The 114,793-nt window shown below is 66.2% G+C and carries 106 protein-coding genes and 1 tRNA gene (1 of these 107 cut by a window edge); 49 read left to right on the plus strand and 58 right to left on the minus strand.

Annotation, left to right across the window (positions count from 1 at the left end; genetic code table 11):
* The first annotated feature begins 252 nt into the window (after positions 1-252).
* The 6 genes from ACWPOC_RS00005 to ACWPOC_RS00030 all read left to right on the plus strand — a co-directional run bounded on the left by ACWPOC_RS00005 (position 253) and on the right by ACWPOC_RS00030 (position 7,121).
* On the plus strand, positions 253-1,083 hold the full coding sequence (locus ACWPOC_RS00005; protein WP_455407801.1) for a hypothetical protein: 831 nt from the start codon (positions 253-255) through the stop codon (positions 1,081-1,083).
* Positions 1,084-1,980: 897 nt separating this feature from the next.
* Positions 1,981-2,775, plus strand: coding sequence for an enoyl-CoA hydratase-related protein (locus ACWPOC_RS00010; protein WP_016694125.1), 795 nt, complete (start codon positions 1,981-1,983; stop codon positions 2,773-2,775).
* Between the two features lie 31 nt (positions 2,776-2,806).
* Positions 2,807-3,538, plus strand: a complete 732-nt coding sequence (locus ACWPOC_RS00015) for an SDR family NAD(P)-dependent oxidoreductase (protein WP_106201075.1) — start codon at positions 2,807-2,809, stop codon at positions 3,536-3,538.
* 26 nt (positions 3,539-3,564) lie between these two features.
* Entirely contained in the window at positions 3,565-5,235 is a 1,671-nt protein-coding gene (locus ACWPOC_RS00020; protein WP_229579734.1) for a class I adenylate-forming enzyme family protein, read from the plus strand.
* On the plus strand, positions 5,232-6,380 hold the full coding sequence (locus ACWPOC_RS00025) for an acyl-CoA dehydrogenase family protein (RefSeq protein WP_120280667.1): 1,149 nt from the start codon (positions 5,232-5,234) through the stop codon (positions 6,378-6,380). The genes ACWPOC_RS00020 and ACWPOC_RS00025 overlap by 4 nt, the downstream gene beginning before the upstream one ends.
* A gap of 78 nt (positions 6,381-6,458) precedes the next feature.
* Positions 6,459-7,121 (plus strand): TetR/AcrR family transcriptional regulator, encoded by a 663-nt coding sequence (locus tag ACWPOC_RS00030; RefSeq protein ID WP_120280668.1) that lies wholly within the window; start codon positions 6,459-6,461, stop codon positions 7,119-7,121.
* A 47-nt stretch (positions 7,122-7,168) separates the two neighbouring features.
* Here the strand turns inward: ACWPOC_RS00030 and eutC are convergent, their stop codons facing one another.
* From eutC to ACWPOC_RS00045, 3 genes are all read right to left on the minus strand, one after another.
* A complete protein-coding gene (gene eutC, locus ACWPOC_RS00035) occupies positions 7,169-7,936 on the minus strand; it encodes an ethanolamine ammonia-lyase subunit EutC (RefSeq protein ID WP_455407802.1) in 768 nt (255 codons plus the stop codon).
* Positions 7,933-9,345, minus strand: coding sequence for an ethanolamine ammonia-lyase subunit EutB (locus ACWPOC_RS00040; RefSeq protein ID WP_455407803.1), 1,413 nt, complete (start codon positions 9,343-9,345; stop codon positions 7,933-7,935). The genes eutC and ACWPOC_RS00040 overlap by 4 nt, the downstream gene beginning before the upstream one ends.
* Before the next feature lie 120 nt (positions 9,346-9,465).
* Complete coding sequence (locus ACWPOC_RS00045) at positions 9,466-10,332, minus strand: SGNH/GDSL hydrolase family protein (protein WP_419150166.1); 867 nt, start codon at positions 10,330-10,332, stop codon at positions 9,466-9,468.
* A 158-nt stretch (positions 10,333-10,490) separates the two neighbouring features.
* Here ACWPOC_RS00045 and ACWPOC_RS00050 point away from each other — a divergent pair, with 158 nt between their 5' ends.
* Positions 10,491-11,810 carry a serine/threonine-protein kinase gene (locus ACWPOC_RS00050; protein ID WP_455407804.1) on the plus strand — a complete coding sequence of 440 codons (1,320 nt, stop codon included), beginning with the start codon at positions 10,491-10,493 and terminating at the stop codon, positions 11,808-11,810.
* Positions 11,811-11,816: 6 nt separating this feature from the next.
* On the opposite strand, the gene ACWPOC_RS00055 is transcribed toward ACWPOC_RS00050, so the two are convergent.
* The gene (locus tag ACWPOC_RS00055) at positions 11,817-12,824 is read right to left on the minus strand and encodes a LacI family DNA-binding transcriptional regulator (RefSeq protein ID WP_420917811.1); all 1,008 of its coding nucleotides are present in this window, start codon (positions 12,822-12,824) and stop codon (positions 11,817-11,819) included.
* 144 nt (positions 12,825-12,968) lie between these two features.
* Between ACWPOC_RS00055 and ACWPOC_RS00060 the strand changes: the two genes are divergently transcribed.
* Genes ACWPOC_RS00060 through ACWPOC_RS00070 form a run of 3 tightly spaced genes read left to right on the plus strand, consistent with a single transcriptional unit; the run spans position 12,969 to position 16,815 of the window.
* Positions 12,969-14,156, plus strand: coding sequence for an acyl-CoA dehydrogenase family protein (locus ACWPOC_RS00060; protein WP_229582886.1), 1,188 nt, complete (start codon positions 12,969-12,971; stop codon positions 14,154-14,156).
* Entirely contained in the window at positions 14,153-15,265 is a 1,113-nt protein-coding gene (locus tag ACWPOC_RS00065) for a CaiB/BaiF CoA transferase family protein (RefSeq protein WP_455407805.1), read from the plus strand. Before ACWPOC_RS00060 ends, ACWPOC_RS00065 begins: the two co-directional genes overlap by 4 nt.
* Positions 15,266-15,309: 44 nt before the next feature.
* Positions 15,310-16,815 carry an aldehyde dehydrogenase family protein gene (locus ACWPOC_RS00070; protein WP_455407806.1) on the plus strand — a complete coding sequence of 502 codons (1,506 nt, stop codon included), beginning with the start codon at positions 15,310-15,312 and terminating at the stop codon, positions 16,813-16,815.
* Between the two features lie 92 nt (positions 16,816-16,907).
* On the opposite strand, the gene ACWPOC_RS00075 is transcribed toward ACWPOC_RS00070, so the two are convergent.
* The 16 genes from ACWPOC_RS00075 to ACWPOC_RS00150 form a co-directional block, all read right to left on the minus strand.
* Entirely contained in the window at positions 16,908-17,681 is a 774-nt protein-coding gene (locus ACWPOC_RS00075) for an HpcH/HpaI aldolase family protein (protein ID WP_059382744.1), read from the minus strand.
* Positions 17,678-19,423, minus strand: a complete 1,746-nt coding sequence (locus ACWPOC_RS00080; protein WP_455407807.1) for an ABC transporter permease — start codon at positions 19,421-19,423, stop codon at positions 17,678-17,680. The genes ACWPOC_RS00075 and ACWPOC_RS00080 overlap by 4 nt, the downstream gene beginning before the upstream one ends.
* A complete protein-coding gene (locus ACWPOC_RS00085) occupies positions 19,416-20,597 on the minus strand; it encodes an ABC transporter ATP-binding protein (RefSeq protein ID WP_455407808.1) in 1,182 nt (393 codons plus the stop codon). The genes ACWPOC_RS00080 and ACWPOC_RS00085 overlap by 8 nt, the downstream gene beginning before the upstream one ends.
* A gap of 39 nt (positions 20,598-20,636) precedes the next feature.
* Positions 20,637-21,665, minus strand: a complete 1,029-nt coding sequence (locus tag ACWPOC_RS00090) for an extracellular solute-binding protein (RefSeq protein WP_157742116.1) — start codon at positions 21,663-21,665, stop codon at positions 20,637-20,639.
* Positions 21,666-21,903: 238 nt separating this feature from the next.
* Positions 21,904-22,989, minus strand: a complete 1,086-nt coding sequence (locus ACWPOC_RS00095) for a helix-turn-helix domain-containing protein (RefSeq protein WP_455407809.1) — start codon at positions 22,987-22,989, stop codon at positions 21,904-21,906.
* 22 nt (positions 22,990-23,011) lie between these two features.
* Positions 23,012-23,863, minus strand: coding sequence for an alpha/beta fold hydrolase (locus tag ACWPOC_RS00100; protein ID WP_455407810.1), 852 nt, complete (start codon positions 23,861-23,863; stop codon positions 23,012-23,014).
* A complete protein-coding gene (locus tag ACWPOC_RS00105; protein WP_455407811.1) occupies positions 23,863-24,852 on the minus strand; it encodes an alpha/beta fold hydrolase in 990 nt (329 codons plus the stop codon). Before ACWPOC_RS00105 ends, ACWPOC_RS00100 begins: the two co-directional genes overlap by 1 nt.
* Complete coding sequence (locus ACWPOC_RS00110; protein ID WP_455407812.1) at positions 24,834-25,778, minus strand: DODA-type extradiol aromatic ring-opening family dioxygenase; 945 nt, start codon at positions 25,776-25,778, stop codon at positions 24,834-24,836. Before ACWPOC_RS00110 ends, ACWPOC_RS00105 begins: the two co-directional genes overlap by 19 nt.
* Before the next feature lie 41 nt (positions 25,779-25,819).
* Positions 25,820-26,791, minus strand: a complete 972-nt coding sequence (locus ACWPOC_RS00115; protein ID WP_455407813.1) for a flavin reductase — start codon at positions 26,789-26,791, stop codon at positions 25,820-25,822.
* Entirely contained in the window at positions 26,788-28,050 is a 1,263-nt protein-coding gene (locus ACWPOC_RS00120; protein ID WP_120280705.1) for an acyl-CoA dehydrogenase family protein, read from the minus strand. Before ACWPOC_RS00120 ends, ACWPOC_RS00115 begins: the two co-directional genes overlap by 4 nt.
* Before the next feature lie 304 nt (positions 28,051-28,354).
* Positions 28,355-29,806 carry an aldehyde dehydrogenase family protein gene (locus ACWPOC_RS00125; protein ID WP_080968276.1) on the minus strand — a complete coding sequence of 484 codons (1,452 nt, stop codon included), beginning with the start codon at positions 29,804-29,806 and terminating at the stop codon, positions 28,355-28,357.
* Between the two features lie 44 nt (positions 29,807-29,850).
* The gene (locus tag ACWPOC_RS00130) at positions 29,851-30,684 is read right to left on the minus strand and encodes an ABC transporter ATP-binding protein (protein ID WP_059382735.1); all 834 of its coding nucleotides are present in this window, start codon (positions 30,682-30,684) and stop codon (positions 29,851-29,853) included.
* 10 nt (positions 30,685-30,694) lie between these two features.
* Positions 30,695-31,453, minus strand: coding sequence for an ABC transporter permease (locus tag ACWPOC_RS00135; RefSeq protein WP_059382734.1), 759 nt, complete (start codon positions 31,451-31,453; stop codon positions 30,695-30,697).
* Positions 31,450-32,301 (minus strand): ABC transporter permease, encoded by an 852-nt coding sequence (locus tag ACWPOC_RS00140; RefSeq protein WP_157742118.1) that lies wholly within the window; start codon positions 32,299-32,301, stop codon positions 31,450-31,452. The genes ACWPOC_RS00135 and ACWPOC_RS00140 overlap by 4 nt, the downstream gene beginning before the upstream one ends.
* Positions 32,302-32,328: 27 nt before the next feature.
* Positions 32,329-33,333 (minus strand): ABC transporter substrate-binding protein, encoded by a 1,005-nt coding sequence (locus tag ACWPOC_RS00145; protein ID WP_120280706.1) that lies wholly within the window; start codon positions 33,331-33,333, stop codon positions 32,329-32,331.
* A 186-nt stretch (positions 33,334-33,519) separates the two neighbouring features.
* Positions 33,520-34,329 carry an IclR family transcriptional regulator gene (locus tag ACWPOC_RS00150; RefSeq protein ID WP_147414370.1) on the minus strand — a complete coding sequence of 270 codons (810 nt, stop codon included), beginning with the start codon at positions 34,327-34,329 and terminating at the stop codon, positions 33,520-33,522.
* 207 nt (positions 34,330-34,536) lie between these two features.
* Here ACWPOC_RS00150 and ACWPOC_RS00155 point away from each other — a divergent pair, with 207 nt between their 5' ends.
* Positions 34,537-35,805 carry a TetR/AcrR family transcriptional regulator gene (locus ACWPOC_RS00155; RefSeq protein WP_455407814.1) on the plus strand — a complete coding sequence of 423 codons (1,269 nt, stop codon included), beginning with the start codon at positions 34,537-34,539 and terminating at the stop codon, positions 35,803-35,805.
* A 15-nt stretch (positions 35,806-35,820) separates the two neighbouring features.
* On the opposite strand, the gene ACWPOC_RS00160 is transcribed toward ACWPOC_RS00155, so the two are convergent.
* The 6 genes from ACWPOC_RS00160 to ACWPOC_RS00185 form a co-directional block, all read right to left on the minus strand.
* Entirely contained in the window at positions 35,821-36,369 is a 549-nt protein-coding gene (locus ACWPOC_RS00160; RefSeq protein ID WP_059382729.1) for a carboxymuconolactone decarboxylase family protein, read from the minus strand.
* A gap of 43 nt (positions 36,370-36,412) precedes the next feature.
* Positions 36,413-37,252, minus strand: coding sequence for an HpcH/HpaI aldolase family protein (locus tag ACWPOC_RS00165; protein WP_455407815.1), 840 nt, complete (start codon positions 37,250-37,252; stop codon positions 36,413-36,415).
* Positions 37,253-37,284: 32 nt separating this feature from the next.
* Positions 37,285-38,094: a 2-oxo-hept-4-ene-1,7-dioate hydratase gene (gene hpaH / locus ACWPOC_RS00170; protein ID WP_059382727.1), complete on the minus strand. Its 810-nt coding sequence runs from the start codon at positions 38,092-38,094 to the stop codon at positions 37,285-37,287.
* Positions 38,091-38,912 (minus strand): alpha/beta fold hydrolase, encoded by an 822-nt coding sequence (locus ACWPOC_RS00175; RefSeq protein ID WP_197700682.1) that lies wholly within the window; start codon positions 38,910-38,912, stop codon positions 38,091-38,093. Before ACWPOC_RS00175 ends, hpaH begins: the two co-directional genes overlap by 4 nt.
* A 65-nt stretch (positions 38,913-38,977) precedes the next feature.
* The gene (locus tag ACWPOC_RS00180; protein WP_120280710.1) at positions 38,978-39,556 is read right to left on the minus strand and encodes a VOC family protein; all 579 of its coding nucleotides are present in this window, start codon (positions 39,554-39,556) and stop codon (positions 38,978-38,980) included.
* 60 nt (positions 39,557-39,616) lie between these two features.
* Positions 39,617-41,044, minus strand: a complete 1,428-nt coding sequence (locus ACWPOC_RS00185; RefSeq protein ID WP_059382724.1) for an MmgE/PrpD family protein — start codon at positions 41,042-41,044, stop codon at positions 39,617-39,619.
* Between the two features lie 311 nt (positions 41,045-41,355).
* Here ACWPOC_RS00185 and ACWPOC_RS00190 point away from each other — a divergent pair, with 311 nt between their 5' ends.
* The 5 genes from ACWPOC_RS00190 (at position 41,356) to ACWPOC_RS00210 (ending at position 47,292) form a co-directional block, all read left to right on the plus strand.
* Entirely contained in the window at positions 41,356-42,612 is a 1,257-nt protein-coding gene (locus ACWPOC_RS00190) for an acyl-CoA dehydrogenase family protein (protein WP_059382723.1), read from the plus strand.
* Between the two features lie 22 nt (positions 42,613-42,634).
* On the plus strand, positions 42,635-43,603 hold the full coding sequence (locus ACWPOC_RS00195; RefSeq protein ID WP_059382722.1) for a flavin reductase: 969 nt from the start codon (positions 42,635-42,637) through the stop codon (positions 43,601-43,603).
* 116 nt (positions 43,604-43,719) lie between these two features.
* Positions 43,720-45,441 (plus strand): bifunctional 3-(3-hydroxy-phenyl)propionate/3-hydroxycinnamic acid hydroxylase MhpA, encoded by a 1,722-nt coding sequence (mhpA, locus tag ACWPOC_RS00200; RefSeq protein WP_455407816.1) that lies wholly within the window; start codon positions 43,720-43,722, stop codon positions 45,439-45,441.
* Positions 45,442-45,452: 11 nt separating this feature from the next.
* Positions 45,453-46,313: an alpha/beta fold hydrolase gene (locus ACWPOC_RS00205; protein ID WP_059382796.1), complete on the plus strand. Its 861-nt coding sequence runs from the start codon at positions 45,453-45,455 to the stop codon at positions 46,311-46,313.
* A 34-nt stretch (positions 46,314-46,347) separates the two neighbouring features.
* Positions 46,348-47,292 carry a 3-carboxyethylcatechol 2,3-dioxygenase gene (locus tag ACWPOC_RS00210; protein ID WP_095092062.1) on the plus strand — a complete coding sequence of 315 codons (945 nt, stop codon included), beginning with the start codon at positions 46,348-46,350 and terminating at the stop codon, positions 47,290-47,292.
* 89 nt (positions 47,293-47,381) lie between these two features.
* On the opposite strand, the gene ACWPOC_RS00215 is transcribed toward ACWPOC_RS00210, so the two are convergent.
* The 3 genes from ACWPOC_RS00215 to ACWPOC_RS00225 form a co-directional block, all read right to left on the minus strand.
* Positions 47,382-47,594: a DUF4287 domain-containing protein gene (locus ACWPOC_RS00215; protein ID WP_059382719.1), complete on the minus strand. Its 213-nt coding sequence runs from the start codon at positions 47,592-47,594 to the stop codon at positions 47,382-47,384.
* Positions 47,595-47,711: 117 nt separating this feature from the next.
* A complete protein-coding gene (gene fabG, locus ACWPOC_RS00220; RefSeq protein WP_016695855.1) occupies positions 47,712-48,470 on the minus strand; it encodes a 3-oxoacyl-ACP reductase FabG in 759 nt (252 codons plus the stop codon).
* Between the two features lie 32 nt (positions 48,471-48,502).
* The gene (locus ACWPOC_RS00225; RefSeq protein WP_120280713.1) at positions 48,503-49,264 is read right to left on the minus strand and encodes an SDR family NAD(P)-dependent oxidoreductase; all 762 of its coding nucleotides are present in this window, start codon (positions 49,262-49,264) and stop codon (positions 48,503-48,505) included.
* Between the two features lie 291 nt (positions 49,265-49,555).
* On the opposite strand from ACWPOC_RS00225, the gene ACWPOC_RS00230 reads away from it, so the two are divergent.
* From ACWPOC_RS00230 to ACWPOC_RS00260, 7 genes are all read left to right on the plus strand, one after another.
* Complete coding sequence (locus ACWPOC_RS00230) at positions 49,556-50,158, plus strand: TetR/AcrR family transcriptional regulator (RefSeq protein ID WP_085470413.1); 603 nt, start codon at positions 49,556-49,558, stop codon at positions 50,156-50,158.
* Positions 50,159-50,261: 103 nt separating this feature from the next.
* Complete coding sequence (locus ACWPOC_RS00235; RefSeq protein WP_455407817.1) at positions 50,262-51,545, plus strand: PPE domain-containing protein; 1,284 nt, start codon at positions 50,262-50,264, stop codon at positions 51,543-51,545.
* Between the two features lie 5 nt (positions 51,546-51,550).
* Positions 51,551-52,294 (plus strand): ESX secretion-associated protein EspG, encoded by a 744-nt coding sequence (locus tag ACWPOC_RS00240; RefSeq protein WP_059382715.1) that lies wholly within the window; start codon positions 51,551-51,553, stop codon positions 52,292-52,294.
* Positions 52,295-52,331: 37 nt separating this feature from the next.
* The gene (locus ACWPOC_RS00245) at positions 52,332-52,805 is read left to right on the plus strand and encodes a DUF309 domain-containing protein (protein WP_059382714.1); all 474 of its coding nucleotides are present in this window, start codon (positions 52,332-52,334) and stop codon (positions 52,803-52,805) included.
* Positions 52,805-53,425 (plus strand): LON peptidase substrate-binding domain-containing protein, encoded by a 621-nt coding sequence (locus ACWPOC_RS00250; RefSeq protein ID WP_059382713.1) that lies wholly within the window; start codon positions 52,805-52,807, stop codon positions 53,423-53,425. Before ACWPOC_RS00245 ends, ACWPOC_RS00250 begins: the two co-directional genes overlap by 1 nt.
* A 102-nt stretch (positions 53,426-53,527) precedes the next feature.
* Positions 53,528-54,010 (plus strand): nuclear transport factor 2 family protein, encoded by a 483-nt coding sequence (locus ACWPOC_RS00255; protein ID WP_455407818.1) that lies wholly within the window; start codon positions 53,528-53,530, stop codon positions 54,008-54,010.
* Entirely contained in the window at positions 54,010-54,840 is an 831-nt protein-coding gene (locus ACWPOC_RS00260; RefSeq protein WP_455407819.1) for an SDR family NAD(P)-dependent oxidoreductase, read from the plus strand. The genes ACWPOC_RS00255 and ACWPOC_RS00260 overlap by 1 nt, the downstream gene beginning before the upstream one ends.
* On the opposite strand, the gene ACWPOC_RS00265 is transcribed toward ACWPOC_RS00260, so the two are convergent.
* From ACWPOC_RS00265 to ACWPOC_RS00290, 6 genes are all read right to left on the minus strand, one after another.
* Entirely contained in the window at positions 54,802-55,836 is a 1,035-nt protein-coding gene (locus tag ACWPOC_RS00265; protein ID WP_455408003.1) for an ABC transporter ATP-binding protein, read from the minus strand. The genes ACWPOC_RS00260 and ACWPOC_RS00265 overlap by 39 nt on opposite strands.
* Positions 55,833-56,819: an ABC transporter ATP-binding protein gene (locus ACWPOC_RS00270; protein WP_455407820.1), complete on the minus strand. Its 987-nt coding sequence runs from the start codon at positions 56,817-56,819 to the stop codon at positions 55,833-55,835. The genes ACWPOC_RS00265 and ACWPOC_RS00270 overlap by 4 nt, the downstream gene beginning before the upstream one ends.
* Positions 56,816-57,721, minus strand: coding sequence for an ABC transporter permease (locus tag ACWPOC_RS00275; RefSeq protein ID WP_455407821.1), 906 nt, complete (start codon positions 57,719-57,721; stop codon positions 56,816-56,818). The genes ACWPOC_RS00270 and ACWPOC_RS00275 overlap by 4 nt, the downstream gene beginning before the upstream one ends.
* Positions 57,718-58,665, minus strand: coding sequence for an ABC transporter permease (locus ACWPOC_RS00280; protein WP_016695867.1), 948 nt, complete (start codon positions 58,663-58,665; stop codon positions 57,718-57,720). Before ACWPOC_RS00280 ends, ACWPOC_RS00275 begins: the two co-directional genes overlap by 4 nt.
* A gap of 66 nt (positions 58,666-58,731) precedes the next feature.
* Entirely contained in the window at positions 58,732-60,270 is a 1,539-nt protein-coding gene (locus tag ACWPOC_RS00285) for an ABC transporter substrate-binding protein (RefSeq protein ID WP_174246972.1), read from the minus strand.
* A 32-nt stretch (positions 60,271-60,302) separates the two neighbouring features.
* Entirely contained in the window at positions 60,303-61,847 is a 1,545-nt protein-coding gene (locus tag ACWPOC_RS00290; protein WP_455407822.1) for an ABC transporter substrate-binding protein, read from the minus strand.
* A 277-nt stretch (positions 61,848-62,124) separates the two neighbouring features.
* On the opposite strand from ACWPOC_RS00290, the gene ACWPOC_RS00295 reads away from it, so the two are divergent.
* Together ACWPOC_RS00295 and ACWPOC_RS00300 are read left to right on the plus strand one after the other, a co-directional pair.
* Positions 62,125-62,201 (plus strand) — tRNA-Met (locus ACWPOC_RS00295).
* Between the two features lie 130 nt (positions 62,202-62,331).
* Positions 62,332-63,462, plus strand: coding sequence for an AI-2E family transporter (locus ACWPOC_RS00300; protein ID WP_016695870.1), 1,131 nt, complete (start codon positions 62,332-62,334; stop codon positions 63,460-63,462).
* Positions 63,463-63,523: 61 nt separating this feature from the next.
* Here the strand turns inward: ACWPOC_RS00300 and ACWPOC_RS00305 are convergent, their stop codons facing one another.
* Together ACWPOC_RS00305 and ACWPOC_RS00310 are read right to left on the minus strand one after the other, a co-directional pair.
* A complete protein-coding gene (locus tag ACWPOC_RS00305; RefSeq protein WP_159417281.1) occupies positions 63,524-64,171 on the minus strand; it encodes a CoA transferase subunit B in 648 nt (215 codons plus the stop codon).
* The gene (locus ACWPOC_RS00310; protein WP_016695872.1) at positions 64,168-64,914 is read right to left on the minus strand and encodes a CoA transferase subunit A; all 747 of its coding nucleotides are present in this window, start codon (positions 64,912-64,914) and stop codon (positions 64,168-64,170) included. The genes ACWPOC_RS00305 and ACWPOC_RS00310 overlap by 4 nt, the downstream gene beginning before the upstream one ends.
* 154 nt (positions 64,915-65,068) lie before the next feature.
* On the opposite strand from ACWPOC_RS00310, the gene pcaB reads away from it, so the two are divergent.
* From pcaB to ACWPOC_RS00335, 5 genes are all read left to right on the plus strand, one after another.
* On the plus strand, positions 65,069-66,418 hold the full coding sequence (gene pcaB, locus ACWPOC_RS00315; protein ID WP_455407823.1) for a 3-carboxy-cis,cis-muconate cycloisomerase: 1,350 nt from the start codon (positions 65,069-65,071) through the stop codon (positions 66,416-66,418).
* Positions 66,415-67,587, plus strand: coding sequence for a bifunctional 3-oxoadipate enol-lactonase/4-carboxymuconolactone decarboxylase PcaDC (gene pcaDC / locus ACWPOC_RS00320; RefSeq protein WP_120280723.1), 1,173 nt, complete (start codon positions 66,415-66,417; stop codon positions 67,585-67,587). Before pcaB ends, pcaDC begins: the two co-directional genes overlap by 4 nt.
* Positions 67,584-68,405: an IclR family transcriptional regulator gene (locus ACWPOC_RS00325; RefSeq protein WP_120280724.1), complete on the plus strand. Its 822-nt coding sequence runs from the start codon at positions 67,584-67,586 to the stop codon at positions 68,403-68,405. The genes pcaDC and ACWPOC_RS00325 overlap by 4 nt, the downstream gene beginning before the upstream one ends.
* A 22-nt stretch (positions 68,406-68,427) precedes the next feature.
* Positions 68,428-69,639 carry an acetyl-CoA C-acetyltransferase gene (locus ACWPOC_RS00330; RefSeq protein WP_120280725.1) on the plus strand — a complete coding sequence of 404 codons (1,212 nt, stop codon included), beginning with the start codon at positions 68,428-68,430 and terminating at the stop codon, positions 69,637-69,639.
* Positions 69,640-69,804: 165 nt separating this feature from the next.
* Positions 69,805-70,239, plus strand: a complete 435-nt coding sequence (locus tag ACWPOC_RS00335; RefSeq protein WP_174246971.1) for a DoxX family protein — start codon at positions 69,805-69,807, stop codon at positions 70,237-70,239.
* Positions 70,240-70,272: 33 nt separating this feature from the next.
* Here ACWPOC_RS00335 and ACWPOC_RS00340 read toward each other — a convergent pair whose 3' ends face one another.
* From ACWPOC_RS00340 to ACWPOC_RS00380, 9 genes are all read right to left on the minus strand, one after another.
* Positions 70,273-71,307: an MDR family NADP-dependent oxidoreductase gene (locus tag ACWPOC_RS00340; protein ID WP_183070601.1), complete on the minus strand. Its 1,035-nt coding sequence runs from the start codon at positions 71,305-71,307 to the stop codon at positions 70,273-70,275.
* An 87-nt stretch (positions 71,308-71,394) separates the two neighbouring features.
* Complete coding sequence (locus ACWPOC_RS00345) at positions 71,395-71,559, minus strand: hypothetical protein (RefSeq protein WP_174246970.1); 165 nt, start codon at positions 71,557-71,559, stop codon at positions 71,395-71,397.
* A gap of 163 nt (positions 71,560-71,722) precedes the next feature.
* Positions 71,723-74,209 carry a glycosyl hydrolase 2 galactose-binding domain-containing protein gene (locus ACWPOC_RS00350; protein ID WP_120280728.1) on the minus strand — a complete coding sequence of 829 codons (2,487 nt, stop codon included), beginning with the start codon at positions 74,207-74,209 and terminating at the stop codon, positions 71,723-71,725.
* A 15-nt stretch (positions 74,210-74,224) separates the two neighbouring features.
* Complete coding sequence (locus ACWPOC_RS00355) at positions 74,225-75,184, minus strand: DUF1839 family protein (RefSeq protein WP_120280729.1); 960 nt, start codon at positions 75,182-75,184, stop codon at positions 74,225-74,227.
* Positions 75,181-76,137, minus strand: coding sequence for an amino acid--[acyl-carrier-protein] ligase (locus ACWPOC_RS00360; RefSeq protein ID WP_120280730.1), 957 nt, complete (start codon positions 76,135-76,137; stop codon positions 75,181-75,183). Before ACWPOC_RS00360 ends, ACWPOC_RS00355 begins: the two co-directional genes overlap by 4 nt.
* Positions 76,134-77,321: an acyl-CoA dehydrogenase family protein gene (locus tag ACWPOC_RS00365; protein ID WP_120280731.1), complete on the minus strand. Its 1,188-nt coding sequence runs from the start codon at positions 77,319-77,321 to the stop codon at positions 76,134-76,136. Before ACWPOC_RS00365 ends, ACWPOC_RS00360 begins: the two co-directional genes overlap by 4 nt.
* Complete coding sequence (locus ACWPOC_RS00370) at positions 77,318-77,560, minus strand: acyl carrier protein (protein ID WP_024102340.1); 243 nt, start codon at positions 77,558-77,560, stop codon at positions 77,318-77,320. Before ACWPOC_RS00370 ends, ACWPOC_RS00365 begins: the two co-directional genes overlap by 4 nt.
* The gene (acpS, locus tag ACWPOC_RS00375) at positions 77,557-77,985 is read right to left on the minus strand and encodes a holo-ACP synthase (RefSeq protein ID WP_120280732.1); all 429 of its coding nucleotides are present in this window, start codon (positions 77,983-77,985) and stop codon (positions 77,557-77,559) included. Before acpS ends, ACWPOC_RS00370 begins: the two co-directional genes overlap by 4 nt.
* Before the next feature lie 236 nt (positions 77,986-78,221).
* Complete coding sequence (locus ACWPOC_RS00380; RefSeq protein ID WP_159417274.1) at positions 78,222-79,592, minus strand: NAD(P)/FAD-dependent oxidoreductase; 1,371 nt, start codon at positions 79,590-79,592, stop codon at positions 78,222-78,224.
* Positions 79,593-79,745: 153 nt separating this feature from the next.
* Here ACWPOC_RS00380 and ACWPOC_RS00385 point away from each other — a divergent pair, with 153 nt between their 5' ends.
* On the plus strand, positions 79,746-80,642 hold the full coding sequence (locus ACWPOC_RS00385) for a LysR family transcriptional regulator (RefSeq protein ID WP_159417273.1): 897 nt from the start codon (positions 79,746-79,748) through the stop codon (positions 80,640-80,642).
* A 94-nt stretch (positions 80,643-80,736) separates the two neighbouring features.
* On the opposite strand, the gene ACWPOC_RS00390 is transcribed toward ACWPOC_RS00385, so the two are convergent.
* A complete protein-coding gene (locus ACWPOC_RS00390) occupies positions 80,737-81,324 on the minus strand; it encodes a PadR family transcriptional regulator (protein ID WP_455407824.1) in 588 nt (195 codons plus the stop codon).
* A gap of 129 nt (positions 81,325-81,453) precedes the next feature.
* Here ACWPOC_RS00390 and ACWPOC_RS00395 point away from each other — a divergent pair, with 129 nt between their 5' ends.
* Genes ACWPOC_RS00395 through ACWPOC_RS00405 form a run of 3 tightly spaced genes read left to right on the plus strand, consistent with a single transcriptional unit; the run spans position 81,454 to position 84,936 of the window.
* Positions 81,454-82,569, plus strand: coding sequence for an aromatic ring-hydroxylating dioxygenase subunit alpha (locus ACWPOC_RS00395; protein WP_120280736.1), 1,116 nt, complete (start codon positions 81,454-81,456; stop codon positions 82,567-82,569).
* Between the two features lies 1 nt (position 82,570).
* Positions 82,571-83,551: a PDR/VanB family oxidoreductase gene (locus tag ACWPOC_RS00400; protein ID WP_120280737.1), complete on the plus strand. Its 981-nt coding sequence runs from the start codon at positions 82,571-82,573 to the stop codon at positions 83,549-83,551.
* A gap of 32 nt (positions 83,552-83,583) precedes the next feature.
* Entirely contained in the window at positions 83,584-84,936 is a 1,353-nt protein-coding gene (locus ACWPOC_RS00405) for an MFS transporter (protein ID WP_120280738.1), read from the plus strand.
* A 121-nt stretch (positions 84,937-85,057) separates the two neighbouring features.
* Here ACWPOC_RS00405 and ACWPOC_RS00410 read toward each other — a convergent pair whose 3' ends face one another.
* Positions 85,058-86,737 (minus strand): ABC-F family ATP-binding cassette domain-containing protein, encoded by a 1,680-nt coding sequence (locus tag ACWPOC_RS00410; protein ID WP_016691173.1) that lies wholly within the window; start codon positions 86,735-86,737, stop codon positions 85,058-85,060.
* Between the two features lie 304 nt (positions 86,738-87,041).
* Between ACWPOC_RS00410 and ACWPOC_RS00415 the strand changes: the two genes are divergently transcribed.
* Together ACWPOC_RS00415 and ygiD are read left to right on the plus strand one after the other, a co-directional pair.
* Positions 87,042-87,878 carry an alpha/beta hydrolase gene (locus tag ACWPOC_RS00415; RefSeq protein ID WP_455407825.1) on the plus strand — a complete coding sequence of 279 codons (837 nt, stop codon included), beginning with the start codon at positions 87,042-87,044 and terminating at the stop codon, positions 87,876-87,878.
* A 23-nt stretch (positions 87,879-87,901) separates the two neighbouring features.
* Positions 87,902-88,744, plus strand: coding sequence for a 4,5-DOPA-extradiol-dioxygenase (gene ygiD, locus ACWPOC_RS00420; RefSeq protein WP_159419094.1), 843 nt, complete (start codon positions 87,902-87,904; stop codon positions 88,742-88,744).
* Positions 88,745-88,748: 4 nt separating this feature from the next.
* On the opposite strand, the gene ACWPOC_RS00425 is transcribed toward ygiD, so the two are convergent.
* From ACWPOC_RS00425 to catA, 5 genes are all read right to left on the minus strand, one after another.
* Positions 88,749-89,717, minus strand: a complete 969-nt coding sequence (locus tag ACWPOC_RS00425) for an alpha/beta hydrolase (protein ID WP_016691169.1) — start codon at positions 89,715-89,717, stop codon at positions 88,749-88,751.
* Between the two features lie 75 nt (positions 89,718-89,792).
* Positions 89,793-90,929, minus strand: a complete 1,137-nt coding sequence (locus ACWPOC_RS00430; protein ID WP_258260885.1) for an alkaline phosphatase family protein — start codon at positions 90,927-90,929, stop codon at positions 89,793-89,795.
* A 34-nt stretch (positions 90,930-90,963) separates the two neighbouring features.
* Positions 90,964-91,245: a muconolactone Delta-isomerase gene (gene catC / locus ACWPOC_RS00435; RefSeq protein WP_006553167.1), complete on the minus strand. Its 282-nt coding sequence runs from the start codon at positions 91,243-91,245 to the stop codon at positions 90,964-90,966.
* A 37-nt stretch (positions 91,246-91,282) separates the two neighbouring features.
* A complete protein-coding gene (locus ACWPOC_RS00440) occupies positions 91,283-92,410 on the minus strand; it encodes a muconate/chloromuconate family cycloisomerase (RefSeq protein WP_016691167.1) in 1,128 nt (375 codons plus the stop codon).
* Positions 92,411-92,558: 148 nt separating this feature from the next.
* Positions 92,559-93,410, minus strand: coding sequence for a catechol 1,2-dioxygenase (catA, locus tag ACWPOC_RS00445; RefSeq protein ID WP_016691166.1), 852 nt, complete (start codon positions 93,408-93,410; stop codon positions 92,559-92,561).
* Positions 93,411-93,602: 192 nt separating this feature from the next.
* On the opposite strand from catA, the gene ACWPOC_RS00450 reads away from it, so the two are divergent.
* The gene (locus ACWPOC_RS00450; RefSeq protein ID WP_037189706.1) at positions 93,603-94,400 is read left to right on the plus strand and encodes an IclR family transcriptional regulator domain-containing protein; all 798 of its coding nucleotides are present in this window, start codon (positions 93,603-93,605) and stop codon (positions 94,398-94,400) included.
* 12 nt (positions 94,401-94,412) lie between these two features.
* On the opposite strand, the gene ACWPOC_RS00455 is transcribed toward ACWPOC_RS00450, so the two are convergent.
* The gene (locus tag ACWPOC_RS00455; RefSeq protein WP_120280741.1) at positions 94,413-95,333 is read right to left on the minus strand and encodes an AraC family transcriptional regulator; all 921 of its coding nucleotides are present in this window, start codon (positions 95,331-95,333) and stop codon (positions 94,413-94,415) included.
* A gap of 252 nt (positions 95,334-95,585) precedes the next feature.
* Here ACWPOC_RS00455 and ACWPOC_RS00460 point away from each other — a divergent pair, with 252 nt between their 5' ends.
* From ACWPOC_RS00460 to ACWPOC_RS00470, 3 genes are all read left to right on the plus strand, one after another.
* The gene (locus tag ACWPOC_RS00460) at positions 95,586-96,152 is read left to right on the plus strand and encodes a flavin reductase family protein (RefSeq protein ID WP_120280742.1); all 567 of its coding nucleotides are present in this window, start codon (positions 95,586-95,588) and stop codon (positions 96,150-96,152) included.
* A 32-nt stretch (positions 96,153-96,184) separates the two neighbouring features.
* Complete coding sequence (locus tag ACWPOC_RS00465; RefSeq protein ID WP_120280743.1) at positions 96,185-97,798, plus strand: 4-hydroxyphenylacetate 3-hydroxylase family protein; 1,614 nt, start codon at positions 96,185-96,187, stop codon at positions 97,796-97,798.
* Positions 97,799-97,891: 93 nt separating this feature from the next.
* Positions 97,892-98,386 (plus strand): hypothetical protein, encoded by a 495-nt coding sequence (locus tag ACWPOC_RS00470; protein WP_120280744.1) that lies wholly within the window; start codon positions 97,892-97,894, stop codon positions 98,384-98,386.
* Between the two features lie 78 nt (positions 98,387-98,464).
* On the opposite strand, the gene ACWPOC_RS00475 is transcribed toward ACWPOC_RS00470, so the two are convergent.
* Entirely contained in the window at positions 98,465-99,388 is a 924-nt protein-coding gene (locus tag ACWPOC_RS00475) for an AraC family transcriptional regulator (protein WP_120283768.1), read from the minus strand.
* A gap of 165 nt (positions 99,389-99,553) precedes the next feature.
* Here ACWPOC_RS00475 and ACWPOC_RS00480 point away from each other — a divergent pair, with 165 nt between their 5' ends.
* From ACWPOC_RS00480 to ACWPOC_RS00520, 9 genes are all read left to right on the plus strand, one after another.
* Positions 99,554-100,765 (plus strand): cytochrome P450, encoded by a 1,212-nt coding sequence (locus ACWPOC_RS00480; protein ID WP_120280745.1) that lies wholly within the window; start codon positions 99,554-99,556, stop codon positions 100,763-100,765.
* A gap of 2 nt (positions 100,766-100,767) precedes the next feature.
* Positions 100,768-101,760, plus strand: coding sequence for a 2Fe-2S iron-sulfur cluster-binding protein (locus tag ACWPOC_RS00485; protein WP_183070602.1), 993 nt, complete (start codon positions 100,768-100,770; stop codon positions 101,758-101,760).
* A 317-nt stretch (positions 101,761-102,077) separates the two neighbouring features.
* Positions 102,078-103,451, plus strand: coding sequence for a benzoate 1,2-dioxygenase large subunit (gene benA, locus ACWPOC_RS00490; protein ID WP_120280747.1), 1,374 nt, complete (start codon positions 102,078-102,080; stop codon positions 103,449-103,451).
* A 14-nt stretch (positions 103,452-103,465) separates the two neighbouring features.
* Positions 103,466-103,969 carry a benzoate 1,2-dioxygenase small subunit gene (gene benB, locus ACWPOC_RS00495; RefSeq protein WP_120280748.1) on the plus strand — a complete coding sequence of 168 codons (504 nt, stop codon included), beginning with the start codon at positions 103,466-103,468 and terminating at the stop codon, positions 103,967-103,969.
* Positions 103,970-104,001: 32 nt separating this feature from the next.
* Positions 104,002-105,621: a benzoate 1,2-dioxygenase electron transfer component BenC gene (gene benC, locus ACWPOC_RS00500; RefSeq protein WP_016691753.1), complete on the plus strand. Its 1,620-nt coding sequence runs from the start codon at positions 104,002-104,004 to the stop codon at positions 105,619-105,621.
* Positions 105,618-106,415, plus strand: coding sequence for a 1,6-dihydroxycyclohexa-2,4-diene-1-carboxylate dehydrogenase (locus tag ACWPOC_RS00505; RefSeq protein ID WP_016691752.1), 798 nt, complete (start codon positions 105,618-105,620; stop codon positions 106,413-106,415). Before benC ends, ACWPOC_RS00505 begins: the two co-directional genes overlap by 4 nt.
* Positions 106,416-106,515: 100 nt before the next feature.
* Positions 106,516-107,859 carry an MFS transporter gene (locus ACWPOC_RS00510; RefSeq protein WP_120280749.1) on the plus strand — a complete coding sequence of 448 codons (1,344 nt, stop codon included), beginning with the start codon at positions 106,516-106,518 and terminating at the stop codon, positions 107,857-107,859.
* Positions 107,856-110,585, plus strand: coding sequence for a helix-turn-helix domain-containing protein (locus ACWPOC_RS00515; protein WP_120280750.1), 2,730 nt, complete (start codon positions 107,856-107,858; stop codon positions 110,583-110,585). The genes ACWPOC_RS00510 and ACWPOC_RS00515 overlap by 4 nt, the downstream gene beginning before the upstream one ends.
* A 12-nt stretch (positions 110,586-110,597) precedes the next feature.
* Positions 110,598-111,839 carry a benzoate/H(+) symporter BenE family transporter gene (locus tag ACWPOC_RS00520; protein WP_455408004.1) on the plus strand — a complete coding sequence of 414 codons (1,242 nt, stop codon included), beginning with the start codon at positions 110,598-110,600 and terminating at the stop codon, positions 111,837-111,839.
* Here the strand turns inward: ACWPOC_RS00520 and ACWPOC_RS00525 are convergent.
* The 3 genes from ACWPOC_RS00525 to ACWPOC_RS00535 all read right to left on the minus strand — a co-directional run.
* Complete coding sequence (locus ACWPOC_RS00525) at positions 111,829-114,228, minus strand: ATP-binding cassette domain-containing protein (RefSeq protein ID WP_455407826.1); 2,400 nt, start codon at positions 114,226-114,228, stop codon at positions 111,829-111,831. The genes ACWPOC_RS00520 and ACWPOC_RS00525 overlap by 11 nt on opposite strands.
* Positions 114,229-114,307: 79 nt before the next feature.
* On the minus strand, positions 114,308-114,718 hold the full coding sequence (locus ACWPOC_RS00530) for a VOC family protein (RefSeq protein WP_026061047.1): 411 nt from the start codon (positions 114,716-114,718) through the stop codon (positions 114,308-114,310).
* 5 nt (positions 114,719-114,723) lie between these two features.
* Positions 114,724-114,793: the 3' portion of a helix-turn-helix transcriptional regulator gene (locus tag ACWPOC_RS00535; RefSeq protein ID WP_026061046.1), read on the minus strand. Its footprint extends 380 nt past the window's final position; the window shows 70 of its 450 coding nt (coding positions 381-450); its start codon lies beyond the right edge, outside the window; it ends in the stop codon at positions 114,724-114,726.

A 114,793-nucleotide genomic window follows, 5' to 3' on the forward strand; every position in this document is an offset into this window, starting at 1 on the left:
CGGCTGATGCACCGTCTGGGTCGGGTCCCGCCGCTCGAGTTCGAGACTGCGTATTACGCTGCTCTCGGTGCCGACCAGTCGGCCGCACACAGGTAACCGCAGTGTGCACTAAGCCCGGGGCGGTTCAGTTACCACTACGCCATAAAGCCGGTTGCTTCCGGCTGGGAGCTGCGTATCTACGAACGGACGAACGGCTCCGGAGAAGGGCAACAACCCGGCGGCCACGAGCTGTTCGCCTCGCATTCGAAGACCATGCAGAGCAAGTCCGCCTGCATCGCGCTGGCCAATGCATTTCACAACCTCGGGGACAGCTTCAACGAATTCGCACACGGATACCGCAGCCGACTCAGCCAAGCGCTCCTCGATGTGGAGAATCCCACCCCGAAGGTACAGAAGGCGCAGGCCGAGAAAGCCATTACGAATCCACCCGCTTCTACACCAGCGGTGTCCGCCGTAAAGCCGCGCAACGATGCGAAGCCTGCCGCACCAACATCCGGTACGCGGTTGTCCGCCACTCACAAGCAACTCCCGCCTGCATCCCCGCAACGTCGATTGAACGAGGCGGAACTACGCAGCGCGGTCTCGATGGCGCGCCAACATGTCTTCGTCGAGCGTGGAAGCGGAGTCTTCCATGCGTCGAGACAATGCAAGGACGGGCGCAACGTCACCCACTGGTGCCTGGCCGCGGATGCGTACCGCAGTCATCTGCGTCCGTGCCCGAAATGCAGCACCAAGCTGGCGCATGACCTCGGGCGGTATATCGACACCCAGCTCTCGAAGAAAGAGGCTGCATCGGGGCCGTTACGACTGACCCGAATCGGCAGGAAAGCTCCGACCACCGACGCGACATCGCACCGACGGAAGTCGCGCTCGAAGAAAGGGACGCCCGGCCGTAGGTCGAGTTCGCGCCAAACCCGCGCAATCCCGTACGGAAGTCCCTCGGACATCGATGACATCCGGTTTTCGCATCGGACAGCCGCCGAATGGGGAACCTCGTCCTTCCGCCAGCACCCCGAAGAGTTTCTCGGCAGCCCTACCGACGACGACCATGACTGGCGGGGCGGAAACTCGCTCTACGAGTGAGCCTCGAGTGACCCCTCGTCCTCGGATCACCGATCGAGCGTGCGCGTGCAGCTCAATAGCCGTACGCGGCGCACAGATCAGGATCGGCGATATAGCCTTCCTCGCAACCGTGCTGGGTCTGGATATCACCGGATGTCGGCGGTTCACCACACCGCAGCCCGCAGCGGTCGGCGTTGATTACGGGGGTCCCGTCCGGCCAGTGGCATCCGGTGGAATTGCATGAGTATCCGCGGTCGGACGTAGTACCCGTAGGACCTGAAGGAGCGGCGCTCCGATCGGGAAAAGTCACGCCGGTGTACGGATTTCGGCATATCGTACCGTCACATTCGAATGTGTTGGCTTCGCGTTCCGCCCGAAGGTATTCGTCTCCTCCGAGTTGATCGAAGCACCACTGCGAGAAGGCGCGCGTCCCATCGCTGTACAGGGCAGGCCCCGGCGTGCCTTCCAGACATTCCACGACGTACGGTTCCTCGATCACGGGTCGAGCCGGCAACTCCGTCGGTGCGGCAGGCGGCTCCGAATCCTCCGATGCCGAAGAGGCCGTCGCTACCGAGGCAGGGGTCGAACTCGGAACCGATTGGTCGGCGTCATCTCGTCCACCAGCAGTACATCCCGCTGCAAACAGGACGCCTGCTGCGATCCACACGATCGGATGTCGTTTCACGATTACTCCCTGCCGACACGTCGACCGCGCGCCACAGTCGTCGAACTCATGACGAACATCGACCGGTTCGGAGTTCGCGTTACCCCTCATGCGCTGCGGAGACGACCGAACGGCTCATGTGACGGTTGACACACCCCCTTCGTGAATGTAGCTTCATGAGAAATGAATAGTCATTCATTCACAGAAAACGGCTATTCGATACGCCTCCTACCTGCAGCGACGAAGGGGACTCCATGACCGACTTCGAAGACATCACCTACGAGATCGATGGCGCAGCCGGGATCATCACGATCAACCGACCCGAGCGCTACAACGCCTTCCGAGGCAAGACCGTCGAAGAACTGATCAAGGCGTTCCGTTCGGCCTGGGCCGACAGCCGCGTCTCGGCGATCATCCTCACCGGCGCCGGCGAGAAGGCCTTCTGCACCGGCGGCGACGTCAAGCAGCGCGCCGAGACCGGCGACTACGGCCCCACCGAGAGCGGCATGTTCGAGATCGGCTACCTCCACAAACTCATCCGCGACATCCCCAAGCCGGTCATCGCCGCCGTCAACGGTGTCGCCGTCGGCGGCGGGCACGTCCTGCACGTGCTGTGCGACCTCACGATCGCGTCGGAGAACGCCCGATTCGGCCAGGCCGGACCCAAGGTGGGCTCGTTCGACGCCGGTTTCGGTTCGGCCTTCCTCGCCCGTGTCGTCGGCGAGAAGCGTGCACGAGAGATCTGGTACCTGTGCCGCCAGTACGATGCCGCCACAGCCGAGCGCTGGGGCCTCGTCAACTGGGTGGTCCCACAGGACAAGCTGCTCGACGAGGCCAAGGCCGTCGCCGCCGAGATCGCCGAGAAGAGCCCCACGGCCATCAAGTTCCTCAAGCAGTCCTTCAACGCCGACACCGACCACCAGGCCGGCCTGAGCAACCTCGCGATGTCGGCACTCGACCTGTTCGGCAAGTCCGACGAAGGACTCGAAGGAGCAAAGGCGTTCGCGGAGAAGCGTCCCGCCGACTTCGCGAAGTACGTCAAGGCCTGACCCGAGTTCCCCAGACCCGTAAGGACATCCCATGAGCAACATCGCACTGGTCACCGGCGCCGGATCCGGAATCGGCAAGGCCATCGCTCTCGGTTTCGCCGCGCAGGGTGATCGCGTCGTCGCCGCCGATCTCGACCTCGCAGCCGCCGAAGCCACCGCCAAGGAGTACCCCCAGCTGATCACAGCACTGCCGGTCGACATCTCCGACCGCGCCCAGGTCGACGAGCTCCGCGACCGCACCCATGCCGAGGTGGGCGTGCCCAACGTGATCGTCAACGCCGCCGGCTGGGACCGCACCGACCAGTTCCTGAACGCCACACCGGAGTTCGCCCAGAAGGTCGTCGCGATCAATTATCTCGGCCCGGTGAACATCTGCAGCGCTTTCCTGCCCGGCATCATCGACGCCGGAAACGGCGGTCGCGTGATCAACCTCGCCAGCGATGCAGGTCGCGTCGGCAGCTCCGGCGAATCCATCTACGCGGGAGCGAAGGGCGGCGTCATCGCCCTCACCAAATCGCTCGCCCGCGAGATGGCCCGGCACAACATCAACGTCAACTGCGTGTGCCCCGGCCCCACCGACACCCCGCTGTTCCAGGCCCAGGAAGAGAAACTCAAAGCTGCTCTCATCAAGGCCATTCCGTTCCGGCGGCTCGCGCGACCCGAAGAGGTCGCCGCACCCGTCCTGTTCTTCGCATCCGAGTCCGCATCGTTCATCACGGGCCAGGTGATCAGCGTCAGCGGCGGCCTCACCATGGCCGGCTGACCGACATCCTCAGGGGAGATCGAATCATGAGCGCGTCGTACAACGCCCGGGCCTACCGGGAGTACTTCGAGAACGACTTCACGTATCTCAACGGCTTCCGGCGCAACCTGGGACGGTACGGGAACCGCGTTGCCATCACCGATCCCGACACGGGAACTCGGCTGACCTACGCCGAACTCGGCGAGCGCGTCGACCGAGTCGCCACGGGTCTGGCCGATGCGGGTGTGCAGGCAGGGGATGTCGTCGCCTATCAGCTGTTCAACAGTGTCGAGTTCGCCGAGCTGTATCTCGCCACCCAGGCCGTCGGCGCGGTGGGTTCGCCGATCAACTTCCGGCTCGCCTCCGGCGAAACATCGTTCATCCTCGACAAGTCCGCACCCACGGTCTTCGTCTACGACACCGAGCTCACTCCGATGGTGACGGAGGCGCTGGAACGCTCGGCGCACACACCGAAGGTGATCGTCGCGGTGGGCGCCGGCGATCCGGTCTCCGTTCCCGGCGCCACCGTTGTGCGGTACCGGCACCTGGTGGCCGATCGGGTCGCGCTCCCGCCGCTGCACCGGACGGTGTGGGACGAGACCACTCGCCTCTACACCTCGGGCACCACCGGTATGCCGAAGGGTGTGCCGCTCAACAGCATGATCGAGATCTTCAGCGCGCACGACGTCATCATGCATTTCCCGCTCAGCCCTGAGGACAAGACGCTCAACATGACGCCGTGGTTCCACCGCGGCGGCCTGTACTCCGGAGGGCCCAATCCGGTCTTCTACATCGGCGGAGAAGTGGTGCCGCTGCGCACCTTCGACGCCGACCGCGTCCTCGACCTCGTCGCCGAGCACGGCCTCACCTTCCTCATCGGAGCACCCACCAACCTCGCGATGCTCGCCGCCGCACAGGAGGCTCGTCCGCGCGACCTGTCGTCGCTGCGCGGCATCGTCACGATGGGTGCGCCACTCGAACGCGAAGCGGCACTGCGATACCAGCAGGTCCTCAACCCGCGGATCTTCAACGGCTACGGCAGCACCGAAGGGTTCTGGAACACCTTTCTGCGCCCCACCGATCTGCCCGAACATGCCGGCACCGCGGGTCGGGCCTGCACCGACGACGACGTGCGCGTGGTCCACATCTACGAGGACCGACTCGCCCACCACGACGACGTCGTCGCCAAGGACGACGAAGAGGTCGGAGAAGTGATCGTCCGCTCCCCCAAGGGTTCGAACGCCTACTTCGACTCCCCCGACCAGGAGAAGGCCAAATTCAACAACGGGTGGCTGCACATCGGCGACCTCGCCACGTGGGACGCCGGGGAGTTCGTCACGATCGTCGGACGCAAGGACGACATGCTCGTCTGCGGTGGTGAGAACGTCCATCCGGTGCAGGTCGAGGAAGCGCTCAACTCGCATCCGGGTGTGTCCGACTGCCTCGTCGTCGGCGTACCCGACGACCGGTGGGGACGCATCGTCGTCGCGTACATCGTCGCCGGCAGCCCGGACGTCACGGCGGACGTCCTCGACGCGCATTGTCGCGATCACCCGCTGCTGTCGACCTTCAAGCGACCGCGGGCATATCGCTTCGTCGAGTCACTGCCGGTCTCGGCCACCGGAAAGAAACTGCACTACAAGGCAACCCGAACAGCAGCCGACGAATTCGCCGCAGGGTTGTTCACCGCACCCACCGACTCGAGGATCACACGATGAACGCACGCCTCGAATACGAGACCGAGCACCAGCAGTTCCGGGAGGTCGCTCGCGACTTCGTCCGCGACAAGATCACACCCGTGCACGAGGACTGGGAGCACGCCAGCTGCCTCGACCGGTCGTTGTTCACCGAAGCCGGTAAGCTCGGACTGCTCGCCTTCTCCGTCGACGAGAAGTACGGCGGTCCCGGCGTCGACGACTTCCGCTACAACGCCATCCTCATCGAGGAGGTCAACCGAGCGGGCAACGCCGCGGCCGGTATCGCGTTCTCCCTGCAGAACGACGTGGTGCTGCCCTACCTGACCGAGTTGACCACCGACGAACAGAAGGCACGGTGGCTGCCCGGCGTCGTCAGTGGCGAGACCGTGCTGGGCATCGCCATGACCGAACCCGGCACCGGCAGCGACCTCACCGGTATCCGCACCTCCGCGGTGCGCGACGGCGATCACTACGTCGTCAACGGAGCCAAGACGTTCATCTCCAACGGTCAGAACGGCGACCTGTTCGTCGTCGCGACCCGCACCTCCGACGACCCGCACAAGGGATTGACGCTGCTGGTCGTCGAGGCCGACACCCCCGGCTTCTCCCGCGGACGCAATCTCGAGAAGATCGGTCTGCACGCCCAGGACACCAGCGAGCTGACGTTCACCGACATGCGGGTGCCGGTCGCGAACCGTCTCGGCGACGAAGGCCGCGGCTTCTACCAACTGGTGCACAACCTCCCGCAGGAACGGTTGTCGCTGTCCATCGGTGCGGTCGCCGCCGCCGAGGGCGTCCTCGCGCAGACCCTCGACTACGTCCGCGAGCGGAAGGCGTTCGGGAAGCCGGTGTCGAGCTTCCAGAACACCCAGTTCGTGCTCGCCGAGCTGGCCACCGAGCTCGACATCGCCCGCACCTACCTCGACGACTGCATCGCCGAGCACGTCGCCGGGCAGCTCACCGCCGCCCGCGCCGCCCGTCTGAAGTGGTGGGCCACCGAACTGCAGGTGCGTGTCGCCGACCGGTGCCTGCAACTGCACGGCGGCTACGGCTACATGCGCGAATACGGCGTCGCACGCGCTTTCGTCGACGCCCGCATCCAGACGATCTACGGCGGAACCACCGAGATCATGAAGACGATCGTCGCGAAGGATCTCGGGATCTGACGACCGTCCCAGCTGCACGATTCACACCGCTGAGCACTCGGTACTGTGAATCGGACCGAAAAGCGACGAGGAGCCCCTATGACCACCGACCACGATGCACTTCCCGTGGAAGAGGCCGTGCGGGCAGTTCGTACCAGTTCCCGCCGCAAGCAGGTCCTCGACGCCGCCGTGCAGGTCATGCAGCGCACCGGTTTCCACCAGATGTCGATGCAGGCGCTGGCCGACGAGGCCGGTGTCAGCGTCGGACTGATCTACAAGTACTTCGGCGGCAAGGAGGAAATCCTCCTCGCCACCATCGTCTCGATCCTCGACACCTTCCGCGACCAGATCGAACCTGCGATGGAGGCCGCCGGCGACGACCCGGTCGAACGGCTCGCCGCCGGCATCCGCCGCTACATCGAGATCGTCGACGAGAACCTCGATGCCACCGTCCTCACCTACCGGGAGAGCCGCACGCTCGACGCTGCAGGTCGCGCCCGGATCAAGGAACTGGAGGTCGAGACGTCGGCGCCGCTGCGCTCCGCCCTCGACGACGGCATCGCCGCCGGGATCATGGAGCCTATCGACGTCGACCTGATGGTGTTCGACATCCTGCTCCTCGCCCACGGGTGGGCGCTCAAGCACTGGCACTTCGGATCCATCTACACCCTCGACGACTACATCCGCCTCCAGACCCGGCTGGTGCTCAACACGACGCTGAAGGCGGAGCGGCGCGGGGACTACGCGCACTTCCTCCGGTAACCGCCCTCGACCGAAACAGCGGAGCGCGAAGCGGTCACAGGTGCGCGTTATTGCGCGCTCCGATGACCGATTCCCGCTCCGCTGTCGGGGTCGGTGAGTGCGGGATCCCGAGAGGTGTCCTTCAACGCGACCCCCGACGCACCCAACTGCCGCGCCCCGTTCACGAGGGCCGCTACGACGCGCGCCGCGTGGTCGTAGGTCATCCCGCCGGGCGGGTGGATGTTCGACACGCAGTTGCGTTCGGCGTCACTGCGTCCCGGCCTCGGGTGGTGCGTCAGGTACACGCCGACGCTGTCGGCCACCGAGAGGCCGGGGCGTTCGCCGATGATCACGAGCATCGTCGTGACGCCGAGTTGTTCACCGATATGGTCTCCCAGCGCGACGCGGGCCTGCGTCGCGATGACCGGCGGCGCCACGGTCAGCCCGGGCAGGGCAGCGACGATGGCCGCGAGAAGATCGGGTCCGTGGGCGTCGAGAGCGGTGGACGACAATCCGTCGCACAGCGCGATGCCGAGATCGGCGTCCGTTCGCGGCAGCGCGGTTCCCTCGGCGAGCTGTCGGCCGAGGTCGGGACGGCGCAGATACGTACTGCGATCTTCCGCTGCGCTTTCCACGACCAACGGGTCGCCGAGGCCGAGTTCTTTCGTCCGCCGCACCATCGCGGGCACATCGAGCGGGACGTGCACGGCGTCGCGCGCCTCGGCATGGGCCGTCACGAATTCCAGATGACGACGTGTCGGGATGCTGTTCCCGGTGCGGCCCAGTCCGATCCGGGCCTGGGTGTGCCGACGCAGTTCGTCCCACAGGTCGCTCACAGGGCACCTCCGAGCGCGCGCAGCGGGGACGTGCCGACGTCCACCGGCAGGATGCGACCGACGTCGTCCGCCATGCCCTGCCTGCGTAGCCAGTCCTCGAATTCCGGTGCCGGCCGCAGATCGGCAGCCTCCCGCACGTACAGCGCGTCGTGGAACGACAGCGACTGGTAGCCGAGCATCACGTCGTCGGCGCCGGGCACGGTGATGACGAAAGCTGTTCCGGCAACGGCCAACAGGGTCAGCAGGGTGTCCATGTCGTCCTGGTCGGCCTCGGCATGGTTGGTGTAGCAGACGTCCACACCCATCGGCAGACCGAGGAGTTTGCCGCAGAACTGGTCTTCGAGACCCGCACGGATGATCTGCTTGCCGTCGTACAGGTATTCCGGTCCGATGAACCCCACGACCGTATTGACGAGCAGCGGATCGAACTCGCGCGCAACGGCATACGCGCGCGCTTCGAGCGTCTGCTGATCCACCGGTCTGCCTCCGGTGCCGACATGGGTTCCCGACGACAACGCCGAACCCTGCCCGGTCTCGAAGTACATGACGTTGCTGCCGACGGTCCCCCGTCGCAGCGACCTGCCGGCCTCGTTGCCCTCCCGCAGTACTGCGAGGTCCACCCCGAAGCTGCGGTTGGCACCCTCGGTGCCGGCGACGGACTGGAACACCAGGTCGACGGGTGCGTCCTTCTCGATCAGATCGATGGTGGTGGTGACGTGGGTGAGCACGCACGATTGCGTGGGGATCTCGAATCGTTGTCGGATCTCGTCGAGCAGGTGCAGCAGGTCGGACACGGCGTGCGGCGAGTCGCTCGCCGGGTTGATGCCGACCACCGCGTCGCCGCATCCCATCAGCAGGCCGTCGAGGACGGACGCGGCGACCCCACGCGGATCGTCGACGGGATGGTTCGGCTGCAGGCGCGTCGCGAGCCGGCCGGGCAACCCGATGGTCGTGCGGAACGCGCTGGTCACCGTCGCAGCGCGGGAGACCGCGATGAGGTCCTGGTTGCGCATGATCTTGCTGGTCGCCGCGACCATCTCCGGGGTGAGTCCCGGCGCGAGTGCTGCGAGCACGTCGGCGGAGTCCGGTCGGGCCGCGACCTCCAGGAGGTGGTCGCGCAGTTCCCCGACGGTCATGTGCGAGACCGGCGCGAAGGCCGTCGCGTCGTGGGTGTCGACGATCAGCCTGGTGACCTCGTCGGTCTCGTACGGGACGACCGCCTCGGTGAGGAAGGCGGGGAGCGGGAGGTCGGCGAGGGCGAGCTGTGCCGCGGCGCGTTCGGCATCCGAGGTGGCCGCGCAGCCCGCGAGTTCATCGCCCGAGCGGCGCGGGGATGCTTTGCCGAGCAGGTCGACGAGGCCGTCGAACTCGTAACCGGTTCCGCCGAGCTGTTGTCGGTAGATCGTCATCGGGGCCTCCCGCGCAGAACCGGTTCGACGGATGTGAGCACGCAGTGGAGTGCAGCATTCCACTTTTTCGCCGTCGTGTCCGGCGAGTGTCGCGAACGAAACGCCGCTGGTCGTCGGTTTCTAGCCCCGCTGGTACCAGACGTTCGTCACCCGCTGCGCCATGTGCCGCATCCCCGCAGCGGTGGGATGCAGCGCCTTCGCCAGCGACAGCGACTGCCGTCCCTCGTAGAAGCGCTGCTCGGAGGCTGCACACGCGTCGTGTCCTTCCGAGCCGGCCATGACGTCGACGAACTCGGCACCGGCCTCGCCGGCGGACCGGGCGAGTACTCGGTTCATCCGCACGAAGAAGTTCGTCACGAAGGAGGCGTCGGCATCGCTGGTGGGGATGTTGGGCCAGCAACCCCGGTTGCCGAAGACGCCACCGTGCCCGACCAGCAGGACCCGTGCGCGCGGTGCGCGTTGCTGGACGGCTGTGAGTGTCGCGGTGACCTTCGGTCCGAGCGCGCTCAGGGCGGCGTCCATGCGCGACGTGGTGCCCGGATCGGTGCGGCAATGCGCGTCGCCGCCCGGAAGCTCGGTGTAGCAGGCCGAGACGAGCCCCGCCCAGCCGACATCGTTGCCGCCGATGCTCAGCGTGACGAGATTCGTGTCCGGAGTGAGCGAATCGATCTGCGGCGGGACCGATCCGGTCGACGTCTGCTGCGGGACGGACGTGATGTGCTCGGTGCGCGCACCCGAACACGCGACGTTGACGAAGCTGACGGTCTGCAGCGAACCCGCGACGAGGTTCGGATATCCCGCGTCCGCGCGGGCGCATCCGCTGAGCATCGCCGCTGCGTCGAGGTAAGGCCCGGCGGCACGCGAGTCGCCGAGCGCGACGTAGCGGATGCCCTGCTCGCTACCCGGGTCGCTCATCGCGGACACCGGCCACACCATCGATGCAGCTGCCATGCCGGCGACGATCCCGGCTCGCACAATCGTCTTCATCCAGACCCTCCGGCAGCGTGGTTCTCCCGGGCATGAGATCGGCACGAATTACAAACGCGTTACGAGCATCGGGTGAAGATAACGGATGAAGCCCGGATGCCCGTCCTCCCACCAGCGCATTTTGTTTACTCCCCCCTTCGAACGGCTACCGTCGACCTGTGACCGTCCACAAAGTTCTCGACGGCCGCTACGAGCTGAGCGGTCTGCTCGGCGTGGGCGGCAGCGGCGAGATCCACGACGGTTGGGACACCCGCCTCCACCGGCCCGTCGCCGTCAAACTGCTCGGACGGGAGGTGGGCAGCAGACCGGACGTACGACGTCGTTTCGAAGTCGAGGCCCGGGCCGCCGCGGCCCTGAACCACCCTCGCATCGTCGCCGTGTACGACACGGGTGAACACGACGGACGTCCCTACATCGTTATGGAACGGCTTCCCGGGCGGACCCTCGCCGACGACATCGCCCGCGGACCCCTACCCGACGATCGGGTGCGCACGGTGCTCGCCGGAATTCTCGAGGCACTCGTCGCCGCGCACGGTGCGGGGATACTCCACCGGGACATCAAACCGGCGAACGTGCTTGTCGCGGAGAACGGCGAGATCAAGGTCGCCGACTTCGGTATCGCGAAGAGCGTCGGCGACGACCTCACCCGCACCGGTGAACTCGTGGGGACCGTTGCCTATCTGAGCCCGGACCGCATCACCGGACACCCCGCGTCCGTGACGGACGATCTGTACGCGGTCGGGATCGTCGGCTACGAGTCCCTGTGGGGGCGGAGGCCGTTCGCCGAGGACAACATCCTCGCGCTGGCACGGGCCATCACGCACGACCGGCCGCAGCCGCTCACCGAACTCCGACCGGACGCCCATCCTGGGCTCGTCGCAGTGATCGAGCGGGCCATGGCACGAGAGCCTTCCGACCGGTTCCGCAGTGCGCACGAGATGCTCTCGGCATTGCAGAACTCCGACGGATACCGCACTGCGACGACCCGACTGCCGGCAGGTATGGCTGTCGACCCGACGACTACCGTAGGCACGGACCGTTCCCGTGGAGTTCTCGTCGCGGCGGGTCTGACGCTGGTCGGAGCGCTCGCCGTGGGCGGTCTCGCGCTCGGATTCGGGCGGGGCGACTCCCCGCCGGCGGCCACACCGGAGACCCGGACGCCGGGCACGTCCGCATCGACGCCCGAACGGGTACCGGCCACCACCGAGCTCCCTGTGACTCCCGAATCCACGGTCGTCCCGGCTCGCACAGCGGACGAAACCCCCGTGGTTCCGCCCGTCGTACCCGCTCCGGAGACCGTTCCTGTCGCACCGCCGGCGGATGCCGGGCCCACGAGGTCCGAATCCGAGTCCCGTGGGAACAGCGGACCCGGCAACAACAACGGGAATGGCAACGGCAACGGCGGTGATGGAAATGGGAACAACGGTCGCGGCAACGGCAACAATGGCAACAGCGGCCGCGGCAACGGCAACGGGTGAGGTCGCTCAGCTCGATCCGCGCGCGACGAGTTCGACGGGCAGCTTCGTCGATTCCGTCTCCCCGGTGCGCACGAGTTCGAGCAGACGCTCGATGGCCGTCACCCCGATATCGTGCGCGGGCGATCGCACGGTGGTGAGCGGAACCGGCAGCTGCGCGACGACAGGGATGTCGTTGTAACCGACGACGGCGAGATCGCCGGGGATGGACAGACCCAGGTCGCGGGCAACACCGAGGATGCCGATGGCAATGGTGTCGCTGACCGCGAAGATCGCGCGGGGCCGGTCGGGGCGATCCAGCAGCGCACGCGCGGCCTCCACACCCCCGGCGACGTCGAAGCTCGACCGCACGATCCGCTCGGGCGGCAGAGCCACCGACGCTTGCTTCAGGGTGTCGACGAAGCCGTCGCGCCGGTCGCGGGCGGTGCTGGCGTGGTCGGGGCCGGCGATGATCGCCAGATCGTCGTAGCCGCGGTCGAGCAGGTGCCGGGCGGCCAGCACTCCTCCTCGGTAGTCGTCGCCCACTACGAACGGCAACCCGGCATCGGCGTGCCGGGTGACCGCGAGGATGGGCAGCGATCCGAGCGCCAGCGACTCGACGAACGGGCGGCCCGGCAGGTGCATGCTGCTCAGCAGCAGACCGTCGACCTGTCGCCCCACGAGCAGCGCGATGGCGCGACGTTGCGCCTCGAGATCGTCGGGTGGGCTCGACAGCAGTACCGAGTAGCCCGCTTTCGTGGCGGCTTCCTCGATGCCCTGGTAGGTCGTGGCGACCACGCCGTCGGTGAGTCGCGGCATGACGACACCGAGGGTCGTGGTCTTGCGGGTCCGCAGGCTCGCCGCCCACAGATTGGGGCGATATCCCAGTTCGGCTGCGACCTCCCGAACCCGCAGGGCCGAGTCCGACCAACCGTCGACCGGTTCGGGCTGGCGCAGCACCCGGGATGCCGTCGAGACGTGGACACCGGCGCGCTCGGCGATCTCCTTGAGCGTCGGGGCGCGGTCGGGACGGGGCATGCGGCTCTCCTGCTTGTGCGGCATCGAGTTCATGTTCCGGGTTGACGCGCCCGGAGCATGCCTTTAGCGTAGGCCATGCAATCGATCGTGCAAACGTTCTCGCAATCGTTCTGACAAACGTTTCCTCGACCACCGGAGAAGGCCATGTCCAACGCTCAGTCGCTCACCCAGCTGTTCGCCCTCGACTCCCTGCTCGAGCAGGAGGAGATCGACATCCGCGACACCGTCCGCAAGTTCGGCAACGAGCGCATCCGCCCGCACGTGGCCCAGTGGTTCGAGGAAGCGAAGCTCCCGGCACGCGAACTCGCCAAGGAACTCGGACAGCTGGGGGTGCTCGGCATGCACCTCGACGGCTACGGCTGCGCCGGCATGAGCGCCACCGCCTACGGCCTGGCCTGCCTCGAACTCGAGGCCGTCGACTCCGGCATCCGCAGCCTCGTGTCCGTGCAGGGCTCGCTGGCGATGTTCTCCATCCACCACTGGGGCAGCGAGGAGCAGAAGCAGGAATGGCTCCCCCGCATGGCCGCCGGCGAGGCGATCGGCTGCTTCGGCCTGACCGAGCCCGACTTCGGCTCCAACCCCGCCGGAATGCGCACCAACGCCAAGCGCGACGGCGACGACTGGATCCTCAACGGCACCAAGATGTGGATCACCAACGGCTCGATCGCCGACGTCGCCGTCGTCTGGGCGCAGACCGACCTCGAAGAAGGCGCCAAGGGCATCCGCGGCTTCGTCGTCCCCACCGACACCCACGGTTTCTCCGCACCGGAGATCCACTCCAAGCTGTCGCTGCGCGCCTCGGTCACCTCGGAGCTCGTCCTCGACGGCGTGCGTCTGCCCTCCTCGGCGATGATGCCGAAGGCCAAGGGTCTGCGCGGACCGCTGACCTCCCTCGGTGAGGCCCGCTTCGGCATCGTCTTCGGTGCCATCGGCGCCGCCCGCGACTGCCTCGAGACCGCCATCGAGTACTCGCAGTCCCGCGAGGTGTTCGACAAGCCGCTCGCCGGCTACCAGCTCACCCAGGCCAAGATCGCCGACATGGCGCTCGAGGTCGGCAAGGGCCACCTGCTCGCCTACCACCTCGGTCGCATCAAGGACCGCGGCGAGATCGCCCCGGAGCAGGTCAGCCTCGGCAAGCTCAACAACGTGCGCGAGGCCATCGCGATCGCCCGCGAGTGCCGGACCATCCTCGGCGCCAACGGAATCACGCTCGAGTACCCTGTCATCCGTCACGCCAACAACCTCGAATCGGTGCTGACCTACGAGGGCACCTCCGAGGTCCATCAGCTGACCATCGGCAAGGCGCTGACCGGTGAGGCGGCCTTCCGGTGACCACCCTTCCCGGCGCGCTCGAGGGGCTGGTGATCGCCGATTTCGGTCGCGTGCTCGCCGGCCCCTACGCCACCATGCTGCTCGCCGACCTCGGGGCGGAGGTCGTCAAGATCGAACGTCCCGGCTTCGGGGACGACACCCGGCACTGGGGACCGCCCTGGGTCGGCGACGAGTCGACCTACTTCCTCGGCGTCAATCGCAACAAGAAGTCGGTGGCCATCGACCTGACCACCGACGAAGGACTCGAACAGGCACGCGATCTCGTCGCCCGCGCCGATGTCGTCGTCGAGAACTTCCTGCCCGGCACGATGACTCGGCTCGGGCTCGGATACGAGCAGATCCGGGAACTCAACCCCGGCATCGTCTACACCTCGATCACCGGTTTCGGCGGACACAACAACCTGCCCGGCTACGACCTGCTCATCCAGGCCGTCGGCGGTCTGATGAGCATCACCGGGCCCGACCCGGCGACACCCACCAAGGTCGGTGTCGCCGTGGTCGACATCATCACCGGAATGCACGCTGCGCTCGGCATCCTCGCCGCGCTGCGGCACCGCGACCGCACCGGCGAGGGCCAGCGCGTCGAGGTGAACCTGCTGTCGTCCCTGTTGTCGGCGCTGGCGAACCAGTCGTCCGGCTACGTCGCGGCGGGAGTGGTGCCGAAGGCGATGGGCAACCGTCATCCGAGCATCGCGCCCTACGAGGTGTTTCACACCGCCGACCGGCCGTTCGTCCTCGCCGTGGGCAACGATCGTCAATTCGCCTCGCTGGTCGAGGTTCTCGGCGCACCCGAACTCGCCACCGATGACCGGTTCACCACGAACACCGCCCGCGTCGCGAACCGGGAGGAGCTGACGAAGATCATCGACGAGTTGCTGTCGACGGACACCGCCGACGCGTGGTTCGACGCTCTGACCGCAGCCCGGGTGCCGTGCGGTCCGCTCAACGACATCGCCGACGCGGTCGCGCTCGCCGAACGACTCGGTCTGTCGCCGGTGGTGTCGATCGACGATCCCGACCGGGACGCTCCGCTTCGTCAGATCGCCAACCCGATCCGGCTCAGCGCCACCCCCGCGACCTACCGCACGGCGCCACCGCGCCTGCCGTAGTCGGAGGACATCCTTCAGCACGAAATCCGTCAGGAGTGAAATACATGACCGCACTGAGCGCAGCGGCGCCTGTCACGTTGCGTCACCTCGTCGCGGGCCGCTGGGAGGAGGGGCCGGCCGAGGAATTCGAATCGACGAATCCTGCGCATCCGGACGACGTGGTCGCCCGAGGACTACGGGCGACCGTCGAGGACGTCGATCGAGCCTTCACAGCGGCCCGCCGTGCAGCCCGCGACTGGGCACGTACACCCGTCCACGAACGAGGTGCCGTCCTTTCGCGTGCCGCGAATTCGCTCGACGCAGCATCCGAGCAACTCGGTGCCGAGCTCACCCGGGAAGAGGGTAAGACCCTCGCCGAGGGTATCGGCGAAGTGCGCCGCGCCGCGCAGATCCTGCGGTACTTCGCGAACGAGGGCGATCGGTCCGCCGGTGAGGTCTTCGCATCCCCTCGCCGGGGAGAGCGGATTCTCGTCACGCGCAGGCCTGTCGGGGTGGTCGGTGTCATCACGCCCTTCAACTTCCCCATCGCGATTCCGGCGTGGAAGATCGCGCCCGCGCTCGTGTACGGGAACACCGTGGTGTGGAAGCCGGCCAGCACGGTTCCGTTGCTCGCGGTTCGTCTGGCCGAAGCGCTGACGGAGGCCGGTCTTCCCGAGGGCGTGCTCAACCTCCTCCATGGTGAAGGCGCGCTCGGAAACGCGATCGTCGAGCACCCGGAGATCGACGCGATCACCTTCACCGGTTCGACTTCGGTCGGTCGGCGCATCGCTGCTGTAGCGGCGACCCGAGGCGTTCCGGTGCAGGCCGAGATGGGCGGCAAGAATGCCGCCGTCGTCCTGGCGGACGCGGATCTGGACCTGGCCGTCGAACAGGTGCTGTTCGGAGCGTTCCGCTCGTCCGGTCAGAAGTGCACGGCCACTTCCCGGCTCATCGTCGACGACTCGATCGCCGACGACTTCCTCGGCCGCCTGCAGGCACGGCTCGACAGTTGGACGGTGGGCGACCCTCTCGATCCAGCGGTCGACATGGGCCCTGTCGTGACCGCTGCTGCAGCGCAGCAGATCGAAGCAGGTATCGAACACGCGGTCGCAGAAGGCGCGACAGTCGTGTACCGCGGAATCGTGCGTCTCGACGAGTCGGTGGATGCGGCCGCGTTCGTGGCGCCGACCATCCTGCAGTTGCCCGCCGACGAAACGGCTGCCGCATCCAATCCCGCGTGGCAGGAGGAGTTCTTCGGGCCGATTCTGAGTGTGCGCCGTGCCGCAGGTCGTTCGGAGGCGTTCGCGCTCGCAAATGACAGCGAATTCGGGCTCAGCGCATCGATTTTCACTCAGGACGTGACTCGCGTCCTGGAGGCGATGGACGAGATCGACGTCGGCATCCTGCACGTCAACTCCGAGTCGGCCGGTGCCGACCCGCACGTTCCGTTCGGTGGAGCGAAGAAGTCCGGGCTGGGTCCCAAGGAACAGGGTGGCGCAGCCGTCGAGTTCTTCACCCATACGACCACGGTCTACCTGCGTGGAGGAAATCCCTCGGCACCGGACCTCTGATCCCCGCGGCAGGTGGTCGCACACACTCCCCACACGAGAAGGGCCTGTACCGGAACAGGCGGATTCAACCGGTACAGGCCCTTCTCGTGTCGTCACCACCGTGCGGGGACCGAGCTTCCCTTCACCTCTTGGAAGAGTCGGCGGGTACCTCGCTGCAGGACCCCGACATCGCTGCCGATCGCGACGAGAGAGGCTCCCTCGACAGTCCACGCGAGCCCGTCGGCGGGGGAACTCGCGTACAGACCGGAATAGACGCCGGCCCGCTGGGCGATGTCCAGAGCCTGCGACATCGTCCGGCGAACATCCGGATCGCGAGGATTGCCCAAGCGCCCCATCGAAGCTGCGATATCGGCCGGCGACACGAAGATTCCGTCAACTCCCGGCACCGCGACGATCTCGGGAAGCGAGTCGAGCGCCTCCTTCGACTGGATCTGGACGAAGATGCACAGCTCGTCGTGTACGGTTCGGAGATATTCCGGACGGCGACCGAAATCGGTTGCGCGGGTGAGTGTGCTGGCCACAGCTCGGGTCCCGCTGGGCGGATAGCGCGTCGCGGCCACCACCTCCCGAGCTCGATCGGGTGAATCGACTCCCGGGATCACCAGATTCCGCACGCCCAGGTCGAGGTACTGACCGATGACTGCCGGATCGGGTCCGGGAGTCCTGGCCACCACCTCGAGCGGGATTCCTTTCAGGGCGTGCAACTGTCCTGCGATGGTGCTCGGCGAGTTGGGGGCGTGCTGACCGTCGATCAACACCCAGTCCGCCCCCGCCCCGGTACAGATCTCCGCGGCGTACGGGTTCCCCAGCCCGAGCCACAATCCGTACTGGGGTTCGCCGGAGGCCAGGCGTCGCTCGAGCGTCACTTCTTCGCAGCCTTCTTCTGCACTGCGCGCATCTTGCGGACCCATGCCGGTCGAGAGAACCACATCATGAGGATCACCACCGTCGCCGACACGGCGGTCATCATCACGGCAACCGCGGCGACCTGGGTGAAGAAACCTTCACCCCACACCTGGAAGAGCAGCGCGCTGACCAGCGGAGTCTGTCCGGTTCCGAGCAGGACCGCGATCTCCAGATCACCGACGATCCTCACGAACACCAGGGAGAAGGTCGCCAGTATTCCGGGTCGCAGGAGAGGAAGAACGATCTGTGTGAACGTCCGGCCCGATCCTGCGCCGCACAGCCGGGACGCATCTTCCAGGCTGCCGTCGATCTGGGCGGATGTTCCCTCGAGAGAGATCATCGCGTACGGGAGGAACGACACGAAGAACGCCATTCCCATGATGAGCAACGTTCCGCCGAGGTTGAACGGCTCACCGCCGAAGGCGAAGATGAACGAGACCGCCAGGACGCTGCCCGGTACCACTGCCGGCAGTTTGGCCGACGCACTCGCCAAGCGGGAGATGCGGTTACGGGACTGACGTGCGTAGGTGAGGATCATCGTCGCGGCGAGCACGATGACGAGTCCGCCGACCACCGCGAGCAGAACCGAGTTGCTGATCGCGAGGCCCGCACCGCCTGCACCTGCCGAGGCGACCTTGAAATTGTCCAGCGTCCAGTTCGACGCCGTCAGGTCGGGCTGCCAGTAACGCTGCAGGCTCAGGTAGATCACCGCGAGGAGAGGCAGAACTGCGGCGAGTCCGATGTAGACGAGATTCAACGCGCGCACAGGCCAACGCCACTTGCCCAGAGCCACCCTGGCCACCTTGGGCGCCTGGCCGCCCATCCTGGCGAACTGCTGCTTCGAAATCACGAGTCGCTGAAGGAAGTACAGGACCAGCAGGACCGTGAACAGCATCGCGCTGAGCCTGACCGCGGTGCCGTATTCGACCGGGTAGGTGTTCTGGATCGAACGGACGATACGAACGGACATGATGTCGAGGTCGGTGCTCTGCCCCACGATCGCCGGGACCGAGTACACGCCGGCACCGATGATCGTCGCCAGGATGAAACCGGACAGCAGAGACGGCGCGACGGCCGGGAGTGACACGGTACGCACCACCCGGAAGGTCCCGGAGCCCGAGGCCCGCGCAGCTTCTTCGAGCGACGGGTCGAGAGAGCGCAGCGCCGACACGATCGGAAGATAGGTGTACGGAACGGTGAGCAGGACGTAGATCAGCACCATGCCCGGCGTCGAGTAGATCTGGAATCCGAGCGGTTCGAGGATCGGCGACAGCAGGCCTACTTCGGGACTGGCCAGAACCACCCAACCGACCGCCAGCGCGACGGCCGGGAGGAACAGCGGGATCAACGGCAGGGCATCACCGATCGCGCCCAGACCTGCATCGGTACGCTCGTTGACCCAGGCCAGCAGTGCACCGATCACCAGGGAGAGCAGAGCACTCACCCCGACGACGACCACGGTGTCCCGAACCATTCCCAGGAACCACGGCTCGGCAATCAGATCCGTCCATGCCTCGAGCGGACCACCGGCACGCTCGAACATCCGCGCGAGCGGGTACACGACCAGCAGGACGACGAGTGCGGACAATACAACCAGCAGTGCACCGAAGGCACCGCGGCGGAGCGCGCCCTTCGGGCGCACATCCTTCTGCGGGTCCGTCGCGACGGTCGTTCGTTCGGGACTCGGGGCGAGACTAGTCATCGGCCACCACCCGGAATGCCTCTGCGGGAACGGTCACGTCGACCTCGGCAGACTCGTGCAACGCCGGGTCCGGGACTCCGAACGCCCACACCGTCACCGAACGGTCCTCGATACGGCACTGATACTCGGTATGAGCGCCCGAGAAGGTCCGTGCGACAACCACTCCTCGCCAGGACAGGTTCCCGTCTGCGGCTCCGGTCGGCGCGATCGAGCACTTCTCCGGCCGAACCATCAGTGTGATCGCCTCACCGGGAACGGCGTCCGTTCGTACGGTGTCGGACGAACGCGGCACACTGATCTCCCGACCCGCCACCTCTACGGTGAGCGACTCGTCCGCGCTGCCGAGCACCGTCGCGTCGAGGAAGTTCGCCTCACCGATGAACTCCGCCGTCGAGCGATTGCTCGGACGCTCGTACACGGTGACGGGGGAAGCGAGTTGATCCACCCGGCCGCTGCGCATGACGGCGATCCGAGTACCCAGACTCATCGCTTCCACCTGGTCGTGCGTGACGTACACGGCAGCAAATCCGAGTTGACGATGCAGTCGCACCAACAGAGCACGGAGCTTGACCCTGACCCGGGCATCGACATTGGACAACGGTTCGTCGAACAGGACGACTGACGGTTCGGAGATCAGGGTGCGAGCCAAGGCGACCCGCTGCTGCTGCCCACCACTGATCATCCCCGGGTGCTGCCGTCCCAGGCCACCGAGACCGACGAGGTCGAGATACTCCGCTGCCCGACGACGGGCCACGGCCTTCCGCACTCCCGCCGATCGCAGGGGGTAGGCCACATTGTCCTCGAGGTTCATGTGGGGCCACAGCGCATAGGACTGGAACATCATGTTGACGTCGCGCTCGTTGGGCGCCTTGACGGTCTTGGAGGACGAATCGTAGACCGCGTCGCCGTCGATGCGGATTACTCCCTCCGTGGGGGATTCCAGTCCTGCGATACAACGCAGCAGAGTGGACTTGCCACAACCACTGGGGCCCAACAGGACGAGGAGTTCCCCGGTCCGGACCTCGAACGAGACATCGTCCACCGCATTGACGATGTCGCCGCCGTGACGTTCGAATTTCTTGGTGACGCTGTTGACTTCGAGAAGTACTGGGGAGCCGTCCGCCCGAGCGGGCGCGGTAGCTTCTGCAGCGGGTAGCTCGTCGATGATTGTCATCAGGAATACCTTTGTTCGAGCAGACAGGACAGTCGGGGTTCAGTTCAGTTCGAACGCGTTCAAGATCTCCTCGCGTTCGGCATGCGCGCGCATCGGATCCGCCAGGCGGATGTCTTCGGGCGCGGAGGGACAACCGTCGATCTCGTCGTCTCGCATCGTCATATAGAAGGCGTCTCCACAGTACGCGCGCTGACCTTCTTCGCTGAGCACGAAGTCCGCGAACACCATTGCAGCATTGGGGCTCTGTCCGTTCTCCGAGATTCCGATCAGGTTGGGGAACGCGATCACCGGCTCCGGAGTGACCGCCTTGATCGGGGCTCCGGCCTCCATGAGCGCGACCGAGTGTGCCTTCGCACCGGGAGCGGCCAGCGCCAACTGGCCTGCTGCCACCTTCTGCACGGCCGGGACCGACGATTCGAACCAGTCACCACTCTGATCGCCGATGGTGCGCAGGAAGTCCGGTCCGTTCTCGTCCATCAGGATCTGGTAGAAGGACATCACACTGTCGGCGGAGACCCGTGGGTCCGCAAAGCTCGCCTTACCCGCAAGCTCGGGAGAGACGAGATCCTTCCACGTGGTCGGAGGTGTGCCGATCTTCTGTTCGTTGTACGTGATCACCCACGGCGAAGTGACTGCGGTGAAGTGATTCGCAGCAACGGAGGTGTCACGCAGGTGAGCCAGGTTCGGTACCTCGTTCTCCGACAGCTCCCTGAACCACTCGGGGTTCTCGTTGAACATCAGTGGGTCGGTGACGATGACGAGGTCCGCACTCTGGGCGCCCGTCGCGGTCTCGGAGGCGAACCGGCTTCTGAGATCACCTGTGGACAAACGCGTGACGGCTACCTCGATATCCGGGTACGCCTGACCGAAAGCGCTCGTGATCGCCTCGTTCACAGCATCCGTCGCCGACGAGTAGACGACCAGAGGAGCCTCGTCGCGGGCACGTTCGGTGATGTCCGTGAAGCCGTCACCGAGTGTGGCCTCGTTCGCCGCACTGCAGGCGGCGAGAACGGACGTCATGGCGAGAACGGCAGCGAGGCGACCGGGTCGGATACGACGTGATTTCATAGCGGGCTCCAGATCAGGGAAGGTCCGAACGAACGGTGCGGCGAGCGTTGCGATGGGCACCCCTGCGATGGGGTGATAGTGGGTACACTGCCGACCGGATGTGTTGCAGATTACATAGACCGAAAGGTCGAGTCTCTGGTCGATACGGCCAAGCATGTGGGCCCTTTTGGATAGTTCGAACCAGATTCACCGTCGCGTGGCGAGACCCGCCGAACGGAGCCGAACACGCCGGCCGGAATCAGTCGGCGATGCCCTCGGCACGCAACGCCAGCCAGAGTCGCGCCGCGAATGTGGGATCGGAGAGTTCGAAGCCGAGCAACTTCTCCGCGGAGGACACGCGGTACCGCAGCGTGTTCCGGTGGATCGACAGCGTCTCGGCCGCCGTCTCCCACCGGCCCCGATGGCGCAGGTACTCGACGACCGCGTCCACCACCTGGGGGCTCGATTCGCGTTGCAACTTGTGCACCCAGTCGCTCGCCGTGTCGCCGCTGTAGTCCGAACGGTCCACGACCGTGCCGGCGGGGGCCTTACGGATATCCGCCATCCAGTGCTGCCAGCGATGGGAGAGCTTCCGGATCGGAACCTGTTCCGTGAGGAGAACTCTGAGTGCGGGATTCCGATCGACCAGAGCGAAGAGTTCCGGTCCGAGCGTCTGGAACTGCATACCGTTCAGCAACATCCAGCACTCGTCGTCGTCGTTGTACGCGAGCAGCTGCTGAGCACCGGGAGGCAGCGCGGCCTCGAGAAGATCCAGCAGGTCGTCACGGCTCCAGTCGTCCACTCCCCGTACACAGACGATGTGTGGTCTACGAGGCGGGGCCGCCAAACCCATTTCCGCGGCCAGTTCCAGGGCGCTGTCGATGCGCCCGGCGAAGACCAGGCGGGCAACGGAATCCCTGACTGTCCGGGACACCGTCTGCATCCGTCGCGTATCGCGAAGGAGCAACCGCAGCAACAGGGCGGCACTGGCTCCGAATCTGTGGAGATCGGCGTGGGCGGGTCCTTCCCCCGCCATGAGGAGTATGGCGGTCGCTCGTCCTTCGGCGCCCACGGGGAAGGCGAGGAGTTCACGATCGTCCGGGCCGACCCCCGTGGCCGGACGCACGAGTGGTCGCGGGATGACCTCCACGGAACCCTTCAGGACACCGGGATCGACTGCGTCGACGGTCTTTCCCGCGACCGACTCGATGAGTCTGCCACTCGTGGTCAACAGCGCGCTCCACGCCGTTCCGTTGTCTGCCAGGCACGACAGGATCGCCGAGATCGGGTGCTTGGCACCCGCGGCCCGGACGAGATCGGCGTACCCATCGTGCGAAATGTTCATACTGTCCGGACGCTAACAGTCGTTATGTACGAAGTCGCGCGGAACTTTCCACATACAAGAATCGCTCGACGAGCGCGTTGAACTCGGCCATTTTCTCGTAGGGCACCCACAACCCGCACTCTCCGAACACGTGCAGCTGCGACTCCCTGATCCGACTCAACATGAACACCGCGTTCTCGAACGATTGGGTGCGGTTCTCCCTCCCCCACACGATGAGGGTGGGCGCGGTGATCTCGTCGAGACGCTTCCACAAGTCGTCCGGGGTGTGCCGCTGGGAAGTTCGTCCCTCGGGAGCCTGAACCATGAACTCGGGTTCGACACTCGCCTCGTAGCGCTCGAGCAGCACGTCGTCGGTGATCAGCGTGGGATCATAGAGAAGCTGCTCGAGATAGGCCCGCATCTTCTCCACTGTCGGCCCTTCGCCACCGTAGTAGATCCTGCTCGCGGACTCCTTCGGTCGGATCTGGTACACCGCGTGACCACCCGCTGCGCTGACGAGTACCAGCCGCTCCACGACGGACGGATGGTCGACCGCCATCCGGATGGCGACCGCTCCACCGGTGGCCATCCCCAGGACGTGGACACGATCGAGTCCCAGCTCCCGGATCAGGGCCACCATCGTCTCGGCGTACATCGCATTGCGGCCCGTGGCGACGTCCGGTTTATCCGACCGCCCGTAGCCCGGCAGGTCGACGATGATCACGCGGAACCGACGGGAGAATTCCTCGAGATTGCGGCCGAAGTTCCCCCACCCGAAGGCACCGGGTGCCCCGCCGTGGATGCAGAGCAGCACCGGTCCTTCGCCCGCCTCGTGGTAGTGCACCCGGATCGGCCCGGCCTGGGCGAATCTGCTGGTCGACTCGTAGGTGAGCATCACCGGCCTCCTCCCGCGAGCAGGCGCTCACCGCGTAGATCGTCCGCACGCAACGGAGGTTCGACGATCCTCTCGTCGTAACCCGAGAGGAAACGCAGGACGAGATGGTTGAAATCGTCTGCGCGCTCGATCATCGTCCAGTGTCCGCAGTGACCGAACACGACCAGGTCGGCGTTGGGGAATGCCTCGGCTCCCGCCAGTGCGTCCTCGGGCGGGTTCACCCGGTCTTCCCTGCCGAACAGAAACAACATCGGCACCCGGCACCGAGCGGCATTCTCCGGCAGGAACGGATAGTGCACCTTGCTGAATTCGCGCATCCGTGTCGATTCCTGGTGCCGTTCGTACGCGCCGGGACGCTCGGCCATTCGCGTCCGGAACTCCACGAGTTCTTCGGGGACCATGCGCGGGTCGTGGACCAGATGCTCCATCGAACGGCGGACCAGCGAAGGCTCGTACCGTCCGGTGTCCTTGTGGGACGTCAGATTCGGTTCGAACCGCGATCCGTCCTTCCAGCGCGCCCCGGCCGTGCCCACCACGATGCCGCCGACCACTCGTTCCGGGTGTTCGAGTGCCAGGCTCGCAAGGACCATGCCTCCGAGGGAGTTTCCGATGACGTGGGCTCGCCCCAGGCCGAGGGCGTCCATCGTCCGGATCACCAGATCGACCTGGTTCGGCCGTATCGCGTCCACACCGGGCGGCGCTTCGGTGAAGCCGTAGCCGTACAGATCCGGTGCCACGACCCGGTACCCGGCATCGACCAGTGCCGGAACGGTGAGGTAGAAGTTGGCCGCCGCGGTGATTCCGATCGCCGAACCGTGAAGCAGTATCACCGGCGGTGAATCCGGATCCCCCTCGTCGATGTAGTGGATCCGTTCCCCCTCCCGTGTGGTCAGCCAGTGCGACGCGTACCCGAAGTACTCGGCGATGATCGAGGAATCGTCCGATCCCATGAGCTGCTCCTCGGTGTCCTTCAGTGTCGATCCGTCCATTTGGCGAAGCCCACACCGGTGAAGCACGCATGGATGGGCATGTAGTCGATGACGGTTGCCGGCCGGTCCATCGCAGCCGCCACGCTGATCCACGCGCGGATCTCACCGGTTCCCGATCGGAGGGTCTGCGAATCGAAGCTGAACAACTTCTCGAGCTGATCGACCTCGTTGCGCTGGATGCGCTCGAGAACCCACGTGTCGAGCGGCGTGTCGATGTCGCCGCGGTTGAAGTCCTTGTCCGACGGATAGTGGCTGAGCCCACCCGACGCGCACAACAGTATCCGCTCGTCACGCTCGCCGAGGATCTCCGCGATCGCACGGCCGAGCGCGGCACAGCGGTCGCCACCGGCGAGGGGCGGGAAATACTCGTTGAGCATCACGCACACGACGGGGATCTCCCCCGTCGGATCGAGCTCGGGTGCGATACGGGCCGCCATATGCGGCAGCCCGTAGCCCTCGCGGCCCACCGGTTCGAAGCGGTGCATGACCGAGACGTCGAAGTGCCGCTTGACGAGTTGACGTGCGAGATGGGACGAGACGTCGGGATCGTTCTTGAACTTCACCACCGTGCGGTCCTTCATCGGGACGTCCCACTCGTAGCCCTGATGACCCCACATGGGTTCCGAACCGACGTAGATCGCCAGACTCGGGTTGTTGGACAGGTTGAACATATCACCCTGGTCGTCGCCCACGATCACGATCACGTCAGGTTTGTAGGCCGCGACCTCCGCACGCATGTCGTCGAATGCAGCATGGATGCGGTGGTAGAGGTCCTGACACACCTCCAGACTGTCCCGCTGTCGTGCTGCTTCGGGATAACGCTCGAACACGCCGGGTGCGACGCGGTCGATCATCCACTGCTGCCATGCCTCCGGCGGCCGGAACATTCCCGCCGCATGCGAGCATGCCAATCCGAGACCGATCATCGTTGGACTCCTTCTGCTTTCGGTGTCGTGAGGTCGCTCGGCTACGAACGCGCGAGCGCCTCGAGGACTCGCCGGGTCGCGGCCACGTCGGAGTCGTCCAGGTCGGCCAAGGCGTCCCTGTTGAACCGGCGTGCGATCTCGGCGATCTGTTCGTATGTGGCGGAACCGTCGGTGGACAGAGAGAATCGGTCCTCGTTCCGGACGACGAGGCCGGACTCGATCAGCTCACTGACGGCATCCTCGGTGGCCCGCGGTCCGAGATAGGCGGACACCGCCAGTTCCTGCACGGTCCGTGAACCGCACGAGAGTCGCTGGAGCACCCGGGCACTGGCGACGCTCAACCCGAACTGCGCGCGGTGTTCGTCGAATCTCCGCGAGAGACGATGACTCGCGGCTGTGAGAACCTGCGCGAACGACGGCTCGGCGGAAGCCGGATCCATCTCCCCGCCGGCTTCCTTGCAATTGTCTGTTGGCGACGTCATCTGTTGCGGCGTGGCATAACCACCCTGAACGAAGAGGAGCGACTCACCGTCGACGAGGGAACACTCGTCGACTTCTCCCACGATGATGTCGTGATCCCCTCCGGGGAACACGGCGTGCACACGGCACTCGAAACGCGCGATGGCACCGTCGATCAGAGGAACGCTCTTCGATCCGCGACTCCAGGAGAACGTCCGGAATCCCTCGGTTCCCGAGCTCGCGGATGCGAACACGTTCGAGATGTCAGTCTGGTCGGACGAGAGAACATTGACCGCGAAGGCGTCGGCCGAGGTGTACACGCCGGCCCGACTCGAGTCGGAACGCACCGACCAGAGGATCAGAGGTGGATCCAGGGACACGGCAGCGAACGAATTGACCGTCATACCGGTCGGCTCACCGTCCACGGTGGTGGTGACTACCGCCACGCCTGTTGCGTAACGGCTCAGGGCATTGCGGAACTCGCGGGTGTCGTGTGCAGGATCGACGACGACGTAGTCGGACGTGCGATCCGAAACCGCCGGCGTTGCCCTCATCGGTGGTACGCCAGCGTGCGCATGGACGGGTTGCTTTCGAAGTCCGGTCCCGGAAGTTCGAGAAGCGCGTGTGCGTACAGCGACGCGGCCGCCTCGCGTCCGGCGGAACCGTGGACGCGCATGGCGAGCAGATCACGGAACACCCGCTGGATGTGGTTGTTCGAGAGAATCGCTCCCGCGCCTGAGACCGGCCAGATCGTGTAGAGGGCATCGAGACTCTCCGAGATCGCGTCGGCCGCCTCGAAGCGGATCTTCATACGTTCCAACGGAGTGGCGGTACGTCCCTCGCATGCGACCTCGAAGAGGAAGCGCCAGTTGTCCAGATGCCTGCGCCGGATCATCTGGACCTTCGACAGCGCATCGACGAGACGGACCAGCAGGTGAGGGTTCTCCGTGACGGCGGCACCGGTACCGCGACGCATGCGCCGCACCTTGCTCTCCCCGATGAACTCTTCGAATGCCCCGAGGGCGGCTCCCGTCGCGGAGTTGGCCATGGTGGAGTTGAAGATCGAGAGGAAGGAGACGCGGTAGAGGGGACGATCGTTCACCTCCCAGCCCGGATTGCGATCGTGGTAGGTGTCGGCGAGAACGTGGGCCCGGTAGTCGGGTACGAATACCTTGCTCATTGTCACCGACTTGCTACCGGTCCCGCGCAGACCCGCGACGTCCCAGCTGTTCTGATCGATCTCGAAATCGGAACGGGGCACCACGAAGTTGCGGTCACCACCGCCGACGATGATCCACTGGGCGTGGTCGACACCACTGGAGAACCCCCACGTCCCGTCCAGAACGTAGCCGCCCGACACAGCTTCCCAGCTTCCCGTGGGTGCATACGAGCTCGACGCCCTGGTGTCCGGGCCGTCGCTCCAGAACTCGTCCTGTAGGCGCTCGTCCATGAGCGCGATCTCGAACGAGTGAACGTTGAGCTGCCCGCCGATCCACGCGGCCGATGCCTCCGAGCCGGCGATCTTCATGATGCCTTCGAAGAAGGACGCAGGCGCCATCTCGAGGCCGCCGTACTGCAGGGGCGTCATCGCCCGGAAGACACCGGCACGCGTCATGGCCTCGACCGTCGCGTCCGGTACCCGATTCAGGCGTTCGGTTTCCGCCCGACCGGCACGCACGATGTCGAGGATGTCGTCGACATCGGCGAGGTACTGCGCACCCACGCGGTACGCGCGGGCCGCGTACTCTTCGCCCGAAGCGAGGTCGTCCGTTGAGGCGAGCGACGAGGGATTCGTCTCGAGGTTGGTCAGCATGGCAGTTCCTCTCCAGAGATAGGACACTTTCCCGGAACTCCGGGGGTCGACGGTCTCGGATGAACCTGGCGTCCTTACGGGCGAGGTTCGGTCGATCGATCCGACCGGCCGGTCGTGCCGTGGCTCACATCGTCGACTCCGATGTCGCAGATGTTATGGCCGTCACAGAGGAATGTCTTCGTACGTATTCGCCAATATCCGCTGAGAGTTCGGACGGATCGTCCGTTCGCAGGGAGAGACTGCCCGAAACGCGTCGACCCGTGCCTCCAGTAGGGCACGGGTCGACGGATCCTGTTCTCGGGAGTCACATCTGCAGTACGCAGACCTTTTCGATCGCGAGCTCTCGGGCGGTCGATTCCGGCCCTTCCTTCGTGTTGCCGGATTCCCGGACTCCGCCGTACGGCATGTTATCGGCACGGAAAGCCGGCGATTCGTTGACGAGAACAGTCCCGAAGTTCAACTGTTCCGTAGCTGCGAGGGCAGTACGCACATCGGACGTGAAGACCGCCGCCTGAAGCCCGTACTTCGAGTCGTTCGCCAATTCGACCGCTTCGTCGAAGGACTCCACCCCGACGAGGCCGAGCACCGGACCGAATGCCTCCTCCTGGATGAGGTCGCAGGATTGCGGGACGTTCGTCAGCAGGGTGGGCTCGAGGATCACGTCGTCCCTCATCCCACCACCGATCACCACGGATGCGCCGGCGTCGGTCGCCTGACGGATACCGCCCAGAAGGCGTTCGGTTGCTCGTTGATCGATCGGAGGACCGCAGAGCACCATCCGATCCCGTGGGTCACCGACTCCGAGTGCACCGATCCTCCCCACCAGCAGCTCCGTCAGTTCGTCCACCACCCCGACGTGCGCGTAGATCCGTTGCACGGAGACACAGGTCTGACCGGCGAAGCCGAAGGCGCTGGGGACGAGCGTGTCCGCGACACGCTCGAGATCGGCGTCGGCCTCGATGATGGCAGGGCTCGCGTTGCCGAGTTCGAGCATGACCTTTTTGCGTGCTCCCGCCTTCGCGATGTGCCATCCGACAGGAGCCGAGCCCGTGAAACTGATCGCTGCAACACGCGGATCCTCGATGATCACCGCGCTGATGTCTGCCGGGTCGCCCGGGATCACCGAGAGGTATCCGTCCGGCATCCCGGCCTCCTCGCAGATGTCGGCGAGGAGGAATGCCGTCAACGGCGATTGAGGGGCGGGTTTGAGCACCACCGGGCAACCGACGGCGAAGGCCGGTGCGAGTTTGTGAGCAACGAGATTCAATGGGAAGTTGAACGGGGCAATGGCAGTGACCACACCGATCGGCACACCTCGCGTGAACCCGATCTTGCCGACCCCGGCGGGCGTGGCATCCATGGCGACACCACGGCCGGTCTGCGTTCTGGCAACGGCAGCGGACAACCGGAACGTCTCGACGGCCCGGTCGACCTCCCCTTCTGCCATTACGATCGGCTTCGCCACCTCTGCGCAGATCAACTCGGCGAGCGCCTCCTTCGATGCGACGAGGAGATCGGCGATCCGATCGAGCACGCAAGCGCGCTCGTGAGCCGGGACAGGTCGATCCAGTGCTCGGTGGGCCAGATCGACGGCGGCGTCCGCAAGTTCTTCCGTTGCATTCCCGACTCGGCCCACGAGCGTCCCGCTGAAGGGGTCGAACACGTCGGATGCGGAATCCGGAAAGACGTCTCTGTTTCCGATCCGCACCCCGCGCTCGCACAGTGCTCGGCGTGTGGCCGTACCGATCGAGGTCATGCCCCTTCACTTCCTGTTGGCGACTGCACGGTCGCGACGGACGTTCAGTCTGCGGTGGGCGCTGCCACCGAACCGGCCGAGCTCGGGATCTCACCGTGGCGGATCTCCCGGTAGACCCGGCTGCGCAGGTCCGCGAACTCACGAGTGGCCTTGGTCGCGATCTGGTCGCGCTCGGCACCGAGATGCGTCTCGATCAGATCCACCACCTGGGTCGGCTTCCTGCCCAGTACGAGCACTCGATCGGACAGGTAGACCGCCTCGTCGATGTCGTGTGTGACCAGCAGGATCGTAATACCGAGGTGGTTCTTCACCCGCAGGGTCAGATCCTCGAGGTCCGCGCGTGTCTGGGCATCGACCGAGGCGAACGGCTCGTCCATCAAGACGATGGCAGGTTCGTAGGCGAGGGCGCGGGCGATCGCCACTCGCTGCTGCATACCACCGGACAGCTGCCACGGGTACTTATCGATGTGGTCCTTCAGCCCGACCTCGACGAGAGCGTCCATCGCCTTCGCGGTGCGCTTCTTCTTGTCCTTGATCGTGGTCCGCAGCGGGAGGATCACATTGTCGAGGATGGAGAGCCACGGCATCAGCGACCGGGAGTAGTCCTGGAAGACGATCGCCATCTCCGCCGGCGGTTCCGTCACTCTCCGTCCCCGGAGGGTGACCGATCCGGAGGTCGGATCCGTCAGGCCGGAGAGACACTGGAGAAGCGTCGTCTTTCCCGCTCCGGACGGGCCGACGATGCACATGAACTCGCCGCTGCGGACGGCGACATCGATGCCACCGAGGACCTGGTGATCGCCGTACCGCTTTCCGAGGTTCTCCACGACGAGGAGTTCCTCGTGCGAGGTGGCCTTACCCGTGTGTGTGGTGCTCATAGTCACGTTCCTAAGCGTTCTTCTTGTTGTGCCAGTCGAGGACTCGTCCCTCGACCAGTCGGGCAGCGAGATTGAGCAGGTAGCCCAGCACACCCAGCATCACGATGCCGGACCACATATTGAGAATGTTGAAGCTGCGCTGTGAATCGAGGATGAAGTAGCCGATACCGCCGGGGGAACCGATCATCTCCGTCACGACCATGACCACCGTCGCGATGGCGAGCGCCAGGCGAGCGCCGGCGAAGATCTGCGGTGCCGCATGTGGGGCGTAGATATAACGGATCCGGTTCTTCAACGGGATCCGGTAGCTCCGGGACATCCTGAGCAGCACCGGTTCCACCGACCGCACGCCATCGATCGTATTGAGCAGGATCGGCCACATGGACGCGAGAGCGATCAGGAAGATCTTCATCGTGTCGTCGATCCCGAGGAAGATGACGGCGATGGGGAGGAGCGCGACGCCAGGTGTTGCCCGGAGGAATTCGAGGATGGGCCGGACCGTCTCCTCGAAGCGGGGCAGCAGCCCCAGGACGATCCCTCCGACCACACCGACGATCACGGCGATACCGAACCCGAGGAGGACCCGACCGAGGCTGGGCAGAACGTTCTCGACGATCCCGTCGAAGAACCACACCGATTGCAGACGATCGAGAATCTTGGAGAGGGATGGGAAGTAGAAGGACGAACTGTTGGCCGAGACCGCCAACCACGTGATGACCAGGACGATCGGAAGCCAAGCTTCCCAGGCGAATCCGGTGATGCGCTTCATGCCGAATGCTCCCCTCGGATGACCGGGTGCCACCACAGCAGACGGCGCTGTGCGGACACGACCAGGGTGTTGACGAGAAGTCCGAGGACACCCGCGGTGATCGCGTAGGCGAAGACTTCCGGACGCTTGAACGCCTGCTCCATGTGGGACAGTTCCGAGCCGAGTCCGGGTGCTCCACCGAGGTATTCGGCACTGATGGTCATCAGCAGGGCCATGGTGGCGGCGAGCCGCAGGCCGGTGAAGACGAGCAGCGCCACACTCGGCACCCACAGGTACCGCAGACGGTCGACGGTGGAGATCCGGAACACCCGAACGACCCACTTGTGCAGTGGCTCCACCTGCTTCGCCGCGTACATGGACTGGATGAGCAGAGGCCAGACCGCCGACAGGACGATCATGGTGATCTCCATCCGACTCGTCGCTCCGAACAGGAGGAGCACGAGCGGCAGGAGAGCGATCGTAGGAATGCTGCGGAAGAAGTCGACGATCCACCGCGTGCTCTGAGTGGCGCGCAGCGAGGACCCGATCAGGAGGCCGGCGGGAACGCCGATGAGTGCGGACAGGCCCAGACCCATCGCCCACACACCGATGGTGGTTCCGAGCGCGGTCCAGTAGGTACCGCTGCCCCACAGACCGATCAGCGCTTCGACGACCATCACCGGAGTCGGGAGCGATCCGGCGTCGACCAGTGGGCTCATGGCGATCGCTTGCCATGCGGCGAGGACCGCGGCGATCGCGATCAGCTTGGGTACGGGGCCGACCTTACGTCGTCCTGCGTCGGACGCCGCTGGACGCGGTCCGGACTTGGCCGGCACTGCCGGCTTCAACTTGGTATCGGCCGATGACACGGCTACTGAGGTTGTTGTCGCCATCGTCTACTCGGATCCTACGAGGATTTCGTCGAAACTCGGCTTCTCGGTGAGGATCTCGTACTCCACCGCGAGGTTCGCGATCTTGTCGAGTTGCTCTGCCGTGACGGGAGTCGTCGCGAACGGCTGGATAAAGGCATTCGCCAGCTGCTCCTCGGAGAAGCCGAGCTCCTCGATCGCGACCTGCTTGGCGATCTCCTTGTCCGCGTTGACGATCTCCGCTGCCTGATGGATGCCCTCGACGAATTTCCGGACAGTGTCGGGATTCTTCGCGATGAACTCCTCGGACGCGACGTAGACCGACGATGGCACACCCTGGTTGCCGGGTGCGTCCGTGTTGTGGACGAGCCGAACGGTCCCCGATGCGATCGCGCTCGATGCGAGCGGTTCGTTCGGTGTCGCGGCGTCGACGTATCCCTGCTGCACCAGGTCGATCGTCTGGGCGGGCGGGACCTCGACGAAGTCGATCCGGCTGGAGTCGCCGCCAGCTTTGTCGACCACAGCGCGGATGTTCATCCACGTCTGCGTCTTGATTGCCGGGACTCCCACCTTGCGGTCGACGAGGTCGGTCGGGGACTGGATCGCACTCGACGCCGCCGTCACAACGCTCGCTGCCGACGGCACTCCGTCCTCACCGTCGGTGGCCTGCACACCGGCGCCCGCGACCACCCGGACGGGAAGGCCCTGAACTCGGGCCTGCATCAGGGTGACCGTGTCCATCTGGGCGATCTGCAGCGTACCGCTGAGCAGCTGTGGAACTGCGTCGTTCGCCGACTTGTTCGCTGCGGCAGTGACGTTCAATCCGAGATCGGAAAAGATCCCTTCGCTGATGCCGGCACGCAGTCCGACACCCGACAGGCCGGGCGAGCTACCGACCGAGATGTCGGTGGCCTGGTCGGCGGATGCACCCTCGGAGGAACCGCAGGCGCCGGCGAGCAGGGTGAGCGCGGCAGCTGCTGTAACAGCGGCAACGCGACGGACACGGGGTGCTGAGAGGACCGCGAGTGACATATTCGGACTCCGGTTTCAGGTCTTGGGGGCGGTTGTACGAGCGGCCGATCGAACGGAGGATCACTGACGACCGGCTATGCCGTGGATCACTTCTGTAGTGAGCGGTTCACGAAGCGTAGGTCTCGTGCAGTGGAGAAAGAAATCCCTTCTTTCCACATGACGCAATACTCGTTGTCGGGACTGCACTCAGACCACGAGAGTTCGTTCGATCTGACGAACAGCACGCGTGAGAGCCGCTTCAGAGTGCGCCAGATTCACGCGAACAGCGGGCGCGGAGAGGCTGATTGCCGCAACGGCCTTGCCACGACAGACGATGGGCGCAGCGACGCAGACCTGCCCGAGTACGGACTCTTGCTTGTCGTAGGCCAAACCGGTCGCCCGCGTCTCTGCGAACTGCCGATAGAGGATCGCAAGGTTGGTGATCGAGTGACGGGTACGACGCGGCAGCGGGTCCGGCAGCACTTTCGCCACTTCGTCCGTGGGCTGAAACGCCAGGAGCGCTTTGCCCAGCGCCGTGCACGTGGCGGGGGCACGACCTCCGATGGCCGTCGGAGCCGGCAGGGTGCGTAGGCCGACGACCTTGTCGACGATGACGATGTCGGCCCGGTCGAGGATCGCGAGCCGAGTGGTCATTCCGGACACCGCGTACAGCTCCCCGAGGTAGGGGGCCACCTGCTCACGCAGGCCGCGGGGTCGACTGTGCGCGACGCGATTACCCAGTTCGAACAGCTTGTCGCCGGGCCGGTAACGAGTACCCTCCTTCGACACGAATCCGCTTTCGACGAGGTACGCGAGAAGGCGGTAGGCCGTGGACGTCGGAACACCGGCACGACGAGCGATGTCGCTGACTCCCATGGATTCCTCACCGGAGAGGAACTCGTCCAGGAGTTGCAGCGCCTTCAGGACCGACGCCGTACCGCGCTGCTCGTTCTTGCGGTCAGCGTCGGCCTCGGACTGTGCGTCGACCATGAACTGTTCGTCTGTAAGTGCGGTCACGACGGTCTCACTCTCCAACTCTTTTCCGGCGTCGCCGATATGCAGTAGTCAACTGCTGGATATATCGAATGCGCTGGACAGCCCACTTCTGTAGTGGATGGTACAGTGATTGTAACGCTCGTTCCAGTGAGCGGCAACACACCGATGACAGATTGCGACGAGACCCTCTGCTACCTTTCCCACGGCAGCCCGCCCGAAAGAGACGTGATGAACACTGCCCGACGTAACGCCCGCGGAGAGGTCACTCTCCAGCGCATTCTCGATGCAACCGTGCAGCTCGTCGGCCGGTACGGCTACGACAACACCACGATCTCCCGAATCACGAAGGCCACACAGCGACCCGCGAGTTCGATCTACTGGTACTTCGAGGACAAGGACGATCTCATCGTCACGGCGCTCGAGAATTCGTACACGCGTTTCCCTCGCGACGGTCGGCGGCCGTGGCAGCGGTTCGATCCCTCGACTCCCCTGCAGAGCCAATTGTTCGAGGAGCTCGCACCCGAGCTCCAGGCCTCCGAGTCCGAAACACCGCTCCGTCTGGGCATCACACTCGCACTGGAAGGAAGCGCCGCACGGTCCAAGGTTCAAGAACCCTTCCGACGTCGCCGCGCAGCGGCGCTGGCCGCCATCGAGAAGTGGTGGAACGACGCATTCACGGCGACCGAGGCCGACGACGAACGTCGTCACGGCGGAGTGTGGTGGATGTCCACTCTCACTCTTGCGTTCCTCGACGGTCACTACATCTCGGATGTGGTCGTCGACGATCCCGAGATCGTCTCCGCACGCAGCCGGGCGGTCGCCGCGTTCCTCACCTTCGCGTTCGAGGCACTGTGCCGTGGCAACGCATCCCTCGAGGTACCCGGTGAAGGCGGGGCCGACACCCCTGATGGTGCCACCGAGCACGAGAACGGACCGTCCGCCCTGCTCGACGTCACACGCAGACTCGTTGCCCAGCACGGCTACGAAGGCGCGACGATCGGACGGATCTGCACGGAGTCCGGGATGCAGAGAAGCTCGGTGTACTGGCGTTACAAGGACAAGGACACCCTGATCAAAGCCGCGGTGGCCGATGCCTTCCTCGAACTGCTCATACCGTTGCACGACCTACCCACGCCCTCGGAGGACTGGGTGGCCGATCTGGCGTCCGCGATCGGTGCGACGATGCGGGCAGCGGGCGACAACCCCGACACCGTCAAGGCCGGCCTGCTCCTCGAAGTGCAGCAGTGGGACCCTCCCACCGCAGGCGGCACAGCAGTGGTGGAAGGGAGTGCCGCCGCGGAAGCAGCCGTTGCCCAATGGTTTTCCACAGCCCGCGTCGCTGCGGACTCGGTCGAGCACCTCGCGTGGCTCGTCCTCAGGCTCATCGAGGGGCTGATGCTCGGCTCGGTTCTCGGGCGGCCCGTTCCCGTCGACGACCTGATCCGGCTTCTTGCGATGATGGTCGAGAACGGACCTCCTCGCGAGGCGCTCCCCTGAGCGTGAGCGCCGACGTCACTCCAGCCTGAGTCGGTAGGACTCGACCGGATGCGTTTCGAGTTCCAATTCGAAGGTGTTCATGATCCGACCGACCATCATGTAGAAGCCGATGATCAGGACCAGTTCCACCATCTTGGAATCGCCGTACCGGGCGTGGATCGCATCGAAGACCTCATCCGGCGTAGTGGTCGTCTCCACAACAGCATCGGTGAACCGCAGGAGCAGTTCCTCGAACGGATCGAACTCCTCGGCTCCCTTCTCGGGGTACGACGCCACGCTATCGATCTTTTTCGGGGACAAACCTACTCGCTGGGCGACGACCGTGTGCTCGTGCCATTGGTAGTTCGCACCGGACAGATGGGCGACCCTCAGGATCACGACCTCGCGATGCACCGGATCGAGTGAGCTGCCCTTACTGACGGTCTGACCGAGCGCGAACACCTCGGGAGCGCAGTTCTCCGAGTTGGCGATCATCCGGAAGACGTTGATCTTCCGTTTGCCGGCCAGCGACTTCAGGACACGGTCCGATGCCTTCTCCGGATCGAAATACGGGATACGTGCCAAAACAACCTCTTCCAGTCGTCGGTGGACATTTACTCGAGTCCGATCAGTACGCGCTCACTTCGTGCGGTTCCTGATCCTGACGGAATTGAGCGAGCAGGTCGTCGGCAGCACGGATCAACAGGGACGAATCGACGCCGACACCGGCAAAGGTGATTCCTTCGTCGAGCCACTTCTTGGCAGCGGAGGCGTCGGCGAGCATGATGCCGAGCGGCTTACCGACGGCGCGCACGGTTTCGATGCCCCTGCGGATCGCCTGCACGACGTCGGGGTGCGTACGTTGTTCGGGGAATCCCATGTCTGCAGCGAGATCCGCCGGCCCGATAAGGATGCCGTCGATTCCCTCCGTCGCAGCGATCTTCTCGATGTTCTCGAGTGCCCGAGTCGTCTCCGCCTGGACGATGAGACAGACGTTGTCGTCGGAGGTCCGGACGTAATCGGTGAACCGCCCCCATCGGGACGAGCGTGCCAGACCACTACCCATACCGCGGATCCCGTTCGGTGCATACCGGACGGCACGCACGAGTTCGGCCGCCTGCTCAGTGGTGTCGACCATGGGGACGAGCAGATTCCGTACCCCGATCTCGAGATACTGCTTGATGAGCGCAGGGTCGCCGTGCGGCAATCTGACGACAGGTTGCGACAGTTCGTTGCTCCGATCTCCGAGCAACGATGCCGCAGCGGCGATTCCTTGCAATTGTGCGAGCACCGACCGAAGATCGTTCGGTCCGTGCTCGGCGTCTATCAGCAGCCAGTCGTAACCGCATCCGGCGAGCAATTCGGCCGTGTAACCATCGGCCAGGACGGACCACAACCCGATCTGCCGTTCGCCTGCGGCCAACCGCTCCTTGAAACGGTTGGTGGGGGCCTTTCGGGTGATGGACATCGGTACGTTCCTCGTTTCGGATGAAGCTGTTCTCAGACCAGCTGGAAGGAGATGGAGCCCAGAGAGCCGTAGTCGGCGTGCGCGACATCGCCTCGCGTCATGGGTATCGGCCGGGTGAACGAACCGGCCAGGACGATCTGGCCTGCTTCGAGCTTCTGGCCGTGGCCGTGCAGACGCCGCGCCAGCCACGCCACGCCGCGGGCGGGATGATCGAGCACCGCACCTGCGAGACCGGATTCCTCGACGATTCCGTTCAGGTAGAACAAGGCACCCACCCGACGCAGATCCACTTCGTCCGGTTTCACCGGGTTTCCACCGAGCACGATGCCGGCGTTCGCGGCGTTGTCCGAGATGGTGTCGAAAACCTTACGCGGCGCACCCGATTCACGATCGAACTGTTCGATGCGAGCATCGATGATCTCGAGAGCGGGCGTCACCCGGTCGGTGGCATTGAGCACGTCGCTGATCGAAACGTCCGGCCCCTCGATCGGGTCCCGGAGCAGAAAGGCGAGCTCGACCTCGACCCGCGGCTTGATGAACCGCTCGGCGGAGATCGTTCCACCGCTTTCGTAGAGCATCTCGTCGAAGAGCGTGCCGAAGTCCGGCTCGTCGATCTGGCTGCTGACCTGCATGGCCCGGGAGGTCAGACCGATCTTGTGACCGATCACCCGCTGGCCTTCCGCCTCCTTGATCCGCGCCCATGCCCTCGAGACCGCATATCCGTCCTCGATCGTCATGTGCGGAAAACGGGCCGAGAAGTGCCGGACCTGGTCTCGACGGAGCTCGGCGTCGTGCAGTTCCTGCGCCAACTCCGTGCAGGTCTGCTCATCGAACGAGATCATGCGACCTCCACCCGCTCGTCGACGGCGAGGAAGCGCTGTGCCAGCTCGTTGAACTCGTCGGCCCGTTCGAACTGGGCCCAGTGGTCGCAACCGGTCATCTCGACGAGCTCGGCGCCCGGCACGATCTCGGCCAACAAGCGAGCGTTGTCGAGGAACATGTTCGGAGCGTCGACTGCCGCAACGACGAGTACCGGCTGCTGCAGAGCAGCCCACTCCTCCCGCGACAGATCCTGGCCACCGGAGGTGAACGCGAGGAGGTGTCCCATCGCCGCGCCCATCTCGGGCTGCTGGTAGATGCGCAACCGAACAGCGACAAGGTCGTCGATCAGATCCTCGGGGTCGAGCATGAGCCGTCCCATCGCCGCCGTCACCGACTCCCACGACGGAGCCTGCGCCGCGTTCTGCCGACGCTTGCGGACATCGGCACCGAACTTCTTCTCCTCCTCGGGGTCCACGATGATGCCCGCCGGCGCGATCATCACGAGGCGAGTGATCCGGTCCGGATGATCGGACGCCATTCTGGCCCCCACCCACGATCCGAGGGACACTCCGACCACAGCGGCCTGCTCGACGCCCAGTGCATCGAGTACCGCGAGGGCGTGCTCAGCGTAATCGGGAATGAGATACGGGAAGTCCGGTTTGTCGGTGTAACCGCATCCCAGCATGTCGATGCCGATGACTCGATGTGTCCTCGCCAGAGCGCCGTAGTTCGCGCAGAAGTTCTCCAAGCTACCGGCCGTGCCGTGCAGAAGCAGGACGACAGGACCCTCCGGGTTTCCGGTTTCCAGGTATCGCGTACGAATTCCCCTGGCGTCCACCCAGTCGAGGGTATGGCGAACATTGTCGAGATAGGTCCACACACTTCGATATCGCTGCATGATTCCTACTCCGCGAAACGGAAGGAGACCTGGGCCGCGGTGAGCTTCTCCCGCATCTGCGCCATCCATTCGTCCCGCGAGCACGCTGCGGGGTCCTGGGCGACGAGCTTCTCGGTCTGGAGCATGATCTCCTCCTCCGAGTCCGTGAGATCCAGCGGTTCCCCGAGCGGCTGTTGCACGTACCACGGAGAGTGTGCGTAGACCTCGATCATGTTGCCGTCCGGGTCCTCGATGTAGACGCTCCAGGCGTTGCCGTGGTTCTTGACCACCTGAACCGGAATTCCCGTCTCCTCCACGTGCTTCCAGAAGGCACGGAGCTCGGCGAGACTGGGGACGAGGAACGAGATCTGTGCGGTCGTGGGGGGTGTTTCGGGATCGCGGCCGGCGATCAGCGCAAGCTGATGATGCTCGGTGGGATCGGCGGAGAGGAATGCGCCGGGACGCTTCGTTCCTGCCTTGCCCGACTTCCCGAGTCCGGAATCGGTGACGATCATGCCGAATTCACGAGTGTAGAAATCGATCATGGCGTCCAGGTCCTTACAAAAGATACCCAGGTGAGCAAGGCGTGGATTGAACGTGGTCATGGGGGTCCTTTCGGGGAGATCAGAGCTGCTCGGCAGTTACGCCGCATTCGTCGGCGATGTTTACTGCTGCACTGCCACGGATCGTGCGCTCGGCACGTCAGCGGAATCTCCGCTCAGCACAGCGGCGAGTACTGCCACGTTCGGGACGTCTTCCAATTCGTGGATGAGCGAGAGAGCGTGCTCTGCCTGATCTTCGCTCAGCACACCGGAGAATCGGACGTTCCGCCAGAACTTCTCGACGATCTTGTCGACGGGCGTCGGATTGCGGAGCCATCCCAGCGGAGCACTGCGCTCGGCCTCGAGGACGCGTCCGTCTGCGAGCAGAATTCTCATCCGGCTCGCCTGATTGTTGCCGAGCGGCAGGTTCGGGACCAGACGCACTCGTCCCGCGAGTTCGAGCACCTGCGGATCGTGGATCGCGGGGGACACATAGTGCTCCAGTTCGGGACGCCCGCGAAGAATGGCATTGGCGACGCCGTAAGGAATCGTGAACAGCGACTTCGGTTGGTCGTCCTCAGCGGTGGGCACCTGGTTGAGGAAGTGGTCGATCCGGTTCGGAGGAACATCCAGCTCGACCGCCGTCACGTCCGCCGGATCGAAATCGTGCTCGGCGCGGAGCTGCAGGGCACATTCGATGGGATTGTGGTTGCCGTAGCACGACGGATGCAGCTTGTGCTGACCGTGCACGTAGAAGATCTCACCGAGGTCGGCGACCAGGCTCTCCGGCGACGGCTCCTGGCAGTACATCGTGAAGTAGCCCATCCGGCTCTCGAGCGCGTCGTCGACACCGCTGAAACCCGCAAGGGACAGCTGGCAGGCGAGAATGCCGTTGTAAGCCGCCATCGCACCGGGGAGCTTGAAGCTGTGCGCCCCGTCCCAGATGCCCTGGAACGAGCCGGCCATCAGGTTGAGGAGGATGCCGAAGGCATTCCTGAGCTGCGCATGATCGAGTCCGAGCAGGCGACCGGCGATGGCAGTGGCACCGAAGGCGTTCGACGTACCGCACACCTCGAAGTTGCGATCGAAATCGAACTTGTTGGCGACCGAGATACGGGCCGCTACGTCGCCACCGAGCACCACCGCTGCGAGGAGCTCACGCCCTGTCGCACCCGTGTACTCCCCTACCGTGAGCGCGACAGGTTCGGTCGTGCTGCTGACGTGCCCGACCATCTTGCCTTCGTTGACGCCCTCCGGCTCGGGACCGCACACTTCGAAGTCGAACGAGCGGGCCTGGAGGGACGTGACGAGAGCCGCGTGCGGAAGAGGCATCCGCACCGCTCGCCCCGGGACGGACGCTTCCGGTGCACCGCCCCACCTGCGGTAGAGATCGAAGGCCTCGTCGTTCCCCTCGACATGGACACCCGACAGGGCACACCCCAGGGTGTCGATGAGGCGCTTCTTGGCAGCAAGAATGTGGGACTCGTCCAGCGCCTCGAACGGGGTGTCGAGTACGTGACTGACGATGCGATCGATCAACGCTTCGGTCATTGAATACCTCCAGGAGCGGGTCGCGCGGCGTCGCGCAGGCCGAGCCATCGGCCGAATCCGACACTAGGCGCGCGCTGCCGGAGCCGGGAACAGCCGTATTCCACGTTCCGGAAAGAAAGCGACAGTCGGCTCCCTCCGAAGTATGCGCATATCCGAGAACGACCAGTACGGAGGGTCTCGTGTCGCACCGAAATGGGAAACCCTTCCACACTTCGGAAGACAGCACTCCGTATCCCGAGCAGGTGCCCCCTACCCTCGAGAGCAGCAGCCGCGTATCCACAACGCGCTTATTGCCGAAGGAGATCCCAAGAATGTCCACAGTCACCGACGCTTCCACGCCCGTTACCGACTTCTCCGCGGCACGTGGCGAGAACTGGACCGAATACCGCGAACGCGCGATCGAGGAGGGACAGCAGTTCCTCGAGAAGGTCGACGACATCCTGACCATCGTTCGCGCCGGCCGTGACATCTCCGAAACCGAAGGTCGCGTACCGGACGCAACGGTCGACGCCATGATCGACACCGGCTTGTTCCGGGCATTCACGCCGCTCCGCTACGGCGGACTCGAGATGGCGCCCGCCGCCTTCTTCGAAGGAATCATGCGGATCGCGGAAGCCGACAGTGCAGCGGCCTGGATCGCCGGCCAGCTCAATGTCCATTCCTTCGAGATCGCCCTCATGGACGAGCGGATGCAGAACGAGTTCTGGGGAGAGGACCCGAACGCACGCGCCTCGAGCTCCTACGCACCGGTGGGCAAGTACGAGAAGGTGGACGACGGCTACCGACTGAACGGCACGTGGACCTTCTCCAGCGGCGTCGATCACGCCCAGTGGGTGATCCTCGGTGGTGGCGACCGCAACTTCGTCGTTCCGATCTCGGATCTCACGATCGATCACAACAGCTGGGACGTCCAGGGACTGAAGGGAACCGGCAGCAAGGCGGTGACTCTCGACGATGTCTTCGTACCGGACTACCGGACCCATCTCCTCGTCGACACCTACAACGACGCCAATCCCGGGTGGGCTGTGAACAACCGTCCCCTGTACTGGGTTTCGTTCACGTCGATCTTCAACTCGACTCCTGCCAACACCGTGATCGGAACAGCCACCGCCGGTGTGGAGACGTTCATCGAACAGTCCCGGGTCCGCCTCACCCGTCAGGGCACCGGCGCACCTGCTGCGCAGAATCCCTTCCTGCACCTGAAGGTCGCGGACGCCAAGACCCGGATCCGCACTGTGAAGAACCGGCACCTGCAGAACTGGCGCGATCTGTTCGACCTCGCGTGCCGTGGTGAGGAAGCGTCTCCTGTCGAGCGGATGCGAGTCCGCTTCGAAGCAGCCGACACGATCGCGACGTGCTACGAGTCCTTCTCGGACATCTGGCCGATCGCGGGTGCCGCCGCCAGCGCGACCGCGAACCCCCTGCAACAGACGATGCGCGATCTCCTCGCAGCGCGCAATCACGGTTCGGCAGGAAAGGAACTCGCAGCAGGCCAGTACGTCAAGGCCCTCTTCGGTATTCCGCCGGCACCGTTCTCCGACCTCGGCACCCTGAACTACTACAAGTAGCCTTCCGAAAAGGACCGGTCCGTTGACTCAGACGATCGAACAGAACATCATGTCGCTCCTCGAACAAGGTGATCCTGCAGAAGACGCACGCGCCTTCCGGCGGACACTCGGCCAGTACAGCACCGGCGTCACCGTGATCACCACCGCTTCCGGAGAGACGTACGCAGGCATGGCGGCGAACTCGTTCTCCGCGGTCTCGTTGGACCCTCCACTGATCCTGTGGTCCATCCGGAAGGAATCGAGAAGTGCCCCGGCATTTCTCGACAACGGGCACTTCGCAGTGAATGTTCTCGCCGACCATCAGATGGAGATGTCTGCACTGTTCGGACGCCCGCAGCCCGACCAATTCACCCAGGTGGATTGGACTCCCGGTGTGCACGGTGACCCACTGCTCGACGGTGCCATCGCACATCTCGAGTGCGTCAGCGAATCCGTCTTCGACGGCGGTGACCACCACATCCTCGTCGGCAGAGTGCAGCGCTACGCGCGGTACGAGGGCGCACCTCTGCTCTTCTCCCAGGGGCAGTACAGCGTCTCCCAGAGCCATCCCGATCTGGCACTCCACGTCGATACCTCACAGGTGTCGACGGAAGACCAGTCGGAGGAATCCCTGTTCATGTCGCTCCTCCAAGCGACCGACCACCACATGTCCGCGCTGTTCCAGCATCATCGGCAGCAGATCGGCGTCACGGTTGCGACTGCCAGGATTCTCAACCGTCTGTGGCGTGGATCCTGCAGCCGTGACGTCCTCGAGCAGGACACCTATCTCGGCGAGAACACTGTCGATGATGCTCTGTCGGATCTCGAGGATCGCGGGCACGTGCACCGGACCGGACACGGCGTCTGGGCGCTGACCGAAGAGGGACGACAGGTTCGGTGTGTCCTTCGTCGTAGCGCCGAGCACTTCACCGAGCAGCAGCTACGCGGAATTTCACCGGACGATCTGAGAACGGCCGAACGCGTCCTGGCCACGCTCCTCGGCCGAGGCTAGAAAGCCTGTACGAGAACGCCAACCGGTACCACCTCCTCCGGGCGGAGGTGCCGTCCGTCGGCGATCGTCGACGGAAATCTGTCAATTTCCTATCTGTTCCGAGAATTTGGGATGCCATGACCACTACGCACGAAAGCGACGTCCTCGTCGTCGGCGCCGGCCCGGTCGGCCTCATGCTGGCCAATATCCTGGGCATGTACGGCCGCTCGGTGACCGTGCTCGAGGCGTTGGACGACCTCATCGACTACCCGCGGGGCGTCGGCCTCGACGACGAGTCCTTTCGGACGATCCAGACGGTCGGATTGGTCGATAGCGTTCGGCCGCATACCAATCCGCAGCACATCATGCGTCTGGTGAACGGTGCCGGCAAGGTCATCCTCGTCAACAACCCGCAGACACGTGATTTCGGCTGGGAACGCAAGCACGGCTTCATCCAGCCCGAAGTCGACCGAGCCCTCTACAACGGACTCCATCGATTCGAGAACGTACGCGTACTCTTCGGGCACCGGGTCGAGCGGGTCGACGAGGATGCGGATTCCGTGACGGCGATCGCGTCGGTGACCGACGCGGACGGCCGGACCACCGAACATCGCTTCCGAGCGCAGTACCTGGTGGGGTGTGAGGGTGGCAAGTCGCCGACGCGCAAGCGTATGGGCGTGAGCTTCGAGGGTGAATCGCCGTCCACACGCTGGCTCGTGGTCGACGTGGAGAACGATCCGCTGGGGACCCCCAATGTCTTCCTCGGCGCCGATCCCAAGCGGCCCTACGTCTCCATCGGACTGCCCCACGCGGTGCGTCGCTGGGAATTCATGCTCCACGACGGCGAGACCGAGGAGCAGGTCACCGATCCGAAATTCGTCGATGCACTTCTTGCCGAACATGTTCCGGATCCTTCTCAACTCCAGTTCATCCGACGTCGAGTGTTCACCCATCATGGGCGAGTGGCATCCACATTCCGTAAGGGACGCCAGATCATCGCGGGCGATGCCGCGCATCTCATGCCGGTGTGGATGGGCCAGGGCTGGAACTCCGGGATGCGGGATGCAACCAACCTCGGTTGGAAACTCGCCACGGTGTTGTCCGGTCAGGCCGACGATTCCCTCCTCGACACATACACCGCCGAACGCAAGGACCATGCGCAGGCGATGGTGGATCTGTCACTGACCTTCGGCAAGTTCATCAAGATCACCAATCCGGTGACCGCAGCCCTCCGTGACGGCGCGTCCACCGTGCTCAACTTCTTCCCGCAGGTCAAGAGCTACTTTGCAGACATGCGTTTCAAACCGATGCCGCGCTATACGCGAGGCGTCGTGGTCGATCCGACCGCGCAGACGGCCGGCCGGGCGGCAGCCGAACTCACCAGCCGGCTCGTCCCCGTGCGGACCGCCAACAACACGACGTCTCCGGTCGGCGTCCAGTTCCCCCAGCCGCGGGTCAACAGTCGTCACGGCTCGGACGTCCTCCTCGACGACGCGATCGGAAACTGGTGGTCGGTGATCGTGTGGGGCAACGACCCCACGGCCGTACTTCCGCGATCCGCGCTCGACAAGCTCGAACTACTCGGCGCGAAGCTGGTCGCCATTGTGCCCGAAACCCAGAGGACGTGGGCCGAGGAGTACATGAACGACGACGTTCTGGTACTCGGCGATCACACCGGTCAGGTCAAGAAGTGGTTCGACGACCGTCCGACCCCGATGATCTTCCTCCGTCCCGATCGTTTCGTCGCCGGTGCGTGCCTCACCCAGCACGGTCCCGCCACGCTCGACTCCATTCTGGAAGCGATGTCGTTCACCGGACGTCCCGCGCCCGTCGCTGCGGCGGCTTCACTCGTCAGTTGAAGGAGAACCTCATGTCCGTTCAGACCCCCGAATACACCACCGATGCGTTCTTCGGACTCGAGGACCGGTGGTTGTCCACCGCAGAAGGAGAACTGACGCATTACCACGAGCTCGGGGAAGGCACGCCGATCCTGTTCCTCCACGGCTCCGGTACAGGCGTGACCGCCGCCGCGAACTGGTGGCTGAACCTGCCCGAGTTGAGCGCCTACGGTCGCTGCATCGCCATCGATTCCATCGGTTACGGGCAGACCGTTGTCGCGGACGGCACGGAGTACGGCATCCGGGAGTGGGTCCGCCATGCAGTGCGGGTGCTCGACGCGCTCGGCATCGAGAAGACGTGGATCGTGGGCAACTCCCTCGGTGGGTGGCTGGCATTCCAGTTCGCCATCGACTTTCCCGAACGGCTGTTGGGCATCGTGTCGATGGGTACAGGCGGAGCCAAGCTCACCGGAGCATTGGCGTCGCACTCGAATCCGGTTCTGACCGAGGACGGCATCCGCAGCACCCTCGAGAAGTTCGTCGTGGACAAGTCGCTCGTCACCGACGAACTGGTGGCCCTGCGATACCACTCGGCGCTCAACGACACGGCCTCCGACCGATTGGCCGAGGTCGTCGCTGCACGCGATCGCGATCGTCACGCGCTTCCCCTGGATTTCGATGCGCTGTCGCGTCTGGATATTCCCGTGCTGCTCATCCATGGCATGCAGGATGTGGTCATTCCCGTCTCCCGCACCTGGGAACTGCTCAACATCATCCCCAACGCCGACGCTCACATCTTCTCCAAGTGCGGGCACTGGTCACAGGTCGAACGCGCCGACGAGTTCAACGAGATCGTCGGCGGCTACCTCGTGCAGCACGCAGTCGACCACTGATTCCGCCGAGACACAGACAAGGAGATATTCCGCAGTGTCGCAGGCTTTGTTGTGCATGTCCCACAGTCCGCTGCTCGAACACGCGAACCCGCCGGCCGACGTCGTCGACGCGGTGCAGGAGTCGTTCGCGCGAGCCCGTGCATTCGTCGACGACTTCGACCCCGACATCGTCGTCAACTTCGGACCGGACCATTTCAACGGATTCTTCTACGACCTGATGCCTCCGTTCTGCGTGGGTTACCGGGCACGAGGCACGGGCGATTACGACTCGTTCGCAGGAGATCTCGATGTTCCCGAGGACATCGCAGAAGCGTTGGCCGCATTCGTGATCGACAGCGGCATCGATCTGGCGATCTCGCGGCGGATGGAAGTCGACCACGGGGCGGTACAGCCCATGGAGATCCTCTACGACGGTGACGTGGCGGCGCGACCCGTCGTGCCGATCTTCGTGAACTCGGTGGCACGTCCGTTCGTGAAGATGAAGCGGATCCGAGACTTCGGGCAGGCGGTCGGTCGCTTCTTCGCCGGTCTCGACAAGCGGGTGCTGTTCATCGGCTCCGGAGGGTTGTCGCACGATCCTCCGGTCCCCCAGTACGCCACTGCGACGGACGGCCAGCGCGAGTTCCTGACGGCAGGGCGGAACCCGACGCCGGAGGCTCGGGCAGCACGTCAGGCCAATACGATCGCCACCGCCGCGAAGTTCGCCGCAGGACAGGCCGACATCATGGACCTGAACCCGGAATGGGACCGGGACTTCCTCTCGGTCTGCCGATCCGGCCGGGTCGAGGACTTCGACGGCTACGACGCGAACGAGATGGATGTGGTTGCCGGACACTCCTCGCACGAGGTACGCACCTGGGTGGCGGCGTACTCGGCGTTGCGCGCCTGTGGGGAGTACGAGGTGACCTACGAGTTCTACCGCCCGATCAGGGAGTACATCGCCGGCTTCGCTGTCACCACAGCAGAACTGACATCCTGAGGGTTACACCGAAACGGTCGGAGCAGCGCAGTTCTGCAGGGCAGGTCGGCCCTGCAGAACCGCTCGGTCGTCTGCTGCAGACGCTCTCGTCAGTCGGACTTCTGTTCCTTCAGAGTGTGCGCGACGAGAGCGTTGGCGTGCCCGTGGCCCATCCCGTGTTCCTGCTTCAACCAGTTCACGAGCTCCATGTGCTTGGCGAGATCCGACGCGCGGATCATGTTCTTCCACTCCTCGATCGGGCGTCCGTACTTCTGCTCGATCGACGGAAAATACGACTCGGGTCCCTTGACCTTCTCACTCATGCGGAGAGGTTGACCAGGGCGACCGACACGGTCGGACCGTTCGGTTCGATCCACTGAGAACGACCGCGGCGCCGCAGTCCCGGATGGGACGCGGCGCCGCGGACGTGCGGAAGAGGATCAGGCCTTCGGGCCACCGGCCACGTAGATGACCTGACCGGACACGAAGCCCGCACCCTCGGACGCGAGGAACGATGCGGTGTGGGCGATGTCGTCGACCTCGCCGATACGGCCGACCGGGATGTTGGACGCGATGTTCGACTTGAAGTCGTCGAACGACAGGCCGAGACGCTCGGCGGTCGCGGCGGTCATCTCGGTGGCGATGAAGCCCGGCGCGATGGCATTGGCGGTGACGCCGAACTTGCCCAGCTCGATCGCGAGCGTCTTCGTGAAGCCCTGCATGCCGGCCTTGGCAGCGGAGTAGTTGACCTGGCCACGGTTGCCGAGAGCCGACGTGCTGGAGAGGTTGACGATGCGACCGAACTTGGCGTCGACCATGTAGCTCTGGACGGCACGCGTCATGAGGAAGGCGCCGCGCAGGTGCACGTTCATGACGGCGTCCCAGTCCTCGACCGTCATCTTGAACAGCAGGTTGTCGCGGGTGATGCCGGCGTTGTTGATCAGGACGGTGGGTTCGCCGAGTTCGGTGGCGACCTTCTCGACGGCAGCGGCGACGGACTTCTCGTCGGAGACATCGGCGCCCACGGCGAGCGCCTTGCCGCCTGCGGACTCGATGGCCGAAACGGTGTCCTTGCAGGCGGATTCGTCGAGGTCGAGGACGGCGACCTGGTAGCCGTCGCCGGCGAGCCGCTTGGCGACGGCTGCGCCGATGCCGCGTGCGGCTCCGGTGACGATGGCAGTGCGGGGCTGTGTGCTCATAGCGTTCCTCCGTAGGGGGATGGGTGGTGCCGTCAGGTGATGGTGAGTCCGCCGTCCACGGCGATTGTCTGACCGGTGACGTAGGCGGCGGCGTCGGACGCCAGCCAGACCGCGGTGGCCGCGATCTCCTCGGCATCCCCGGTCCGGCCGAGGATGATTCGCTGCTTCATCGAGTCGAGGTAGCCGGGCTGGTACTCGTCCGTCATCTCCGTGTGGAAGAAGCCGGGTGCGATGGCGTTGACGCGGATTCCCTTGCGCGCTCCCCACTGCTGGGCCAGGTCGCGCGTGAGGCCGATGACACCCGCCTTGCTGGCCGAGTACGCGGCCTGCGGCAGGCCGGCCGTGGTGAGACCGAGGACCGACGAGATGTTGACGATCGAGCTACCGGGTTGCATCACACGGCCGACGGCCTGTGCCGCCCAATAGGATCCGTTCAGGTTGATGTCGATGACCTGCCGGAACTGCTCGGGGGTCTCCTTGGTGGCGGGGACGGCGGTGCCGATACCGGCATTGTTGATGAGGACGTCCACCCGGCCGAGTTGCTCGACCGCCCGGTCGACCATGCGCTGCGCCTGTTCGGGATCGGCGATGTCGGTCTCGACCGTGACGGCCTGTCGTCCGGCCTCCCGGACCAGCTCGGCGGTCTTCTCGAGGCGGTCGACGCGGCGTGCGGCGAGCACGACGTCGGCTCCTGCTTCGGCCAGCCCTCGGGCGAATGCGACACCGAGGCCCGAAGAGGCACCGGTGACGATGGCAACGCGGCCGTCGAGACGGAAGCGGTCGAGCACGGACATACGTCATCTCCTCGCTGTGACGGGGCCTACAGGAACTGTATAGCCGACCGCCTTCTCATCCACCAAACAGCCTGTATCCAATTTGATTGGACAGCACTGCCTTTCAGAGCCAGGTCCTATTCCTCTCTTCGGCGGATCCTATGTGGCCGCAGGCGTTGCAGCACGGAGAGGACCCCGCGCCGCACCCACCGTTACCAAGTCGATAAGCACTGGCTTATTTCTAAGCGCTCGCTTATCGTGCGATGCCGTAGCGGACTTGTCAACACAACCGGACAGAACGGAAGTGCCCTCGTGAGTGATACATGGGACGACGTCGTCGGCGGATCCAAGGCCGCTGCTCGCATCCGCACGGCCGCGATAGAGGAGTTCGCGGAACACGGCTACGGCGGCACCACGACGCGCCGGATCACTGCGCGACTCGGCATGAGTCCCGCCGCGATGTATCCGCACTACGCGTCCAAGGAAGAGCTGCTCTTCGCCATCGCCTACGAGGGCCACGCCCTCGCCCTGCAGGTTGTCGAGAACGCCGACCGCCCCGATTCCGAACCGTCCGACCGGCTCGCCTCCGTCATCGGACGCTTCGCCGCCTGGCAAGCGGAGAACCACCGGTGGAGCCGCGTGATCCAGTACGAACTGGCCGCGCTCGACCGCGACCACTACCGCACGATCGTCGGACTACGACGGCAGATCACGCAGGTCGTGCGGGGTGTCGTGGACGCCGGCCACGTCTCGGGCGAGTTCACCCTTCCGGACGCCGAAGGTGTCACTCTCGCCCTGATGTCGCTCTGCGTCGACGTCTGTCGCTGGTATCCCTCGGGCCGCTACGACGACGCCGCGACGATCAGCGACCTGTATGCCGATCTTGCCCTGCGTCTGGTCGGTGCCGTGCGTTAGCATCGTCGCCACCATCGGATCGGGGGGATCTACGTGGGCAGGGGGATATCGCGCCGCCGTCGGCTCCTCGAGACGCGAGAGCATCGAGGGGGAGCTGTCGTCCATGTCCACGAATGACAACGTCGTCGACCGACTACTGGTGTCGCTCGGGGTCGACGCCCCAGTCCCCGATTCCGTCTCCCGACGGCAGTCCAACTACGACACGCTCGCCGCGCGCATCGACGCGGGAGTCGATCCCGAATACATCGCAGCGTTCGAGAACTTCCACGGCATGGAGCACGCCGACATCCACCGGCTCGCCCAGAGCATCAATCCCGTCGCGATGACAACCCTGGCCACCGAATGGGCCGAACTCGGAAAGGGTTTCAGCCTCACCGTCGCATGGGGAACGCTGATGATCCGCAAACTCATCGGCCAGCACTGGGAGGGTCCGGCGGCCGAGGCCGCGATGGACGCGACGGTGCGATTCGGCGAATCCGCCCAACAGTTGTCCGATGCTGCACGCGCGACGTCCGAGAAACTCCGCATCGCCGCCGATGTCGGCGAGCGGGTGCGAGCGTCCGTGCCTCCACCCACGGTGAACACGTCGTCGGTCCTGTACGCGCTCGATCCCGTCGCGGGTGCTGCCGCCGCCCGGCAGGAAGAGGCCGTTCGCGCCCAGGCCGTGCGGGTGATGGAAGCCCTCTACAAGCCGTACTACCGCGATTCCGGCACGGCGGTTCCGGTCCTGCCCTCCCCGTATGCCACCACCACGAGCCGTGCCACCGAGACATTCGTTCCTCAGGGCTACGGCACACCGGGTGTCGGCGGCGCCCGGACCGCCGGCGACCCGACGGCAATCCCGGGCGGGGACGGAGAACGTCCGGCTGGGCAGACCGCCACGGAAGCGGAGAACCGTACGGACGCTTCGACGCCCGGCGAAAGCATGGACGGCCGGCCGGAAGGTTCGGATTCGGCAGGTAGGTCGGTCTCGAACGATCCTGCGGCGACCACTCCTGCATCCACCTCCCCAGCAGCGAGCGGCGCCCCGGGAAGCCCGACCGGTCAGTCGTATGGCTCACCGTCCTCCGGAGCGGGTGCAGGTGTCGGAGGTGGCCTACCGGGCGCCGGTGGCGTCGGGTCGGCCGGTGGCGCATCGCCCACGGCGGGTCCCGCTCCGCTCGTCGCGGGAGCCGCACCCACCGGTGGTGCTGCCGGCCGGCCCGGTGCCGCCGCGACTCGCGGTGCCGGTGTGCGCCCGTTCGGCATGATGCCCGGCATGGCACCCGCCTCCTCCCGCGGCGACGAGCAGGACAAACGCGCGGCCGGTTATCTCGTCACCGGCGAGAACGGAAACGAACTGATCGGGTCGCTGCCCGACACCGCTCCGCCGGTTCTGGGGGCCTGAGCTCTGTGGACCGGCATCTGACACCCGATCGATTCCTGGCGTCGTGGACAGCCGCGGGTGGCGACGAGTTCCCCTTCCCCCTGCGTTATCGCACCTCGGCGATGTGGGAAGACGAACACGCCGCGAACCTGCAGGCCGCTCGCGCGTGGCTGCACGAGACTCCCGACCCTGCCCTCGACGACGCGATGCGGAGGCTGCTGACCGGCGAGGTCGCGGTGGAGGTCTACGGCCGCTCCACCGACCCGACCTGCGAGGTCTTCGTCCGCGCCGCCGCGACCGGCGAGCAGGCCGTCCTCGCCCGCCAGGCTCCCGCCGCGGGCGACATCCGCATCACCACGACCACCGATCTCGCGGGCGCGATCGTCGGACACCTGCCGGTCGTAGCGCCGGGCCGCGAACCGGCACGCACCGCGCCGAGCCGGGACGTGCTCGAGCCGTCCGAATTCGGCGCTGTCCGTCGTCCGGCGGGTGGCACGCACGCAGAGTCGTTGCGCCGGTTGCTGCGTCGCGAACGCTCGGCCACCGGAAGCATCCGCATCCTGCGGTACTCGAACCCTGGATACACACCCGTCGCCGACATCGGCTGGTTCGACGTTGTGGGCGACGGCCGGTACCTCTTCCTCCCTGGTCCCGACCTCCGCGTCGCACCGGGCACCGTCGACGCATTCGTCCGGGAACTGTCGGCGCAGCTGTCCCGGGTGCGCAAGCCGTCGCACGAGGGTCGGAGCGGCGTCCTGCGACGGCAGTGATCCCTTCCCGAACCGGCCGTTCGTCTAGGCTGGCGACATGACGGACCGGGACCGCACACCCGACGGCAGGCCGCAGAACGCGCGTCCGCGCGACGCCCTGGGGCGTCCGTTGCCGCCGGGCGAAGAAGGCGTCGAACGTGTTCCCGAAGACATCGATCTGGATGTCGAGGAGACCATCGCCGAAGGTCAGCGCCTCCTCGACCACGGCTTTCCGTTCCACGCCCACGAGGTCTTCGAAGCGATGTGGAAGAAGGCGCCGCCCGAGGAACGTCCCCTCTGGCAGGGCCTCGCCCAGCTCGCCGTGGGACTGACGCATCTGCTCCGGGGCAACCCCACCGGCGCGGCGTCGCTGCTGAAGCAGGGACAGGCGCGGGTGCGGCACTACGAGGACGAACCGCCCTACCGGCTCGATATCGACGGCCTCGCGAGTTGGGCCGATCATCTGCTCACCGAGATCGCTCGCGACGAACCGATCCCCGCTCCCCCGACCCCGCGCCTGAGGATGCCCTGATGCCGATACTTCCCATGTTCCCGCTCGGCACCGCGCTGCTTCCCGGGTCCGACCTTCCATTGCGCATCTTCGAGCCGAGATATCAGCAGCTCGTCCAGGACTGCACGGCATCACCGGACGGCCCCCGTTTCGGGGTCGTCCTCATCGCCCGAGGACACGAAGTGGGCGGAGGCGAGCAGCGACACGACGTCGGCACCATTGCGCGGATCATGGTCGACACCGAGGTCGGTGCGGGTCGCCGCGAACTCGAATGCATTGCGGAGGAACGTATTCGCGTCACCCGATGGCTTCCCGACGATCCCTATCCCCTCGCCGAGGTGGAGCCCTGGCCCGACACCGATTCGGGGCCGGTGGATTTCGCCGCGATCACCGGACCGATGGGCCGGCTGTACGGGGTGCTCGACCGCCTCACGGGTGGCCAGGCCCCGCTGCCTCCCGCCACCACCGAACTACCGGAGGATCCGGGGGCGCGACTGTTCGCGCTCGCCCGGTACGTGCCCATGGGGGAAGCGGACCGCTACGCGGTTCTCGCCGCGCCGGGTCCGGCCGAACGCATGGCCGTGCTGCTCGAAGCGATCTCCACCGCAGTCGATCTCGCGGAATGGAAGCTGAAGGGCTGAGACGCGTGCGCCCGCCCGGTGAGTGGGAGTATCGCTCTTCCGGTCTCATGGTTGCGGGCTAGGGTCCGGGACACCGTTCGTCCCCGACCGGAAGGCACCCCGATGGACACCGTCGAACAACGGTTGGCCCGGCTCGAAGCCCTCGAAGAGATCAGGATGCTCAAGCATCGCTACTTCCGGGCGTGCGACGCCAAGGACCCGGAGGCGATGCGCAGGTGCTTCGTCGCGCACGGCGCCGACATCTACTACGGACCGGCGCTGGGCAGCTTCGACGACGCCGACGCCCTGGTCGACGTCTACTCCCGGATCGCTCTCGAACGGCTCGACGACCGCTACGTCGTGCTCGACATGCATCACGGCATGCATCCGAGCATCCACCTGAACGGGCCCGACACCGCGACCGGCGCCTGGACGCTGCGATTCCGGCAGGTGGATCTGCGTGCCCGCACCGAACGGGTCACCGCGCTCGACTACGACGACGACTACGTGGTCGAGAACGGCGAATGGAAGATCTCCCGCTGCCACGTGAAGGTGCTGTGGTCGATCCAGCGGGCTCTCACCGACGACGTGGAAGTGGTGCAGTGATGACAGAAGCAAAGGTCGCGCTGGTCACCGGCGCGAGTCGCAGCGTCGGCAAGGGCATCGCGTGCGCCCTCGGCTCCGACGGCTGGACCGTCTACGTCACCGCCCGCGGCCCCGTCGGCGCCGACGGACCACTCGACCGCACCGCGGCGGAGGTCACCGAACGCGGCGGACGAGGTATCGCCGTGCAGTGCGACCACCGCGACGACGCACAGATCCACGAACTGTTCGGCCGGATCGCCGACGAGCAGGACTCCCGCCTCGACCTGCTCGTCAACAACGTGTGGGCATCACCGCCGGGATTCGCCGGGTTCTCCGAGCCGTTCTGGAAGCGCCCGATCAGCGACTGGGACAGTCTGATCGGCGTCGGCCTCCGCGCGCACTACGCCGCCTCCGTCGAAGCCGCGCAACTGATGGTGCCGCGCAACAGCGGGATGATCGTCAACATCTCGTCGTTCGGCACCCGCGGTTACCTGCATTCGGTGCTGTACGGCATGTCTAAGGCGGGCCTGGACAAGATGGCCGCCGACATGGCCGTCGAACTCCGGGGCACCGGGGTGACCACCCTGTCGCTGTGGCCGGGACTGGTGAAGAACGAGGCCATGCTCGCCCGCGGCATCGACAACTTCGAGGGCTTCTCGCTGGCCAACGCCGAGACACCGGAGTTCATCGGGCGGGTGATCGTCGCTCTCGCGGCCGACCCCGAGGTGAACGCGCGCAGCGGTCGCACCCTCATCACCGCCGAGACCGCACTCGACTACGGCATCGTGGACGTCGAAGGCAACCAACCCGATTCACACCGGGACATCTTCGGAGGCGGGCCGTTGTTCTGATGGGTGCACGTGGCAGGCGACCTGCCCCCCTCCTGCCACTTCTGTGACAGCCGGTCGACTCTCCCGGCACACCGGCATGACCAGTGGGCAACGGGTGCTGAAGGCGCACCCTGCCGGCGGGTTCGCCGGATCGGGCAGTTCTCCACTCAGGCGAATGCGCTCTCGGCGGCGTTGCCGTGCCGGGTCCGGGACGGGGACCGCGGACAGCAATGCTTGCGTGTACGGATGCGCCGGTTCCGTGAACAGACGTTCCGTCGGTCCCCATTCGACGATTCGCCCGAGATACATCACGGCCGTGGTGTGGGCGATGTGACGCACCACCGCCAGATCGTGCGCTATGAACAGGTAGGCGATGCCCAGTTCCGCGGAGAGCTGTTCGAGCAGCGCGATGACCTGATTCTGCGTCGAGACATCGAGCGCGCTGACAGCCTCGTCCGCGATCACCAACTTCGGTTCCACCGCAATGGCACGCGCGATGGCGATGCGCTGGCGCTGTCCACCGGAGAACTCGTAGGGATACCGATCGGCGTGCTCCGCGCGCAAACCGACCTGCTCGAGCAGCCGACCGACCTTGCGGCGTCGGTCGTCATCGGAGAGATCGGTATGCACCTGCAGGGGCTCGGCGATCGCATCCCCGACCGTGTGCGAGGGATCCAACGAGGAATAGGGATCCTGGAAGACCATCTGCATATGGCGTCTGGCGGTGCGGAGTTCACTTCTGCTCAGTGCGGTCACGTCTACACCGTCGAGCACGACGGATCCCTGAGCGACATCGACGAGCCGCAGGATTCCACGGGCCGTCGTCGACTTGCCCGAACCCGACTCACCGACCAAGGCGAACGTCTCGCCAGGGAAGATGTCGAAATCGACCTCATCCACGGCGCGCACCATCTGCTTCCGGCGCGCCGTTCGGCGACCGACGGGGAACTCCACGCGCAGCCCACGCACCGTCAGCAATGGTTGCTTCGTCTCGACGGCGGCGAGTTCGACGGTCATCGGTTTCCCTCCAGCATCAGATCGGTCACCCGTGCACAGCGAGACATGCGCTCGTTCTCCAGCACGTGGAGCGGTATCACGGCATCGCATTCGTCGCGGCGATACGCACAGCGCGGTCCGAAGCGGCACCCCCTCGGCGTCGATCCGGGTGCGGGCGGAGCGCCGGGGATGGTGTGCAGGTCGCTGCGACCGTCGATGGTCGGGACCGACCGCAGCAGACCTTGTGTGTACGGGTGCTTCGGAGCCGCGAACAGTTCTTCGGTGCGGGCCTTCTCGACCACCTGTCCGGCATACATGACCACCACCTCGGTGCACAGATCGGCCACCACCCCGAGGTCGTGTGTCACGAACAGCACGCCCATCTCGAACCGTTCTGCCATGTCCCTGATCAGGTCGAGCACCTGAGCCTGGATGGTGACGTCGAGTGCCGTCGTGGGTTCGTCCGCGATGAGAAGGGACGGTTCACACGCGAGCGCCATCGCGATCATGACCCTCTGGCGCATACCGCCCGAGAACTCGTGCGGGTACTGACGCACTCGGCGGGTCGCATTCGGGATACCGACGAGGTCGAGCACCTCTACGGCGCGCGCCAGTGCCACCTTCCGGTTCACGCCCCGATGTCGCCGCACCACTTCGGAGATCTGGTCCCCGACCGTGAAGACCGGATTCAGACTCGTCATCGGTTCCTGGAAGATCATCGCGATGTCGTTGCCGCGTACGTCCGCGAGTTCGCGATCCGGCATCGTCAGCAGATCACGTCCGCGGAACCGGATACCTCCGGAGACGATACGGGACTGATTCGCCGGCAACAGTCGTAGGACGGACGAGCAGGTGACGGATTTGCCGGATCCGGATTCGCCGACGAGCCCGACGAGTTCACCGGCCGCCACATCGAAGGAGACGTCCTGCAGGACCGATGTCCAGCCGGAGCCGGTCGCAAACTCGACGCCGAGGCCGTCGACGCGCAGCAATGGTTCGGTCATCGTTCGCTCCGGTTCTCGCGGCCCACCGAGTCACGGATGCCGTCACCGAGGGTGTTGCAGGCCAGAACGGCCAGGATGATCATCAGGGCTGGAATCACCACCGGCCAGGCCGTGTAATTCCACGCTTCGCGCCCTTCTGCGAGCATGCGACCCCAACTCGCCTCGGGCGGCTGGACACCCAGCCCGAGAAAACTGAGCGACGACTCGGCGAGCAACGCGAACCCGCACGCCAGGCTGATCTGGACGATCAAAGGGGACAGCGTGTGCGGGAGTACATGCATGCGCACGATTCGCGCGGTCGGAGTGCCGATACTGCGGGAGGCCTCGATGAAGGTGCTCTCACGTACTCCGATCACAGCCCCGCGTACCACGCGGAAGAATCTGGGACCGAACACAATTCCGATCGCGATCATCGCGTTGGTGAGGTTGGTGCCCATCACGCCGACGATGGCCATCGCGAGCAGCAACGGGGGGAAGCTGAGAAAGGCATCGGCGACCCGCGAGAGGATCGTGTCCCACCAGCCGCCGAGGAACCCGGCGATCAGGGCAGGCACGACACCGATGAGCAGTCCGACCGACACCGAGATGAGCGCCGCCGAGATTGCGACACGCGCACCGTAGAGCAACCGGGACAGCGTGTCACGACCCAGATTGTCGGTGCCGAGCAGATATCCGTCGGACAGTGGAGGCAGTCGGCGTGCGGTCAGCTCCTGCACGATCGGGTCGTGCGGAGCAATCAGAGGCGCAAGTAGTCCGAGAACCGCGATGAGGACGAGAAAGACGGCAGCGACCACGGCTCCCGGACGGTTCCGGAATCGGCGAAGGAACCTGTGACGTGGGGATTCGCCGACGGCTACGATCGTGTCGCCTGCCGGCTTCGTCGAGACGGTGATGTCGCTCATGCGGCGCTCCTTGTTCTCGGATTGAGGTAGCCGTAGGAGATGTCGACGAGCAGACTCATGATCACAGTGGCGAACACACCGAAGATCACGACTCCTTGAATGGCGGGCAGGTCTCCGGAGAGCACCGATTGCACCGCGAAATCTCCGAGACCCTTGAGACCGAAGACGGACTCGATGACGGCCGTACCGCCGAGCAGGAAGGCGATCTGCATGCCCAGGACGGTCGCCGTCGGGATGAAAGCGTTCTTCAGAGCGTGCTTCCACAGGACACTGCGCCGGCTCAGTCCCTTCGCTGTGGCAGTACGAACGTAGTCCTGCTGCATCACTTCGATCATGGAACTACGCAATTGGCGTGCGATCTCGGCGGCCGCGGCCAACCCCAGGGCGATCGCCGGCAACAGCAGGTGGCTGAGCCACGGCCACAACCCCTTTGCGAGCGGGGTGTATCCGGTGGCCGGGAGGGCTCGCAGGGTCAGGGAGAAGACGAGCACGAGGAGCAGACCCAGGACGAAGTTGGGTGTAGCGACGCCGAGTGTCGACCCCACGCCGGTGGCACGGTCCTGCCAACTTCCGGGCCTGCTTCCTCCGATGATTCCTGCCGGAATACCCACGAGAAGTGCCACGACCACGGCCACCATCGCCAACGAGAACGTCACCGGCAGACGATCGACGATCATCTCCAGCACTGGGGCCTGGTACGTGAAACTCGTACCGAGATCGCCACGCACCAGTCCGAACAGGAAGTCGAAGTACTGCACGAGGACCGGTTGGTCGAGGCCGAGCTCCTCACGGACCGTCTCGATCTGCTGAGGTGTCGCCGACTCTCCGGCGATCCGGTGTGCCGGATCGCCGGGAATCAGGAAGATCAGACCGAAGGTGATGGCCGTGGCGATCATCAGCAACGGGACGACCGCCAGCAGCCGCTGTCCGATGAGTCGAAACATTCTGTGCTCCTTCGATTCATGATCCGTGTGCGATCACGGTCGCGAGGCTGTCCGTCGCGCCGTACGTCACGGGGCGGCCACTCCGACACCACGCCACTCGTCGACCACCCGATTGGGCTCGTAACCCGAGAGCCGATCCGATGCGACGGCACCGAGTTCGGCGAAGGCGATCGGCAGCATTGCCGCGTAATTCATCACCACGGCGTTCACCTCGCCGAGCAGCACCGAGCGCTCCTCGGGGTCGGTGGCGCGGTTGGCCGCTTCCATGGCTTCCCGGAATCCCGGGATCGCGTCACGGGAAGGATTCTGGGGCGAATCCTGACCGTAGAAGGAGGTCAGCAGTAGCGAGGGGTCCGCGCGGCCGACGAGCGTGGTGAGAATGGCATCGAGCTCACCGCGATTGAACGCGGGGTTGAGGTCAGTCGGCGTCATGGACCGGATCTCCATGGTGATACCGACGCGCGCCAGCTGCTCCTGCAGGATCTGCCCGATCATCTGGTTCTCGGGAAGATTGGAAACACCTGCTACGAAGGCGAATCCGTCCGGCACACCTGCTTCGTCGAGCAGCTGCTTCGCTTTGTCGGGATCGAAGGCGTATTGACCGTCGAGGGCCTCGTTGTGGGCGAAGTAGCCTGCCGGGAAGTTCTGGCTCGCGGGTTCACCGTGCCCCTCGAGCGCCGTCTCCACGACCGACTCCCGGTCCACTGCGTGGGCCAGCGCCTGTCGTACTTCGAGTTTGCCGAACTCGCTGCGAGTGCGGTTCAGGTTGAGCACGTAGTTGTTGAGGCTCGTCTGCACGTGCGTCTGCAGGCCCTGTTGTTCGGCAGGGTCGAGCGACATCGGTGTCGCCATGGCGGCGTCGAGCTGGTCGGAGGCGACCGCGTTCACGCGGGTCTGCGGATCGGTCATGACGACCCACTCGAATTCCGCGGCTTGTACCGCTTCCCGATCCCAGTAGTCGTCGCGGGCGGCGAAGCGGTACTGGGCACCCGGCTGGGACTGGACCACGGTGTACCGGCCGGCGCCCGCGGGGTCGAGTACGAGTGCGGCGTCCTTGTCGGGAGTTCCGAAAGCATTGGGGTTGACGATCATTCCCGGAAGGTCCGACAACGTGAGAACGAGTTGCCCGCCCGGACCGTTCAGGCGGAGCGCTACGGTGTGTGCGTCGACCGCCTCCACAGACTCGACGCCTGCGAGCATCGCGGCCGTGATCGAGTCGGGCTCCAGTGCGCGGCGCAGGTTCGCCACCACTGCAGGTGCGTCGAGCGGGGTTCCGTCCGCGAAGGTCACGTCCTGACGCAAGTTCAACGTCAGAGTGGATCCGTCCTCGGAGAACTCCCAGGATTCAGCGAGCCCGGGCACCGGATCCGCATTTCGATCGCGATGTACCAGTCGGTCGTAGACGAGGTTCAGCATCGTCGAGTCACTGGTGATCCGGGTCTTGTGGGGATCGAACGACGACGCGCCATACGTCGTGGCATAACGCAGGGTCGCCTGCGGGTCGATCTCTGCGGTGGCGTCGGTTGCTGCCGACGTTCCGCAGCCGGCGAGAAGCAGTGCGGTCGCGAAGGCAGCAACGACCGAGGCCAGCGATCTACGAGACATGGGATTCCTTCGTTTCTGGGGTGGGCGGCCGGTCAGGAGGAAGCGATACCGACGCCACGCCATTCGTCGATCAACAGGTTCGTCTCGTATCCGACGACCTGGTCGGAGAGCGTCGATCCGAGTTCGAAGAAGACCAAGGGCACGGTGAGGACGTTGTCCATGGCGGTTTTCGAGACCTCTCCGAGCTTGTCCCCACGGGTCTGCAGGTCGGTCTCGCGGTTGGCGGAGTCGAGCGCCTCCTGGAAGCCCGGCGCAGTGGTACGGGAGGGGTTCTGAGGCGAATTCTCACCGTAGAGCGCGGACAGCAACAACGCCGGATCGGAACGACCGGTGAAGGTCGTGAGGAATGCGTCGGCGTCCCCTCGATAGAAGGTCGGTGACGCATCCGACGGGGGCAACGGTTCGAGTTTCATCTCGATGCCGACCTGTGCAAGTTGTTGTTGCACAATCTGCGCCACCTGCACGTTCTCGGGCAGATTCAGCAGGATGGCCGTGAACGAGAATCCTTCCGGCAGCCCCGCATCGGACAGCAACTGTCGTGCCCGGTCGGGATCGTACGGATAGTCGTCGGCGAGATCCGGGTCGTACGCGAAGTAGTCCTCCGGAAAATTCTGCGTGGCCGCTTCGGCGTGACCCTCCATCGCTGTGTCCGCGATGGCCTGGCGGTCGATCGCGTGAGCGATGGCTTTGCGCACGTCGAGGTTGCCGAACTCGCTGCGGTTCCGGTTGAAGTTGAGCGCCATGTGGTCGAGCCGAAGTGCTGTCTCCACCCGAAGACCCTGCTGTTCGGCTGCGTCGATCGTCAACGGCGTGGTGATTGCGACATCGATGTCCCCTGCCGACACGGCGCTCAGACGCGCCTGCGGATCGGTCATCACGGTCCAGACGAAAGTTTCGGTGCCGATCGCGTCGGGGTCCCAATAATCAGCTCTGGCGGTGAACTCGTACTCGGCACCCGGTCGGGACTCCGCGAGGACGTAGCGCCCTGCACCGGCGGGTGTGAGCGCGAGTTGGGTGTCCTTCTCCGGACTTCCGAATGCGTCCGGGTCGACGATCATCCCAGCAAGGTCGGACAACGCCAGCACGTACTGCGCGCCCGGACCGTCGAAGGTCAGCACGACCGTGCGGTCGTCCGTTGCGTCGACCCCGACCACGCCGGCCAGCATGGGTGCCGTGATCGAGTCGGGCTCGAGAGCACGTCGGAGGTTGGCGACCACAGCATCGGCGCCGAGGGCGGCGCCACTGGAGAAAGCCAGCCCGTCACGCAGGTGGAGTGTCAGCGTGGTCTCGTCGATTTCCCACGACTCGGCGAGCCCTGGGATCGGTTGGCCGGCTGCGTCACGGTGGACGAGGCGGTCGTAGACCATGTTGAGCATGGTGGCGTCGCTCGTGATCCGCGTCTTGTGCGGATCGAACGACGAGACGCCGAAGACGGTGGCGTAGTGCAGCGGAAGCGCAGGATCACCGACTCCGGAGTTCTCGGTGGCGGTCGACCCGCATGCGGTGAGCAGCACCGCACAGGTCCCGATCACTGCTCCCAATACACGGATCGGCGACCTCCTCGACACAGCAGGCATGCCGCCCCTCTCTCGAAATTATTCGTGCGGACCGGTTTCGAGGCAGCCGTGACACGGCGACCTGGTTACGGACCGAAACTATGGGCCTGTGACGCGGCACACTCCGCAGGTCCCGCTGATCGAGATCGGCGAACCAGAGGGGGGCTTCGGAGTCGAATCGAGGGGAGGTTGTGTGCGTCGAATTCGCGAAAGTCGCACACAACTTCCCCTCGATTGGGTGGCCCGGAGGAGGGGTGGTCAGAGCACCCTCGGAAGTCGTGTATGGTTGGACATGCAACGCGGGGTGGAGCAGCTCGGTAGCTCGCTGGGCTCATAACCCAGAGGTCGCAGGTTCGAATCCTGTCCCCGCTACCACCGACCGGCCCGGACTCACACGAGTTCGGGCCGGTTCTTTTGTGTCTGCCCCTCGGTCTCGGTACCGCTCCCCCCGGCAGCGCCCACCGAGTACATTTCGCCACAGAGTCTCTGCAGAGCGGAGGGTGTGATGACCAAGCGCGCAACCGTCGCCGATCGTCCACGAACTCCCCGCTGGCTCCGGCCCACGATCGTCGGTGTTCTGCTGGCCGTCGCCTTCTATCAGATGTCGGGTTGGCTCTTCCACAACCTGAAGGGCTTCCTCGGCCTGCTGTTCCTGGCGTGGTTGTTCAGCATCACCATCGAACCGATCGTCGACCGCCTCGAGCGGTTCGGGATGCGTCGCGGCGCCGGGACCGGCCTCGTGCTGTTCTCCCTGGTCCTGCTCACCGTCGGGTTCTTCGCGGTGTTCGGCACGCTCCTGTTCGAACAGATCGCTCAGTTGCTCACCACACTGCCGGACGCGCTCACGCGCATCACCGACTGGGCGAACCGCACCTTCGACACGAACTTCAAAACCGGGGACGAGCTGCTCAAGATCACTCCCGATACGCTTCGCGATCTCGCGCAACGCTTCACGCCCGGTGTCCTCGGTGTCCTCAGCACTCTGGTCGGTGCCCTGTTCCAGATCCTGACGATGCTGCTGTTCGTCTTCTACATGTCGGCCGAAGGACCGAAGATGCGCCGGACGATCGCGAGCTGGTTCCCGGCCCGGCAGCAGCAGCTGATCGCGAACGTGTGGGAGACCTCGGTGGAGAAGGCCGGCGGCTACGTCGTCTCCCGATTGATCCTCGCCGCCGCCGCGTCGATCTTCACCGGAATCTTCTTCCTCATCATCGGGGTTCCGTACTGGCTGCCCCTCGCGATCTGGACCGGGGTGGTCTCGCAGTTCATCCCGACCCTCGGTACCTATCTGGCGATCGGGCTCCCCGCGCTCATCGCCGCGGTGCAGCATCCGCTCGACGGCGTGTGGGTGATCGCCTTCGGCACGGTCTATCAGCAGATCGAGAACTATGTGCTCCACCCGCGCATCACGGCCCGCACGGTGTCGATCCACCCGGCGGTGGCGTTCGGTTCGGTGATCGTCGGTGCCACACTGTTCGGCCCGGTGGGGGCGCTGGTGTCCGTGCCGGTGGTGGCGATCCTGCAGGCGCTCGCCGAGTCGTTCGGGCATCGCTACGAACTGATCCCGGAGGTGGGTGGGGAGGAACCGGAGCCCGACGCCCCGGAGCTCACGGCCGACAACGACGACTACGACTGAGGAACGAGAACGGGGCCGTACGCGAGATCTCCTCGCGCACGACCCCGTCGTCGATATCCGATCAGACGATCAGCTTCGCTGCCGTCGCTGCGACGACGTCCTCGGTGGTCACACCGGGCGCCGTCTCGACGAGCTTCAATCCCTCTTCGGTGACGTCGATGACCGCGAGGTCGGTGATGATGCGCTGCACGCATCCACGACCGGTGAGCGGCAGCGCGCACTCCTCGAGGATCTTCGGATCACCCTTCTTGGTGACGTGATCCATCATCACGATGACGCGCTTGGCGCCGTGGACGAGGTCCATCGCGCCACCCATGCCCTTGACCATCGCGCCGGGCACCATCCAGTTGGCGATGTCGCCCTTGGCGGAGACCTGCATCGCGCCGAGGACGGCGACGTCGATCTGGCCGCCGCGGATCATGCCGAACGACTGCGCCGAGTCGAAGTACGACGCACCGGGAATCGCGGTGATGGTCTCCTTGCCGGCGTTGATGAGCTCGGGGTCGAGTTCGTCCTCGGTCGGGTACGGGCCGACGCCGAGCACACCGTTCTCGGAGTGCAGGATGACCTCGACGCCGGGCTCGAGGTAGTTCGGCACGAGGGTGGGCATGCCGATTCCGAGGTTGACGTACTGGCCGTCCTCGAGTTCCTTGGCGACGCGTGCCGCCATCTCCTCGCGGGTCAGCCCCTTCTTCGTTGCCTGTGTCATGAGCGCACCGTCCGGTTCTCGATGCCGACCTCGACGGGGCCGACGTGTACGACACGCTGCACGTGGATGCCTGGCGTGTGGATTTCGTTGGGGTCGAGTTCGCCGGGTTCGACGAGGTGCTCGACCTGCGCGATCGTGATGCGACCCGAGGCGGCGGCCGGCGGGTTGAAGTTGCGGGCGCTCGCGCGGTAGACGAGGTTGCCGTGGCGGTCGCCCTTCCAGGCGTGTACGAGTGCGTAGTCGGCGACGATGCCGCGTTCGAGCACGTAGGTCTCGCCGTCGAACTCTCGGGTCTCCTTCGGCTGCGACGCGAGGGCGATGCCGCCGTGACCGTCGTAGCGCAGCGGAAGTCCACCCTCCTCGACGGCCGTGCCGACGCCGGCCGGGGTGAAGAAGGCGGGGATGCCCGCGCCACCGGCGCGCAGGCGCTCGGCGAGCGTGCCCTGCGGGGTGAGCTCGACTTCGAGTTCGCCGGCGAGGTACTGGCGTGCGAACTCCTTGTTGGAGCCGACGTACGACGAGATGGTGCGCCGGATGCGGCCCTTCTCGAGCAGCAGGCCGAGCCCGAAGCCGTCGGTACCGCAGTTGTTGCTGACGGTCTCGAGGTCGGTGGCGCCCTGTTCGAGCAACGCGTTGATGAGGATCTCGGGGATGCCGACCAGGCCGAACCCTCCGACGGCGATCGTGACGCCGTCGGGGATGTCGGCTACGGCCTCGGCGGCGGAGGCAACGACTTTGTCCATGTGTGCCACGATACCCTCAGGTGTACGTCATGTGAACTCCCGTCCGCAATGCGAACAAATTCGCGTAGGATCGTTGCGAGCGCAGAACGGCCGCATTAGCCTGTTCGCATAGCGTCCATCCGTCCACATAGCGAACGTTTCGGATCGGAGGTCCGTGTCTCCCTCATCCCCCGACGCCGGATATCGGGGCCCCCTGTTCGATCCCGTCTTCGGCGCGGACGAACTCGGCGTCGCCCTGTCGGATCGCGCGTGGATCGGCGCCCTGCTCGACGTGGAGGTCGCACTGACCCGAGCGGCCGCCGCACTCGGCCGCGTCGAGAACACCCACGCCGACGCCGTCGCGACAGCCGCGGCTTCCCTCGCCGAGGAACTCGATCCCGCCGACCTGGGTCGACGCTCCGCGGCGGGCGGCAACGCCGTCATCCCTCTGGTCTCCCTGCTGCGCGAGCGCGCCGACGCCCCCGCGCGGGCCGTGCACGTCGGCGCGACCAGCCAGGACGTGCTCGACACCGCGCTGATGCTGCTCGCTCGCCGCGCCGGAGGGATCGCCCTGACGAACCTGCGCTCCGCGGCCGACGGCGCAGCCCGTCTCGCCACCACCCATCGCGAGACACCGATGGTCGCGCGCACGCTCGGTCAGCAGGCGCTGCCCACCACCTTCGGTGCACTCGCAGCCGGCTGGCTCCTGTCCCTCGACGACGCCGTCGTCGAACTCGACCGTGTCCTGAGCGCCCTGCCCGCCCAGTACGGCGGGGCCGCCGGCACGCTCGCCGCCGTCCATCCCGACGGTTTCGCGTTCGCCGACACCGTCGCCGACCTGCTCGGACTCGCGCGTCCCGTCGCCCCGTGGCACACCGCCCGCACCCCCGTCACGACCCTCGCGAGTGCACTCGGTGTCGCCGCAGGTTCGGTCGCGAAGCCCGCCACCGACGTCGTGCTCATGGCGAGCACCGAATTCGGTGAGGTGAGCGAGGATGCGCCCGGCGGGTCGTCGGCCATGCCGCACAAGCGCAATCCCGTCGCGTCGATCACCGCGCGTGCCGCCGCCCGGCGCGTTCCCGGTCTCGTCTCGACGATCCTGTCGTCGACCGACCACGAGTTCCAGCGCGCCGCCGGCGCCTGGCACGCCGAATGGGAGACGCTCGCCGACATCCTGCGCCTCACCGGCGGTGCCGCGCAACAGCTCTCGACGAGCCTGAACGGCCTGCACGTCCACACCGACGCGCTCGACCGCAATCTCGCCCTCACCGGCGGAGCGATCCTCGCCGAAAAGGTCACGGCCGCACTCGCCGAACACACCGACGACGCACGCTCGATCGTTACCGATGCGGCGGTCGCCGGCAGGTCGCTCGACGAGGATCCCGCCATCACCGCCCATCTCGACCCGCAGGACGTGCGCGAACTTCTCGATCCCACGCGCTATCTCGGCCATGCCGCAGACATCGTCGACCGCGTTCTCGCCCGTCACGACAGCACGAACCGAACCACAGGAGATGCCCGATGACCGTCACGCTCAACTACGAACAGTACGGCGACCCCACGAAGCCGACCGTCCTGTTCCTCGGTTCGCTGGGTTCGGACCTGTCGATGTGGGGACCGCAGATCCACGCCCTGGCGACCGACTGGAACATCGTCGCGGCCGATCATCGCGGGCACGGCGCATCCCCTGCCCCGTCCGGTCCCTACACGATCGAGGAGCTCGCCGGTGACGTCGTCGCCCTGCTCGACTCACTCGGACTCGACGCTGTGCACTACGTCGGCCTGTCGCTCGGCGGTGCCGTCGGACAATGGCTCGCCGCGCATCACCCCGAGCGCGTACACACGCTGACACTGCTGTGCACCTCGCCGGCCTTCCAGCCCGCCCAACCCTGGTACGACCGGGCAGCATCCGTCCGCAACGACGGCTTGGCCTCCATCGCCGATTCGATCGTCTCGCGGTGGTTCACTCCCGAACTGGCCGAACATGATCCGGAGCTCGTCGCCCGCCACGTCGAGATGGTGAAGGGCACCACAGACGAGGGCTACGCCGCGTGCTGCGAGGCACTGGCGACCTGGGACGGCCGTCCCGACCTCGCCCGGATCGTCGCGCCCACGCTGGTGATCGCCGGTGAGCAGGATCCGGCCACCCCGCCGTCGACGATGCAGCAGCTGGCCGACGGGATCGCCGACTCGGACTTCCACGTCCTCTCCCCCGGCGCACACCTCGCCAATGTGGAACAGGCGGGACGGGTCACGAAGCTGATCCGCGAACACATCTCGTCGCGCGCCACGCCGTCCGCCGCGCACCGCACCGCGGTGTTCGAAGAGGGCCTGCGGGTGCGTCGTTCCGTCCTCGGCGACGCGCACGTCGACCGGTCCATCGAGTCGGCCACCGAATTCACCCGACCCTTCCAGGATTTCATCACCCGCACTGCGTGGGGCGACATCTGGGCACGCCCGGGTCTGGACCACCGCACCCGCCGGCTGCTGACCCTCGCGATCCTCACCGCGGTCGGCAACGAGCACGAACTCGACATGCACATCCGTGCCGCCCTGCGCGCCGGGATCGATCCCGACGATCTCGTCGAGGTCTTCCTGCACACCGCGGTCTACGCGGGTGTCCCCAACAGCAACCGGGCGTTCGCGCTCGGCAAGCAGGCACTCGCCGACACCGAGGGAGGCTCGGGCTCGTGAGCACTCCCGACCTCACCGCTCCCGAGGTCGTTCGCGAGAACCCTGGGGCGTCACCCGATTACGTACAATCGCTGGCGCGTGGCCTGTCGGTCATCAAGGCCTTCGGTGCGCACGCCCCGCGGCAGACGCTCTCCGACGTCGCCCGCGCGACCGGTCTCACCCGCGCCACCGCGCGTCGATTCCTGCTGACGCTCATCGAACTCGGTTACGTCCGCACCGACGGATCCCAGTTCTGGCTCACCCCACGGGTGCTCGAACTCGGCTACAGCTACCTGTCGGCATTGACGCTGCCGGAGGTCGCACGACCGCACCTCGAAGCGCTCGCCGAGAAGGTCAAGGAATCGACCTCGGTCTCGATGCTCGACGGCACCGACGTCGTCTACGTCGCGCGAGTTCCCGTCAGCCGCATCATGACCGTCACCATCACCCTCGGCACCCGCTTCCCCGCCTACGCGACCTCCATGGGACGCGTCTTGCTCGCCGGCCTCGACGACGACGAACTCGACGCCTACCTCGCACGCGCCGAGTTCGCGCCCATCACCGGCAACACCGTCACCACCGCCGAGGAACTGCGTGCCGAGATCGCCACGGTGCGACGCAACGGATACTGCATCGTCGACCAGGAGCTCGAAGAGGGCCTGCGCTCGCTCGCCGCACCCATCCGCGACGCGTCGGGAACCGTTGTGGCGTCGGTGAACCTGTCGACCCACGCGGCCCGCTACCGGATGGAAACCGTGCACGACGAGCTCGTCCCGGCGTTGCTCGCCACCGCCGGAGCGATCTCCACGGATCTCGCCCGCACCCAGACCCACCAGTGAACAACCCCGATCGAGGTACATCATGACCGACGTAGTGATCTGCGAACCCCTGCGCACCCCGGTGGGCAGGTTCGGCGGTGTCCTGAAGGACATCGCACCCGAGGATCTCGCGGCCACCGTCATCCGCGAACTCGTCGCACGCACCGGCATCACCGGTTCCGACATCGACGACGTCTTCCTCGGCCAGGCCTCCCCCAACGGTGAGGCCCCCGCCCTCGGCCGCGTCGCCGCCCTCAACGCCGGTCTCGGCGTGGACGTTCCGGGCCTGCAGGTCGACCGCCGCTGCGGCTCGGGTCTGCAGGCGATCGTGCAGGCCGTCATGCAGGTGCAGACCGGCGCGAGCGACCTGATCCTCGCCGGCGGTGCCGAGTCGATGAGCCAGGCCGAGTTCTACGCCACCGGCATGCGCTGGGGCGTCAAGGGCGAAGCCGTCGCCCTGTCCGATCGTCTGGCCCGGGCCCGCGTCACCGCCGGTGGCCGTGACTTCCCCGTGCCCGGCGGCATGATCGAGACCGCCGAGAACCTGCGCGCCGAGTTCTCCATCAGCCGCGAGGACCAGGACGCCCTGGCCGTGCAGTCGCACCAGCGCGCCGTCGCCGCCCAGAAGAACGGTGTGTTCGCGCAGGAGATCGTGCCCGTCACCGTGCCGCAGCGCAAGGGCGATCCGCTCGTCGTCGACACCGACGAGCACCCCCGCGCAGACACCTCGATGGAGACCCTCGCCAAGCTGCGCCCGATCCGCGGCAAGATCGATCCCGAGTCGACCGTCACCGCCGGCAACGCCAGCGGCCAGAACGACGGTGCCGCCCTCGCGATCGTCACCACCGCCGAGAAGGCCGCCGCGCTGGGTCTGCGTCCGCTCGCCCGCCTCGCAAGCTGGGCGGTGGCCGGTGTGCCCCCACGCACCATGGGCATCGGCCCGGTGCCCGCCAGCGAGAAGGCCCTCGGCCGCCTCGGACTGACCCTCGCCGACATGGACGTCATCGAACTCAACGAGGCGTTCGCCGCGCAAGCCCTCGCGGTCACCCGCTCGTGGGGCATCGAAGCCGACGACCAGCGCCTGAACCCCAACGGCTCCGGCATCTCGCTCGGACACCCGGTGGGCGCGACCGGCGGACGCATCCTCGCCACCCTGCTGCGCGAACTCGACCGCCGTGAGGGTCGCTACGGACTCGAGACGATGTGCATCGGCGGCGGCCAGGGACTCGCCGCTGTGTTCGAGCGCATCGCCTGACGGCGACCGACGGCGTTCGAGCGCATCGCCTGACAGCGACCGACGGCGTTCGAGCGCATCGCCTGACAGCGACCGACACCGTTCGAACGCATCACCTGATGTGACCTACGGTGCTCGCGACGCGATCCCCGTCGCGAGCACCGTACAGTCCGTACGCTCGTGATCATGAGCGATGTACAGATAACTCCACCGACCGAAGCCCCCGCTCCGCCCACGACACGAGCCCGGACCCTCGCGCGTTATCTGCTGGCCGCCTCACTCGTCTTCGCCGGGCTGAGCCATCTCTTCTGGGCCCGCAAGGACTTCCAGGCCCAGGTGCCCGATTGGGTGCCGATGGACAAGGACGGCGTGGTCATGGCATCCGGCGGTGTCGAGATCATGCTCGGCGCCGGACTCGCCGTGGCGAACCGCGACCGCGTCCGTGTCGGCCGCCTGGCCGCACTGTTCTTCGCCGCCGTCTTCCCGGGCAACATCGCCCAGTATCTCGGCAAGCGCAGCGCCTTCGGTCTCGACACCGACCGTAAGCGCCTGATCCGCTTGTTCTTCCAGCCGGTGCTCATCCTGTGGGCCTTGTGGTCCACCGGAATCCCCCGACGCTGACGCGGCCGGCGCCGGAGGGCGGACCGGTGTCCGTCACTCCGGCGCGACCCGCACGAGCATCTTGCCGAAGTTCTTTCCTTCGAGCATGCCGATGAACGCCTCCGGGGCGTTCTCGAGTCCGTCGACGATGTCCTCGCGGTACGCGAGCTTTCCGTCGCGGACCCATGCCGAGGCCTCACGTAGGAAGTCGCCGTACATCTCCTTCACGAACTCGCTCTGGATGAAACCGCGGATCGTGAGGCTCTTGGTGAGGATCGAATTGAACAGTCCCGGAAGACGGTCCGTGCGGTTCAGATCCGCACCGTTGTACTGCGCGACCAGCCCGCACACCGGGATCCGCGCATAGGTGTTGAGCAACGGCCACACCGCTTCCTGGACGGGACCGCCGACGTTCTCGAAGTACACGTCGATGCCGTCGGGCACCGCCTCCGCCAGCTTGTCGGGGAAGTTCGGGTCGCGGTGGTCGATCGCCGCGTCGAAACCGAACTCCTCGATCAGTGCGCGGCACTTCTCCGGTCCGCCGGCGATGCCGACCGCGCGGGCGCCCTTCAACTTCGCGATCTGCCCCACGGCCGATCCCACCGGCCCGGTGGCGGCAGCGACGACGACGGTCTCTCCCTCCTTCGGCTGTCCGATCTTCAGGAGCCCGGAATAGGCTGTGAATCCGGGCATTCCGAGCACGCCCACCGCGGTGGAGATCGGCGCGGCCTGCGGATCGAGCTTGCGTACGGTGGAGCCGTCGAGGACGGCGTGCGACTGCCAGCCGGCTCCGGCCAGGACGTAGTCGCCCGGCTCGAGACCGTCGTACCGCGATTCGACGACCTGGCCCACCGTTCCGGCGACCATCACGTCCCCGAGTTCGACGTGCGCGGCATACGACTTCGCGGTGCTCATCCGACCGCGCATGTACGGGTCGAGGGACAGGTAGACGACGCGCAGGAGGATCTGGCCGTCGCCGACCTCCGGCAGATCCACCGTCTCGAAACGGAAGTTGTCGGCGGTGGGCGCCCCCTCCGGACGCGACGCGAGAACGATGCGGGTGCTCTGATTCGTCGTGGCTTCACTCATGCCGACAGTGTGCCGCACGCGCAGGTGTCCTGAACGCTGCGCGCGGGCACTCCGGCAGGCACGATGTCGGGCCGGAGAGTCTCTCGGTCAGGCGCTGCGCTGTACCTGTCCGCGAGGCACCTGGTAGTTCGAGAACAGCTGCGAGTGGATGACCTCGGTGAAGGACGGTCCGTCCTGCTCTGTCCGGGCAGGACGGCGAGTGGACGAAGCGGTGCGCGAGGCACCCATCTGCGACGTGGAGCGGATCGCCATGTCGATCTCCTCTCGGAAGGCGGGGAGAGGTGCCACCGGCACCGTACAGAAGGTGCAAATCGGGTGAGCGACCCCTTGGGAGATACATATACCCCGTCGATGCCCGATATGCACCTGTCGATTTCGGCGCGCCACACACCGCCCCACCGGGAGCCTCGGGAAGCTACCCCTCGACCTCGTGGCCGTCGGAGGCGGGAAGCACCCGGATCGGCACGCTCGTGGCCGAGTTCGATGCCCCCACCCGACCGATCGGCGTCGCGGCCGGATCACAGGCCCGCACGGTGATCGTGCGAGAACCTCCGGGAGGCAGGTGGAACCAGGAATCCTGCAGGTCACCGCCGTTGACGTCGAGGTGCACGTACTGCGCCGCACCCTCGGTTCGCACCTCCACGCTCCACCCGTCCGGGACGGGTCGAGCGGTCGCCGTGAGACCGATTCCGCGCTCGACGGGCCGTGCCGGACCGCCCACGAGATGCACCGACTCCGCCAGCACCGCACCGGCGTGATCCACCAACCGGGCGGTCGCCGTGTCGAAAGTGCGCGGCCCGAATCGATACGCAAAATTGACATCGGTGAAACCGCCCGTCACCGATGCCCACGAGATCACCCGGGTCTCGTGCGGGGCGAGATGCAGCGGCACGGACACGTCCACCGGTACCGCACCCGAGGGGGTGTGGGCCTGCAACTGCAGCGTGACGTCGAGAACGTCGGCGGTGTCGTTGATGGCGTCCACACGCAGGCCGTCGAGGCCGTCGTCGGTGAGGAGGACGGTGACGGGCGCGAACACCCGGGCCAGCACCCACCACGGAGCCTTCGGGTTCCCGTCGGCGTCGAGCACGCCCCATCCGGCACCCGGCTGCAGGTCGCGGGCGGACAGGATCAGGGCACCGCGACATCCTGATCCGGACCGTCGCCAGTACTGCAGCACCTCGGTGAACGCTTCGCAGATCGCCACCCGCCCGAGCGCGAGATACCGCGCGGGGTCGGACCACCGCACCTCGGCGGGGTCGACCCCGAAGAGCGTGCGCACATAGTGGTCTCGTACGTCCTCGAAGTCCCACGACGCGCCGTTGTCGCGCGGCACAGCCGACTTCCACCGCGGATGGTGACCGGCGACATTCACACTGCCGAACGCAGTCTCGATCGCCGTGTCGGAGGGTGGAATCGAGAAAGCGAGGCATTCGGCGGCGAAGCGCACGCCGGCAGCGCGCACATCGGCGAGAGGACGACGGTAACCCCCGACACCGAAGTAGTGCGCCACACCCGAACCCACCGCGATCGGCAGTGCGTCGCTACCCCGGGGTGCGGACGGTGACGACGACACCCACACCGTGCCCGGTAACTCGCGGTCGACGATCGCAGGCAACCAGTCGTCGAGTGCCGGGAGGGATGTCTCCGTCAGACCGAGCATGGCCGGTTGTTGCTCGGTCTCGCTGCCTCCGCACATCACGACGGGTGCCGGGTTTCCGCCCCATCGGCGCGCCAGTGCACGGACCTCGTCCTCGAGCAGCGAGCGGAAGTGCGGGTCGTCGGGTGGATCGGTGGTGGCGAGCATGACGTCCTGCCACACCATGATGCCCAGTTCGGCACACGCCGAGTAGAACTCGTCGTCCTCGTAGACCATCGTGCCGGGGATGCGGATCGTGTCCACGCCCGCCGACACGCAGCGTTCGAGGATGCGCCGGGTTCCGGCCGAGTCGTTCAAGGTGATCGGGTCGGTCGGTGTCCACACCAGTCCGCGGCAGAAGATGTCGACGTCGTTGATCCGCAGGCCGAATCCGTCGCCCGAAATCTGTTCCACCGATCGGAAACCGATAGTGCCCGGTTCCATCCGATGCCCGTCCAAGAGGATGTGTGCCGCGTACAGGTTCGGGTCGCCGTAGGTGTGCGGCCACCACCGCTGCACCTCGGGGAGCGTCACCTGCATCCGCACGCGCGCTGTCCCGTCGGGCCCGTATTCGGGCCGGGCGTGCGCCGCCGCCCCGCCGATCTCCACAGCGACCTCGGAGACGACGGCTCCTGCCAGCACGAGATCGACGTCGACGATCCCGTCGGATCCGCGTACACGCGTTCGTATCCCGCGTCCCAGCACGACGGGTTCGCCGGAATCGACGAGACGAACAGGGCGCCACGGTCCGACCGGTGCCGGAGCTCCCGCGTAGACCGGGGCGCGCCCGAGCATCGTGGTGCGGAACCACCGCAATCCCTGGGCCGATACGAGCGACGAGCGCCACCGTCCGCGCGGCCGACGCTTGCGGAGTGCAGCCTCGAGCGAGGCACACCGGATCGCGATCCGCGTAGTCGACGGCAGGCGGTCGAGGACGACGGTCAGCGGCGCGAACATCGATTCCGACGTCGCGACGCATGTCCCGTCGACCCATACCTCCGCGAGGGTCGCGAGCCCGTCGAAGGTCAGATGCCACGGTCCGTCGCCGGACACCTCGACGTCGGTGACGAACCACCAGTCGTCGCTGTCGGGTGACGACGCCCGGGCCGCCGCGACTCCGTCGGTCTCCCGAATCGCGCCTGCCGCCGTCCCGGGTATGCGGACCGGCAACCAACAATCGTCCTCCGGAAGGTCGCCGGGATGCTCGACCGACCCAGGAGCGATAGGGAGACACCGCCATCGCGCATCGTGCAGGAGATCCATACGAGTCGAGTCCCGTCACCGCACCCCGGCGGCGCGGACGACGGTCGCCATGGCGTCCTCCCAGGCGTCGGCCATCGCCGTCAACTGGTCGCCGGGATCGACGCTGCGGCCACGTGCCGCACGCGCCATCCGGAACTGCACGCTCTTGGCACCCTCGGCGACCGCGCGGAATCCGTCGGCTGCGGCGGCCGCACCGGGATATCCGCGACGGTCCATGTAGACGCTCACGTCCGCGGCGAGTTCGGCCGTGGCACCGCACTGGCGGAGCACCCCGAACGTCCACGGATGGAAGACGTCCATCCCGCCGGTGCGGATCGAGTCGATGTCGGCGAGCACCCGCTTCCCGAGTTCGCGCACCGGATTCGAGTCCGCACGCATGCGCAGATGCCGGAACACCATCGTGTCGAAGGCATCACGCTGCGGTTGGGCCGCGTCGAGGCGCACCTGTTCGAGATAGGGAGGCCAGGTGGGCACCGGTTCGTCGAGGCCGAACACTCCGCGGAAGTCCTCACCGGTGAGGACGTGATAGCCGCTGTTGTGGAAGTACTCGAGCGTCTCGGTGTCGCGGTCGATGACGTTGGGCACGATCGTCGTCTTCGAACGACTCTCCCGGTATCCGGTGCCCTCGGTGTCGGGCAGCCAGAAGGCGTCCACCTCGATCGTCGACAACAGACCGGCGGCGGCGTTGTCCTCGAGGTGATCCACCGGACGGCGCCAGACGTTCATCTCCGCGACGTCGATCCCGTACAGCGCCAACAGGTCCTCGGGACGGAACTTGAGGAAGGTCCACTGGGCGCCGTCGAACCGCGCCGAGAACGCGCACGCGGCCGCGGGGACCGGATCGTGGCCGAGCGAATGCAGCACCTCGACCCACAGGTCGACATAGCAGTTGGTCTCGGTCCAGATCCGGTCGGCAGCGTGCACGAAGTGCGGTGAGTACCCGTCGACGCGGACGTCGATGAGCCGATCGCTCACGGGAACAGCCTGTCGCGTACCGAAGCGGGCCAGCGGTCGACGTCGAGCCCGTGGGTCCGCAGCAGTGCCAGGGCGATCCGCTCCATGCCGAATCCGACGCACGCGCTGTGCGCGACTTCGCCGTCGGCGGTGCGGATCTCGAAGGTCTCGCCGAAGTGCTCGCGATGGCAGTTGCACGAGACCACGGCGGTGCCGTCGTCGAGGTCGCCGTAGAGCCGGACGGTCAGCTCGGTCTTGAGGTTCTCGGTGCGCTGGTTGACGGCCAGCATGCGCCCGGCCCGTCCGAAGAAAGGATCGTTGGCGGGCACGGCGGTCGCGTCGAGACCCAGAGAGCCGAGCACCTCGAGTCCTCGCTCCACCCAGGAATCACGATGCTGCGCAGCATCGTTCTCGGTGCCGATGCGCACGAACTCGTGCATGCGGAAGGCCTGCATGCGAGCGGGGTCGACGGCAGGTTCGTGCCGGAAGCAGTAACCGAGGACGTCGAGCAGTTCGCCACCCTCGCGCAGCGTGCCGGTGTACCGCGAGTAAGCGGGATGACATGCGGCGGAGACGAGCACGGTGTCGGCGGGTTCGAGCCACGGATCCCACGCCTCTCCCCGCGACCGCGCGGCGAGCAGTTCGGCGTGCTCGGCGTTGCTGCCCGCGAAGGTGTTCACCGCTCCGGTCAGGTGCGGGAAGGAGGCGATGTAGTCGGTGCGCTCGAAGCTCGTCCGCGGAAAGACCGGAGGGAAACGCAGGCGCGTGGCCGCCCGGCCCGGACCCGCCGCGACCACCACGCGGTCGATGCCGTCGACGATGTCCTCGAAGACACCCGAGCGTCCGTAGAGGCCGGGAACACCGGTCTCCACGAGCAGTTCGGCCTCGAGCAGCTGCTGCTGGAAGTCGAGGCGGGCGCGCTCGAGTTCGGACAGCTCGTCGGTTGCGGCGCTGGTAATGGCTGTACTTGTCACAGCGTCCCCCGGTAGGCGATCGACAACTGGGCCGAGTTGTTCATGATGCGGTCGTTGTTGACCATCACGGCGGCGCCGTGCGCGTCGCGCAGGTGGCGGCCGAGCGAGTACTGCGAATCCTCGCGGTATCCGGCGATCCCGCAGATGAGCATCGCGCGGTTCACCAGATCCACGACGAGCGTGGACGCGGTGACCTTGAGGTTGTTCATGGCGAGCGAGAAACCCATGCTCGACATCGATTCCTCCTGCGCCGACGCGGCTGCGTCGAACCGGGCGGCGGACCCGGCGACGAGATCGGAGAACTGCTGGTGCACGGCGGCTGCTTCGGCGAGTCGCAGCGCACCGGGCGGGGTGACCCCCGGGCTGCGGCGGGCCGCCGACCGCACGAACGAGCGGGCCTTCTCCATCGCCGCGTCGGCGATTCCGAGCCACACCGCCGACCACACACTGTGCGAGACGGGAAGCATGGTGCGCGACGAGATCTCGGCGTAGGCCGTGCCGACGACGAGATCGGCGGACGTCGTGGCAGTGAGGACGAATCCGGGACTGCAGGTGCCGCGGAGTCCGAGGGTGTCCCAGCTGCCGGTGGGTTCGAGGTTCACGTCGTCGCGTCGGCATACGACGAGCACCTGGTCGCTGGGCGGGCTGTCGGCGGTGCGACGCGCGGTCACCAGGATCGCGTCGGCGTATTCGCCGTACGAGATGACCGGTGCGTTCTTCGTCAGGGTGACGGTGTCGCCGTCGCGGGCCACGGCGCAGACGCTGCTGCGCACGTCGCCGCCGGTGCCGAGTTCGGTGGTCGCCGAAGCGATCAGGTAGTCGTTCGCCACCGCTTCGGCGACGAAGGCCGCCACACCCGGGGTGGAGTGATGCACCAGCGACAGGATCTGCGTCTGGTGCATTGCGAAGATCATCGCGGTGGAGGCGCAGTACCGGCCGAGGATGCGGGCGACGGCGCACAGCTCACCGAGGGACGCTCCCTCCCCGCCCTGATCGACAGGGACGGCGCAGTTCAGCAGCTTGTGGGCGCGCAGCGCGTCGACGGCCTCGTGCGGAAAGCGTCCTTCACGATCCACCTCGGCGGCCGCGGGGCCGGCGCTCTCGCGTCCGACGAGTTCGGCACGGGCGAGCAGCGACAGCCCGGCATGCTCCGCGACGGTGAGGGGCGCGGACGGGGACGTCACGCGACGCCCAGTTCCGTCAACGCCGACCTGATGGCGCCGACGCTCGCGAAGGTGCTCTTGCGCAGCAGTTCGTCGGGGAATTCGACGTCGAAGGCGTCCTCGAGGGCGAGCATCACGTTCACGCTGGCGTGCGATGTCAGGCCGAGCTCGTAGAGGTCGGCGGCGGGATCGAGCGCCGTGCTGTCGACCGACAGCTTCGCGTGCTCACCGAGGACCTTGCGGATCACCTGTTCCGTCATGGATGTTCTCCAGTTTCTGCTTCGTCGACGCGGGTCGCCACGACCGTCGCGATGGCGTATTCGAGCTCGTGGGAAATCGAGACCTGAATGTCGGTCACCTGTTCATCTCGCGCCAGGGTGGCCGCGTTACCGGCCAGTACGACAGTGCATCCGCCCCAGTCCGCGCGGCGGATCTCGATGGCCCGCCAGGGAACTGCGTGCTCACGCGGACGCAGGACCTTCATGACGGCCTCCTTCGCGGCGAAGCGTGCCGCGAGGCGTTGGGCGCGACCCGATCCGGTGCACATCTCCAGCTCGTGCGGGGTGAACACGCGCTGCAGGTAGCGGTCGCCGAACCGGTCGATGCTCGACGCGATGTCGCGGACGGTGACGACATCGCAGCCGACGCGTGTCGTCGCGACGCGGGGGCCGCTGTCATCGTTCATGGGTCACTCCTCGGGATGCGCTGCACACGCTAGCCGCAGGTCGGCGGATCTACACCACTCGAACGTCTCTGGCTTGCAGGACATCCCGGAAATCACCCCGGCTTTCACCCGCCGGTCGCGGCAGTGCGCGCGGTGAATCGGGACTCGCTACCGCAACATGCCGCGTCGATCCCGGTTCGGCGCGCGAACGACGAAAGGCCCCGACCGGGCGGTCGGAGCCTTTCGGGGGTCTGTAGTTATGCGGACGTCCGCACGGGTTCCTTGTCGCTCTCCGGCTCGTCCTTCGCTGCCGACTCCTTCTCCACAGCGGGCACCGGGACGGTGTCCTGCGCGTAGTAGAAGTGCGGGCGACGGTGTCCGAGGAAGGAACCGCACCAGGACATGACCGCGATGTACCGGTTGCGGAATCCGACCAGGTAGACGAGGTGGACGGCGAGCCACAGCACCCAGGCGATGAAGCCGGTGAGCTCGATCTTCCCGACCCGCGTGATGGCGCGGAACCGGTTGATGATCGCCATGCTGCCCTTGTCCTTGTACTGGAACGGGGTGCCCATCGCGACCTTGCCGGTGATCATCTTCGCGACGTGGCGGCCACCCTGCATGGCGAACGGCGACTGCGCCGGCAGGTTGTCGAGGGTGACCATGTCGCCGATGGCGAAGATGTTGTCGCTGCGGCCGACGGTGAAGTCGGGGTCGACGAGCAGGCGTCCGCCGCGGACCGTCTCGCAGCCGGTGCGCTCGGCGAGCACGTCGGCGAAGTCGTTGGCCTGGATTCCGGCCGACCAGATGATGGTCTCCGCGGTGAGGCGGCGGGTCTCCTCGGTCGTGGGCGTGGTGAGCATGGCACCGTGCTCGTCGATGTCGGTGACCATCGTCCCGAGGACGACGTCGACGCCGCTCTTCTCGAGCGACTCCTTGGAGTACTCGCTGAGCTTGCCGCCGAACGGGGGCAGCACCTTGTCGGCGCCCTCGACGAGCGTGACGGTGACGTCGTCGGCGCGGATGTTGCCGATGTTCTCGGCGAAGTAGCGCTGCGCGAGTTCCTTGATCTGTCCCGCGAGCTCGACGCCCGTCGGGCCGGCACCCACGACGATGAAGCTGAGCAGATTCTTCCGGCGCTCCGCATCGGTGGTGACGTGTGCTTCCTCGAAGCACCGCACGATCTGGCGACGCAGCTTCTCGGCGTCCTCGACCGTCTTCAGCGCGTACGTCAGGTCGGCGAACTCGTCGCGTCCGAAATACGCCTGGCGCGCGCCGGTCGCGGCGACGAGGTACTTGAAGCCGAGGCGGAGACGCTGGCCGCCGGCCTCGTAGACGACCGTGTTCTCCTCGGGGAGCACGTCGACGACGCGGCCCAGGCGGACGTCGGCATTGGGGTACTCGGCCAGGATCGCACGCACGGAGGGGGCGATCTCACCGGGCGAGAGGACACCGGTCGCAACCTGGTAGAGCAGAGGCTGGAAAAGATGCTCGGTGGTCTCCGAGATGAGAACGAAGGGCGTGCCGGCCTTGGCGAGCTTCTTGGCGGTGGCCAATGCTCCGAAGCCGGAACCCACGATGACTACATCCGTCCGATCGACCAGGGTCACTGTGTCCGCATCGTCCATGCTGCCGTAAACCTCCACGTACTTGTCATCTCCGTTGATGTATGACTCCCAAGGTAGGTACGAAGGACCCTTGTTCTCCACTAACCTGGGATATTCGAAAAACTGTTATCTGTTTCGCTCATAAATGCAGATGGCACGTTCCCCGGAGGAGACATGGATTTCCGTCAGTTGCGCTACTTCTTCGCCGTCGGCGAGGAGGGCAGCTTCTCCCGTGCCGCCCAGCGCTGCTTCATCTCGCAGTCGGCGATCAGCCATCAGATCGCGAAGCTCGAGCACGAACTGGGCACCACCCTGTTCGACCGCACCACCCGTTCGGTCAAGCTCACCTCGGCCGGCCAACGCCTGATGCCGATCGCCGCCGAAGTGCTCAGCCTCGAGGCGAAGGCCCTGGAAGTGGGCCACGAACCGCGGGAGAGCATCCGCATCACGGCGAACATGAGCTTCGCGTCGCAGAGCCTCGATGCCATCTCCAGCGTCCGCGAGCGTCACCCCAAGATCGACGTGGAGTTCGTCATCAAGGACTTCACCGACCGCGTCAACGCAGTCGCGTCCGGGGATGCCGATCTCGCGCTCATCCGCGGCGACGTCGACCGCCCGGGGCTCGAGGCGATCCGTCTCGGCATCGAAGAGCTCGTCATCGTCACGTCGAGCGAGCACCCGCTGTCGGCGTTCTCCACCGTCGATCTCGGCGACCTCGCCCACTACCCGCTGCTGCTGCCGCCGCGCGGCAACCAGGTGTTGTTGCACCGCGTGGTCGAGGACGCCTTCGTCGAGGTCGGTCGTCGCGTGCGCCTCGGGCCTCCGATCGCGAGCGACCACACCGCGACTCTCGAGGTGCTCACCAACCCGAGGGCGTGGACCGTGCTCTACGCCGGCACCGCGGCCGACACACCCCGCAAGGGACTGAAGTTCATGCGCGAGATCCACCACCGGCTGCAGGTGCCGGTGTGCGGGGTGGTGCGGAGCAACGCGACGCCCAATCCCGAACTCGAGTTCCTCATGCGGGCGCTCGCGCATTCGATCGTGCCGCCGACGGACAGCACGCCCTGATCAGACCGTCGACATCGGAGCGCGAAACGGTCATCGGTGCGCGCAATTCCGCGCTCCGCTGACCAGTTCGCGCGTCGCTGCGGTCCCGGGCGACTCAGTTACGCGGCGACAGCTTGTCGAAGAGTTCGAGGCCCTGGCGTGCCCACGCGATCTCGGCCTCGCCCCGTCCGATGAGACCGTCGTACGCGAACGCCTTGAACGCGATGATCCGCTCGTGGTCCTCGGCCGGATACTTCTGCACGCGTCTCGCGATGGTCGCGTTGCTGAGGTCGAGGATCGCGTCGCGCACCGTGGTCCACTGGGCGATCTGTTCGGTGTAGTGGTCGATGTGCCGTTGCAGGCACTCGCGAGCACTGCGCGGGTCTGCCCATTCGAAGTAGGCCGCGCGCATGTGGGCGGCGTCGCGCACCGGGGCGTAGTCCAGCGGGGTGGACATCCACTCGCGGAAGGCCCGGATGCCCTCCTCGGTGATCGAGTACCGGGTCTTGGTGCTGTTGGGACCCCAGCGCACCTGTTCGCCCTCGACGAGGCCCTCGCGCTCCATCCGGCGTAGTTCGGGGTAGATCTGCGAGTCGGGGGCATGCCAGACGTGCCCGACCGACCCGCCGAACCGTTTCGCCGCGTCGTAGCCGGTCAGAGGCTCGGCGGTGAGCAATGCGAGCAGCGCGTATCGCAGGCTCATGGACCACCACCTTTCCCCGGGCGAGTATTCCACCCTTGCGAATAACTATATCGATAGATAGTCTGTGCTCCAGCTCACCAACTATCTATGTAGATAGTTATTTCACCCTCAGTGTTCGGAGGATCCGACATGACCGATCTCGGCCCCACCGGGGCGACCGCGAAGAACATGGCCTACCCGCTCGACGCCTGGTACGTCGTCGCCTGGGATCACGAGGTGGGTCGCCGCGAGATCCTCGCCCGCACCATCGCCGGCAAGCCGATGGCCCTCTACCGCACCGAGGAGGGCCGTCCCGTCGCCCTCGCCGACGCCTGCTGGCACCGTCTGGCGCCGCTGTCGATGGGCAAGCTCATCGGTAGCGAGGGCATCCAGTGCCCCTACCACGGTCTGCAGTACAACTCCGCAGGTCGCTGCACGCACATGCCCGCCCAGCAGACGATCAATCCGTCCGCGATGGTGGCGTCCTATCCCGTCGTCGAGCGGCACCGTTTCGTGTGGGTCTGGCCGGGCGATCCGACGCAGGCCGATCCCGATCTCGTCCCGGACATGTTCCAGATGGACTCCCCCGACTGGGCGGGCGACGGACGCACGATCGACGTGCAGGCCAACTACCAGCTCGTCCTCGACAACCTCATGGACCTCACCCACGAGGAGTTCGTACACTCGTCGTCCATCGGCCAGGACGAACTGAGCGAGTCCGACTTCGTCGTCACCCACGACGACCGCACCGTCACGGTCACCCGCTGGATGCACGACATCGACGCACCGCCGTTCTGGCTGAAGAACATGCGCGACAAGTTCCCCGGCTTCGAGGGCAAGGTCGACCGCTGGCAGATCATCGAGTTCCAGGCACCGTCCACGATCCGCATCGATGTCGGTGTGGCCAAGGCCGGAACCGGTGCCCCCGAGGGCGACCGCAGCCAGGGCGTCAACGGCTTCGTCATGAACACCATCTCGCCCGTCGACGAGCGCACTGCCCTGTATTTCTGGGCGTTCATGCGCAACTACCGTCTCGACAGCCAGCTCATCACCACGCAGCTGCGCGACGGCGTGCACGGCGTGTTCGGTGAGGACGAGGCGATGCTCACCGCGCAGCAGAAGGCCATCGAGGCGAACCCGGATCACGAGTTCTACAACCTCAACATCGACGCCGGCGGCATGTGGGTGCGACGCCTGATCCAGCGCATGGTCGAAGCGGAGCGGAACCTCACCTCGGCCACCGCCGTTCCCGAGGGAGCCCACTGACATGAGCAACAACCAGATCCGTTGGCAGCGGGCCCGAGTCGTGGGTGTCGAGCGGGCCGCCGATTCGATCGCCGAGATCACCCTCGTGGCCGACACCGCCCACCGCGTCGAACCCGGCGCCCACATCGACGTGCGTCTCCCCTCGGGCGACACGCGTTCGTACTCCCTCGTCGCGGGTGGTCCGGACGGTCGCCTCATACTCGGCGTCCACCGCTCCCCCACCTCGCGCGGTGGTTCCGAGTACATGCACTCGCTGCGCCCCGGCGACGAACTCGAGATCACCGAGCCTCTCCAGAACTTCCCGCTGCGGGTCGGCGCACCGCGATATGTCCTGCTCGCCGGTGGCATCGGCATCACCGCGGTCCGCGCGATGGGGGCCGTGCTCCGCCGCCTCGGTGCCGACTACCGCTTCGTGTATGTCGGTCGCAGTCGCTCCGCGATGGCCTTCCTGTCCGAACTCGAAGCCCTCCACGGCGACCGTCTCGACGTCCACATCGACGACGAGGGAACGGGATTGGACGTCGCCGCGCTCGTCGACGGCGTCGATCACGGCACCGAGCTGTACATGTGCGGTCCGATCCGCCTCATGGATGCCGTGCGACGCCGGTGGCACGACCGCGACCTGCCGATGCCGAATCTCCGCTACGAGACCTTCGGCAACAGTGGATGGTTCGATGCCGAGGAGTTCACGGTCACCGTGCCCGATCTCGATGTCACCACCACCGTCGGTTCCGACGAATCGATGCTCGACGCCCTCCGGCGTGCCGGTGTCGACATGATGTTCGACTGCCGCAAGGGCGAATGCGGCCTGTGCGAGGTCTCCGTCGCCTCGCTCGACGGTCGCGTCGACCACCGCGATGTCTTCTTCAGCGAGGAGCAGAAGCGCTCCTCGCGTCGGATGTGCGCCTGCGTGTCACGCGTGGTGCGCGATTCGGCGTCGTCCCGTTCGACGACGGGTGTCGTCACGCTCGACCTTCCCTGACCACCGCGCATTTCACACCACGAGGAAACACGATGGATCTTCGCGCACGCATCGACGCCTCGCCGATGCATCCCTACCAATGGATGGTCGTCGCCCTGTGCGTCGTGCTGAACATCCTCGACGGGTTCGACGTCATGGCCCTGGCGTTCACCGCCAAGAGCATCGGCAGCGACTTCGGGCTCGGCGGATCGGAACTCGGCGTGCTGCTCAGCGCGGGTCTGATCGGCATGGCCGTCGGTGCTCTCGCTCTCGCCCCGATGGCCGACCGGATCGGCCGACGGCCCCTGATCCTGATGTCGGTCGCGCTCGCCACCGCCGGCATGGGCCTGTCCGCGAGCGCCGGATCGGCGTGGGAACTCGGCATCTGGCGGGTCATCACCGGACTCGGCATCGGCGGCGTCCTCGCCTGCACCACCGTCATCGCGAGCGAATACTCGTCGGCCCGCTGGCGTGGGCTGGCCATCAGCATCTACACCGCCGGATACGGCGTGGGTGCCACGATCGGTGGTATGGCCGCCGTCGGTCTGCAGAGCGAATACGGTTGGCGCGCAGTCTTCGTCACCGGCGCCGTCCTCACCGGCCTGGTGCTCGCTCTCCTCGTCGTGCTGCTGCCCGAATCCCTCGATTTCCTCACCAGCCGGGGACGTTCAGGCGATCTCGACCGGGTCAACAGCATCGCGCGACGCATCGGCCAGAGCCCCGTCTCCGAGCTCACCCGCTCCGGCGACAAGGCGGCACCGCGGGCAGGACGGATCTCGGACCTGTTCTCCGGAAGCAACACCCGCTCGACGGTGCTGCTCTGGGCGGCTTTCTTCGCCACCATGTTCGGCTTCTACTTCGTCAACTCGTGGACGCCGTCGCTGCTCGAGACCGCCGGTCTCACGAAAGACCAGAGCGCCACGGCGGGCATGATGCTCACCCTCGGCGGCACCGTCGGGTCGGTGCTCTTCGGAGTGTTCGCCAGCCGATGGGCCACCCGATCGGTCCTGCTCACCTTCACCATCGCCGCCGCCGCGACCATGACCGTCTTCATCATGTCGATCTCGACCCTGATGCTGGCGTTCGCGCTCGGCATCCTGATCGGCGGACTCATCAACGGGTGCATCGCCGGTCTGTACACCCTCGCGCCGTCCCTCTACGGACCGCAGGTGCGGGCCACCGGCGTCGGTTCCGCCATCGGTATCGGCCGAGCGGGTGCCATCCTCGCACCGACCGCGGCCGGTGTGCTCCTCGATGCGGGATGGACGCCCGAACAGCTCTACTTCGGAGTGGCCGGAGTGGTCGTGCTCGCCGCGGTGGCACTGTTCGCGCTGCGCCCGGCACGCTCGGCGGACGCCTCGTCCGAGCCGGTGCCCGCCGCCGTCTCCACAGACTCGCGGAGCTGACCGACGGCCAGGAATCAGAGCGCGAAGTGGTCATCAGAGCGCGCAATTCCGCGCTCCGATGACCACTTCGCGCGTCGCTGCGGTGGTCCCTGCGGCGAACAACTCCGCAGCACCCGGACGCTCATGTCTTCGGTCCCTTTCGGGTGCATTCCTTCGGGGCGAGCCCCAGAGCCAGGTGCGGCCAGTGGGCGATGTCGCGTCGCATCTGCCGGTCGTGGGTGGCCACGGCGACCGCGGCGTCGGTCGCCCCCAGGGCGTCGGTCAGTTCGTCCACCAACGTGATCGACAGGTGGTTGGTGGGCTCGTCGAGCAGCAGCACGTGCGGTCGCGCGGCGAGCACCATTGCCAGGTCGAGGCGTCGTTGCTGGCCCATCGACAGGTCGCGGACCCGCTTGCCGAGGTCGCGTTCGGTGAACAGTCCGAGTTCGTCGAGATCGACGGCTCCCTGGTCGGGGACGAGGCCGGCGACGACCAGTTCGCCGACGTGCGCGTCGTAGACCTGCTGTACCCGCGCCGCCGACGGTGCCGGCGACTCCTGGGCGAGCCGCCCGATCCGCACGACGGGATCGCTCTCGCGGGTTCCCGCCGTCGGTTCGACCTCACCGGCGAGCACTGCGAGCAGCGTCGACTTGCCGGCGCCGTTGGGTCCGGTGATGACGAGCCGCGAACCGGCGAGGACGGCCAGGCTGACCGGACGGTCGAGCCGGCCGCGCACCATGACGTCCTCGACGCGCACCAACGGTGTGTCCGGGTCGATCCCGTCGGCCTCCGCACCGAGCGCCGGCATCGAGAACTGCAGCGGCGGTACCGGTACCGCCACCGCGTGGTCGTCCAGCGCTTCCTGACGGCGGTGCACCGACTGCACGAGCGCCGGCGCACGGGTGGCACGCTGGTGCTTGCCGGTGCCCTTCTCCGGCCGCCAGCCGGTGACGAGCCGATCCTGCGCGGATTCGAGATCGGACTCCAGCCGGGCCCGCTCGGCCTGCTCCCGGGCGTATTCGCTGACCCAGCGGGCGTATTCGGCCTCGCGTCCCGTCCGGAAGCCGGCATATCCCCCGCCGTACAGGCGCGGACGACCGTCGCGGCTCGGGTTCAGGTCGAGGATCGACGTGGCGACATCGGTCAGCAGGGCGCGGTCGTGGCTGACGAGGATCACGCCGCTGCGGGTCTGCTGCAGGCGTTCGGTGAGATAGTCGAGTCCCGACGCGTCGAGATGGTTGGTCGGCTCGTCGAGCAGCAGGAAGTCGTGTTCGGCGCCGAGCAGTGCGGCCAGGCGCACGCGGTAGCGCTGCCCGACCGACATCTCCGCCAGCGGTCGCGAACGGTCGGTGACGGCGCCGAGCGCTTCGAGGGCGGTGTCGACGCGACGGTCGGCGTCCCACGCGTCGAGTTGCTCGGCGATCTCGAGGGCGTCGGCGTACGCGTCGGCGGCGCCCGGACGCTCGTCGGCGAGCGCTGCGGTGCTCTCGTCGAGCGCTCGCAGAGCCGCGCGGACGTGGGCCAGCTCGATGTCGACGAGATCGCCGACGGTGCGCCCCTGCGCGACGGTCATCTCCTGCTCGGCGATGCCGAACGAGCCGAACCGACGCACGGTCCCCGAGTCCGGTTCGAGGCGGCCGGCGAGGACGTGCAGCAGTGTGGATTTGCCGCGTCCGTTCTCTCCGACGACGCCGAGCCGGGACCCCGGTGTGACCGCGAGGTCGACGCCGCGCAGGACGGGATGGCCGTCACGGGCGAGGTGGACGTCGACGGCGCCGAGTTGGGCGCGGGAGCGCCGGGGCAGGGTGATGCTGATGGTCATGTGGTTTCCTCCGTGCGGAGGCGCACTCGTCCCCGGATCACGGGTGGGAGGATGCGCTCGCTGACGAACGGCCGGACACTCGGCCGTATTCGGGTACGGCTCGAACCGCGACCTCGGAGTACGTCCCGAGTCGCGGAGTGGGTGTCGTCAGTGGAAGTAGAGCGCCTGGATCATGATCTCCAGGGTACCGAGCGCCCGACCACCGTCAATCGAATTTCCGGCTGCGATCGCGGAGTGCCTCCGCGGACCGGTACTCGTGCGAGGATGCGAGGAACAGCTGTCGACGAGGCCGCAGGAGGCGCTCATGGAGCACACCGAATCGTCGTTCACCGGCGTCGGCGCGATCCCGATCGTGTACGACGTGTGGTCGCCGGAGGCTCCCACCGGCGTGCTGATCCTCAGCCACGGACTGGGTGAGCATGCGCGTCGCTACGACCACGTCGTCGCGCGGCTCACCGATCTCGGTCTCGTCGTGTACTCCCCCGACCATCGCGGTCACGGGCGGTCGGGCGGCAAGCGTGTGCGCGCCCAGGAGATGCGCGAGTTCACCGACGACCTCGACAGCCTGATCGATCTGGCGACCCATGCGCATCCCGGTCTGCCGGTCTTCATGCTCGGTCACTCGATGGGCGGCGCGATCGCTCTGGCCTACGCGCTCGACCATCAGGACCGGCTCGACGCGCTCGTGTTGTCGGGGCCGGCGGTGATCGTCACGTCGGGCACACCGAAGCCGGTCGTGGAGATCGGCAAGCTGATCGGGCGTTTCCTGCCGGGTGTGCCGGTGCAGAAGCTCGACAGCAAGGCGGTCTCGCGCGATCCCGCGGTGGTCGCGGCGTACGACGCCGATCCGCTCGTGCACCACGGTCTCGTGCCCGCAGGGCTCGCGCGGGTGCTGGTGCTCAACGAGCAGAGCCTCGAGCGGCGCCTCCCGAAGCTGACGCTGCCGCTGTTGATCATGCACGGAACCGCCGACGCTCTCGCCGATCCGGCCGGGGCACAGCTCATCGCCGACCACGCGGGTTCGAAGGACCTGACGCTGAAGTTGTACGACGGGCTGTACCACGAGGTGTTCAACGAGCCGGAGAAGGACCGTGTGCTCGACGATCTGACGGGTTGGTTGAAGGCCCGGCTCGACAGCTGAGAGGAGGAGTGATGTCGTCACGCATGCCGGTCGCGTTCGTCGGCCACGGCAGTCCGCTCAACGCGCTCGAATCGAATCGGTACACGCAGGCCTGGGCGGCGTTCGGGCGATCCGTGCCGACGCCCCGCGCGATCCTGGCGATCTCCGCCCACTGGTTCATCAACGCCACCGCGGTGACTGCGATGCGCTCGCCGCGCACGATCCACGACTTCTTCGGGTTCCCGCAGGAGTTGTTCGACGTCGAGTATCCGGCGCCGGGTGCTCCGGAACTGGCGGAGGAGATCGCCGATCTCGTCCATCCGACGTGGGTGGGTGCCGACGTCGACTCGTGGGGCATCGATCACGGCACCTGGTCGGTGCTCACCCACGCCTTCCCGGAGGCGGATGTCCCGGTGGTCCAGCTCAGTCTCAACGCCTACAAGTCGCTCGACTACCACGTCGAACTCGGGGCCCGTCTCGCCGGACTCCGCGACCGCGGGGTGTTGATCGTCGCGAGCGGCAACGTCGTCCACAATCTCGGCGCGATGGATCCGCGACGCCCGGCCGCGGGGTTCGATTGGGCACATCGGTTCGACGAGGACGCCTTCGCCGTCCTGCGCGACCGTCCCGGTGACGCCGCGGCGCTGGGTGAGCACCCCGATTTCCGGCACGCGGTGCCGACCCCCGACCATTTCCTGCCGTTGCTGTATGTCGCGGGTCTGGCCGCCGAGTCCGGGGAGCAACCGGCGACCCTCGTCGACGGTGTCGAATACGGATCGCTGTCGATGACGTCCTACGCCGTCGGCGGGAACTGTCCGCCGCGCGACGGGGACGGCCACGGCGCCGGACTGCCCGAGAGCCCGGAGCCGCCCGACACCAACCTGTGAGCGCTCAGGCGGCGTCGTCCACGGCGACGATCGCGCGTCGCGCGAACCGGGTGCTGAGCCCGATCAGTTCCATGGCCTCGGGGATCGCGCGGGCCAGGACCGGCCACGCGTGGATCTGCCCGCGCCACAGATGTGTCTCTACGGTGCGTCCCGCCGACGCGAGTCGCTCGGTCATGATCTCCACGTCCGGCCTGGTCAGCTCGTATTCGGCGGCACACATGAACATCGGAGGGAACAGCGCCGGATCGGCGTCGACGGGGTTCCTCTCGCCCTCGATCGCCTCCTCGCCGGCGAACCAGCGCGGACTGATCTTCCCGAGTGCCTTGATGGGCAGGTAGGCGTCCCTCGCCATGTACTTCGGGTCGTGCTTGTCGAGGTCGAGGTTGAGCAGCGGCGAGTAGCCGATCACCGCGGCCGGTCGCTGGATGCCGCGACGCGCGGCGAGTTCGGCGACCTTCGCCGCGAGATAACCGCCGGCCGAGTCGCCGCCGACGACGATGCGGGTCGGGTCGTCGGCCACCTCGAGCAGAGCCGTGTACGCGTTCATCGCGTCCTGCACCGAACCTGCGATCGGCACGGCGGGCACCTGCCGGTAGTCCATCGAGTACACCGGGGCGCCGGAGTCGAGCGCGAGCTGCACGCACAGCTGACGGTGCGTGGACGGGCCGCAGAAGATGAAGCCTCCGCCGTGGAAGTAGAGGATGGTGGCGTCGTCGAGCGGGTCGTCGACCGGCTTCGGGGAGATGATCCGCTCACCGGGCACTCCGCCGAGTTCGGTCGGCGTGACATGCACGGCGCGCGGCGTGGGCGTGATCCTGTCGACCACCCACGACAGCCGGCCGAGCACGGCGATGCCGAAGTCGTTGCTCGGCCAGAGACTCAGAATCGGCTTGAAGAGGATCCGGACCACCCACAGGAGGATCAGCGCGACCCTGCTGCTGCGGTCGTGCCAGGTCACCGCATCGGTACGCATGTGCACACACTATGTGACCGATATGTTTCGGGCATCGAGAGTTCCGACACCCGGCGGCCCCGGACCTCGAACGCGTCACCCGATCCGCAGCAGCGGCACGAGCAGTTCCTCGTCGGTCAACGCCCCGTGCTGCCCGGGAAGGTTCGACATGACCTGCTCGCCGTCGCTGCGGATCACCGTCGATTCGCCGCGTCCGACGGCCACGATGTCGCCGATCCGCTTGGTCAGCGCCGGATCGGGATCGGATCCGAACAGGCACGCCGCGAACGCGTCGTCGCGGGTGCCGACCCACGCGTGGTCGCCGAGTTCGTTGCGCCAGCGTTCGAGGACCCGGTCGACGTGGTCGGTGTAGATGTGGCGGCACCGCGGTTCCCCGGCGATGACGGTGACGTCCTCACCGAGACCGGGGGTGTGGTCGAAGTCGATGCGGCGACCGCGCGAGGCGTCGACCATGCCGTGATCGGCGGTGACGAGCAGGCGGGTGCCGGTCGGCAGCGCGTCGGCGAGTTGCTCGACGAAACGATCGACCACCGTGAGTTGCGCGAGCCATGCCGCGGACTCCGGCCCGTAGACGTGCCCGAGGGTGTCGACCTCGCCGATGTAGCAGTAGACGAGACTGCGGTCGCCGGCGCTCACCGCGGCGACGACCTGGGCGAGCAGATCGCCGTAGGCGGAGACCCCGACGAAGTTGCCGCCGCGCAGCACGGCCCGGGTGAGGCCGCTGCCCTCGAAGGCCTTCGGCACGACGGTGGTGACGGTCAGGCCCGCCTCGCGGCCGCGTTCGAACACCGTCGGGTGGGGCTGCACGGTCTCGGGGACAAGATCGTCGCGCTGGTCGATCGCGGTTCCGGCGAGGGTCCAGCGGAGCCAGTTGACCGGGGCCTCGATCTCGTCGACGTACGACTGGTAGCCGGTGATGCCGTGGAGGCCGGAGGGCAGCCCCGTCCCGAGGGAGGCGAGGCTGACGGCCGTGGTCGTCGGGAAGCCGGCACGCATCGGGCTCCCCGGCGCCTGCGTCAGATACGGAGCTGCTTTCGCGTTGCGCTGCAGCAGTTCCCACCCCATTCCGTCGACGAGCAGGACGACGGTGTGATCGACGGGGGTGAGATCGAGTCGGTTGGTCTCACCGGCGACCCCCGCGGACGAGAGCACCGACGGCATCAGGTCGGCGAGGGTCGGCTCGGCGTAGACGTCGCGCAGCGGCAGGCTCATATCCCGAGTATGAGCCACTCGCCGGCGCCGAGGGTCACTTGATGTCGGAGCCGTGCTTCGTCAGCGGCATGACCTCGATGTTCATGTAGGGGAACAGCGGCAGGTTCCACAGGATCTCGTGCAGTTCGTCGGCCGACTCGACGTCGAAGATCGAGATGTTGCTGTACTGACCGACGATCCGCCAGATCTCCCGCCATTTGCCCTGGCGCTGGAGATCCTGGCTGTAGGCCTTCTCCTTCGCGACGGTCTCGGCGCGCACGTCGGGGTCGAGATCGCGGGGGATGTCGACATCCATCCGAACGTGGAACAGTGCCATGATGTTTCTCCTTCTTCTGTTCTGACGAGAGCGCGGATCAGGAACGCGCGTACTTCTTCACGACGTCCATGTCGAGTTCGACGCCGAGTCCCGGGCCCTCGGGCAGGTGCACCTGACCCTCGGAGTAGTCGAGCGGCTTCTGCAGCAGTTCGACGGCGAACAGCTGCGGACCGAACAGTTCGGTGCCGTAGTCGATCCCCGGTTCGGCGCACGCGAAGTGGACGGACGCGACGGTCCCGATGGGACCTTCGATGGAGGTTGCACCGTGGCACCGCAGGCCGGCCGCCTTCGCGACGGCGACGACCTGCTTGCTGCGCTGCAATCCGCCGCACTTGGTGGTCTTGAGCGCGACGACGTCGGCGGCACCCAGCTTGGCCACCTCGTACGCGTCGTGCGGGGTCTGCACGGACTCGTCGGCCATCACCGGCGCCGAGACGCGTCGGTTGATCTCGGCGAGCACGTCGAGTTGATCTGCGGGAGTGGGCTGTTCGATGAGCTCGACACCGCCGTCGACGAGCTGCGGGACGTGGCGCAGCGCGGTGAAGCGGTCCCAGCGGGCGTTGACGTCGATGCTGAAACCGACCTCACCGCCGAACGCCTCGACGATCTTGACGACACGATCGGTGTCGACTACCGGGTCGAGCGCACCCATCTTGAGCTTGAAGGAGTAGTTCAGGCGCTGCTCACGCTTGTGCGTGACCTCCTCGACGATCTCTTCGAGGGGCGCGGCGCCGAGCGCCCACCGCACGTCGACGCCGGTCCGGAAGGCGCCACCGAGCAGCGACGCGACCGGCACACCCAGCGCGCGTCCCCATGCGTCGTGCATCGCGACGTCGACGGCGGCCTTCGCGAATCGCGCGTTGGCGACGATGCGCTCGATATCGACCATGACGCCGCTGATCTCGTCGACTCCGCGCCCGATGATGTAGGGCCCGATGTAGCGGTCGACGATCTGCTGCATCGTCTCGACCGATTCGCCGCCCCACCACGGTCCGCCCGGCACGACGCCCTCACCGTAACCGGTGACGCCGCCTTCGGTGGTCACCGCGACGAGCAGGATCGGCTGCGCTTCCGCGGTGGTGGTGGCGAACTTGTGGGGTCGGATCAGCGGTACGTCGATGATCGTCGTGGTGACGGAGGCGATCTTCAGATCGGGGTCGGACATCGGAATTGCTCACAATCGGATCGGGGTGTGACAGGGGGTAGGCCGCCGGCGCATTCAGCATGAATGCCGGTGCCCCAGAGGGACACCGGCATTCACGATGCGAACCGCACTCTCATTCGGGTTGATCAGGCCGCATCCGCGGTCCGGATCACGCTTCCGGGTCGAGCACGAAGTTGTAGGTCACTTCGGCGATGCCGTCGGCGTTGGGCTGCGGGTCCAGGATGAGCTCGGGCTTGACGGCCGTTGCGACATCGTCCTCGACCCACTCGCCGCCCTGGAAGTACAGCTGGGTGGTGATGGCGCGCTTGCCGGGGGCCTTCACCATCAGGTGCAGGTGGGCGGGACGCCACGGGTGCCCGCCGTAGGACTTGATGAACCAGCCGGTCGGGCCGTCGGACGGGATCTGGTAGGGAGCCGGCTTGAGCGTGGTGATCTCGAAGTTGCCGTTCTCGTCCACCTCGACGGTGCCGCGCAGGTTCCACTCGGGGATGCCGGGGGCGAACTGCGAGTAGTAGCCCTCTTCGTCCGCATGCCACAGCTCGACGGTGGCGCCGGGCAGACCGTTGCCCTCGAGGTCGGTGACCTGGCCCTTGAAGATCAGCGGCGGTGCGACCTTGTCCTTCTCGCGCATCGGCATCGTGCACTTCGACGGGAGCTTGGGGCTGTCCGGGACGTAGTAGGGGCCTTCGATGGAGCCCTTGGTGCCGGTGAAGCCCTTGCGGTTGTAGTGCACCTTCTCGATCTCGTGCTCGAGGAAGACGTCCAGCCACAACGGCCACTCGCCGTACTCGCCCACGTCGATGAGCCACTGCTTGAGCACGCGGTACTCGTCGTAGGTCACCTGGTGCTTGTCGACGATGCCGGCGAGCGCTTCGAGCAGGTCTTTGTAGATCGCCGACGCGCGCTCGACCGAGGTATCGGACGTGACCCGCTCGGACTTGAACTTGTCGGTCGCAGCATTGCCGGACCCGTGAGCGGTGGGGTTCTCCATGGTGGTCATGGCTCTCCTCGTGAAGGGCTGAACTATCGGAAAGTGCGGGGCCGGTGCTACACGGGGGCTGCGGTGATCACCGGTCGGTACGCTGTGCGTACTTGTGTTTCGCAGTGCGTACACCACATACTGTGCGTGGTGTCACACGGCTTGTCAACACCGGATCGGGCACCATAGGCGAGTGCGCAGGTAGGAGGCGGGATGTCGAGCATCGACCTAGGTAATGGTCCTAGCAGCGAACGGGACTTCATCCAGAGCATCGAACGCGGTTTTGCGGTATTGCACGCTTTCGACGACGAGGACCCCAATCCCTCACTCGCCGAACTCGCAGCCAAGACCGAGCTGTCTCGACCAGCAGTTCGACGCATCCTGCTGACACTGCAGAGGCTCGGCTACGTCACCTCACGCGGGACACGATGGTCGCTCACCCCGCGCGTGCTCAGCATCGGTCAGCACTACACCGCGTCCCATACCCTCGTGGACTCGGCGCTCCCCAAACTCGTCGAGATCGCGGAATACGCCAACGAATCGGCGTCGCTCGGCGTGCTCGACGGCACCGAGGTGGTCTACGCGGCGCGCGTTCCGGTCCGCAGGATCATGAGCATCAACGTGTCCGTGGGCACCCGCGTCCCCGCCTACGCCACCTCGATGGGCCGGGCACTCCTGGCCTGGTCACCGCGCGAACAGGTGGATCACGTACTCGACCGGACACACTTCGAGCGACTCACGAGCGCGACGATCGACAACCCGGCCGACCTGCGCGCCGAGCTCGCCCAGGTACGCAGTCGGGGATACGCGATCACCGCCGCAGAACTCGAAGAAGGGCTCATCACGATCGCCGCGCCCGTCTTCGACCCCACGGGCCACGCGGTCGGAGTGCTCGCATGTTCGACGTCGACCGGCCGGCACACTCTCGACTCGTTCCGCGATCTCACCGCGAAACGGGTGGTGGACTGCGCAGAGCGGCTCAGCAGCGAACTCGGCTACCGCCACCACTGAGAGCGGCCCACCTCATCCACGCAAGGTCGCCGACGGCGCGACCCCGTACTTGCGCTTGTAGGCCGCCGCGAACCGGCCGGTATGGGTGATGCCCCATTTGAGCGCCACATCGGTGACCGACAGTTCTGCCGCGTCACCCACCGCGAGTTCCTCGTGGATGCGCTCGAGGCGCAGGTCGAGCAGATAGTCCCGCGGGCACACCCCGAGATACTCACGGAATCCCTCCTGTAGGCGCCGCACGCTGACACCGGCCACCTCCGCCATCTCGGCGGTGGTCCACGCCGAGGCGGGATCCTCGTGCAGCCGATCGAGGACGCGCTTGATGATGCGCGGACGCGCACCTCCGGTCGGATCCGCATCCTCCGGCATGACCGCAAGGATGAACGAGGTGGTCAGAGCGCCCGACAGTTGCTCCGCGACAAGCGGATTCCGCCACAGCGATTCGTCCGCTTTGAGCTGTTCCACAATCGAACGCAACAGCGTCATCCAACTCTCCCCCGCCGGGGTCGTCAGATCCACCCGGCTCGGAAGCTGCAGATCGGGACGGGCGAGGATGCGCGACATCTCGCGCTGCAGATAGTCGCGTTCGAGCTTGATCCCGACGATCTCGCAGTCGTTCGTCCACTTCTGCTCCGGAGCTGCGATGTCGGGGCGGAAGACGGCGGCGTGACCGACCTCCGACACCACGCCGTTTCCGGCGGCGATCCGACCGGAGAGCGGAATGTTCACCGCGTACGCCCCGGGATGCTCGCTTCGGATCGACACCGCCGCTCCCCAGCCGATGCGCGCGAGACGGATCGGCCCGAGCGGCAGCGTGCGGAGCCGGAGCGAGGGCGCGACGTCGTCGAGCGGCGTCAGGTCGTGCTCGAAATAGGCATTCGAAACGACCTCTTCCACCTCTTCCCATTCGACCGGCCCCGGAGTCGGCTCCATTGCCATCGGCCCCTCACCTTCGTTTCCAGCTCGTCGTCGGCGTCCCGACCTGCGCATCCGTGTGATTCGAGCGCGTGCGATCCAGTGTGATGCGGAACACGGCCCCAGGCAAACAGGGCCCTTCGGCCCACTCGTCGCGCTAGGTGGATAGTGACCGCGCTCACCGGATCGCACAAGCTTCTCGACGTCCATATGGTCTGTGTCACATCGAATCGAAGTCCATCAACACGCACCGGACAGGAGGACGCAGACATGGATCAGCGCACACTCCGCAACATCTTCGGACAGTTCGCGAGCGGCGTCACCGTCATCACCTGCGCGAACAGCGACGGGGAGCCGCACGGCGCGACCGTCACCGCGTTCACGGCCATCTCACTCGAACCGCGCCTGTGCCAGGTCACCCTGACCCGGACGTCGAAGGCCTGCGGATTCCTGTCCGACGCGCCGTTCGCCGTCAACATCCTTGCAGCCGACCAGCTCGGCACCGCCCTGCACTTCGCCGGCCGGCCCCAGTCGCCCGAACCGGTGTGGGAACAGGGACCCACCGCACCGATCCTCGCCGGTACCGCCGCGACGCTGTCCTGCAAGCCCTGGCGGGAGTACGACGGCGGCGACCACGTCATCTACATCGGCGAAATCGTCGACGCGACATTCGACGAGACCGCTGACCCGCTTCTGTTCTACCGCAGCACTTTCCACGATCTCGGTGCGCCGAGCACGTCGACTGCGTGGAACGGCTGCCTGGACGACCCGCACAGCGGCTGGTTCGACTCCCAGACCCGTTTCGTGCCGTTCCACGCACTCGCCACCCACGCCTGAAACTTCACTCCCACCGGACAAGGAGACATTCCATGACCACCACCGAGCCCCGGCCCACCGACACCCTCGACCGTTCGAAGGTGAACGTCGCCGCCGACTCCCCGGCCAACAAGCAGCAGAACTTCGCATCGAAGCCCATGACGGGCGACGAGTACATCGCCTCCATCGACGATGGCCGCGAGATCTACCTGCACGGTGAGCGCGTCAAGGACTTCACCAACCATCCGGCCTTCCGCAACTCGATCCGGATGACCGCGCGTCTCTACGACGCCCTGCACACCGGCGAGCACGTCAACACCCTCACCACCCCGACCGACACCGGCAACGGCGGCGTGACCATGCCGTTCTTCCGGACCCCGAAGTCCGCGGACGACCTGCGGGCCGACCGCGACGCCATCGCCACCTGGGCGCGACTGACCTACGGCTGGATGGGCCGCAGCCCCGACTACAAGGCGTCCTTCCTCGGCACGCTCGGCGCGAACGACGAGTTCTACTCGCCTTTCCAGGACAACGCGAAGCGCTGGTACCGCGAATCGCAGGAGAAGGTCCTGTACTGGAACCATGCGATCATCAACCCGCCGGTCGACCGCCAGCTGCCGCCGGACCAGGTCGGCGACGTGTTCATGAAGGTCGAGAAGGAGACCGACGCCGGCCTCATCGTCTCCGGCGCCAAGGTCGTCGCGACCGGCTCGGCCATCACGAACTACAACTTCATCGCCCACTACGGTCTGCCGATCAAGAAGAAGGAATTCGCGCTGATCTGCACGGTGCCGATGGACGCACCCGGCATCAAGCTCATCTCGCGCGCCTCCTACTCGCAGAACGCGAACGTCGTCGGCTCGCCGTTCGACTATCCGCTGTCGTCGCGGATGGACGAGAACGACGCGATCTTCATCTTCGACAAGGTACTCGTGCCCTGGGAGAACGTCTTCATGTACGGGGACGTCGACAAGATCAACAATTTCCTCGGTGGTTCCGGCTTCCTCCAGCGCTTCACCCTCCAGGGCTGCACGCGACTCGCGGTCAAGCTCGACTTCATCGCCGGTCTGCTCATGAAGGCCCTCGACGCCACCGGCGCCGGCGGATTCCGGGGCGTGCAGACCCGTGTCGGCGAGGTCATCGGATGGCGCAACCTGTTCTGGTCGCTCACCGACTCGATGGTCAACAACCCGGAGCCGTGGATCGACGGCACCGTGATCCCCAAGCTCGAATACGGCCTCACCTACCGGATGTTCGCGATGCAGGGCTACCCCCGCATCAAGGAGATCATCGAACAGGACGTCGCTTCGGGCCTGATCTACCTGCCCTCGTCCGCCGCCGACTTCAAGAACCCCGACGTGCGTCCGTATCTCGACAAGTACGTCCGTGGCTCGGACGGCATCCAGGCGGTCGACCGCGTGAAGGTCATGAAGGCGCTGTGGGATTCGATCGGCTCCGAGTTCGGTGGCCGTCACGAGCTGTACGAACGGAACTACGCCGGCAATCACGAGAACGTCAAGGCCGAGCTGCTGTTCGCGGCCGAGAGCCGTGGCGACGTCGCCTCCATGAAGGGCTTCGCGGAGCAGTTCATGAGCGAATACGACCTCGACGGCTGGACCGTGCCCGACCTGATCGGCAACGCCGACGTCAGCGCGTTCTACAAGTAGAAACCCGCACTCCGCGCGCGGGCGGATGATCTCCGTTCCCCTGCCCGCCCGCGCGCGGCCCCAACATCCACCCACCGCGAAGGAGCGTCCGAGATGACCACGACCGCTTCGAACTCCGTGTCCCATCCCCCTGCACCGGAATTCGACGCAGTGGTCCTCGGACGCTCCTTCGCCTCCCAGCGGGTCTCGGCCCGGTTGCGCGACGAGCTACGGCTGGCGGTCCACGAGATCGGCACCGCGAGCGCCGTCCGCTACGACGACATCGACCATCGGTGGGAGATCCTCATCGGCGGCACCGTCGTCGGCCGAGCGAAGTTCGTCGTCGACGGACACGGCGGTCTCACATTGCAGGGCCGAGACGGCGCCGCGCTCGAGCGCGATGCCCTGACGGTGCACGGATTCCCGAATCTGTTCCGCCCCATCGTCGGTACGCGCACGGACCCCGTCGGGTACACGGTGTCCTGCATCGAGTACATGCTCAGCAACGGCCTGGACTACGTCGAGCGGCGGCTGCGGACGCCGGTCGCGGACGACGACTTCCCCGAGTTGTCGTTCGATCGGCCCACCCCGATCCTCTGGTTCGGCTGAGCAGTTCGGGGAGGACGCACGAGCGGGTGACGACCACGAGGTCGTCACCCGCCTGCGTGCGTCCGTGTCCGCATGCGCTCACCCCCTCAGGACCTCCGTGGGGGTGACGCCGTACCGCTTCCGGAAGGCGGCGGCGAAACGTCCCGGATGGCTGAAACCCCACCGAAAAGCTACATCTGCCACCGTTGTTCCCCCGGCAGCGAGATCCGCGTGGGCGCGATCGAGCCGGATGTCGCGCAGGCACGCGGACGGACTGCTGCCCACGTACTCGGAGAATGCCTCCTGCAACCTGCGCACGCTCGTCCCGGCGATCTCCGCCATGTCGGCTGCCGTCCAGACGCGACCCGGATCCTCCTGCAGAGCGTTCAACACCCGCCGAACCATGCCCGGGCGGGGTGCCGGTGACACTTCGTCGACCGGCGCGACCGCCAGGACGAACGCCGCAGTGACCGCACCGCCGAGCTGGGCCGACACGAGAGGATTCGTGAGCAGCCGGGTCGGCCCGGCGAGCTGCTCGCTCAGCGATGCCACGAGACGGTGCCATTCCTGCGCCGAGCCTCGCAGATCGAGGCGGTCCGGGAGTTCGAGGCGCGACCGCAACGGACCACCGAGAATGCGGTCCGCTTCGCGTTCGAGATGATCTCGATCGAACTTGATTCCGAGGACCGAACATTCGGCATCCCACCGTGTGATGAGCGACGGGGTGTCCGCGCGGAAGACCGTCGCCGAGCCGAGTTCGGAGACGACAGTGCCCGAGCGCCCCTGCGATTCGAGCCGCCCGCTCAGCGGAATGTTCACCTCGTAGGCACCGGGATAATCGCATTCGATCGCGACCTCCGCTCCCCAGCTCATCCGGCCGATCGTGACGCCTCCGAGATCGGCCGAGATCAGTTCGAGCTCAGGACGATCCACCTTTCCGAGGTCCGTCAGCCGGTGCGGGAAGTACACGTCCGCCACGACGCGCGAGGCGTCGTCCCAGTCCTCGATCTCGCGCACACTCACGCCTTCGAGACTAACCGTTGCCGAGACCTGGATCACATAGTCGCGTGATTCGTCCAGGGACCGCGCAATGTGCATCGACCGGTCGGTCGGCGGACTCGTATGGTCCTGGCCACGTCAACAACGGTCCGGCCGTCGCCGGACGGCTCCCGACCCGGAGGTACACCGATGACCAGCACCCTTTCGTGGCTCGACGAGATCACCATGGAAGAACTCGAGCGCAATCCGTACCCGGTCTACGAGCGCTTGCGCGCCGAAGCTCCGATCGCTTTCGTGCCCGTCCTCGGCGCCTATGTGGCATCCACGACCGAGGCGTGTCGTGCGGTCGCGGCCGGCGACGACTTCGACGGCATCATCACCCCCGCCGGTGGCCGCACCTTCGGTCATCCCGCGATCATCGGCGTCAACGGCGATATCCACCGCGACCTGCGGTCGATGGTCGAACCCGCCCTCCAGCCCGCCGAAGTGGACCGCTGGATCGAAGATCTCGTCCGCCCGATCGCACGACGCTACGTCGAGGCGTTCGAAGCCGACGGCAGGGCCGATCTCGTGGCCCAGTTCTGCGAGCCCGTGAGCGTGCGGTCGCTCGGGGACCTGCTCGGACTGAAGGATGTCAGTTCGGACAAACTGCGCGAATGGTTCCACAAGCTGTCGGATTCGTTCACCAACGCGGCGATGGACGAGGACGGAAACTTCCTGAGCCAGGAACGTTTCGACGAGGGCGACCGCGCCAAGGACGAGATCCGCTCCGTCGTCGATCCGCTGATCGACCACTGGATCGAGCATCCCGACGACAGCGCCATCTCGCACTGGCTGCACGACGGGATGCCCGAGGGACAGACGCGGGATCGCGACTACATCTACCCGACGCTGTACGTCTTCCTCCTCGGTGCCATGCAGGAACCGGGACACGCCATGAGTTCCACTCTGGCCGGCCTGTTCACCCGCCCCGAACAGTTCGAGGCCGTGGTGGACGAGCCGGGACTCATCCCCCGCGCGATCTCCGAAGGGATGCGCTGGACCTCGCCGATCTGGTCCGGCACCGCACGTATCGCCAAGCGTGACACCGTCGTGTCGGGAATCGAGATCAACGAGGGTTCGGTGGTGATGCTGTCCTACGGGTCGGCGAACCACGACATCGACGTGTTCGACGCCCCCAGCTGCTACGACCTGACCCGTCCGCCGCTCCCGCACCTCGCCTTCGGTGCCGGCAAGCATGCCTGCGCGGGAATCTACTTCGCGAACAACGTGAGCCGCATCGGTCTCGAAGAACTGCTCGAGACCATCCCCAATCTCGAACGGGACACCTCCGAGGACGTCGAGTTCTGGGGTTGGGGTTTCCGCGGCCCGAAGACCCTGCACGCCCGGTGGGAGATCTGACCATGTCGTACACACTGACCGCGGGCACCGGCGTCGTTCCCTGCGAACCCGGCCGGACGGTGCTGGAAGCGTTTCTGCGCAACGGCAACTGGATGCCCAACTCCTGCAACCAGGGCACCTGCGGCACCTGCAAGATCAAGGTCCTCGACGGCGAACTCGATCATCGGAACTCGCCGGAGGAGACACTCACCCCCGACGAACTCGCGGACGGATTCGTCCTCGCGTGCCAGGCCACACCGCGCGGCGACGTCGTCTTCGAGACCCCCGCAACGGAGGAATCCGCCGGCACGCATGTGCTGCGCGACGTCGTCGCCACCGTCACCGAGGTGCGCGACATCGCCGCCGACACGCGCAAGGTGTTGCTCACCGCCGACGAACCACTCGAGTTCTCGGCAGGGCAGTACGTGGAGGTGACGGTTCCCGGGACCGAGATCCGCCGGCAGTACTCGCTCGCGAATCCGCCCTCCGAGGCCAAGCAACTCGAACTGCACATCCGCCGGCAACCCGGTGGAATCGCGAGCGAATGGGTCTTCGAGCGCATCGACGTGGGTGAACGAGTCGCCGTCACCGGCCCGTACGGCGACTTCACCTTCGATCCGGAGGGCACCGGCCCGATCGTCCTGCTCGGCGGTGGGACGGGCCTCGCCCCGCTCGAGGCCATCGTCCGGCAGGCGCTCTCCCTCGCCCCCGACCGGCAGATCCTCCTCTACCACGGGGTCCGTACCTGCGCGGACCTGTACGACGCCGACTTCCTCCGCGAACTGGAGACCCGCCATCCCGGCTTCCGCTACGTCACCTGCGTGAGCAGGGAGAGCGGCGGAGACCGCGAAGGCTACGTCACCGACGCATTCCTCGAGGACGTCGCGTCCGCGAAGGAGTTCACCGGCTACATCTGTGGATCGGACGCATTCGTGGAAGCATCGGTGAAGGCGTTCAAGCGTCGCCGCATGTCGCCGCGACGCATCCGGCGCGAACGGTTCACCCCGGCCGGCTGAGTGCCGTCTCCCCGTACCGCTCGTGCGTCCGCGCTGCTCCGGCACCGCGATGCGCTCGAGCGGTACGGTCGTGTCGAAGGGTCTTTCCGCCTCCCGCCCCCGAGGGCCTTTCGACCCTCCACCCAGGGGTCCTAGGTATCCCTAGGCATTTGCCTGGTGTGACCGTAGCCACAGGCTGTCATCGTGGAGATATCGCCGGACACATCGCGTCGAGCCGGACCGGAAACCCGGTCACCACGAATCTTCAGTACAGGCTCGGCCGCGTCGGACACAGCCCCGTCCGTCCCGGGAACGAAGCCCGATACCTGGAGGATCCCATGACCGACATCGTGGAGCACGTGCGCACTCGCCTCGACGGCGCACTCGTCGAAGACCCGAGCACCGGGCGGTACCAGATCCGCCGCGACGTCTTCACCGACGAGGAGATCTTCGAACTCGAGATGAAGCACATCTTCGAGGGCAACTGGGTGTACCTCGCCCACGAGAGCCAGGTCCCGAACGTCGGTGACTACTTCACCACGTACATCGGCCGCCAGCCCGTCGTCATCAGCCGCGACAAGGAAGGCGAGCTGCACTGCCTGATCAACGCGTGCAGCCACCGCGGTGCGATGCTGTGCCGTCGCAAGACCGACAACCGCACCACCTTCACGTGCCCCTTCCACGGCTGGACGTTCCGCAACAACGGAAAGCTGCTGAAGGTCAAGGATCCCCGCGACGCCGGCTACCCCGAGCAGTTCAACACCGACGGCAGCCACGACCTGCGGAAGGTCGCTCGTTTCGAGAGCTACCGCGGTTTCCTGTTCGGCAGCCTGAATCCCGACGTCAAGTCGCTCGAGGATCACCTCGGCGACACCACGAAGATGATCGACATGCTGGTCGACCAGTCGCCCGAGGGCCTCGAGGTGCTGCGTGGTTCGTCCACCTACACCTATGACGGCAACTGGAAGCTGCAGGCGGAGAACGGTGCCGACGGCTACCACGTCTCGGCCACCCACTGGAACTACGCGGCGACCACCGCGCGTCGCACCGCCGGTGAGTCCAGCAACGAGACCAAGGCGATGGATGCCGGCACGTGGGGCAAGCAGGGCGGCGGCTACTACTCGTTCGACCACGGTCATCTGCTGCTGTGGATGTGGTGGGGCAACCCCGAGGACCGTCCGCTGTACCCGCGCAAGGACGAGCTGGCGAAGGAGTTCGGCGAGAAGAAGGCCGAGTTCATGGTCGGGGCCTCGCGCAACCTGTGCCTGTACCCGAACGTGTACATCATGGACCAGTTCTCTTCGCAGATCCGGCACTTCCGCCCGATCTCCGTGGACAAGACCGAGGTGACGATCTACTGCATCGCACCGAAGGGTGAGAGCGCCGAGTCCCGCGCCAACCGGATCCGTCAGTACGAGGACTTCTTCAACGCGACCGGCATGGCCACCCCGGACGATCTCGAGGAGTTCCGCTCCTGCCAGAAGACCTACCTCGCGACCGCCGCACCCTGGAACGACATGAGCCGTGGCGCGACCCACATCCTCAACGGACCCGACGAGGTCGCGAAGGATCTCGGGATGACGAAGGTGCTGTCGAGCGGTGTCAAGACCGAGGACGAAGGCCTGTACCCGATCCAACACGGCTACTGGCTCGAAACGATGCGCGAGGCCATCGCCGCCGAGAGCTCCGCCGCCGACCCGTCCGCGCTCTGAGAGGACCCGGAATCATGACTGCTGTAAGCGAATTCACGCAGACCGACATCGAACAGTTCCTCTACCGCGAGGCCCGGTTGCTCGACGACCGCGAGTTCGAGCAGTGGCTCGAGTGCTACCACCCCGACGCCGAGTACTGGATGCCGGCCTGGGACGACGCCGGTGCTCTCACCGAGAACCCGCAGACCGAGATCTCGCTGATCTACTACCCGAACCGTGGTGGCCTCGAGGACCGGGTGTTCCGCATCCGGACCGACCGTTCGTCGGCGACCTCGTTGCCCGAACCGCGTACGGGACACAACATCACGAACGTCGAGATCCTCGAGCGTCGTGGCACCGAGATCGACCTGCGGCACAACTGGTTCTCGTTGTACTTCCGCTACAACACCACCGACACCTACTTCGGGACCACCTTCCTCACCCTCGACGTCTCGGGCGCACAGCCGGTGATCAAGAAGAAGAAGATCGTCCTGAAGAACGACTACATCCACCACATCGTCGACGTCTACGTCGTCTAGTTCCACCCCGATCACGAAAGGAGGCACGTGCCATGGCTTACCAGGTGGCATTGAGCTTCGAGGACGGGGTCACCCGCTTCATCAAGGTCAACCCGAACGAGACCGTCGCCGACGCCTCGTACAAGGCACGCATCAACATTCCGCTCGACTGCCGTGACGGCGCGTGCGGAACCTGCAAGGCCTTCTGCGAATCGGGCAGCTACGACGGCGGCGACTACATCGAGGACGCCCTCACCGACGAAGAGGCCGAGCAGGGTTACTGCCTGCCGTGCCAGATGATGCCGGAATCCGATCTGGTGGTGCAGATCGCGAGCACCTCCGATGTCGCGAAGACCGCGGCTGCGTCGTACACCGCGACCATCACGGATCTGCGCCGCTTCTCCGAGAGCGTCGTCGGGTTCACCGTCGAGATCGACAACCGCGACGATCTGGTGTTCCTGCCCGGGCAGTACGTCAACATCGGCGTGCCCGGCAGCGACGACGGCACCGGCAAGCCCGCGACCCGCTCGTACTCGTTCAGCACCGGTCCGAACGAGAATTCGCTCGCGTTCCTGGTGAAGATCACCGAGGGCGGTCTGATGTCCGAGTACCTGCGCGACCGCGCGCAGGTCGGCGACACCCTCGAGTTCACCGGCCCGTTCGGCAGTTTCTTCCTGCGCGAGCGCAAGCGCCCGTCGCTGCTGCTCGCCGGCGGCACCGGCCTGGCGCCGCTGCTGTCGATCCTGTCGAAGATCGAGGCCGACGGCTCCGACCATCCGGTGCACCTGATCTATGGCGTCACCTTCGATCACGACCTCGTCGAACTCGACAAGCTCGAGGAGTACACGAAGAAGCTTCCGAACTTCACGTTCGACTATTGCGTGGCCGACGAGTCGTCGTCCGCTCCCAACAAGGGATACGTGACGGGCCTGTTCGAGCCGTCGCATCTCAACGACGGCGATGTCGACATCTACCTGTGCGGTCCGCCGCCGATGGTGGAGGCAGTTCGTAACCACCTGTCGGACAACGGCATCAATCCGACGAACTTCTACTTCGAGAAGTTCAACACGTCCGCGACCCCGGGCGGGGCAACCGCCCCGGTGGCGACGGACGCGGAGAAGGCCGCTGCCGAGAAGGCTGCCGCCGAGACCGGCCGTCCGGTGGTGCTCGAGAACCCCGAGCCCGGCAACTACGAAATCGGTGAGGAGCATCCGCCCGTCGCCGAGTCCGACGAACAGTTCGATGCCCGTATGGCTCTCGAACTCGGCGTCGTCGAACTGACGATCGGCCGGCTCACCCCCGAGCAACTCGTCGAGTTCCGCATCCTGGCCGAGGCGTCCGGCGCCTCGGTGGAGGGTGATCACTTCACCGACGCCGCGGCGTTCACCGACACCAACGCGGCCTTCCACGAGTTCCTCTTCCGTTGCTGCACCAACCCGGTCCTGCTCGAGGCCTACAACAAGCTCGAGGTGACCCGGCTGATGAAGCAGGTTCTGCGCGACGCGCAGTGGGTCGAGGAGCACATCGTCGACGAGCACATGAAGATCGTCGAGGCGTTCGAGAAGGGCGACAAGGCCGCCGCGCGCGACCTGATCGTCGTCCACTCGCAGCACGCCAAGGAGACGATGCGCCGCGCCATCGCCAGCGGCGCCCCGGCAGGTGCCTCTTCATGACCGAGACGAAGATCTTCCCGGGCCGGTTCGACGGCCGGTGCCTGACGATCACCGGCGCCGCGCAGGGCATCGGTCTCACGGTGGCGACCCGCATCGCCGCCGAGGGCGGTGAGGTCGTGCTCGTCGACCGCGCGGACCTCGTCCACGAGGTGGCCGAGCAGCTGCGCGAGGCCGGCGGCAAGGCGCATTCGGTGACGGCGGATCTCGAGACCTTCGAGGGCGCAGAGGAGGCGATCTCCCACGCCGTCCGCACCACCGGCCGCATCGATGTGCTGATCAACGTCGTCGGCGGCACGATCTGGGCCAAGCCGTACGAGCACTATGCGCCGGAGGAGATCGAGAAGGAGATCCGGCGGTCGCTGTTCCCCACCCTGTGGACGTGCCGCGCCGCCGCTCCCCATCTGATCGAGCGACGCGCCGGCACGATCGTGAACGTCTCGTCGGTCGCGACCCGCGGCGTCAACCGCGTGCCGTATTCGGCGGCGAAGGGTGGGGTCAACGCGATCACCGCGTCGTTGGCTCTCGAACTCGCCCCCTACGGGGTCCGCGTGGTGGCGACCGCACCGGGTGGCACCGTCGCTCCCGAGCGGCGGATCGCGCGCGGTCCGTCGCCGCAGTCCGAGCAGGAGAAGGCCTGGTACCAGCAGATCGTGGACCAGACCGTCGATTCCTCCCTGCTCAAGCGGTACGGCACGCTCGACGAGCAGGCCGCCGCGATCTGTTTCCTGGCCTCCGAGGAGGCCTCCTACATCACCGGCACGGTTCTCCCCGTCGCCGGAGGCGATCTGGGCTGACCGCCCCTCGCTCGGCCTCACCGGAGGCGCCAGTCCCTCCGGTGAGGCCACTTTTCTCCCCGAATCAGCTTGTGACTCCCCTCACAGACCGGAGCAGCTCATGACCCATGCCACGCAGACCTGGGCCAGTCCACAACATCGGCGCAGCGTCGTCTGGATCGTCGCGCTCGCCACCCTCGCGATCATCTTCGACGGCTACGACCTCGTCGTGTACGGCACCGTCCTTCCCACCCTGATGGCCGATCCGACCCAGCTCGGGGAGATCTCCGCCCAGCAGGGTGGTGCCCTCGGCTCCTACGCGCTCATCGGCGTCATGGTCGGCGCACTGCTGACCGGAGCGTTCGGTGACCGCGTGGGCCGGCGCAAGATGATGTTGATCAACATCGTCTGGTTCTCCGTCGGCATGGGTGCGGCGGCCTTCTCCACGAGCATCACGATGTTCGGTGCGCTCCGCTTCTTCACCGGCATCGGCGTCGGTGGTCTCGTCGCCACCGCCGGAGCCGTGGTCGCCGAGTTCGCTCCGCCCGGCAAGCGCAACCTGTTCAACGCCATCGTCTACAGCGGTGTCCCCGCCGGCGGTGTGATGGCTTCGCTGCTCGCGATCCTGCTGCGCGACGCCATCGGCTGGCGCGGACTGTTCCTCATCGGCGCGTTGCCCCTCGTCATCCTGCTTCCACTGGCGTTGGTCAAGCTTCCCGAGTCGCCCGCATGGCTGCAGTCGCGGGGACGCTCCGACGAGGCGCAGCAGGTGTGCGAGAAGTTCGGTTTCCCGCTGCCGTCCGCAGCACCTGTCGCCTCCACCGAGAAGATCGGTTTCGCGGCACTCGCGACCCGCAAGTACGCCCTCGGTACGGGACTGCTCGGCATGATGAGCTTCGCCGGTCTGCTGCTCACCTACGGCCTCAACACCTGGCTGCCGAAGATCATGGCCGACGCCGGCTACAACGCCAACGGCTCGCTCGCATTCTTGCTCGTCCTCAACGGCGGCGCCATCATCGGCGGCCTGCTCGCATCGAAGGTCGCCGACGGCCGCGGACCGCAGTCCGTCATCGTCACCACCTTCTTCCTCGCGGCCGTGGCCCTGGTGCTGCTGACCCTCGGTTTCCCGCTGCCGGTGCTGCTCACCGCCGTCGCGATCGCCGGTACCGGCACGATCGGCACCCAGGTGCTCATCTACGGGTTCGTGTCCAACTACTACGACACCCCGGCTCGCGCCGCAGGTGTCGCATGGTGCGCCGGCTTCGGTCGCCTGGGCGGCATCGTCGGCCCGGTCATCGGCGGTCTGCTCATCGGTGCAGGCTTCGCGAACAACGTGAACTTCTACATCTTCGCAGGTATCGCACTCGCCGGCGGTCTGGTCACCTGGTTCGTGCCCCGTCCGGCCGGCACCGTCTCGCCGGTCCGCAGTTCCGACCGCCCCGCGCCGACTACCGTGGATGTGTGACGGACAACAGTGTGCTGATCGGCCGGAACTCCGAGTTGATGCAACTCGAACGCCTCCTCGACGAAGCCCGCGCGGGTGTTCCCTCGCTGGTCCTCGTCGAGGGGGCATCCGGCGTCGGAAAATCCTCCCTCGTCTCGTATTTCGTCGCTCGCCACGACGACCTCGTCGTCCACGACGCCACCGGGGCACGCTGGGAGGCCGACCATCCCTGGTCCGTGCTCGAACAGCTGCTCGGTGAGACCGTCACGGCCGGCGACCCGGTGGAGGCGGCACGCACGCTCCTCGACCGGATCGACGACGTGACGGTGATCGTCGTCGACGACGCGCACTACGCGGATGTCGAGTCGCTGCAGTCGCTGTCGTCGTCGCTGAGGCGAGCGCACGGACGTCCCCTGCTCATGATCTGGATCGTGCCCGACGTGCTTCCCGACGACGTCGCTCCGGCGACCGCAGACCTCCTCTCGAACAGCCACCGTGTGGACACCCTCCACGTCGGCGCTTTGGCGCCACCGGATGTCGCGCAACTCGCGCTGCATCGCATCGGCGTCGATCTGTCCGCGTGGACGGCACGTCGCCTGCAGGAACACACTCTCGGTAACGCCCGCTCGATCCTGCAACTCCTCGACGAGATCCCCCGCGACGAATGGCACCGCTGGCAGGCACGTTTCCCTGCACCGAGACAACACGCGGGGAAGGTGAGTCGCATCCTCGCCCGATGCTCACCGGACACGCGCGCCCTCGTCGAAGCGGTCGCCGTCCTGGACACCGCCGCGACGCGGGGAGCCACCGAATCGCTCGCGCTCGTCGCCGAACTCGCCGAGGTCGGTGATACGACCGGACCGCTCGACGAGGCCCACCGGCTCGGCTTGCTCACGATGCGTGAGCAACGGGGCGTGGTGTCGCTGTCGTTCCCCGATCCCATGACCCGCGCCGCCGTGGCCGACGAGATCGGCCCGGCGCGCTGGCACAGCCTGCACGAGCGCGCCGCTTCGCTCGTCGACGACGAGGGTGCCCGGTTGTTCCACCTGGTGTCCGCGACACCGACCGGCAACGAGGAACTCGCCGCCGACCTCGACGCCTACGCCCGGCAGTGCGCCGCCGACGGCGCCTGGTCCCAGGCGGCCGAAGCGCTCATCACCGCGAGCCGCATCACTCTCGACCGAGAATTGCGGACCCGCAGGATGATCCGCGGTGTCGACGCGCTGACCGGTGCGGCGGATCTGCCCCAGGCACAGACGTTCGTCCCCGAGATCGAAAGTGTGCCGAGCGGGCCGATGCGCAACGCCGTACTGGGCTATCTCGCCATCCAAAGGGGGCGAGCCGCGGAAGCGCATCACCTGCTCAGCGAAGCGTGGTCGATGCTCGACGATCCGAATTCCGAACCCGAACTCGCCGCGACGATCTCCCAGCGTATGGTGCTGCACTCGCTGGCGAGGCTGCGCGGCGACGATCTCGTCCTGTGGGCCGATCGCGCGGCGGACACCCTTCCCGAGACGGCTCCGCCCGTCGTCGAGTCGCGGGCCATCCGCGGACTCGGACTGGCGATGACCGGTCGCGTCGATGACGCTGTAGAATCGTATTCTGCTCTGTCCGAAGGAATTCGGCTCGGGGCACAGAGTCAGCGCATCCGCATGGCGGAGGGGTGGCTCGCGTTGGTGCTCGACCGGCCCGATCTCGCACGGACCGAACTCGAGGCGGCCGAACCCACCACCTTCCGCGGCGGGTCACTGCGTATCTCGCTGTGGGCGCAGGCGTGGCTCGCGCGAACACAATTCGCACTCGGTGCGTGGTCCGACGCGCTGCGCACCGTCGACCGCGCGGCGGCGCAACTCGATGCGACTCAACTCGATCTGCTCCGGCCGCTCGTCCACTGGACCGGCGCCCAGGTCCAGGCGCTGCGTGGGAACTGGACCGCCGCACGTGAACACGCCCATCGTGCCCGCGCCGGGAACAACGACTATTCGCTCATGCTCGTACCGGCCTGCCTCTGCCTGGCGCAGTGCGCCGAAGTGGTATCCGACTACACGAGCGTGCTGCGTTATCTGCAACCGATCGTCACCCTGCGCGAGCGGGGAGCGGTCGACGAACCCGGTCACTGGCCGTGGCCGGATCTCTACGGCAACGCACTCGTGATCACCGGGCGCGTGGACGAGGCCGACGAATTCCTGCGGCGGCACGAGGAACTCGCCGCCGAACGCGGTCATCGGTCCGCCAAGGCGCGCCTCGGTTACGTGCGCGGCCGGATCCTCGGTGCCCGCGGCGACATCGACGCCGCCCGCGATGCGTTCGAACGGGCGCTCGACGAGATCGACACGCTGCCACTGCCCTACGACCGTGCGCGCATCAACTTCGCGTACGGCCAGACGATGCGCCGCGCGGGGCGTCGCCGCGACGCCGACGCGGTGATCCGCACCGCCCGCGAACTGTACTCGTCGCTCGGTGCCGTCTCGTACGTCGAACGTTGCGACCGGGAACTCAAGGCCGGTGGTCTTCGCACCGGCAACGGCGAGACCGAGACCCCGCGTTCGGATTTCACGACCCTCACTCCGCAGGAACGCGCCGTGGCCACACTCGTCGCGTCGGGCCGCACCAACAAGGAGGTCGCCGGTGAGCTGTTCCTGTCCGTCAAGACCGTGCAATACCACCTGACCCGCGTGTACTCGAAGTTCGGCATCCGCTCGCGCAGCGAGCTCGCCGCGAAGTTCCGACAACAGGATCGAGGTTGACCATTGACCGCCGTGGACGATCGCCCCACCGCCGAGACCGATCTGTTCGAACGCCCCGTGCGTCCCGTCGTCGGACCGCGCGGAATACTCCGGGATCTCGGCCCGCGATACGCCGCGAACGGTCTGATCGGACTCATCTTCTCGTGCACCGGACCGGTCGCGGTGATACTCGCCGCCGGCGCTGCGGGCGGGCTGAGCGCACCGCAGTTGGCGTCGTGGATCTTCGGGGTGTTCGTCCTCAACGGGCTGCTCACCATCGTGATGAGCGTCGCCTACCGGCAACCGCTCGGATTCTTCTGGACCATCCCCGGCACCGTGCTGGTCGGCGGGTCGCTCACCCATCTGAGCTGGGCGGAGGTGGTCGGCGCGTTCTTCGTGACAGCGGCCCTCGTGACGGTGCTGGGGGCGTCGGGACTGGTGCGCCGAGTGATGGAAGCGTTGCCGATGCCCATCGTCATGGCGATGGTCGCGGGAGTGTTCCTGAAGTTCGGCATCGATCTGGTTTCGGCGCTCGGTTCCGACGTCGCCATCGCCGCACCGATGGTGATCGTCTTCCTCCTGCTCAGTTCCGTTGCGGTCCTCGGTAAGTGGATGCCTCCGATCCTCGGCGCCCTGCTCGCCGGGGTGGGCGCAGTCGCGCTGTCGGGCCGGTTCTCACCGTCCGGGACCGACAGCGCGGTCTTCGCCGCACCGGTGTTCACCGCCCCGCAGTTCACGTGGTCGGCGATCCTCGAACTCGTCGTGCCGCTCGCGATCACCGTGCTGGTCGTGCAGAACGGGCAGGGCATCGCGGTGCTGCGCTCGGCCGGGCACAACCCGCCCGTCAACGTCTCGGCGATCGCGTGCGGACTGTGGTCCTTCCCTGCCGCGTGCGTCGGCGCCGTGTCGACCTGTCTGACCGGACCGACCAACGCACTGCTCGTGTCGTCGGGCGAACGGTCCCGTCAGTACACCGCGGCGATCACGTGCGGGACGCTGGCGATCGTCTTCGGATTGTTCGCGCCGCTGTTCGTCCGGTGGATGATCGCCGCACCCGTCTCGTTCGTCGCGACCCTCGGCGGCCTGGCGATGCTCAAAGCGTTGCAGGGCGCCTTCGTGGCCGGGTTCGCGAGCAAGCACACCATGGGTGCGCTCGTCGCGTTCGTGGTCACCGCCTCGAACATCACCGTCTGGAACATCGGCGCGGCGTTCTGGGGGCTCGTCGCGGGTGTGGCCGTGTCGTGGCTGATGGAGCGTCCGGACTTCAGCCGCTGATCCCGACCCCGACGTACTCGGCGAGGTGCTCGCCGGTGAGCGTCGACCGCTGCTCCACCAGTTCGCTGGGGGTGCCCTCGAAGACGATGCGTCCGCCGTCGTGGCCTGCGCCGGGACCGAGGTCGATGATCCAGTCGGCGTGGGCCATCACGGCCTGGTGGTGTTCGATGACGATCACCGACTTGCCGGACTCGACGAGCCGGTCGAGCAGACCGAGCAGCTGTTCGACGTCGGCGAGGTGCAGGCCCGTGGTGGGTTCGTCGAGGATGTAGGTCTCCCCCTTCTCGGCCATCGCGGTGGCGAGCTTGAGACGCTGCCGCTCACCACCCGAGAGCGTGGTCAGGGGCTGGCCGAGCCGCAGATACCCGAGGCCGACGTCGGACAGTCGCTGCAGGATCTTCGACGCCGCCGGGGTGCGCGCCTCACCGTCGGCGAAGTACTCCTGAGCCTGGGCGACGGACATGCCCAGCACCTCGGCGATGTTCTTCCCCGCCAGGGTGTACTCGAGCACCGCGGCCTGGAAGCGCTTGCCCTCGCAGTCCTCGCAGACCGATTCGACGGTGGCCATCACCCCGAGGTCGGTGTAGACGACACCGGCACCGTTGCAGGTCGGGCAGGCGCCCTCGGAGTTGGAACTGAACAGGGCCGGCTTGACACCGTTGGCCTTCGAGAACGCCTTGCGGATGGGTTCGAGCAGACCCGTGTAGGTCGCCGGGTTGCTGCGACGCGAACCCTTGATGGGGCTCTGGTCGATCGTGACCGCGCCGTCGCGGTCGGCCACCGAACCGTGGATCAGCGAACTCTTGCCCGACCCGGCCACGCCGGTCACCACGACGAGCACGCCGAGCGGGATGTCGACGTCGACGTTCTGCAGGTTGTGCGTGTCGGCGCCGCGGACCTCCAAGGCGCCGTTCGGGGTGCGCACCGTCGGTTTCAGCGACGCCCGGTCGTCGAGGTGGCGACCGGTGAGGGTGTCGGCACGCCGCAGTTCGTCGACGGTGCCCTCGAAGACCACCTGTCCGCCCTCGGTGCCGGCGCGCGGGCCGAGATCGACGATGTGGTCGGCAATCGCGATGGCCTCGGGTTTGTGTTCGACGACGAGCACGGTGTTGCCCTTGTCGCGCAGTTGCAGCAGCAGGTTGTTCATCCGCGCGATGTCGTGCGGGTGCATGCCGATCGTCGGTTCGTCGAAGACGTACGTGATATCGGTCAGCGACGATCCGAGATGGCGGATCATCTTGATGCGCTGTGATTCTCCGCCGGACAGGGTGCCGGTGGGGCGGTCCAGCGACAGATATCCCAGCCCGATGTCCGCGAAGGAGTCGAGCAGATGACGAAGGTTCTTCAGCAGCGGAGCGACCTGCGGAAGATCCAGTCCGCGCACCCATTCGGCGAGATCGCTGATCTGCATCGCGCACACGTCCGCGATGCTCCTGCCGTCGATCTTCGACGACCGCGCCTCGGGGGCGAGACGCGTCCCTTCACAATCCGGGCATGTGGAGAAGACGACGGCCTTCTCGACGAACGCACGGATGTGCGGTTGCATCGCGTCGAGATCCTTGGACAGGAACGACTTCTGGATCTTCGGGATCAAACCCTCGAAGGTGACGTTGACGCCCTCGACCTTGACCTTGGTGGGTTCCTTGTAGAGCAGGTCGTGGAGTTGCCGCTTGGTGAACTTCGCGATCGGCTTGTCGGGATCGAAGAAGCCGCACCCGCGGTAGATCCGGCCGTACCAGCCGTCCATGCTGTAACCGGGGATCTTCAGGGCACCCTCGTTGAGCGAGAGACCGTCGTCGTATAGCACGGTCAGGTCGAAATCGGAGACCGACCCCTTGCCCTCACATCGCGGGCACATGCCCCCGAGCCGGTTGAAGGTCACCTTCTCGGCCTGGGTCTTCCCCGCGCCCCTGTCCACCGTCACCGCACCGCTGGCCCGCACCGACGGCACGTTGAACGAGTAGGCGTTGGGCGGACCGATGTGCGGCTCCGCAACCCGGCTGAACAGGATGCGGAGCATCGCATTGGCATCGGTGGCGGTGCCCACCGTCGAGCGCGGATTCGATCCCATCCGTTCCTGACCGACGATGATCGCCGCGGTGATGCCGTCGAGCACGTCGACGTCCGGGCGGGCCAGGGTCGGCATGAACCCCTGCACGAACGCGCTGTACGTCTCGTTGATCAGACGCTGCGACTCGGCGGCGATCGTGCTGAACACCAGCGAACTCTTGCCCGAGCCGGACACACCGGTGAACACCGTCAATCGCCGCTTGGGGATCTCCACACTGATGTCGCGGAGGTTGTTCACGCGCGCTCCGTGGACCCGGATCGCGTCGTGGCCGTCGGCGACGTGCGCTGCGTGTGCCGGTGTGTCCTTCGTCGAGGTCATGTTCGAAGACTCCAGTGGTCGTATGGATGCGGGCGGAACGGGTGCGACGATCGGAGAGTAAGCCCGATCGTGGGATCGGTCAGCGCAATTGCTGGATGCGGACCATGTTGCCCGCGGGGTCGCGGAGGGCGCAGTCGCGGACGCCGTACGGCTGGTCGGTGGGTTCCTGGACGATCTCGGTGTCGCCGGCCTGCAGTTGCTCGAACGCCCCGTCGAGATCCTTCGTCGCCAGGATGATCGACGCGAAGGTGCCCTTGGCCATCATCTCGGCGATGGTGGCGTTCTCCTCCTCCGTGATGCCGGGGTCGGCGTCCGGCGGGTACAACACCAGGGACGTACCGGGAGTGTCGCTGCGGCCGAGGGTGATCCAGCGCTTCCCGGCGTAGCCGACGTCGTTGAGGACCTCGAAGCCGAGGGTGTCGCGGTAGAACGCGAGGGACGCCTCGGGATCGGTGTGCGGAAGGAATGTCTGGTGAATGGTGATGTCCATGCCGATCACGGTATGACCGGCGGACCCGTCCGCGCTTCTCGATTCCTGATCGGTCTGGTGACATTCTTCGCCACG

The sequence above is a fragment of the Rhodococcus sp. 5G237 genome, assembly GCF_053764735.1.

Bases quoted from the DNA above. Each gene is read 5' to 3' on its own strand.
- ACWPOC_RS00005 (WP_455407801.1), top strand. From the start codon at position 253: ATGCAGAGCAAGTCCGCCTGCATCGCGCTGGCCAATGCATTTCACAAC.
- ACWPOC_RS00010 (WP_016694125.1), top strand. From the start codon at position 1,981: ATGACCGACTTCGAAGACATCACCTACGAGATCGATGGCGCAGCCGGG.
- ACWPOC_RS00015 (WP_106201075.1), top strand. From the start codon at position 2,807: ATGAGCAACATCGCACTGGTCACCGGCGCCGGATCCGGAATCGGCAAG.
- ACWPOC_RS00020 (WP_229579734.1), top strand. From the start codon at position 3,565: ATGAGCGCGTCGTACAACGCCCGGGCCTACCGGGAGTACTTCGAGAAC.
- ACWPOC_RS00025 (WP_120280667.1), top strand. From the start codon at position 5,232: ATGAACGCACGCCTCGAATACGAGACCGAGCACCAGCAGTTCCGGGAG.
- ACWPOC_RS00030 (WP_120280668.1), top strand. From the start codon at position 6,459: ATGACCACCGACCACGATGCACTTCCCGTGGAAGAGGCCGTGCGGGCA.
- ACWPOC_RS00040 (WP_455407803.1), bottom strand. From the start codon at position 9,345: ATGACGATCTACCGACAACAGCTCGGCGGAACCGGTTACGAGTTCGAC.
- ACWPOC_RS00045 (WP_419150166.1), bottom strand. From the start codon at position 10,332: ATGAAGACGATTGTGCGAGCCGGGATCGTCGCCGGCATGGCAGCTGCA.
- ACWPOC_RS00055 (WP_420917811.1), bottom strand. From the start codon at position 12,824: ATGCCCCGTCCCGACCGCGCCCCGACGCTCAAGGAGATCGCCGAGCGC.
- ACWPOC_RS00060 (WP_229582886.1), top strand. From the start codon at position 12,969: ATGTCCAACGCTCAGTCGCTCACCCAGCTGTTCGCCCTCGACTCCCTG.
- ACWPOC_RS00070 (WP_455407806.1), top strand. From the start codon at position 15,310: ATGACCGCACTGAGCGCAGCGGCGCCTGTCACGTTGCGTCACCTCGTC.
- ACWPOC_RS00080 (WP_455407807.1), bottom strand. From the start codon at position 19,423: ATGACTAGTCTCGCCCCGAGTCCCGAACGAACGACCGTCGCGACGGAC.
- ACWPOC_RS00085 (WP_455407808.1), bottom strand. From the start codon at position 20,597: ATGACAATCATCGACGAGCTACCCGCTGCAGAAGCTACCGCGCCCGCT.
- ACWPOC_RS00090 (WP_157742116.1), bottom strand. From the start codon at position 21,665: ATGAAATCACGTCGTATCCGACCCGGTCGCCTCGCTGCCGTTCTCGCC.
- ACWPOC_RS00095 (WP_455407809.1), bottom strand. From the start codon at position 22,989: ATGAACATTTCGCACGATGGGTACGCCGATCTCGTCCGGGCCGCGGGT.
- ACWPOC_RS00100 (WP_455407810.1), bottom strand. From the start codon at position 23,863: ATGCTCACCTACGAGTCGACCAGCAGATTCGCCCAGGCCGGGCCGATC.
- ACWPOC_RS00105 (WP_455407811.1), bottom strand. From the start codon at position 24,852: ATGGACGGATCGACACTGAAGGACACCGAGGAGCAGCTCATGGGATCG.
- ACWPOC_RS00110 (WP_455407812.1), bottom strand. From the start codon at position 25,778: ATGATCGGTCTCGGATTGGCATGCTCGCATGCGGCGGGAATGTTCCGG.
- ACWPOC_RS00115 (WP_455407813.1), bottom strand. From the start codon at position 26,791: ATGAGGGCAACGCCGGCGGTTTCGGATCGCACGTCCGACTACGTCGTC.
- ACWPOC_RS00120 (WP_120280705.1), bottom strand. From the start codon at position 28,050: ATGCTGACCAACCTCGAGACGAATCCCTCGTCGCTCGCCTCAACGGAC.
- ACWPOC_RS00125 (WP_080968276.1), bottom strand. From the start codon at position 29,806: ATGACCTCGATCGGTACGGCCACACGCCGAGCACTGTGCGAGCGCGGG.
- ACWPOC_RS00130 (WP_059382735.1), bottom strand. From the start codon at position 30,684: ATGAGCACCACACACACGGGTAAGGCCACCTCGCACGAGGAACTCCTC.
- ACWPOC_RS00135 (WP_059382734.1), bottom strand. From the start codon at position 31,453: ATGAAGCGCATCACCGGATTCGCCTGGGAAGCTTGGCTTCCGATCGTC.
- ACWPOC_RS00145 (WP_120280706.1), bottom strand. From the start codon at position 33,333: ATGTCACTCGCGGTCCTCTCAGCACCCCGTGTCCGTCGCGTTGCCGCT.
- ACWPOC_RS00155 (WP_455407814.1), top strand. From the start codon at position 34,537: ATGAACACTGCCCGACGTAACGCCCGCGGAGAGGTCACTCTCCAGCGC.
- ACWPOC_RS00165 (WP_455407815.1), bottom strand. From the start codon at position 37,252: ATGTCCATCACCCGAAAGGCCCCCACCAACCGTTTCAAGGAGCGGTTG.
- hpaH (WP_059382727.1), bottom strand. From the start codon at position 38,094: ATGATCTCGTTCGATGAGCAGACCTGCACGGAGTTGGCGCAGGAACTG.
- ACWPOC_RS00180 (WP_120280710.1), bottom strand. From the start codon at position 39,556: ATGACCACGTTCAATCCACGCCTTGCTCACCTGGGTATCTTTTGTAAG.
- ACWPOC_RS00185 (WP_059382724.1), bottom strand. From the start codon at position 41,044: ATGACCGAAGCGTTGATCGATCGCATCGTCAGTCACGTACTCGACACC.
- ACWPOC_RS00190 (WP_059382723.1), top strand. From the start codon at position 41,356: ATGTCCACAGTCACCGACGCTTCCACGCCCGTTACCGACTTCTCCGCG.
- mhpA (WP_455407816.1), top strand. From the start codon at position 43,720: ATGACCACTACGCACGAAAGCGACGTCCTCGTCGTCGGCGCCGGCCCG.
- ACWPOC_RS00205 (WP_059382796.1), top strand. From the start codon at position 45,453: ATGTCCGTTCAGACCCCCGAATACACCACCGATGCGTTCTTCGGACTC.
- ACWPOC_RS00215 (WP_059382719.1), bottom strand. From the start codon at position 47,594: ATGAGTGAGAAGGTCAAGGGACCCGAGTCGTATTTTCCGTCGATCGAG.
- fabG (WP_016695855.1), bottom strand. From the start codon at position 48,470: ATGAGCACACAGCCCCGCACTGCCATCGTCACCGGAGCCGCACGCGGC.
- ACWPOC_RS00225 (WP_120280713.1), bottom strand. From the start codon at position 49,264: ATGTCCGTGCTCGACCGCTTCCGTCTCGACGGCCGCGTTGCCATCGTC.
- ACWPOC_RS00235 (WP_455407817.1), top strand. From the start codon at position 50,262: ATGTCCACGAATGACAACGTCGTCGACCGACTACTGGTGTCGCTCGGG.
- ACWPOC_RS00245 (WP_059382714.1), top strand. From the start codon at position 52,332: ATGACGGACCGGGACCGCACACCCGACGGCAGGCCGCAGAACGCGCGT.
- ACWPOC_RS00250 (WP_059382713.1), top strand. From the start codon at position 52,805: ATGCCGATACTTCCCATGTTCCCGCTCGGCACCGCGCTGCTTCCCGGG.
- ACWPOC_RS00255 (WP_455407818.1), top strand. From the start codon at position 53,528: ATGGACACCGTCGAACAACGGTTGGCCCGGCTCGAAGCCCTCGAAGAG.
- ACWPOC_RS00260 (WP_455407819.1), top strand. From the start codon at position 54,010: ATGACAGAAGCAAAGGTCGCGCTGGTCACCGGCGCGAGTCGCAGCGTC.
- ACWPOC_RS00265 (WP_455408003.1), bottom strand. From the start codon at position 55,836: ATGACCGTCGAACTCGCCGCCGTCGAGACGAAGCAACCATTGCTGACG.
- ACWPOC_RS00270 (WP_455407820.1), bottom strand. From the start codon at position 56,819: ATGACCGAACCATTGCTGCGCGTCGACGGCCTCGGCGTCGAGTTTGCG.
- ACWPOC_RS00275 (WP_455407821.1), bottom strand. From the start codon at position 57,721: ATGAGCGACATCACCGTCTCGACGAAGCCGGCAGGCGACACGATCGTA.
- ACWPOC_RS00280 (WP_016695867.1), bottom strand. From the start codon at position 58,665: ATGTTTCGACTCATCGGACAGCGGCTGCTGGCGGTCGTCCCGTTGCTG.
- ACWPOC_RS00285 (WP_174246972.1), bottom strand. From the start codon at position 60,270: ATGTCTCGTAGATCGCTGGCCTCGGTCGTTGCTGCCTTCGCGACCGCA.
- ACWPOC_RS00290 (WP_455407822.1), bottom strand. From the start codon at position 61,847: ATGCCTGCTGTGTCGAGGAGGTCGCCGATCCGTGTATTGGGAGCAGTG.
- ACWPOC_RS00300 (WP_016695870.1), top strand. From the start codon at position 62,332: ATGACCAAGCGCGCAACCGTCGCCGATCGTCCACGAACTCCCCGCTGG.
- ACWPOC_RS00305 (WP_159417281.1), bottom strand. From the start codon at position 64,171: ATGACACAGGCAACGAAGAAGGGGCTGACCCGCGAGGAGATGGCGGCA.
- ACWPOC_RS00310 (WP_016695872.1), bottom strand. From the start codon at position 64,914: ATGGACAAAGTCGTTGCCTCCGCCGCCGAGGCCGTAGCCGACATCCCC.
- pcaDC (WP_120280723.1), top strand. From the start codon at position 66,415: ATGACCGTCACGCTCAACTACGAACAGTACGGCGACCCCACGAAGCCG.
- ACWPOC_RS00330 (WP_120280725.1), top strand. From the start codon at position 68,428: ATGACCGACGTAGTGATCTGCGAACCCCTGCGCACCCCGGTGGGCAGG.
- ACWPOC_RS00335 (WP_174246971.1), top strand. From the start codon at position 69,805: ATGAGCGATGTACAGATAACTCCACCGACCGAAGCCCCCGCTCCGCCC.
- ACWPOC_RS00340 (WP_183070601.1), bottom strand. From the start codon at position 71,307: ATGAGTGAAGCCACGACGAATCAGAGCACCCGCATCGTTCTCGCGTCG.
- ACWPOC_RS00345 (WP_174246970.1), bottom strand. From the start codon at position 71,559: ATGGCGATCCGCTCCACGTCGCAGATGGGTGCCTCGCGCACCGCTTCG.
- ACWPOC_RS00350 (WP_120280728.1), bottom strand. From the start codon at position 74,209: ATGGATCTCCTGCACGATGCGCGATGGCGGTGTCTCCCTATCGCTCCT.
- ACWPOC_RS00370 (WP_024102340.1), bottom strand. From the start codon at position 77,560: ATGACGGAACAGGTGATCCGCAAGGTCCTCGGTGAGCACGCGAAGCTG.
- acpS (WP_120280732.1), bottom strand. From the start codon at position 77,985: ATGAACGATGACAGCGGCCCCCGCGTCGCGACGACACGCGTCGGCTGC.
- ACWPOC_RS00380 (WP_159417274.1), bottom strand. From the start codon at position 79,592: ATGGACGATGCGGACACAGTGACCCTGGTCGATCGGACGGATGTAGTC.
- ACWPOC_RS00385 (WP_159417273.1), top strand. From the start codon at position 79,746: ATGGATTTCCGTCAGTTGCGCTACTTCTTCGCCGTCGGCGAGGAGGGC.
- ACWPOC_RS00390 (WP_455407824.1), bottom strand. From the start codon at position 81,324: ATGAGCCTGCGATACGCGCTGCTCGCATTGCTCACCGCCGAGCCTCTG.
- ACWPOC_RS00395 (WP_120280736.1), top strand. From the start codon at position 81,454: ATGACCGATCTCGGCCCCACCGGGGCGACCGCGAAGAACATGGCCTAC.
- ACWPOC_RS00400 (WP_120280737.1), top strand. From the start codon at position 82,571: ATGAGCAACAACCAGATCCGTTGGCAGCGGGCCCGAGTCGTGGGTGTC.
- ACWPOC_RS00405 (WP_120280738.1), top strand. From the start codon at position 83,584: ATGGATCTTCGCGCACGCATCGACGCCTCGCCGATGCATCCCTACCAA.
- ACWPOC_RS00410 (WP_016691173.1), bottom strand. From the start codon at position 86,737: ATGACCATCAGCATCACCCTGCCCCGGCGCTCCCGCGCCCAACTCGGC.
- ACWPOC_RS00415 (WP_455407825.1), top strand. From the start codon at position 87,042: ATGGAGCACACCGAATCGTCGTTCACCGGCGTCGGCGCGATCCCGATC.
- ygiD (WP_159419094.1), top strand. From the start codon at position 87,902: ATGCCGGTCGCGTTCGTCGGCCACGGCAGTCCGCTCAACGCGCTCGAA.
- ACWPOC_RS00425 (WP_016691169.1), bottom strand. From the start codon at position 89,717: ATGCGTACCGATGCGGTGACCTGGCACGACCGCAGCAGCAGGGTCGCG.
- ACWPOC_RS00430 (WP_258260885.1), bottom strand. From the start codon at position 90,929: ATGAGCCTGCCGCTGCGCGACGTCTACGCCGAGCCGACCCTCGCCGAC.
- catC (WP_006553167.1), bottom strand. From the start codon at position 91,245: ATGGCACTGTTCCACGTTCGGATGGATGTCGACATCCCCCGCGATCTC.
- ACWPOC_RS00440 (WP_016691167.1), bottom strand. From the start codon at position 92,410: ATGTCCGACCCCGATCTGAAGATCGCCTCCGTCACCACGACGATCATC.
- catA (WP_016691166.1), bottom strand. From the start codon at position 93,410: ATGACCACCATGGAGAACCCCACCGCTCACGGGTCCGGCAATGCTGCG.
- ACWPOC_RS00450 (WP_037189706.1), top strand. From the start codon at position 93,603: ATGTCGAGCATCGACCTAGGTAATGGTCCTAGCAGCGAACGGGACTTC.
- ACWPOC_RS00455 (WP_120280741.1), bottom strand. From the start codon at position 95,333: ATGGAGCCGACTCCGGGGCCGGTCGAATGGGAAGAGGTGGAAGAGGTC.
- ACWPOC_RS00460 (WP_120280742.1), top strand. From the start codon at position 95,586: ATGGATCAGCGCACACTCCGCAACATCTTCGGACAGTTCGCGAGCGGC.
- ACWPOC_RS00465 (WP_120280743.1), top strand. From the start codon at position 96,185: ATGACCACCACCGAGCCCCGGCCCACCGACACCCTCGACCGTTCGAAG.
- ACWPOC_RS00470 (WP_120280744.1), top strand. From the start codon at position 97,892: ATGACCACGACCGCTTCGAACTCCGTGTCCCATCCCCCTGCACCGGAA.
- ACWPOC_RS00480 (WP_120280745.1), top strand. From the start codon at position 99,554: ATGACCAGCACCCTTTCGTGGCTCGACGAGATCACCATGGAAGAACTC.
- ACWPOC_RS00485 (WP_183070602.1), top strand. From the start codon at position 100,768: ATGTCGTACACACTGACCGCGGGCACCGGCGTCGTTCCCTGCGAACCC.
- benA (WP_120280747.1), top strand. From the start codon at position 102,078: ATGACCGACATCGTGGAGCACGTGCGCACTCGCCTCGACGGCGCACTC.
- benB (WP_120280748.1), top strand. From the start codon at position 103,466: ATGACTGCTGTAAGCGAATTCACGCAGACCGACATCGAACAGTTCCTC.
- benC (WP_016691753.1), top strand. From the start codon at position 104,002: ATGGCTTACCAGGTGGCATTGAGCTTCGAGGACGGGGTCACCCGCTTC.
- ACWPOC_RS00505 (WP_016691752.1), top strand. From the start codon at position 105,618: ATGACCGAGACGAAGATCTTCCCGGGCCGGTTCGACGGCCGGTGCCTG.
- ACWPOC_RS00510 (WP_120280749.1), top strand. From the start codon at position 106,516: ATGACCCATGCCACGCAGACCTGGGCCAGTCCACAACATCGGCGCAGC.
- ACWPOC_RS00525 (WP_455407826.1), bottom strand. From the start codon at position 114,228: ATGACCTCGACGAAGGACACACCGGCACACGCAGCGCACGTCGCCGAC.
- ACWPOC_RS00530 (WP_026061047.1), bottom strand. From the start codon at position 114,718: ATGGACATCACCATTCACCAGACATTCCTTCCGCACACCGATCCCGAG.